103 protein-coding genes and 2 tRNA genes (2 of these 105 cut by a window edge) are annotated in these 115343 nt (G+C 67.2%); 49 read left to right on the top strand and 56 right to left on the bottom strand.

Annotated elements, in window-relative coordinates:
• The 3 genes from IPK85_14855 to IPK85_14845 form a co-directional block, all read left to right on the top strand.
• On the top strand, positions 1–810 hold the 3' portion of the coding sequence (locus tag IPK85_14855; GenBank protein MBK8248670.1) for a N(4)-(beta-N-acetylglucosaminyl)-L-asparaginase. Its footprint begins 387 nt before the window's first position; the window shows 810 of its 1197 coding nt (coding positions 388–1197); the start codon falls outside the window, past its left edge; its stop codon occupies positions 808–810.
• A 192-nt stretch (positions 811–1002) separates the two neighbouring features.
• Entirely contained in the window at positions 1003–2085 is a 1083-nt protein-coding gene (locus tag IPK85_14850) for a PLP-dependent cysteine synthase family protein (protein MBK8248669.1), read from the top strand.
• Entirely contained in the window at positions 2082–3521 is a 1440-nt protein-coding gene (locus tag IPK85_14845) for a multicopper oxidase domain-containing protein (protein MBK8248668.1), read from the top strand. The genes IPK85_14850 and IPK85_14845 overlap by 4 nt, the downstream gene beginning before the upstream one ends.
• On the opposite strand, the gene IPK85_14840 is transcribed toward IPK85_14845, so the two are convergent.
• Entirely contained in the window at positions 3518–5011 is a 1494-nt protein-coding gene (locus IPK85_14840) for an amidohydrolase family protein (protein MBK8248667.1), read from the bottom strand. The two genes, IPK85_14845 and IPK85_14840, sit on opposite strands and share 4 nt — an antisense overlap.
• 132 nt (positions 5012–5143) lie before the next feature.
• Here IPK85_14840 and IPK85_14835 point away from each other — a divergent pair, with 132 nt between their 5' ends.
• The 8 genes from IPK85_14835 (at position 5144) to IPK85_14800 (ending at position 14333) form a co-directional block, all read left to right on the top strand.
• On the top strand, positions 5144–6889 hold the full coding sequence (locus IPK85_14835) for a M28 family peptidase (protein MBK8248666.1): 1746 nt from the start codon (positions 5144–5146) through the stop codon (positions 6887–6889).
• Positions 6886–8451, top strand: coding sequence for a peptide ABC transporter substrate-binding protein (locus IPK85_14830; protein MBK8248665.1), 1566 nt, complete (start codon positions 6886–6888; stop codon positions 8449–8451). Before IPK85_14835 ends, IPK85_14830 begins: the two co-directional genes overlap by 4 nt.
• 47 nt (positions 8452–8498) lie before the next feature.
• Positions 8499–9395 (top strand): ABC transporter permease, encoded by an 897-nt coding sequence (locus IPK85_14825; GenBank protein ID MBK8248664.1) that lies wholly within the window; start codon positions 8499–8501, stop codon positions 9393–9395.
• Positions 9392–10195 (top strand): ABC transporter permease, encoded by an 804-nt coding sequence (locus tag IPK85_14820; GenBank protein MBK8248663.1) that lies wholly within the window; start codon positions 9392–9394, stop codon positions 10193–10195. Before IPK85_14825 ends, IPK85_14820 begins: the two co-directional genes overlap by 4 nt.
• Positions 10192–11748 carry an amidase gene (locus tag IPK85_14815; protein MBK8248662.1) on the top strand — a complete coding sequence of 519 codons (1557 nt, stop codon included), beginning with the start codon at positions 10192–10194 and terminating at the stop codon, positions 11746–11748. Before IPK85_14820 ends, IPK85_14815 begins: the two co-directional genes overlap by 4 nt.
• Positions 11749–11760: 12 nt before the next feature.
• Positions 11761–12843, top strand: a complete 1083-nt coding sequence (locus tag IPK85_14810) for a hypothetical protein (protein ID MBK8248661.1) — start codon at positions 11761–11763, stop codon at positions 12841–12843.
• Between the two features lie 277 nt (positions 12844–13120).
• Entirely contained in the window at positions 13121–13600 is a 480-nt protein-coding gene (gene moaC, locus IPK85_14805) for a cyclic pyranopterin monophosphate synthase MoaC (GenBank protein ID MBK8248660.1), read from the top strand.
• A 31-nt stretch (positions 13601–13631) separates the two neighbouring features.
• A complete protein-coding gene (locus tag IPK85_14800) occupies positions 13632–14333 on the top strand; it encodes a transglycosylase SLT domain-containing protein (protein ID MBK8248659.1) in 702 nt (233 codons plus the stop codon).
• Here IPK85_14800 and IPK85_14795 read toward each other — a convergent pair.
• Both IPK85_14795 and IPK85_14790 read right to left on the bottom strand, forming a co-directional pair.
• Positions 14306–15985 carry a transglycosylase SLT domain-containing protein gene (locus IPK85_14795; GenBank protein ID MBK8248658.1) on the bottom strand — a complete coding sequence of 560 codons (1680 nt, stop codon included), beginning with the start codon at positions 15983–15985 and terminating at the stop codon, positions 14306–14308. The two genes, IPK85_14800 and IPK85_14795, sit on opposite strands and share 28 nt — an antisense overlap.
• Positions 15986–16076: 91 nt before the next feature.
• Complete coding sequence (locus IPK85_14790; protein MBK8248657.1) at positions 16077–16565, bottom strand: hypothetical protein; 489 nt, start codon at positions 16563–16565, stop codon at positions 16077–16079.
• A gap of 89 nt (positions 16566–16654) precedes the next feature.
• Between IPK85_14790 and IPK85_14785 the strand changes: the two genes are divergently transcribed.
• Positions 16655–17545 (top strand): serine hydrolase, encoded by an 891-nt coding sequence (locus IPK85_14785; protein ID MBK8248656.1) that lies wholly within the window; start codon positions 16655–16657, stop codon positions 17543–17545.
• Positions 17546–17608: 63 nt separating this feature from the next.
• Here IPK85_14785 and IPK85_14780 read toward each other — a convergent pair whose 3' ends face one another.
• Together IPK85_14780 and IPK85_14775 are read right to left on the bottom strand one after the other, a co-directional pair.
• Positions 17609–18979 (bottom strand): radical SAM protein, encoded by a 1371-nt coding sequence (locus IPK85_14780; GenBank protein MBK8248655.1) that lies wholly within the window; start codon positions 18977–18979, stop codon positions 17609–17611.
• Between the two features lie 13 nt (positions 18980–18992).
• A complete protein-coding gene (locus tag IPK85_14775; GenBank protein ID MBK8248654.1) occupies positions 18993–19811 on the bottom strand; it encodes a DUF547 domain-containing protein in 819 nt (272 codons plus the stop codon).
• A gap of 261 nt (positions 19812–20072) precedes the next feature.
• Here IPK85_14775 and IPK85_14770 point away from each other — a divergent pair, with 261 nt between their 5' ends.
• Both IPK85_14770 and IPK85_14765 read left to right on the top strand, forming a co-directional pair.
• Complete coding sequence (locus IPK85_14770; GenBank protein MBK8248653.1) at positions 20073–20711, top strand: TVP38/TMEM64 family protein; 639 nt, start codon at positions 20073–20075, stop codon at positions 20709–20711.
• Positions 20712–20713: 2 nt separating this feature from the next.
• Entirely contained in the window at positions 20714–22273 is a 1560-nt protein-coding gene (locus IPK85_14765) for a mercuric reductase (GenBank protein ID MBK8248652.1), read from the top strand.
• 63 nt (positions 22274–22336) lie between these two features.
• Here the strand turns inward: IPK85_14765 and arsS are convergent, their stop codons facing one another.
• Together arsS and IPK85_14755 are read right to left on the bottom strand one after the other, a co-directional pair.
• Positions 22337–23392: an arsenosugar biosynthesis radical SAM protein ArsS gene (gene arsS, locus IPK85_14760; GenBank protein ID MBK8248651.1), complete on the bottom strand. Its 1056-nt coding sequence runs from the start codon at positions 23390–23392 to the stop codon at positions 22337–22339.
• Positions 23392–23733, bottom strand: coding sequence for a carboxymuconolactone decarboxylase family protein (locus IPK85_14755; GenBank protein ID MBK8248650.1), 342 nt, complete (start codon positions 23731–23733; stop codon positions 23392–23394). Before IPK85_14755 ends, arsS begins: the two co-directional genes overlap by 1 nt.
• Before the next feature lie 146 nt (positions 23734–23879).
• On the opposite strand from IPK85_14755, the gene IPK85_14750 reads away from it, so the two are divergent.
• Positions 23880–24608, top strand: coding sequence for a TIGR04283 family arsenosugar biosynthesis glycosyltransferase (locus IPK85_14750; protein ID MBK8248649.1), 729 nt, complete (start codon positions 23880–23882; stop codon positions 24606–24608).
• A 98-nt stretch (positions 24609–24706) separates the two neighbouring features.
• Here IPK85_14750 and IPK85_14745 read toward each other — a convergent pair whose 3' ends face one another.
• From IPK85_14745 to ffh, 10 genes are all read right to left on the bottom strand, one after another.
• Complete coding sequence (locus IPK85_14745; protein ID MBK8248648.1) at positions 24707–25393, bottom strand: spermidine synthase; 687 nt, start codon at positions 25391–25393, stop codon at positions 24707–24709.
• An 88-nt stretch (positions 25394–25481) separates the two neighbouring features.
• Complete coding sequence (locus IPK85_14740; protein MBK8248647.1) at positions 25482–26129, bottom strand: TIGR04282 family arsenosugar biosynthesis glycosyltransferase; 648 nt, start codon at positions 26127–26129, stop codon at positions 25482–25484.
• Between the two features lie 21 nt (positions 26130–26150).
• Positions 26151–26223 (bottom strand) — tRNA-Lys (locus IPK85_14735).
• 163 nt (positions 26224–26386) lie between these two features.
• On the bottom strand, positions 26387–27058 hold the full coding sequence (locus IPK85_14730) for an OmpA family protein (protein MBK8248646.1): 672 nt from the start codon (positions 27056–27058) through the stop codon (positions 26387–26389).
• 219 nt (positions 27059–27277) lie between these two features.
• Entirely contained in the window at positions 27278–27835 is a 558-nt protein-coding gene (locus IPK85_14725) for a ribonuclease HII (GenBank protein ID MBK8248645.1), read from the bottom strand.
• Positions 27836–27906: 71 nt separating this feature from the next.
• The gene (gene rplS / locus IPK85_14720) at positions 27907–28290 is read right to left on the bottom strand and encodes a 50S ribosomal protein L19 (protein MBK8248644.1); all 384 of its coding nucleotides are present in this window, start codon (positions 28288–28290) and stop codon (positions 27907–27909) included.
• Positions 28291–28415: 125 nt separating this feature from the next.
• On the bottom strand, positions 28416–29087 hold the full coding sequence (gene trmD, locus IPK85_14715; GenBank protein MBK8248643.1) for a tRNA (guanosine(37)-N1)-methyltransferase TrmD: 672 nt from the start codon (positions 29085–29087) through the stop codon (positions 28416–28418).
• Between the two features lie 3 nt (positions 29088–29090).
• Positions 29091–29621, bottom strand: a complete 531-nt coding sequence (gene rimM / locus IPK85_14710; GenBank protein MBK8248642.1) for a 16S rRNA processing protein RimM — start codon at positions 29619–29621, stop codon at positions 29091–29093.
• A 14-nt stretch (positions 29622–29635) separates the two neighbouring features.
• Positions 29636–29956: a 30S ribosomal protein S16 gene (rpsP, locus tag IPK85_14705; GenBank protein ID MBK8248641.1), complete on the bottom strand. Its 321-nt coding sequence runs from the start codon at positions 29954–29956 to the stop codon at positions 29636–29638.
• A 116-nt stretch (positions 29957–30072) separates the two neighbouring features.
• Positions 30073–31392 carry a signal recognition particle protein gene (ffh, locus tag IPK85_14700; GenBank protein ID MBK8248640.1) on the bottom strand — a complete coding sequence of 440 codons (1320 nt, stop codon included), beginning with the start codon at positions 31390–31392 and terminating at the stop codon, positions 30073–30075.
• Between the two features lie 180 nt (positions 31393–31572).
• On the opposite strand from ffh, the gene lon (IPK85_14695) reads away from it, so the two are divergent.
• Entirely contained in the window at positions 31573–34032 is a 2460-nt protein-coding gene (gene lon, locus IPK85_14695) for an endopeptidase La (protein MBK8248639.1), read from the top strand.
• 48 nt (positions 34033–34080) lie between these two features.
• On the opposite strand, the gene IPK85_14690 is transcribed toward lon (IPK85_14695), so the two are convergent.
• The 5 genes from IPK85_14690 to IPK85_14670 are packed head-to-tail and all read right to left on the bottom strand — an operon-like array spanning position 34081 to position 39459.
• Positions 34081–35433 carry a DUF445 domain-containing protein gene (locus IPK85_14690; GenBank protein MBK8248638.1) on the bottom strand — a complete coding sequence of 451 codons (1353 nt, stop codon included), beginning with the start codon at positions 35431–35433 and terminating at the stop codon, positions 34081–34083.
• A 9-nt stretch (positions 35434–35442) separates the two neighbouring features.
• Positions 35443–36684 (bottom strand): hypothetical protein, encoded by a 1242-nt coding sequence (locus tag IPK85_14685; protein MBK8248637.1) that lies wholly within the window; start codon positions 36682–36684, stop codon positions 35443–35445.
• Positions 36681–37853, bottom strand: a complete 1173-nt coding sequence (locus tag IPK85_14680) for an ATP-dependent Clp protease ATP-binding subunit (protein ID MBK8248636.1) — start codon at positions 37851–37853, stop codon at positions 36681–36683. Before IPK85_14680 ends, IPK85_14685 begins: the two co-directional genes overlap by 4 nt.
• A complete protein-coding gene (locus IPK85_14675; protein ID MBK8248635.1) occupies positions 37850–38704 on the bottom strand; it encodes a prepilin peptidase in 855 nt (284 codons plus the stop codon). Before IPK85_14675 ends, IPK85_14680 begins: the two co-directional genes overlap by 4 nt.
• The gene (locus tag IPK85_14670) at positions 38701–39459 is read right to left on the bottom strand and encodes an RNA methyltransferase (protein ID MBK8248634.1); all 759 of its coding nucleotides are present in this window, start codon (positions 39457–39459) and stop codon (positions 38701–38703) included. The genes IPK85_14675 and IPK85_14670 overlap by 4 nt, the downstream gene beginning before the upstream one ends.
• An 82-nt stretch (positions 39460–39541) precedes the next feature.
• On the opposite strand from IPK85_14670, the gene IPK85_14665 reads away from it, so the two are divergent.
• Both IPK85_14665 and IPK85_14660 read left to right on the top strand, forming a co-directional pair.
• Complete coding sequence (locus tag IPK85_14665) at positions 39542–40369, top strand: M48 family metalloprotease (protein ID MBK8248633.1); 828 nt, start codon at positions 39542–39544, stop codon at positions 40367–40369.
• Between the two features lie 169 nt (positions 40370–40538).
• Positions 40539–41144 (top strand): porin family protein, encoded by a 606-nt coding sequence (locus IPK85_14660; GenBank protein MBK8248632.1) that lies wholly within the window; start codon positions 40539–40541, stop codon positions 41142–41144.
• A gap of 57 nt (positions 41145–41201) precedes the next feature.
• On the opposite strand, the gene IPK85_14655 is transcribed toward IPK85_14660, so the two are convergent.
• From IPK85_14655 to IPK85_14640, 4 genes are read right to left on the bottom strand one after another with little or no spacing between them, the layout of a single operon-like run.
• Positions 41202–42008 carry a purine-nucleoside phosphorylase gene (locus tag IPK85_14655; protein ID MBK8248631.1) on the bottom strand — a complete coding sequence of 269 codons (807 nt, stop codon included), beginning with the start codon at positions 42006–42008 and terminating at the stop codon, positions 41202–41204.
• Positions 42005–43039, bottom strand: coding sequence for an adenosine deaminase (gene add, locus IPK85_14650; GenBank protein MBK8248630.1), 1035 nt, complete (start codon positions 43037–43039; stop codon positions 42005–42007). Before add ends, IPK85_14655 begins: the two co-directional genes overlap by 4 nt.
• Entirely contained in the window at positions 43036–43266 is a 231-nt protein-coding gene (locus tag IPK85_14645) for a hypothetical protein (protein ID MBK8248629.1), read from the bottom strand. Before IPK85_14645 ends, add begins: the two co-directional genes overlap by 4 nt.
• On the bottom strand, positions 43263–46439 hold the full coding sequence (locus IPK85_14640) for a 5'-nucleotidase C-terminal domain-containing protein (protein MBK8248628.1): 3177 nt from the start codon (positions 46437–46439) through the stop codon (positions 43263–43265). The genes IPK85_14645 and IPK85_14640 overlap by 4 nt, the downstream gene beginning before the upstream one ends.
• Positions 46440–46625: 186 nt before the next feature.
• On the opposite strand from IPK85_14640, the gene udk reads away from it, so the two are divergent.
• The 12 genes from udk to IPK85_14580 all read left to right on the top strand — a co-directional run bounded on the left by udk (position 46626) and on the right by IPK85_14580 (position 61488).
• The gene (udk, locus tag IPK85_14635; GenBank protein MBK8248627.1) at positions 46626–47252 is read left to right on the top strand and encodes a uridine kinase; all 627 of its coding nucleotides are present in this window, start codon (positions 46626–46628) and stop codon (positions 47250–47252) included.
• Complete coding sequence (locus tag IPK85_14630) at positions 47249–47971, top strand: response regulator (GenBank protein ID MBK8248626.1); 723 nt, start codon at positions 47249–47251, stop codon at positions 47969–47971. The genes udk and IPK85_14630 overlap by 4 nt, the downstream gene beginning before the upstream one ends.
• Positions 47968–49665, top strand: a complete 1698-nt coding sequence (locus IPK85_14625) for a HAMP domain-containing protein (GenBank protein ID MBK8248625.1) — start codon at positions 47968–47970, stop codon at positions 49663–49665. The genes IPK85_14630 and IPK85_14625 overlap by 4 nt, the downstream gene beginning before the upstream one ends.
• Before the next feature lie 184 nt (positions 49666–49849).
• Positions 49850–52636, top strand: coding sequence for a TonB-dependent receptor (locus IPK85_14620; GenBank protein ID MBK8248624.1), 2787 nt, complete (start codon positions 49850–49852; stop codon positions 52634–52636).
• A gap of 138 nt (positions 52637–52774) precedes the next feature.
• On the top strand, positions 52775–54499 hold the full coding sequence (locus IPK85_14615; protein ID MBK8248623.1) for a fibronectin type III domain-containing protein: 1725 nt from the start codon (positions 52775–52777) through the stop codon (positions 54497–54499).
• A gap of 86 nt (positions 54500–54585) precedes the next feature.
• Positions 54586–55740 (top strand): phosphate ABC transporter substrate-binding protein PstS, encoded by a 1155-nt coding sequence (gene pstS / locus IPK85_14610; GenBank protein ID MBK8248622.1) that lies wholly within the window; start codon positions 54586–54588, stop codon positions 55738–55740.
• Between the two features lie 2 nt (positions 55741–55742).
• Positions 55743–56714 (top strand): phosphate ABC transporter permease subunit PstC, encoded by a 972-nt coding sequence (gene pstC, locus IPK85_14605; protein MBK8248621.1) that lies wholly within the window; start codon positions 55743–55745, stop codon positions 56712–56714.
• Entirely contained in the window at positions 56711–57610 is a 900-nt protein-coding gene (gene pstA / locus IPK85_14600) for a phosphate ABC transporter permease PstA (GenBank protein ID MBK8248620.1), read from the top strand. The genes pstC and pstA overlap by 4 nt, the downstream gene beginning before the upstream one ends.
• Before the next feature lie 69 nt (positions 57611–57679).
• Positions 57680–58462, top strand: coding sequence for a phosphate ABC transporter ATP-binding protein (gene pstB, locus IPK85_14595; protein MBK8248619.1), 783 nt, complete (start codon positions 57680–57682; stop codon positions 58460–58462).
• The gene (locus IPK85_14590) at positions 58459–59238 is read left to right on the top strand and encodes a phosphate ABC transporter ATP-binding protein (protein ID MBK8248618.1); all 780 of its coding nucleotides are present in this window, start codon (positions 58459–58461) and stop codon (positions 59236–59238) included. The genes pstB and IPK85_14590 overlap by 4 nt, the downstream gene beginning before the upstream one ends.
• Positions 59235–59951: a phosphate signaling complex protein PhoU gene (gene phoU, locus IPK85_14585; protein MBK8248617.1), complete on the top strand. Its 717-nt coding sequence runs from the start codon at positions 59235–59237 to the stop codon at positions 59949–59951. The genes IPK85_14590 and phoU overlap by 4 nt, the downstream gene beginning before the upstream one ends.
• The gene (locus IPK85_14580; protein MBK8248616.1) at positions 59842–61488 is read left to right on the top strand and encodes a Ppx/GppA family phosphatase; all 1647 of its coding nucleotides are present in this window, start codon (positions 59842–59844) and stop codon (positions 61486–61488) included. The genes phoU and IPK85_14580 overlap by 110 nt, the downstream gene beginning before the upstream one ends.
• 27 nt (positions 61489–61515) lie before the next feature.
• Here IPK85_14580 and ppk1 read toward each other — a convergent pair whose 3' ends face one another.
• The 6 genes from ppk1 to IPK85_14550 all read right to left on the bottom strand — a co-directional run bounded on the left by ppk1 (position 61516) and on the right by IPK85_14550 (position 68459).
• Positions 61516–63744: a polyphosphate kinase 1 gene (gene ppk1, locus IPK85_14575; GenBank protein ID MBK8248615.1), complete on the bottom strand. Its 2229-nt coding sequence runs from the start codon at positions 63742–63744 to the stop codon at positions 61516–61518.
• A gap of 97 nt (positions 63745–63841) precedes the next feature.
• Positions 63842–65023, bottom strand: coding sequence for a glycosyltransferase family 1 protein (locus tag IPK85_14570; protein ID MBK8248614.1), 1182 nt, complete (start codon positions 65021–65023; stop codon positions 63842–63844).
• Complete coding sequence (locus IPK85_14565; GenBank protein ID MBK8248613.1) at positions 65020–65757, bottom strand: polysaccharide deacetylase family protein; 738 nt, start codon at positions 65755–65757, stop codon at positions 65020–65022. The genes IPK85_14570 and IPK85_14565 overlap by 4 nt, the downstream gene beginning before the upstream one ends.
• A complete protein-coding gene (locus tag IPK85_14560) occupies positions 65732–67030 on the bottom strand; it encodes a glycosyltransferase (protein MBK8248612.1) in 1299 nt (432 codons plus the stop codon). The genes IPK85_14565 and IPK85_14560 overlap by 26 nt, the downstream gene beginning before the upstream one ends.
• Positions 67031–67032: 2 nt before the next feature.
• Positions 67033–67593, bottom strand: coding sequence for a phosphatase PAP2 family protein (locus IPK85_14555; GenBank protein ID MBK8248611.1), 561 nt, complete (start codon positions 67591–67593; stop codon positions 67033–67035).
• Positions 67587–68459 (bottom strand): alkaline phosphatase family protein, encoded by an 873-nt coding sequence (locus tag IPK85_14550; protein ID MBK8248610.1) that lies wholly within the window; start codon positions 68457–68459, stop codon positions 67587–67589. The genes IPK85_14555 and IPK85_14550 overlap by 7 nt, the downstream gene beginning before the upstream one ends.
• Before the next feature lie 227 nt (positions 68460–68686).
• Here IPK85_14550 and IPK85_14545 point away from each other — a divergent pair, with 227 nt between their 5' ends.
• A complete protein-coding gene (locus IPK85_14545) occupies positions 68687–69856 on the top strand; it encodes a glycosyltransferase family 1 protein (protein MBK8248609.1) in 1170 nt (389 codons plus the stop codon).
• Here IPK85_14545 and IPK85_14540 read toward each other — a convergent pair.
• From IPK85_14540 to IPK85_14530, 3 genes are all read right to left on the bottom strand, one after another.
• The gene (locus IPK85_14540) at positions 69846–70094 is read right to left on the bottom strand and encodes a hypothetical protein (GenBank protein MBK8248608.1); all 249 of its coding nucleotides are present in this window, start codon (positions 70092–70094) and stop codon (positions 69846–69848) included. The genes IPK85_14545 and IPK85_14540 overlap by 11 nt on opposite strands.
• 132 nt (positions 70095–70226) lie before the next feature.
• Positions 70227–71258 carry an inorganic phosphate transporter gene (locus tag IPK85_14535; GenBank protein MBK8248607.1) on the bottom strand — a complete coding sequence of 344 codons (1032 nt, stop codon included), beginning with the start codon at positions 71256–71258 and terminating at the stop codon, positions 70227–70229.
• Positions 71259–71272: 14 nt separating this feature from the next.
• Positions 71273–71890, bottom strand: coding sequence for a DUF47 domain-containing protein (locus tag IPK85_14530; GenBank protein MBK8248606.1), 618 nt, complete (start codon positions 71888–71890; stop codon positions 71273–71275).
• A 186-nt stretch (positions 71891–72076) separates the two neighbouring features.
• On the opposite strand from IPK85_14530, the gene IPK85_14525 reads away from it, so the two are divergent.
• Positions 72077–72730, top strand: a complete 654-nt coding sequence (locus IPK85_14525; protein ID MBK8248605.1) for a matrixin family metalloprotease — start codon at positions 72077–72079, stop codon at positions 72728–72730.
• Between the two features lie 10 nt (positions 72731–72740).
• Here the strand turns inward: IPK85_14525 and deoC are convergent, their stop codons facing one another.
• From deoC to IPK85_14505, 4 genes are read right to left on the bottom strand one after another with little or no spacing between them, the layout of a single operon-like run.
• Positions 72741–73676 (bottom strand): deoxyribose-phosphate aldolase, encoded by a 936-nt coding sequence (gene deoC, locus IPK85_14520; GenBank protein MBK8248604.1) that lies wholly within the window; start codon positions 73674–73676, stop codon positions 72741–72743.
• A 2-nt stretch (positions 73677–73678) separates the two neighbouring features.
• Positions 73679–73975, bottom strand: coding sequence for an ethanolamine utilization protein EutN (locus IPK85_14515; GenBank protein MBK8248603.1), 297 nt, complete (start codon positions 73973–73975; stop codon positions 73679–73681).
• Positions 73976–73977: 2 nt separating this feature from the next.
• A complete protein-coding gene (locus tag IPK85_14510; protein MBK8248602.1) occupies positions 73978–74265 on the bottom strand; it encodes a EutN/CcmL family microcompartment protein in 288 nt (95 codons plus the stop codon).
• A 2-nt stretch (positions 74266–74267) separates the two neighbouring features.
• Positions 74268–75065, bottom strand: a complete 798-nt coding sequence (locus tag IPK85_14505; protein ID MBK8248601.1) for a rhomboid family intramembrane serine protease — start codon at positions 75063–75065, stop codon at positions 74268–74270.
• 238 nt (positions 75066–75303) lie between these two features.
• On the opposite strand from IPK85_14505, the gene dnaK reads away from it, so the two are divergent.
• The 4 genes from dnaK to IPK85_14485 all read left to right on the top strand — a co-directional run bounded on the left by dnaK (position 75304) and on the right by IPK85_14485 (position 80623).
• Entirely contained in the window at positions 75304–77244 is a 1941-nt protein-coding gene (dnaK, locus tag IPK85_14500; protein MBK8248600.1) for a molecular chaperone DnaK, read from the top strand.
• 220 nt (positions 77245–77464) lie between these two features.
• Positions 77465–79063 (top strand): Do family serine endopeptidase, encoded by a 1599-nt coding sequence (locus IPK85_14495; protein ID MBK8248599.1) that lies wholly within the window; start codon positions 77465–77467, stop codon positions 79061–79063.
• A 169-nt stretch (positions 79064–79232) separates the two neighbouring features.
• Positions 79233–80528 carry a putative glycoside hydrolase gene (locus IPK85_14490; GenBank protein MBK8248598.1) on the top strand — a complete coding sequence of 432 codons (1296 nt, stop codon included), beginning with the start codon at positions 79233–79235 and terminating at the stop codon, positions 80526–80528.
• Between the two features lie 13 nt (positions 80529–80541).
• Positions 80542–80623, top strand: a tRNA-Leu gene (locus tag IPK85_14485).
• A 37-nt stretch (positions 80624–80660) separates the two neighbouring features.
• On the opposite strand, the gene IPK85_14480 is transcribed toward IPK85_14485, so the two are convergent.
• From IPK85_14480 to IPK85_14460, 5 genes are all read right to left on the bottom strand, one after another.
• Complete coding sequence (locus IPK85_14480; GenBank protein ID MBK8248597.1) at positions 80661–82253, bottom strand: alkaline phosphatase family protein; 1593 nt, start codon at positions 82251–82253, stop codon at positions 80661–80663.
• A gap of 65 nt (positions 82254–82318) precedes the next feature.
• Complete coding sequence (locus IPK85_14475) at positions 82319–83038, bottom strand: class I SAM-dependent methyltransferase (GenBank protein MBK8248596.1); 720 nt, start codon at positions 83036–83038, stop codon at positions 82319–82321.
• 213 nt (positions 83039–83251) lie between these two features.
• A complete protein-coding gene (locus IPK85_14470) occupies positions 83252–83749 on the bottom strand; it encodes a hypothetical protein (protein MBK8248595.1) in 498 nt (165 codons plus the stop codon).
• Between the two features lie 10 nt (positions 83750–83759).
• Positions 83760–85160 carry a hypothetical protein gene (locus IPK85_14465; protein MBK8248594.1) on the bottom strand — a complete coding sequence of 467 codons (1401 nt, stop codon included), beginning with the start codon at positions 85158–85160 and terminating at the stop codon, positions 83760–83762.
• Positions 85161–85178: 18 nt separating this feature from the next.
• Complete coding sequence (locus IPK85_14460) at positions 85179–88394, bottom strand: SusC/RagA family TonB-linked outer membrane protein (GenBank protein ID MBK8248593.1); 3216 nt, start codon at positions 88392–88394, stop codon at positions 85179–85181.
• Positions 88395–88854: 460 nt separating this feature from the next.
• Between IPK85_14460 and IPK85_14455 the strand changes: the two genes are divergently transcribed.
• The 3 genes from IPK85_14455 to IPK85_14445 all read left to right on the top strand — a co-directional run bounded on the left by IPK85_14455 (position 88855) and on the right by IPK85_14445 (position 92214).
• Positions 88855–89733, top strand: coding sequence for a phytoene/squalene synthase family protein (locus tag IPK85_14455; GenBank protein MBK8248592.1), 879 nt, complete (start codon positions 88855–88857; stop codon positions 89731–89733).
• The gene (locus IPK85_14450) at positions 89733–90650 is read left to right on the top strand and encodes a carotenoid biosynthesis protein (protein ID MBK8248591.1); all 918 of its coding nucleotides are present in this window, start codon (positions 89733–89735) and stop codon (positions 90648–90650) included. Before IPK85_14455 ends, IPK85_14450 begins: the two co-directional genes overlap by 1 nt.
• 85 nt (positions 90651–90735) lie before the next feature.
• Positions 90736–92214 carry a phytoene desaturase gene (locus tag IPK85_14445; protein ID MBK8248590.1) on the top strand — a complete coding sequence of 493 codons (1479 nt, stop codon included), beginning with the start codon at positions 90736–90738 and terminating at the stop codon, positions 92212–92214.
• 75 nt (positions 92215–92289) lie between these two features.
• Here IPK85_14445 and IPK85_14440 read toward each other — a convergent pair whose 3' ends face one another.
• On the bottom strand, positions 92290–92835 hold the full coding sequence (locus tag IPK85_14440; GenBank protein ID MBK8248589.1) for a hypothetical protein: 546 nt from the start codon (positions 92833–92835) through the stop codon (positions 92290–92292).
• Between the two features lie 138 nt (positions 92836–92973).
• Here IPK85_14440 and tig point away from each other — a divergent pair, with 138 nt between their 5' ends.
• The 6 genes from tig to IPK85_14410 all read left to right on the top strand — a co-directional run bounded on the left by tig (position 92974) and on the right by IPK85_14410 (position 99963).
• Entirely contained in the window at positions 92974–94212 is a 1239-nt protein-coding gene (gene tig / locus IPK85_14435; GenBank protein ID MBK8248588.1) for a trigger factor, read from the top strand.
• Between the two features lie 6 nt (positions 94213–94218).
• The gene (locus IPK85_14430) at positions 94219–94851 is read left to right on the top strand and encodes an ATP-dependent Clp protease proteolytic subunit (protein MBK8248587.1); all 633 of its coding nucleotides are present in this window, start codon (positions 94219–94221) and stop codon (positions 94849–94851) included.
• 120 nt (positions 94852–94971) lie between these two features.
• Complete coding sequence (gene clpX, locus IPK85_14425) at positions 94972–96234, top strand: ATP-dependent Clp protease ATP-binding subunit ClpX (GenBank protein MBK8248586.1); 1263 nt, start codon at positions 94972–94974, stop codon at positions 96232–96234.
• Between the two features lie 92 nt (positions 96235–96326).
• Positions 96327–98690, top strand: a complete 2364-nt coding sequence (gene lon / locus IPK85_14420) for an endopeptidase La (GenBank protein ID MBK8248585.1) — start codon at positions 96327–96329, stop codon at positions 98688–98690.
• A 62-nt stretch (positions 98691–98752) separates the two neighbouring features.
• Positions 98753–99331, top strand: coding sequence for a YihA family ribosome biogenesis GTP-binding protein (locus IPK85_14415; protein ID MBK8248584.1), 579 nt, complete (start codon positions 98753–98755; stop codon positions 99329–99331).
• Positions 99328–99963 (top strand): hypothetical protein, encoded by a 636-nt coding sequence (locus IPK85_14410; GenBank protein ID MBK8248583.1) that lies wholly within the window; start codon positions 99328–99330, stop codon positions 99961–99963. The genes IPK85_14415 and IPK85_14410 overlap by 4 nt, the downstream gene beginning before the upstream one ends.
• Here IPK85_14410 and IPK85_14405 read toward each other — a convergent pair.
• The 3 genes from IPK85_14405 to IPK85_14395 all read right to left on the bottom strand — a co-directional run bounded on the left by IPK85_14405 (position 99960) and on the right by IPK85_14395 (position 104881).
• On the bottom strand, positions 99960–100421 hold the full coding sequence (locus tag IPK85_14405; protein MBK8248582.1) for an NUDIX domain-containing protein: 462 nt from the start codon (positions 100419–100421) through the stop codon (positions 99960–99962). The two genes, IPK85_14410 and IPK85_14405, sit on opposite strands and share 4 nt — an antisense overlap.
• 57 nt (positions 100422–100478) lie before the next feature.
• A complete protein-coding gene (locus IPK85_14400) occupies positions 100479–102701 on the bottom strand; it encodes a type II/IV secretion system protein (protein MBK8248581.1) in 2223 nt (740 codons plus the stop codon).
• A gap of 110 nt (positions 102702–102811) precedes the next feature.
• Positions 102812–104881, bottom strand: coding sequence for a hypothetical protein (locus tag IPK85_14395; GenBank protein ID MBK8248580.1), 2070 nt, complete (start codon positions 104879–104881; stop codon positions 102812–102814).
• 11 nt (positions 104882–104892) lie between these two features.
• Here IPK85_14395 and IPK85_14390 point away from each other — a divergent pair, with 11 nt between their 5' ends.
• The 4 genes from IPK85_14390 (at position 104893) to IPK85_14375 (ending at position 108786) form a co-directional block, all read left to right on the top strand.
• Positions 104893–106482 (top strand): FHA domain-containing protein, encoded by a 1590-nt coding sequence (locus IPK85_14390; GenBank protein MBK8248579.1) that lies wholly within the window; start codon positions 104893–104895, stop codon positions 106480–106482.
• Complete coding sequence (locus tag IPK85_14385) at positions 106479–107279, top strand: hypothetical protein (GenBank protein MBK8248578.1); 801 nt, start codon at positions 106479–106481, stop codon at positions 107277–107279. Before IPK85_14390 ends, IPK85_14385 begins: the two co-directional genes overlap by 4 nt.
• Positions 107276–108313: a glycosyltransferase family 9 protein gene (locus tag IPK85_14380; GenBank protein MBK8248577.1), complete on the top strand. Its 1038-nt coding sequence runs from the start codon at positions 107276–107278 to the stop codon at positions 108311–108313. The genes IPK85_14385 and IPK85_14380 overlap by 4 nt, the downstream gene beginning before the upstream one ends.
• A gap of 101 nt (positions 108314–108414) precedes the next feature.
• Positions 108415–108786 (top strand): hypothetical protein, encoded by a 372-nt coding sequence (locus IPK85_14375; protein MBK8248576.1) that lies wholly within the window; start codon positions 108415–108417, stop codon positions 108784–108786.
• 36 nt (positions 108787–108822) lie between these two features.
• Here the strand turns inward: IPK85_14375 and maf are convergent, their stop codons facing one another.
• The 8 genes from maf to IPK85_14335 all read right to left on the bottom strand — a co-directional run.
• On the bottom strand, positions 108823–109470 hold the full coding sequence (maf, locus tag IPK85_14370; GenBank protein MBK8248575.1) for a septum formation inhibitor Maf: 648 nt from the start codon (positions 109468–109470) through the stop codon (positions 108823–108825).
• On the bottom strand, positions 109467–109919 hold the full coding sequence (locus IPK85_14365) for a D-tyrosyl-tRNA(Tyr) deacylase (protein ID MBK8248574.1): 453 nt from the start codon (positions 109917–109919) through the stop codon (positions 109467–109469). The genes maf and IPK85_14365 overlap by 4 nt, the downstream gene beginning before the upstream one ends.
• A gap of 21 nt (positions 109920–109940) precedes the next feature.
• On the bottom strand, positions 109941–110885 hold the full coding sequence (locus tag IPK85_14360) for an arsenite methyltransferase (protein ID MBK8248573.1): 945 nt from the start codon (positions 110883–110885) through the stop codon (positions 109941–109943).
• A 65-nt stretch (positions 110886–110950) separates the two neighbouring features.
• The gene (locus IPK85_14355) at positions 110951–111403 is read right to left on the bottom strand and encodes a GNAT family N-acetyltransferase (GenBank protein ID MBK8248572.1); all 453 of its coding nucleotides are present in this window, start codon (positions 111401–111403) and stop codon (positions 110951–110953) included.
• On the bottom strand, positions 111400–111780 hold the full coding sequence (locus tag IPK85_14350; GenBank protein MBK8248571.1) for a helix-turn-helix transcriptional regulator: 381 nt from the start codon (positions 111778–111780) through the stop codon (positions 111400–111402). The genes IPK85_14355 and IPK85_14350 overlap by 4 nt, the downstream gene beginning before the upstream one ends.
• Before the next feature lie 186 nt (positions 111781–111966).
• On the bottom strand, positions 111967–113793 hold the full coding sequence (glmS, locus tag IPK85_14345) for a glutamine--fructose-6-phosphate transaminase (isomerizing) (GenBank protein ID MBK8248570.1): 1827 nt from the start codon (positions 113791–113793) through the stop codon (positions 111967–111969).
• Between the two features lie 9 nt (positions 113794–113802).
• Positions 113803–115176, bottom strand: coding sequence for a phosphoglucosamine mutase (gene glmM / locus IPK85_14340; protein ID MBK8248569.1), 1374 nt, complete (start codon positions 115174–115176; stop codon positions 113803–113805).
• Positions 115177–115329: 153 nt separating this feature from the next.
• Positions 115330–115343 carry the 3' end of a response regulator gene (locus IPK85_14335; GenBank protein ID MBK8248568.1) on the bottom strand. 1063 nt of this gene lie beyond the right edge of the window, so 14 of the gene's 1077 nt are visible here — the last part of the coding sequence; the start codon falls outside the window, past its right edge; the stop codon is at positions 115330–115332.

Below are 115343 nucleotides of genomic sequence, written 5' to 3'. Positions count from 1 at the left end.
GTCCGCACGCCGTCACTTGTCGCTCAGGCGGTGATGGACTACACGGACCACCACCTGCTCAGCGGCGAAGGCGCGCGCGAGTTCGCGCGGCAGATGGGATTCACCGTCGAGGACGACCTCAACACGGAGAACTCACGTCGCCTGTGGCGTGAGTGGCGTCGGCGGGTCGACCCGGAGCACTGGCTCGACCCCAAAGGCAAGGAGCGACAGCCCAAGCCAAAGCATGAACGGGACCCCGGGGAGCTCTCCTGGCACCAACCGCGCGACACGGCCTGGGAGTCACGCGCCCTCGCTGCCGGCCGCTCCATGGTGCGGGACGGCCTGCTGCGGGAAGGGAGCTTCTGGGGCACGATCAACTGCAACGGGATCAACGCCACCGGTGACCTGTGTGGAGTCACCACCACGTCTGGACTTGCCTGGAAGATCCCCGGTCGCACGGGAGATTCCCCCATCCTCGGCGCTGGACTTTACGTCGACAACGACGTCGGGGCGGCGGGCTCGACCGGGCGCGGTGAAGCCAACCTCTACAACCTGTCGTCATTTCTCATCGTCGAGTCCATGCGACGCGGGATGTCGCCCAAGGACGCCGGGATGGAAGCGCTGAAGCGCATTCGCGCCAACACCGTCGAGGCGCGCCTGCTCAACGACAAGGGCAACCCGAACTTCAACATCCGTTTCTTCGTGCTCAACAAGCGGGGAGAATTCGCCGGAGTGGCCATGTACCACGCCGGGGAGACACAGTTCGCCGTGTGTACGGAGAACGGCGCGGAGGCTCGCGAGCTGGAACCGCTGCTGGACGGCGCGCCCTGACGACTGGCACTGCAGAGTGAACGGTCACCCCCGCCACATCGCGCGGCCCCGGTCGCCGTCCCGGGGGAAAACGGCCGTGGTGCTCCAGCCCTCCCTACTCCACGCGAGGGTTCCCCTGACGTCCACGAGACGTGAAACGCGACATCGTACGCGCGTTTCCAACCCATTCCCCTCGTGCACGATCCCCTGCCCATCGCCATTTCCGACCCGAGCGCGGATCCGCCGCCAGGGCTTGCGCCGTTCGCCGGTCTCGCCGCGCTCATCGGCAACACCCCGCTGCTGGCTATCGACTGCACCTTTCGCGGGCACCGGCGCCAGGTGTTCGCGAAGCTGGAGTCGATGAACCTCACGGGGAGTATCAAGGATCGGATGGCCATCCAGATCCTGCACCATGCGGCCACCGCCGGCCAGCTCCTCCCCGGTTCACGAATCATCGAGGCGACGTCCGGCAACACGGGCATTTCCTTCGCGGCGCTCGGTCGAGCGCTCGGGCACCCCGTGACGATCTTCATGCCCGACTGGATGAGCAGCGAGCGCATCAACATCATCCGCTCGTTTGGTGCTGACGTCGTGCTGGTATCCCACGCGCAGGGGGGATTCCTCGGGTCGATCGCGCAAGCCGAAGCGCTGGCCGCAGCCACGCCGGGAGCCTTCCTGCCGCGTCAGTTCTCGAATCACTGGAACGTGTACGCCCACGAGGCCACGACCGGCCCCGAGATCGTCACGCAGCTCAACGCCAATGGGCGGACGCTGGACGCCTTCGTTGCCGGCGTCGGCACCGGGGGCACGGTGATGGGGGTGGGGCGCTACCTGCGCCGCGTCCATCCCGGCGCGAAGGTGCACCCACTGGAGCCGGCCAACTCTCCCACCCTGTCGACCGGCCACAAGGTGGGCAAGCACCGGATCCAGGGCATCTCCGATGAGTTCATCCCCGACATCGTGGACCTCACCTTCCTCGACGACGTGATCGCCGTCGACGACGGGGACGCGATCCGTATGGCCCAGGCCCTCGCGTCGTCGTTAGGCCTCGCCGTGGGCATCTCGTCCGGCGCGAACTTCCTTGGCGCGCTCGTCGCCGCGGACACGCTCGGGACGGGAGCCGACGTCGCGACCGTCTTCTGCGACTCCAACAAGAAGTACCTCAGCACCGACCTGATGCACGAGGAGCCGGTGCGCGACGGGTTCCTTACGCCCGACGTGACGCTGTACGGCTTTGATGTGATCCGTCGTCATTGCGACTTTTGTCCACCGGGTGCGCGCGCGGGGGCGGCATGAACCGGCGTCACTTCGTCGGGATGGCGGGCGGGCTCGCGGCGGCAGGGTGGTGGTCCCGCCGCGGATGGCTGTTCCCCCAGCCCCGGGCCGGCCTGCAGCAGCCACCGATCGTTGGAGTGCAGGGACTGACCCTGCGTGCGGCGCCGGGGCCGGCCACGGTCGACGGCACCCCGGTCGACGCGTGGTTGTACAATGGTGCGCTCCCCGGGCCTACACTCCGCGTGCAGCGCGGCGAACGTGCGACCATCACCCTCGAGAACCAGCTCCCGGAACCCACCATCACCCACTGGCATGGCCTGGTCGTCCCCGAGGCAGCAGACGGCCACCCGCGCCTGGCCATCGCCCCGGGCACGACCTACCGCTACGACTTCACGGTGGACCAACCGGCGTGCCTCGCCTGGTACCACCCACATACGCACATGCGGACGGGCTACCAGGTCCATCGCGGACTCGCCGGCCTCATCGTCATCGAGGATCCCGGGGCGCGCACGCGCGGGCTCCCGCCCGCCGAACGCGAGCTGCTCCTCGTGATCCAAGATCGCACCCTCGGCACGGGTGGCGAGCTGGCCTACGACCTGCGCGGCCCGGCGATGATGGCCGGCTACTTTGGGGACACGATCCTCGCCAACGGCGCACCAGCGCCCGCACACCCGGCGGAGCCAGCGGTGTATCGCCTCCGCGTGCTCAACGGCTCCGCGTCACGCATCTATCGCCTCGGCCTGGCGGGCCCGGGCACGATGCGCGTCATCGGGACCGATGGTGGGATGGTTTCGACCCCCATCCCCGTGGGCGAGGTCTGGCTGGCCCCCGCCGAGCGACTGGACCTGCTGGTGGACCTCACGGCGGCGGCTGGGAAGCGCGTCACGCTGGAGACGCGCGCGTTCACCCTCCCCGCGGGCACCTTCGGGCCCAGGGGGATGGGGCGCGGCCCGGAGATGATGCGCGGACGGCAGGGCGATGCCGGGATCATCATGCATTTCGACGTTGGTCGCTCGCGGGTGATCTCGGCGCCACCCGTGACCCTGGCCTCACGCGCCATCCCGTCGCTGCCGCGCGGGGCCGCGGAACGCCGGTTCGTCTTCAGCTCGATGATGATGGACCACACCATCAACGGGATGGCGTTCGACATGTCGCGGCGCGACGTCGTCACCACGGCCGGCGCCGTGGAACGGTGGACCTTCGTCAACGACGGCCCGGTCCCGCACCCGGTGCACCTGCACGCGGCCCACTTCGCCGTCCGCACGCGCACCGGCGGCCGCGGGGAGGTCTACCCGTGGGAGCAGGGATGGAAGGACACCGTGCTGGTCCTGCCGTCTGAAGTCGTCACCGTCGACGTGTTCTTCGGCCCGCACCCGGGCCTGTACCTGCTGCACTGCCACAACCTGGTGCACGAGGACATGGGGATGATGCTGAACGTCGCCCTCGAGCCCGCCTAACGTCGCGTCGACCAGACCGGGCGCGTGGGCAGGGCGGCGTGGTCGATCACCGCGCCACCCTGCATCACCAGCTCCAACCGGCGAATGTTCCGGATGTCGGCGATCGGGTCCGCGGAGAGGATGAGGAGGTCGGCTGCCTTCCCTGCCTCGAGTGTCCCGTAGTCGTCCAGCGCCTTGCTCGCGATCGCCCCGTTCTTCGTGGCGGCGGTCAGTGCCTGCATCGGCGTCATCCCCAGCTCAACGAATCCCTCGATGGCGGCGAGGGTGCCGAGGCCCGGCTCCTGCCAGTCCGGCTTCGCATCACGCCGGAATTCCGGGGCGAGGCCGAGGTAATTGTCCGTTGCCGGTGCCGTGATGCACCCCGCGCGAATGAGCTTCTGCGCGTTCGCGCGACGAATGGCCATCCCCTGGTCACCGCGGTCACGACGTTGCTCGGCCCCCGTGCGCGCGCGCAGCAGCCCGCGCTGCACGGAGTCCGCGCGCAGCCTGGCGGTGGAGTCCTCACGGGCCCGGCGTCGCGCGTAGTCGGCCCACGGCTTGCCGGTCATCGTGTTGGCGAGCATGCCACACACCACCTTCCGCTCGATGAAGAGCTGCACCAGCTCATCGGACATCGGGACGTCGAGCACTTCCGGGTGCTGGACCAGGTCCACACCGGCGCGCAACGCGATACGCAGCCCCTCGGGGGTGGTCGAATGCGTCTCGGCGACCAGCCCGCGCGCGTGCACCGCGTCCACAATGACCTGGTGGGCGCGCTCGGAGAAGCCGATGAAGACCGGGAAGCCGAAGTGCGAGGTCCCGCCGAACTTGAGGAAGTCGACCCCCTGGTCCAGGTAGCGGTTGATCGCCGCGCGGAGGGAATCCGGCTCCATGTTGACCAGGTCCTCGCCACCACCGGCGGCAATCGCGTCGTTCATCTGCTCCTGCAACAGCGACAGGTTCTCCGGGGGACGACCCGTGAAGGAGAAGGACCAGGGCCCGCCCCACCCCACGATGTTCCCGGCAAAGAGGAGGCGCGGGCCGATCGCCTCCCCGCGGGTGATGGCATCGCGCGTGGCCTTGAGCGGCGCGAGCATGCCATAGGAATCCCGGATGGTCGTGACACCGACCTTCAGGTGGAGTTGCGCCGCCTCCAGCGCCACGGCGGCGAACCGATCCTGGTAACGCGCGAAGTTCTCAAGCCCGCTGTAGATGGAGACGTGGACATTCGCGTCGATGAACCCCGGGGTGATCCACTTGCCCTTCGCGTCGATCACCCGCGCACCGCGCGGGACCACGACCTGTGAGGACTGGCCGACGGCAACGATGCGCGATCCCCGGACGACCACCACGCCCTCCACGATGGGAGGGCCTCCGTTGCCGTCGATGATGGTGCCACCGACGATGGCGGTGACCGGCTCCTGCGCGCGCAGCGCGCGTGGCGCGACGAGGGCGATGGCGAGCAGGAGTGTGGCGTGCCGCAGGGCGTGCGAGACGTTCGGGAGCAGCATGGGCGGGGATTCGAGGACGCCGCGAAGGTGTCCTGCGAGACTCGAGTGCAACAGGTGCCTTGACGCCGCCACTCCCGAATCCTCGATTCCGCCGTCTGCCGTCTGCCCTGTCCCCCCTCGCCTCGCCACGCAGTGTCCCTCCCCACCGAAGTCCTGACCGCCATCAACGACGTCACGCTCGATGCGCCCTGGGCACTGATCGAGCGGTTCACGACGCTCCGTCGCGAGCATCCCACCGATGTGGACACCGCGTGCGAGGAGATCGTCTCGCGGCTGCGCGCGCATGGGGTCCCGGTGGACGTCTACCGCCCCGAGTTGTTCCTCTCACTGCCGGGCAAGGCACAGGTCAGCGTCGGCGCGCAGCACTTTCGGGCGAAGCCGATGGCCATGAGCGTGGCGCATCCGGCCGGGCTCACGGCGCCGCTCGCCTATGTGCCGGCGCGGTATGCACGCAACGCCGATGAGATGTTCACCAAGGGCTTCGTGAGCGATGAGGAGGTCGACCTGCGAGGCAAGATCGTGTTGAGCGAAGGCTTCGGCATGCCCGGCAAGGTCGCCTACTTCGAGCAGCGCGGCGCCCTGGGGATGATTGCCGTCAACCCCGGAAAGAATGCCCACTGGGGGATTTGCACTACGGTTTGGGGAACGCCGGACCTGCGCGACCTGCCGCGCAAGCCGAAGATCGCCGTGGTGGCGGTGAATAACCCGGACGGCTCCGCGCTCATCGAACTGGCCAAGTCCGGGGCCACCATCACCCTCACGAGCGAGGTCACCGAGGGGTGGTTCGAGTCCCCCGTTCCCGTGGTCACCATTCCCGGCACCGACGAACCCGAGAGCTTCGTGCTGCTCCATGGGCACTACGACTCGTGGGACTTCGGCATCGGGGACAACGCCGTGGGCGACGCGACCCTGCTGGAGGTGGCGCGGGTCCTGTGGCAGCACCGGGCACAGCTCAAGCGGTCGGTGCGCATCGCCTGGTGGCCGGGGCACTCCACCGGGCGTTATGCCGGCAGCACGTGGTTTGCCGATCACTTTGCCATCGACCTCTACGAGCACTGCATCGCCCAGGTAAACTGCGACTCCCCGGGCTGCCGCTGGGCCACGGAGTTCATCGATGTCTCCCTGATGGAAGAGACCGAGGGATGGTGCGCCCGCGTCATCAAGGCGATCGCGGACAAGGAGCTCAAGGGGGAGCGCCCCCACCAGGCCGGCGACTACTCGTTCAACAACATCGGGATCTCCTCGTTCTTCATGTTGTCGTCCACCATGCGGCACGACCACCGTGAGCAACTCGGCTACTACGCCGTGGGTGGCTGTGGGGCGAACATCGCCTGGCACACCGAGGAGGACCTGCTCGAGATCGCCGATCGCGACATCCTGTTGCGCGACATGAAGGTGTACCTCGCCGCCGTGATGGGCGTGGCCAACGCCACCGTCGCCCCGTTCAACTTCCGCGCGACACTGCGGACCTTTCGGGACACCCTCGCGCGGTACGAGGCACCGCTCGGCGGCCTACACACCTTTGCCGCAGCCCGCCAGGCCCTCGACGAGTTGGACGCGACCCTGGACAGCTTCGGCGTGCACGCGTGCAAGGTCGCGGCCCTCACCGTCGGCGACGAGCGCACCCGGCGGACCAATCGCGCGTTGCGGCGGCTCGCGCGCCTCCTCGTCCCGGTGAACTACACGCGCGGCCCCGAGTTCTTCCACGACCCGGCGGAGACCACGCCCCCACTTCCCGACCTCGCGGTCGCTCTCGAGGCCCCGCACCTGCCGGTGGAACATCGCGGGTTCCTCCGGACCCACCTGGTGCGCGGGGAGAACCGCCTCGTCGCGGCCCTTCGCGACGCGCGGCGAACCGTCGAACGGGCCATGGCATGACCCGCTGGCTGCGCCATCTGTCGTTAGGCACGCTCGTCGCCCTCGCCAGTTGCGATACCGCGCCGGCGGGAGTCGCCGGGACGCTTCGCCTCCCGATCATCAACGACCCGATCTTCAACCCGGTCATCGCACCGGACCTGGGATCGGTCATGGTCAACAAGGTGATCTTTTCGGCCCTCGTGCGGCCGGACACTGCCCTGCAGCCCACCCCGGACCTCGCCACCTCGTGGGAGGTCGCCCCCGACGGACTCACCTGGACCTTTCACCTGCGGCCCGGCGTCCGCTGGCACGACGGCGCTCCGTTCACGTCGCGTGACGTCAAGTTCACCTTCGACCAGATCCTCGACCTCGCGTCAGGCACGCGCCTCCGTTCGGACTTCGCCGCGGTGGACGGCGTCGACATCGTCGATTCCCTGACCGTTCGATTTCGCCTGGGCGCGCCCTTCGCACCCCTGCTTACCCTCCTCGGCTACAACGCGGGGATCCTGCCCGAACACCTGCTCCGCGGCCAGCGACTCAGCGACGCGACCACCTTCAATCGCACGACGCCGATTGGCACCGGCCCGTTCCGCCTTGCCCAGGTGACCCCCGGGGCCACCGTGGTCCTCGAGCGGAATCCGCACTGGTACGGCGCGCCACCCGGGCTCGACCGCCTCATCTTCAAGGTCGTCCCCGACATCAATGCGCAGGTGGCGCAACTGCGCGCCGGCGAACTCGACCTGATCACGATCGAACCGGCCAACCTGGGCAGCGTGCAACACCAGGACGGGATCACCATTCGGCAGGTGCCTGTCGTGCAGCACTGGTACGTCGGGTTCAACACCATGTCCCACCTCTTCTCCGCGCCGGCGGTGCGCCGCGCCATGGCGTTTGCCGTGAACCGGGAAGCGATCGTGGCGGGCGTGCTCAAGGGATATGCCGACCTGCCGACGGGCACGATCCCGGTCGCCTTGCGGGAGTACCACGACTCCACGCTCCACCCCATCCCCTTTGCCCCGGACAGCGCCCAAGCCTTGTTGGCGCAGGCGGGATGGCACCGGGACGCCGATGGCAAGCTGCGGAATGCAGCCGGGCGCGACTTTGCCTTCGACCTCCTGGTCGACAAGGGGAATCCCACCCGGGAGCAGGCCGCCTTGGCCGTCCAGCAGGACCTCGAGCGCATCGGCATGACTGTGCGCCTCCGCACGATGGAGTTTGCTGCGCTCGTGCGCGATCGTGTGCTGCCCGGGAACTATGAGGCGATCCTGATCTGGTGGACCACCCCACCAGACCCCGACCAGTACGCGTTCTACGCCAGCGACCAGGACAACAATCACGTGCGGTGGCGCAACCGCACGGCGGACTCGCTGTTGCTCGCCGGCCGCCGCACGTCCGACCCGACCGCGCGCCGCGAAATCTATCGGGCCTTTCAGCGCGTGGAGCGCGACGATCCACCGGTCCTCGTCCTCTTCTATCCGCGCGAAATCCAGGCAGCCACCACCCGCCTCCGTGGCCTGCCGGCGCTCGGCATTCGTGACGCCCTGCGCCACAGCGAGGTATTGTCCCTCGGACCGGGGTCGTGACCCGGTTCCTCCTGTCGCGGGCATTGCACGCGATCCTCGTCCTGGGGATGGTGAGTGTGACCACGTTCGCCATCATGCACCTGGCCCCGGGTGGCCCGTCCGTCCTCGCCGACCCCAAACTGAGTGAAGCCGAACGCGCGGCGATCATCGACCGCTTGGGACTCGACGCCCCCCTCCCGGTCCAGTTCACCCGCTGGATCACGCGGGCCGCCCAAGGTGATCTGGGGACGTCATTCCTCTATGCGGCCCCGACGGCGCGGACGATCGCCGACCGCATTCCCAACACCCTCGTCCTCGCCGGCGCGGCTCTGCTCCTCGCCTGCGCCCTCGGCGTTCCGGCGGGCATCGTCGCCGGTGCTGCCCCTGGCGGCACGCTCGACCGATGGGCGATGCGCGTCAGCGTGGCGGGGATCGCGGTGCCGGTCTTTTGGCTCGGCATCATGTTGATCCTCCTGTTCGCGGTCCGGCTCCCCTGGTTCCCCGCCGGAGGCATCACGGCAGACGTGGACGGCGGCGGCCTCATGGACCGGGTGCGGCACCTCATCCTGCCAGCGTCGACGCTGGCTCTGGCCACCACGTCCGAATTGTTCCGCTACGCCAGGGCCACCGTACGCGACGGACGCGACGCCACCTGGTGGCGCGTCGCCCGTGCCCGCGGTGTACCACGGCGCCGACTGGTGTGGCGACACGCTGCGCGCCATGCCTTGGTGACCCTGTGCAGCGTGCTCAGTGTACAGCTGCCTCGCCTCGTGGGCGGCGCGGCCATCACGGAGACGGTCTTCTCCTGGCCGGGCATGGGGCGCCTTGGGGTGGAGGCAGCCCTCGCGCGCGACTACCCGCTCGTCATGGGAGTCACCCTCGTCGTCTCCCTCGCGGTCGTGCTTGCCGGTGTGCTGACCGACCTCGGCCAACTCGCCGCGGACCCGCGGCTGCGGCGCGCATGACCACACGGATCGCACGGCGCGGGCTCGTCGGGCTCGTGGGGTTGGGTCTGGTGGTCACGGTCGGCCCGTGGCTCTGGTCGGCGAGCCCAACCACCATCGACCTCGGCAACATCGGGGCCGGACCGAGTGTCGCCCACCCGTTAGGCACGGACGAAACCGGCCGGGATGTGCTCAGTCGCCTGCTCGGCGGTGGTCGCGTGACCCTCCTCGTCGCCCTGCTTGCCATGGCAACCGCCGTGTCCCTCGGGAGCCTCATCGGCGGCATTGCCGGGTTCCGGGGGGGCCGCGTCGAGGCCGCGCTGATGCGAGGCGTCGACGCCGCCCTCGCCGTCCCCGGCTTGTTCATCGCCATTTGCCTGTTGGCGTTCGCCGGGCCCGGCATCCCCAGCGTGATCCTGGCCATCGGATTGACCACCTGGATGCCCACCGCGCGGGTCGTCCGGGGAGAGGTTGCGCGCGTCCGGCGCGAACCCTACATCGAGGCAGCTGCCGCGCTCGGCGCCACGTCGAGTCGCATCCTCTGGCACCACGTCAGGCCCCTGGTCGTCCCACTCCTGCTCGTCGCGGCGACCCTCGCCGTGGCAACAGCCATCCTCACCGAGGCCGCGCTGTCGTTCCTCGGGATCGGGATCCAGCCCCCCACCCCCTCGTGGGGCAACATGTTGTCCGGTGCCCAGGGCACGCTGTCCAGCTACCCCTGGTTGGCGATTCTCCCGGGCCTCCTCATCGTCGCGGCGGTCGCGTCCGTCAACGCCGCGGCCGACGCCTTGCGTTCCACCCACGCCGATTTGTCCCCATGACCCCGCGCGCCCTCCTGTTGCTGGCCGTTGCCAGCGCCCCCCTCATGGCCCAGGGAACGACCGCCCCGTTTGTTCTGGAGGAGGCGACCATCGCGGACATCCACGGGGCCATGCGGCGCGGCGTATTGAGCTGCCGCCAGCTCGTCGCGGCCTACCTTCGCCGCATGGACGCCTACGACAAGAACGGGCCAATGCTCAATGCCATTGTCCACGTGCACCCCCAGGCGCTGGCCACCGCGGACTCCCTGGATCGACGGTTCACTCGGGAGGGGCTCACCGGCCCATTGCACTGCGTCCCGGTCATCGTGAAGGACAACTTCGAGACCTACGACCTCCCCACCAGCGCCGGCTCCGCGGCCCTCAGGGACTGGCGCCCCAATCGCGATGCCACGCTGGTCCACCGGATGCGCGTGGCCGGCGCCATCGTCATCGCCAAGTCCAACATGGCCGAGTGGGCCTTTTCCCCGGTCGAGACGGTCAGCTCAATACTCCCCGGCTACACCCGCAATCCCTACGCGCTCGATCGCGTCACCGCCGGCTCGTCCGGCGGCACCGCGGCCAGCATCGCCGCCAACTTTGGCGCCGTGGGCCTCGGGACAGATACCGGCAACTCGATTCGCGGCCCCTCAGCCCACCAGGCCCTCGTTGGCATGCGCTCTACCATGGGGCTGACGAGCCGGACGGGGGTGGTTCCCCTGTTCCTCTCGCAGGACATCGCCGGCCCCATGACGCGCACGGTCGCCGACAATGCGGCCGTCTTCCAGGTGATCGTCGGCGAAGATCCGGCCGACCCCGCCACCGCGGCCGCGCGCGGTCGGGCCATTCCCCGCTACGCGGACTCCCTGTCGCGCGATGGCCTGCGGACCGCACGCATCGGCGTCTTGCGCGTGGCATACGAGTCCCCAACCCTCGACCCCGAGGTGGCGAGGGTGTTTGACCGCGCGATGGCCGATGCGCGCGCGCTAGGCGCCACCGTCCTCGATACCGTCGTCATCCCCGGCCTCGACTCGATCCGACGCGCGCAGTCCGGCGGGGGGTGCGCACCGTTCAGGCACGACCTCGAGACCTACCTGGCGAGTGTCGCGTCGTCCAACCCGCCGGTGAAGACGGTAGAGGAGATCATCCGCACCGGTCGTTTTCACCCGAGTGTCCAGGGGCGCCTCGAAGCCGCACGTGGCGCCACGTCGTCGCCCGACACCACCCTGGGCTGCCGCAGTCGCGAGGCGTACCGCGCCGCCCTGCGCGCCCTCGTCGTGCGGCGCATGGACGAACTCCGGCTCGATGCGCTCGCCTACCCGACCTGGAGCAACCCGCCACGAAAGATCGGCGACCTCAACACCCCGGCGGGAGACAACTCCCAGCTGTTCTCTCCCTCCACCGGCTTCCCCGCGATCACGGTGCCCATGGGATACACGCGCGGGGAACTCCCCGCGGGGTTGCAGCTGCTCGGGCGCCCGTGGAGCGAGGGCACCCTCTATCGACTGGCGTTCGCGTACGAACAGGGCACGCGTCACCGGCACGCGCCGGCCAGCACGCCCCCCCGCCTGCCCTGACTATCTTCCGCCATGCCCATCGTCGCGCTCCACGGCCATCGCAACCTCACCACGAGGTTCGCCCAGGCACTGCGTGACGCCACCCTTCCCCAGAGCCTCCTGCTGCACGGGGAACCCGGGATCGGAAAGCAGCGTATCGCGATTTGGCTGGCGCAGACGCTGTTATGTGAGTCGGGCACGGCGTGCCAGGCCTGTGCGCAGTGCCGCTATTCCCAGGAGCTCACGCATCCCGACCTCACCTGGGTGTTTCCGCGACCCCGCCTGAAGGACTCAGACGCATCCCCGGATGAAGTGCGGCAAGACCTCGCCGATGCCATTCGCGAGCGCGTGGTGGCGTCCGGGCTGTACGCGTCGCCCCCTGGAAATGAGGGGATCTATGTACCGACCATCCGCATGGTCGTGCGCGCCGCCTCGGTCACGCCGGCCATGGCGCGTCGGAAGGTGATCATCGTGGGTGATGCCGAACGCATGGTGTCACAGGAGGGCGCCGACCAAGCGGCGAACGCATTCCTCAAGCTGCTCGAAGAACCGCCGGCCAACACCTGGATCCTCCTCACGAGTTCCGCGCCAGGAGCGCTCCTTCCGACCATTCGATCTCGTGTCGTGGGTGCGCGCGTATCTCGGCTCGCGGATGCGGACGTTGACGGGTGGCTCGGCGAACCGGCGGTTGCAGATGCGCTGAAGGAGCGAGCGCTCGCCGGTGGCCGGACGCAGTGGGTGGAGATCGCCGCAGGTGCCCCGGGAAGGCTCCTCTCCACCGGGGCGACCGCGACCGCAGCGGATGCGGCGCGACGGCTCGTTGCCGCCCTCTCGACCAATGGAGTCGAGCGCACGACCCGCGTGGCCCTTGCCCAGGGCAGCGCGGGAGCCCGCGGTGCCTTCACCGACGTCCTCGAGGCCGTCGCCCTGGAGTTGCGCGCCACGATGCGCGCCGCCGTGCAGCGGGGTGATGAACGGGTCGCACGCGGCCTGGGGCACTGCATCGAACGCGTGGAAGACGCCAAGGTCCTCGCCCAGGGCAACGTCAACCCTACCCTCATCACGTCCGAGCTGCTCACCGCGTGCCAGCGCAGCCTCGGCTCCCCCCTCGCGTGACTGGGGTTCTCCACAGTTCACAGGGCAGTCCCGAATTCCCATCCTTGGAGCAGTACGTGGGGATCGCCTTTGGGGAGGGGAGCGTATGCAGGCACGCAAGCTGGAGCCGACCGCGGCTCGTATTCGACTGGGTGATGACCGGGAAATCGTCCTGGTCCGTTATGAGCCTTCGGCGCGGGCCGGTGCCTTCGGCACACCAGCGATCGAGGGCTTCGTCCGACCCATCGGACGACGTTCCAAACCCTCCACTCGACTTCCCCGCTACTCCAGGCCACGCATGACCGACCTGACTCATGTTGACGCGGCCGGACGGGCCCGCATGGTGGACATCGGAGACAAACCCTCGACCGAACGGGTTGCGGTGGCCGGCGGCCAGATCATCATGCGCCCCGAAACCCTGCGTGCCATCCGGGACAATCAGATCGCGAAGGGCGACGTGCTTGGCGTCGCACGCGTGGCCGGAATTCTGGCGGCCAAGCGTACCGCCGATCTGATCCCGCTTTGCCATCAGGTGCCCCTCAGCGACGTGTCGATCGATTTCGCCGCCGACGACGCCCTGCCAGGCTATCGGGTCTCTTGTACCGCCCGCACCACCGCCCAGACCGGGGTCGAGATGGAGGCCATTGTGGCCGTAAGTGTGAGCCTTATCACACTTTACGACATGGCGAAAGGGGTGGATAAGGGGATGGTCATCGGCGAGATTTCGCTCCTTGAAAAGCGGGGCGGCAAGAGCGGCGACTGGGTCCGCAATCCCTGACCCAACGCACCTGCCGACAACGAGGAGCGCCATGAAGGACCTGAGCGGCACCTACGTCCACCACAGTGACCACGAGCGCCGCCGGCGGCGCATTCGGGGCGGCCTGATGCTCGCCGCCCTGATGACCGCCGCTGGGCTGGCGGGCTACTCGTGGGCGCCGGTTGAAGCCGGGGCCGTCATCGTCTCAAGCGCCCGTCCGCTGGCCGTGGACGACTCCGTCGTCACGGCCCTGGACAAGAAACTGGGTGTGGTCCGCGACGACCTCACCAACGCTTCGGCCAGACTCGAGCGCTGGAATCGGGTGTTCGGCTATGCCCGGCGATATCGCATCACTCCAGACCTGGCGCGGGCGATCTACGATGCGGCGATCGCCGAGCGACTCGACCCTGAGCTGGCGTTCCCTGTGGTGCGGCTCGAGAGTGCGTTTCGGGAGCGCGCGACGTCCTCTGTAGGCGCGGCCGGGCTGACGCAGCTGATGCTGGCGACGGCTCGAGAGTTCGAGCCGGGGATCACGAGAGAGGGCCTCTACCATCGGGAGACCAACCTGCGGATCGGCTTTCGATACCTGCGACGCCTCATCCAGTGGCAGAAGGGCGACGTCCAGATGGCACTCCTGGCCTACAATCGGGGTCCCGCGGCGGTTGAGGTGGCACAAGAACTCGCGCTCGACGCGTCCAACGGCTACGACCGAATCGTCCTCAAGGGCTACCGGGGGCGCGGCACGCTGGACTGAGTCGCCTTCGCACCTTTCTTGGGAGCCCCGGCGCCCTTGGACGGCGCGACCGCCTTGGCCGCCGTAGCCTTCCCCCGTGTCGCAGGCTTCTTCTTGGCCTGAGCCGATACCCCACGTTGGGCCACGGGCCGCGCCCGGCTCCCCGCCGTCCGGATGATGATGGTCTGGCCTGGGTATACCACGGTCCGCTTCAGCCCATTCGCGCGCTGCAGCCCCGCCACCGTTGTCCGATAGCGGCGTGCGATCAGGCCAAGTGACTCGCCGCGACGAACGACATGCACCACCCGATTCGCGCCGCTTGGTGCGCTCCCGTATCGCTCGATGGACGGATTGGGGACGTCGCGAGACGCCGCAATCACATGGACCGCCGGAACGAGGACCTCACGGCCGGCAGGCAGGCGCTTGGTCGAGGAAAGGCCCGGGTTGTACCAGGCCAGGCGGCGCGCGTCGACGCCGTTCGCCCGGGCCAGCGCCGCGAGGGTCTGCCCCTTCTTTGCTCGCACGGTGCTGAAGGCCCGTCTTGTATCCGCCGGCAAGGTATCCCACGCCGTCTCAAACAGCTCACGCGAGCCAACCGGCAGGCGGAGCTGGTCGTCCCCACTCGGGGGAGTGACGCCGCGCAACAGGTGGGAATTGAGGTCGCGCACCTCGGCGACGGGGCGACCGATCAGCTCGGCCACGAGCCCCAGCGACGTGAGGGCGGGCACCCGCACGGAGTCATACGCGAACGGCGGGGCAGCGTCCACCACTGACAAACCGTATCGTGCTGGCTCTTTCCCGATCAGGGCCGCCGCGATGAGCTGCGGGACATAGTTCCGGGTCTCGGGGCGCAGGTACGACTGCTGGGCGAGCGCAAAAAATCGGTCGTCACCCGCCACTTCCTCGAGTTCATCCTGGAACCTGGCAAGGCCGCGAGACACCCGGCCGGGGCCTCCGTTGTACGCGGCGGCCGCCAGGTAGTACGAGCCAAACTGTTGGTAGAGCATGTTCAGGAACTTGCCGGCAGCATCCGTCGCACGAACGGGATCCCGGCGTTCGTCCACCCAATGATCCACGCGTAGCCCCACGCCACGCGCCGTGGAACTCATGAACTGCCACATCCCGACGGCCGCCGCACGCGAGTACGCGTGCGGGTCGTATCCACTCTCGACCAGGGCGAGGTAATACAGGTCTTCCGGGATACCGCGCGACCGGAACTTCTCGCGGATCATCGGCTCATATGCCTTGCCGCGCGACAGGCGTGACTGGATGCGCTCGCGGGCCGACCCGCTGAACAGCGTGACATATCGCGCCACATGTTCCTGCGTCGCGTACGATAGGACGTCCAGGTCCCAGGAGACCGCCTCCGCCTCAACCGGTTGCGCCGCCGTCTCACCGATGGACAAAGGGGGGATGCCGAGTGCGGCCCCGACGCTAGCAATTGAGCGCTCCAGCGAACTGGACAACGAGTCCGGAATGACAACCGCCGGTACGCTCGCGCTCTCCTCCGAGCGGGGCGCCGCGTCCTGGAGTGCTGGCGGGGAGGAATCCTGCCCCGGCATCGCGATCACGGGGGCGTGCACGGGAGCGGCCGCCGGAGTCAACGACCGACCACACGCCGCCACAGCCACCATCGCCGCCATGTGCACGACCCGACGTCGTTGCATCATCATCCGCAGGAATCCGGTTGAGGCCCTGTCCTGAACCCGCAATCTGCACCGAGGTTCCCGCCAAAGGGAACCGCCTGCCTGACGAGCGTCGGGGTTACCGCGTGGCGATGGTGTTGCCCAGTGCGCGATTGGTCGCCTGCAGCGTGGCGATCACTGTGCTGCGCGAGAGGTTGTCGTCCGAGAGGTGACAACCAAGAAGCCGACGCTCGCCGTCGGTCCCGCGTGCGAGCACGCTGACCATGACCACGTTCGCGTCAAACGCGCGCATGGTCTTCACCCCGATCAACTCCAGGGTCACGGTCCCCTTGGTGAAGGACTCGATCGCGCGCAGGGTCGCGTCGGCGACGACTCGAAGGTCACCGAGAGGGCTGGCGATACCGTCCGCCTGTCCCCGGATCACGTCACCCGGGGTCCACTCCAACTCGACGATCGCGGTGCACCGGGCGCTTGGCGTGCGTTCGAAGTGCAGGCCGGTAAAACGCAGCCGGCTCCGCCGCGGCTCGTCGACCACGGACGTTCCCTGCATGGCCAGCGCGAGGGCCCTGGCGGTCTCGGCCCCGGAGAATTCCTGCATGGTGATCATTCGCTCCTGTCTCCCCTACACACGACCCAGCAGGGCCACGGCAACGGCTGCCCCTGACCCGGGGGGGCGATCACCCCGATATTTGGACCATGCGCGCCTTCATCGCCTGCCTCATCGTCCTGGCCGCCTGCTCGCGTGACGATCGCTTTGCGGGCCTCCAGGAAGCGATTGTCGAACGGGAGACCCGGGTCCCCGGCGCCGTCGTGGGCGTCTACCTTCGTGACCTGGCGGACGACGCCACCCTGGAGCATCGGGGTGACTCCCTGTTTCACGCGGCCTCAACGATGAAGCTCCCCCTGTTGGTGGAGTACGTCCGCGCGGTGCAGGCCGGTCGGATCGACACGAACGCCACCTTGCGCCTGGAGAATCGCTTCGCGTCGGTCGTCGACGGCTCACCATTCACGCTGGACCCCGGGGACGACTCGGACAGTACCCTCTACGCCCGTGTGGGGCAGGACGTGCCACTCCGCGAGCTCGCCGAGCGCATGATCACACGGAGCAGCAACCTGGCCACCAATGCCCTGATAGGAGTCCTCGGGGCCGATCGTGCCCAGGCCACCGTGCGCTCGTTAGGCGCCAATACCATGGTCGTGGCCCGGGGCGTTGAGGATGGCAAGGCGTTCGACGCGGGCATCATCAACCGCACGAGCGCCCGGGACCTGGGCATCCTTTTGGAGGCGATCGTGTCAGATCGCGCTGCCGCACCCGAGTGGACGCGCGCGATGCTCGATATTCTCGAGCGGCAGGAGTTCAGCGCCGAGATCCCGGCGGGATTGCCGAGCGGCACCCGCGTGGCCCACAAGACCGGTTGGATCACCGGGGTGCTGCATGACGCGGCCCTGATCTTTCCTCCGGGGGGCCGGCCCCCGTTCATCCTGGTCGTGCTGACCCGCGGCATTCCCGACCAGGCCGTCGCTCGCGCGCTCATCCAGGACATAGCACGGGCCTGCTGGGACGCGCTCGTCAGCCCGGTGTCCTAGCCGCCTGCTGCTTCAGGGTCCCGTGCGCCGCAGCGGACCGCGCCTTCGCGGGCAGGGGGCTGCCTACTCGGCCAGCGCGTGTACGTCGGGCGCCTTGGCGCCCTGGAGCGTTTGGTAGTATCGCGTCCGTCCATCTCGCGCGTTGGCCTCGCACATGCTCATCGTCTCCCCGCGTGCGTGCACGTGAAAGACGCAGTGGGCGAGCCGCTCCTCCCCCAGGGGAGTCGTCAACTCCTCGGTACTCATGAAGTGGTGGCTGACCACCACCAGTGACTGCAGGTGCGTGCGGCCTCGGAGCAGGTTGGCTGCGGCGCGCCACGGATGGCCGGGATCCAGGCGTCGCAACCAATAGCGGACAAACGCCGGCACGTTGCCCAGGGTCGTCCGCGGCGCATGCCACGCCAGTGCCGCAGCGCGGAGCCAGCGACGCACGCCTGCATCGCGCCGAAAGGTCACGCCGCCGAACTGATCGAGGAACTCATCCACGATTCGCGGGCCGTCCCCATCACCGTCCACCCGGACCGGCAGGTACCGTGACCCATGCTCCCCGCCCGTCGCCACGATCCCATGGACAAACCGATTGCAGCCGGGGTGCCCCAACCATTGATGGGCACGCGACAGCTCCGTCGTCCCCAGCCCGTGCGCGATCCTGTCCCACAGCTCGTCGACCGTCACCCCGCCACCGAGCCCCTCTTCCGTGCGGCCCACCTGCGCGATGGGTTGAAAGGAGACCAGGCGAAACACATCCGCATTCCGCAGCAGCCACCGCATCACGTCGGGCACCCCATCGAGGTTCTCCCGGGTCACCGTCATGGTCGTGGCACCACGGACGGGCGCGCCCGTGGCCCGCGCAGCGTCGCGCAACATCGCCGCGAATTCATCGCGGAGCGGATTCAGCTCCGCCTCCGTGCGCGCCGCGCGCCACCGATCACCGCGGCGACCGCGCTGCGTCGTGTCGACATGGATGCTGACCTCACGGAGTCCGCCCTCGACGATCAGGCGTTCGAGGAGCCCGGGCTGTCGACGGAAGGAGTCGCCGTGCGTCATCAACATCGGGATCAGGCCCAGCGATGTTGCGTACTGCAAGAGCTCGACGATCTCCCCGGCGGGGCGCAGCGTGACCTCGCCATCGGTCAGTTGGAGGTTCCCGGCATTCCCCAGCAGCGGCCGAAGGGCCCGCATCTGCGCCTTGACCTCCTCCACGCTCGCCGCCGGGATCCGGTTGGCCTCATCCCCCAGGTAACATCCGCGACACGCGAAGTCGCACCGGGGCATGGCACCGATCGTCGCGCCACACCCGTTGCCCTGCCGCCCGAGCATTTGCTGCGGCGTACGAAACTGTGGCAGCAGCCGAGCCCGCGAGCGCGCAAGATTCGCCCGAGTCTCCGACAGGACCGGCTCGCGAAGGATCTGGAAGGGGGATTGGTCGCTCATGCCTTGCACCGGGCTACCTGGCTGTCTTCAGCTTGCGGGCGTTTTCCTGGGAATTGAGCGTCCAGTCGTAGTTGGTCTCCTTCACCTTGAAGGCCCCACTCAGCAACAGCTGTTTCTCGGGACCATCGGCGTAGTAGCGCGCCACATACCGGCCGACGGCGGCCTCGCTACCACCAAAGTCCTTGATGTAGTCGCGAAAGCCGATGAACACGGGGCTCAGGTACACGGTCTTGGACGCAACGTCGACCCGGTTTTTTGTCGGTTGGCGCGTCACGAACTCGCGCCCCTGGTCCTCGAGCTGCGCATCAAGTCGGCTCGCCACAAACGCCTCGCGGCGGAGCGGCGGGCATCCCATGGCCGCACACACCAGCGCAAAGTGGATCCGGGGTTCCTTGAAGGTGGGCCGGATGATGTCCTGCTCGATCTCGTCGAGGCCGTAGGCCTTGCCCCCGACCATGGCAAGCTTCTCCTTCCAGGGACCGTAGGCCTTCACGAAGCCGATCGACTTGTTGATGTTGCGGATCGACTGGCGCTCGCCATGCGTGTTGATGAGCTGGATCGTGTAGGCGTTGTAGGCGTTGATCCAGAATGCCAGTTGCTCGTCGCGACCGAGACGAGCCGGATCGGTCGCGTTGAGCGTCGCGAGGTACCGTGCAAACGCGGGGGCCTTCGCAAAGGCGTCGTAGTCCACCATCCCGTCGACCACGTGCGCGCGCAGCAGCTGGTCGAACGGGGCGTGGTCGACAGCCTGTGCGTCTACGGAGCCGGCCGCGAGCAGGAACACCGTCGGCATCAGGAACCTTGCGTTCGCTACGCGGATTACATGCAGCATTATCGCTCTCCGGCGGTGGCGGTCGGTGGGCCACCGTATTGAGTTGACAAGAGGGTGGTGACGTACCCGCATCCTACGCCGCGCGGTGGCGATCGGATTGCGGTACGGCACGCCCATGCGGACAGATCCACTTCCCCCGGTCCCGACGTATACGGTCCATCCCCAGACCGTTCCTCTCCATGACCTCTCGCGTTCCACCCGTGCCCGCCTCCCCCCCCTCCCCCCTCGCACGACTCGGGCGGCTTGCCGCCCTGACGGTGGGTGGGTGCCCTCCTCGCCGTGGGGCGGTCGGTGGGCGGCTACGTACCCGCCTTCGCACAATGGGTGAACGGGTTAGGTGCGCTTGGACCAGTCGTGTTCATCGTCGGGTATGTGGTGGCCACCGTGGCCTTCATCCCCGGGTCGTTGCTCACCCTGGCCGCGGGGGCGATCTTCGGCCTCGCACGCGGCACAGCGTTCGTCTTCATTGCCGCCACGGCGGGCGCGACCGCCGCTTTTCTCGTGTCGCGCTACCTCGCGCGGGGGCTCGTCGAAAAGCGCATCGCCGGCAACGCGAAGTTCGCGTCGATCGACCACGCCATCGCGTCGCAGGGGCGACGCATTGTTTTTCTGTTGCGGCTGAGTCCCGTGTTCCCATTCAACCTGTTGAACTACGCCCTCGGGCTGACCCAGGTACGCCTGGGGGACTACGCCCTCGCCTCGGTCGGCATGCTCCCGGGCACCCTCCTGTATGTCTACTACGGCAAGCTGGCTGGTGACGTCGCGGCGCTTGCTGGCGGCGCCGCGCCGCCCAGGGACGCCGGATACTACGCGGTCCTCGCGCTGGGACTCGTCGCCACGGTTGCCGTTACCACCATCGTCACTCGCCTTGCTCGCAAGGCCCTCCAGGGTATCGCCTGAACATGACCAGCTTCGCACCTGCCCGCGGCGTCGCTCAACACCCGCAGGCGCACTCCCCCGCGCTTGTTCCATTTGGGGAGGCGAATCAGCTGCTGGCCTCCCATGTGCACCCGGCGGACTGGCAGAATCCAACGCCGCAGGACCGATATCACCTGGTCGTCATTGGCGCAGGTACTGGCGGCCTGGTGACCGCGGCCGCGGCCGCCGGGCTCGGCGCCAGGGTGGCGCTCATCGAGCGACACCTCATGGGCGGCGATTGCCTGAATGTCGGGTGCGTCCCGTCCAAGGGGGTGATCCGCGCCGCGCGCAGCTGGGCGTCGGCTCGTGAATCCGCCAGCCGCTTTCATGGGCCGGCGTCCACGGGCGACGGGGACTTTGCCGCCGCCATGGAGCGCATGCGTCGCCTCCGTGCCCGCATTGCCCCGGTCGACGGCGCCCCTCGCTACCGTGACCTCGGCGTCGACGTCTTTATCGGCAACGGTTCGTTTGTCTCCCGGGACGCCATCGACGTCAACGGTGCGCGATTGGCGTTCCGCCGGGCCGTCATCGCCACCGGCGCTCGTGCTGCCGCGCCGCCCATCCCCGGGCTCGCGGATGCCGGGTACCTGACGAATGAGACCGTGTTCTCGCTGACCGAGCGCCCAGATCACCTCCTGGTCATCGGCGCGGGCCCGATCGGCTGCGAGATGGCCCAATCGTTCGCGCGATTCGGGGCCCGCGTCACCCTCGTCGACATGAGCCCCCGCATCCTGCCACGCGAGGATGCCGACGCGTCGCGGGTGGTGGAGGCCGCATTGCGCGCGAGCGGCGTCGAGTTCGTGGGCAACGCCGCCATCTCTCGGATCGAACGTCGCGGGCAACAGCGCGTCATCCATGTGACTGTGGAAGGCCAGTCGCGCACGATCGAAGGTGATGCCCTGCTGGTCGCCATCGGTCGTGCCCCGAACGTCGAAGGGCTCGGCCTCGACGTCGCGGGCGTCGCGTTCGACAAGGCCGGAGTCACGGTGGATGACCGCCTGCAGACGTCCAACCCCGCCGTCTACGCGGTCGGTGACATCTGTTCCGCCTACAAGTTCACCCACGCCGCCGACTTCCAGGCTCGCACGGTCGTGCAGAACGCACTCTTCTTCGGGCGCGCGAAAGCCTCGCGCCTGGTCATCCCCTGGGCCACGTACACCTCGCCCGAGCTGGCGCACGTGGGCCTGACTGAGGCCGACGCTCGCAAGGCAGGAACCGAGGTCGACACCGTAATGGTTCCGTTTCATGACAACGACCGGGCCATCCTCGATGGCGAGGAGGAAGGGTTCCTCAAAGTGATCCTCGCCAAGGGCACCGATCGGATTGTCGGGGCTACCCTCGTCGCCGAACACGCGGGTGACATGATCGGAGAAATCACCCTTGCCATGACCGCTGGGATCGGCCTGTCGAAGATCGGCCAAACGATCCACCCCTACCCGACCCAAGGCGAGGTCTTTCGCAAAGCCGCCGACCTCTGGCGTCGCCGCAAGTTGACACCAACGGTGCGCAAGCTGTTTCAGGCGTACTTCAGGTGGGTGAAATAGGACCGGCAGACGTCAGACCCGCGAGCTAAACACCGCAAGCCCCCAGCCCCATTCACCAGCTCCTTAAGCTACCGCCCCCCCGCACGAACTCCCCGCCCCCGCCGTACACCCATAGCAGTGCGGCGCAATCGCGATCTCGCGCGACGACAGGGCGGCGAGCCCTTCGGGTTCGAGCGCCTCGAAAATCGTCCGCGGCGCCAACCCGGCCAGCGGCATCTCGAGCATCTGGTTAAAGTCGCAGTCGTGGAGGGCGCCATCGTACGACACGCTCAACGTTCCGCGGCACATCACCCCGGCCGCCGCCGAGGGATTGAAGGCGTTCGCCAACATGGTGAGGTACTCCTCGACCTTCCCCCGCTCATCCAGGAACTCCAGGAAACGCGAGATCGGCATGTTGGTGATCGTGTACAACCGGTCGAACGTGATCCCATAGCGACGCAGCATCTCCTTCTTCCAGCGAGCCTCCAGGGCCTCCTGGTTCCCTGGGAGGAAGGTGCCCACCGGATTGGCCACCAGGTTGAGCTGCAGACCCTCCCCACGCCCGTATCCCAAGCCGTTCAGCAGCCGCAACGCCTCGATCGACTCCTCAAAGACTCCTTCCCCACGCTGCGCGTCCGTTTCGCTCGACTGGAAGTAGGGCAAGGAGGCGACTACCTCAACGCGATGGCGGGCCAGCAGGGCCGGGATGTCGGAGTAGTTGGGCAGGAGGATGGCGGTAAGGTTGCAGCGGTGCATCACGTGGGCACCGCTGCCGGCCCCGCGCGACACGATCTCGCGAAAGTCGGGGTGCAGCTCCGGCGCGCCGCCCGTGATGTCAAAGGTCCGCACCCGATGCGTCCCAAGAAAGGTCAGGCACGCCTCCAGTACCTCTCGGGGCATCACCTCCTTCCGGTCCGGCCCGGCGTCCACATGGCAGTGGCGGCAGGTCTGGTTGCAGCGTCGCCCGACGTTGATCTGCAGGATATCCACGCCGGTGGCGCGCAACGGGAACAGCCCCGCCGTGGCCAGGGACTCCGCGAAGGAGGACGGCAGGGCGACCTGGTGCAGTCGATCGAGCTGGGCGTCCGCCGACGACAATGGCGCGAGGCGCTTCTCGAGGGTAGCGAGGATGCGCCCCATTACATCCCCAGGTCGCTGACGTGATTCAGCATCTGGACCCCATGCACCAGGGAGGCCCCGCCCCGGATCGCTGCTGATACGTGCACCGCCTCGGTCATCTCATTCAAGTTCGAGCCCTTCTCCAGCGCGTCCTTCGAGTAGGCGTCGATGCAATACGGACACTGCACCGCGTGGGCAACCGCCAGGGCAATCAGCGATTTCTCTCGCGCCGTGAGTGCCCCCTCCGCGAAGACCGCGTTGTACCAGGCAAAGAACTTCGACGCGAGCTCCGCATTGCCGGTAGCGATCTCGCCAAACTTGCCGAGGTCGTGCTGGTGGTAGTAGTTGGGGCGTTCGGTCATGGGCGGGGCGTCAAGACGGTGGGGTTTGGCTATGCTCTCCAAGCCAGAAGGGCATCTGGGAGTTCCCCAAGCTACGTCGCGGGTCACCGGGCGGATTGCCGCAATCTCCGTAGCCGAAACCACGCGCGACAACCACCTTCCGACGCATGCCCGTCACACCGTCCCTCGCGCTGTCGGTCGTGATCCCGACCATCAACGAAGGCACGACCCTGCCCAGCCTCCTGGACGACCTCGCCCCGCTGGTCGCCGAGGGCGACGTGGAGATCCTGGTGGCGGACGGTGGGAGCGGAGACGGAACGAGGGCGATTGCGACGGCGCGAGGCGCTCGCGTCGTCGCGTCCGGCCTCGGCCGGGGCCGTCAGCTACGGGCCGGCGTCGCCGAGGCCCGAGCGCCTGCTCTCTGGGTCCTCCATGCCGACGCGCGCGTCCCGGCGACCACCAGCGCCATGGTAGCGCGGTGTGTTCGGGACGGGCTGACGCGGCCGTATGCCTGTCGGCTCGCCATACAGGATGACGGCTGGCCCTTTCGGCTCATTGAGGCAGGGGCCAACCTCCGATCACGGGCGTTTGCCCTGCCCTATGGGGATCAGGGACTGCTCGTGCCACGGGCCGTGCTCGACCGCGCGGGCGGCTACGACGACATCCCGCTCATGGAGGATGTGGCGCTCGCACTCCGGTTGCGCAGGATCTCCCCCATCGGCCTGCTCCCCGTGACAGTCGAGGTATCGGCAAGACGGTGGCACCGCGACGGACCGTGGCGACGAAGTGCGCGCAACCTTTGGATCCTCCTCCGTTTCCTGGCGGGCGCCGATCCGGTAGCCTTGGCCGAGCAGTATCGGCCCCCTGCTCCGGCCCGCCCGAACGCGGGCGCCTGATGCGGCGCGCCGTCGTCTAACCCTGCATCGCTCGGGCGGTACCTCAGCACCACCAGCGCTCGCCAGCGACGCACGACGCCGACCGCAGCATCGGCACATTAGTCCCTACCGGTCGTCAGGCGCGGCGTCGCGAGGAACAGCACGTGTTTGGGGCCCGACGTCGCGTGCGCCCGCTCACGGAAGGTCTCGACCACGAGGCCCGCTCGCTGCAGCGCCCCAACAAAGGCGCGATCCTCGCCAACCGACCAATACGCAATCCGGCCCCCCGGACGCAGGGCGGCGATCGTGCTCGCGATCCCGGTCGACGAGTACAGCGACGCATTCTCCTTCATGAGCATGCCGTCCGGCCCATTGTCCGTGTCGAGCATGATCGCATCGAATGCGGCGCGTTGCGCTCGCAACACCTCCACCACGTCGGCCTGTACCACCTGCACCCTGGGGTCCGACATCGCCTCGTACGCCAACCCGTATGAGGCCTCGGCGTTCCACGCGATCACCTCGGGAACCAACTCGGCCACGACGGCCTCCGCGTCCGTCCCCAGGTGCCTGAGCGCCGCCTTCAGCGTGAACCCCAGCCCGAGCCCACCCACAAGCACGCGTGCCCCCGGCACGTGGGTCAGCGGCGCACACGCCAGCTCGGCCAATCGATCCTCCGAATAGTGCCGGCGCGTCGACATCAATTCGATGCCATCCGCCCAAATCACGTAGTCTCGATCATGGCGAAAAAACTCCAGCTTCGTGCCACTCGGCGTGTGGGCGGTACCAAGGCGGACGAAAGGCTTCACGAGCGCGGCAGGGAAGGAGGAGGCACGAGGGAGCAGTCACGCTGAGGGTGAGGCGGAGGACTCACCACCCAAGGCAGTGACAGGATAGTCACCTTCCGCCTGCGTCCGCATCGCCCATCCCAGGTGAGGCCTCGCGCCACGCGAGCCAGTCCGCCTCTGTGTCGATATCTCGCTTCGGTGCCAGCATCTGGACCTGGTACCCAGCGGCCCTCGCGCGCTCACGGGACACGGCCAGCGTGTCCGCCGCGCTCCATGGGACCGCCTGAAAAATCTCAGGGGCGCTAAGGCCGCAGCCCACGAGATAGTACCCGCCGTCGAGGGCCGGCCCAAAAACCACATCCGCTCCTTCCAACGCGGCAAACGCCTCCCGAATCACGCTGGCGTCCACGTCCGGGCAGTCGGTCCCAATGATCACCAGCCGCCCCTTCCCGGTCTCGAAGTGGGCCGACATAGCGCGCGTCAGCCGCTCGCCGAGGTCACCCTGTCCCTGGGCCAGCACATCGGCCCCGCCGCCAAGCCAGGCGGACACGGCGGGGACAGCGTCATCGGGTGCGCACCGAATCTCCAGCTTCCAGGGGCCCCCTGCGACGGCCTTGGTTACACGCTCCGCCAAGTGCACGTAGATCGCGAGGGCGTGCTCCTGCCCAACGGTGGCAGCGAGCCGGGTCTTGACCCGTCCAAGTTCTGGCGCGCGGGCAAAGACCACGACGCGGTCGCCAGGCAGGGGTGCGTACACGAGGGGTCTGGGGGGGCGAAATGACCCGGCCGGGGCTCGAACCCGGGACCTACGGATTAAAAGTCCGTTGCTCTACCAACTGAGCTACCGGGTCGCGTGATGCGACCGATGCCAAGTTAGTCCGTTCGCCTCGCCGAGTCACCCGTGCCAGGCCTCGGTCGCCTGAGGCACGGGCCACGGGGTCCGGCGCCCCCGTGGCCCCGATAGCACAGTGGCCTCCCCACCCGGGGAGGCCACTAGATCCGCACGAGGCGCGGTTACTGGATCGACGACACCACGGCGGAGTTCGCGCCCTTGGTCTCGACGACGAACACCACACGCCGATTGGCCTGTGCCCCGGGCATGTCCCGCTCAGCGCCTTCGACTACCTGGCGAACTTCGCCCATTCCGATCGCGCGCAGCGACACGCCCGTGATCCCTGCTTGAGCAAGGTAGGCCGAGACGCTCTCGGCGCGGCGCTGGGAGAGCTGCATGTTGTAGCGCGGCGACCCGGCGGGATCCGCGAATCCTTCCACCGTCACCAGTGATCCGCCGTAGTACGTGTTGACAACCTGCACAAAGCGATCCAGCGACGCGCGGTCTTCGTCACGGACCGTGGCATCGTCAAAGCCGAAGGTCACGGGGAACGCGAACTTCATCCCGTTCTCCATCGCGGTGATCTTGGCGCCGAACTCGGTTCGCAAGGTGGTCAGGTCACGGCGCAGCGCGGCCACGTCCATCTTGAGCGTCGCCAGCTCACCGGCGAGGCCGGTGACCTTGGCGCCCTGTGCGGCCAGCTCGTTGTTGATCACGCTATCAGCGGACGCACGCTGGGTCCGCTCGGTGGTGATACCGGTGTCCAGCTCGCGGCGCACAAATCCCTTGGTGGCGCACGCGGTCAGCGAGAACAGGACCAGGGCCGCGGTGGTGGCACGTTTCATCATCGTCATGGCTACCCCTCTCAGGTAGGTCAGGTGTGACATCGCCGCCATGCCCGTCCCGGGCAACATGTCCAGAGTGGTCGGCGCGGTGAACATACACGCGGCAGGCTTTTCCGCGTGTGACCACCATCACACCCTCACCATCACTTCATGTGCACAAACCGTCACTGTGCGACACGGCACACGCGAAAGGAGACAAAGCACCCGATGTGGACACGCCACACCCGCCTAACGCCCAAGGTCGAGCGTGAGTTGCCGGGTGCAGAAGGCCGGACGATGGTGCGGCGTCGTTCCCTGGGCTTCAATCGCGGCCAAGTGGTGGGCGGTCGCATAGCCGGCATTCTGCTCCCATCCGTAGCCCGGATGTCGCCGCGCGAGCTGCCGCATCAACCGGTCGCGGATCACTTTCGCGACAATGGATGCACAGGCGACGCTGTAGCAGCGGCGGTCGCCCCCTACCACTGCCGTGTGCACCACGCCGAGGGTGGGAATCGCCTTGCCGTCCACGACGACGTGGTCGGGGGGCACCGCCAGGGCGGCCAACGCGCGGCGCATGGCGAGCGTGGTCGCGTGCAGGATGTTCAGTCGCTCGATCTCACGAATGGAGGCGGCGCCCACACCCACCGCCAGCGCGCGGGCGCGAATGCGGGGCGCCAGACGCTCGCGCTCCGTTGCGGACAAACGCTTCGAATCATCCACGCCGGCAATCGCGCGTTGGCCAGCCGGCATGATGATCGCGCATGCGACAACGGGGCCCGCGAGGGGGCCCCGTCCGACTTCGTCCATCCCGGCCAAGTGGGGTCCGTGGGCCGCTCGCAGCGACGCCTCGAGCGGTGCCCAGCGCGATCCCACCTTCGTCAGCCCTCCGTCGCCGCTCCCGTCGCGGGCACCGCGATACGCACCTTCTTCTCGCGGATGCGGGTGGCCTTGCCGACCAAATTGCGCAGGTAGTACAGCTTCGCGCGACGCACGCGACCACGACGAACAACCGTGATCTCGGCCAGCATCGGCGAGTGGACCGGGAAGATGCGCTCGACCCCAACGCCGTTGGAGATCTTGCGCACCGTGAAGGTCTCGCTCACCCCGGCCCCGCGGCGCGCAATGCACACCCCTTCAAACGCCTGCAACCGCTCCTTGTCGCCTTCCTTCACGCGAACATTCACGCGGACGGTGTCGCCGGGGCGGAACGGAGGGACATTGGACTTCATCCACTCCTTCTGGGTCTCAATAAAGGCGTGCATATGGCATTGGGGCCGAAGCCCCCCTCAAAGGCTGATTTTGGGAGACCCTGAAGCTAACCCGTTGGTAGGATTGGCGGTAGGGGAGTCACCTTGTTGTCGACTCGACGACCCAGTGCCCCAGCGCCCTATTCGGACGTCGTGTCCCGAGCCGGGCGCGGGAGGCGACGCCCGGTCGACGCGCGCCAGGTCGCAATACGCTCGTGGTGCCCGGAGAGCAGGACCTCCGGGACCTCGTGGCCCCGAAAGACGGGCGGCCGGGTGTAGCTCGGTGCACTCACCACCGACGGTTCGGAGAAATGCGAGTCGGTGCGCGCACTTTCCGGGTCGGACATGGCCCCCGGAAGCAGCCGAGCGACCGCATCCACCACCGCCAGCGCTGCGGGTTCTCCCCCCGAAAGGACGAAGTCCCCAAGAGAGAGCTCCTCGGTCGCGAGGAAGTCCCCAACCCGTTGGTCGACGTCCTTGTAGTGCCCGCAGAGCAGGGTGAGTTCGCCCCCCTGCGCGTATCGATGCGCATGTGCCTGGGTGAACCGCTCCCCGCGCGCGGACATGAGGACGATCGGGGGGGCACACCCCAGCGCCTCGACCGCCTCGAAGAACGGCTCGGGCTTCATGACCATCCCCGCCCCGCCACCGTACGGGTAATCGTCGACGGTGCGGTGCTTGTCGTGGGTGTAGTCGCGCAAGTTCACCACCCGGTACTCCACGCTTCCGGCACCGGCCGCCTGCGCCGGGATGGAAAGCGACAGCGGGACCTGAAAGTACTCAGGGAAGATTGTCACAATCGTGATGCGCATTGCCTACTCCAGCAGCCCAGGCGGCAACGTCATGTGGAGGTGGCCGGCTGCCAGGTCCACGCGATCCACGAACTGACCCTCATAGGGCAGCAATACGGTCCCACTTTCGCGCGCGACCTCGAGCAACAGGCGGCCGGCTACCTCGAAGGTGCCAACGACGCGCCCGATCTCGCCCTCCGCCTCGGTGCGCACCGAGAGCCCGATCAGTTGATGCTGGTACACCGCGCCTTCCTCAGGCGGCACCAACTCCGATTGCGGTACCAGGAGGAATCGATCGCGCCACCGCTCGGCCTCCGTGCGATCTGGCACTTCGACAAACGTCACGAGGAACTGCTCGCGGAAAGGGCGGGCGTCTTCAACGTGTATCGGGCCGAGCTTGGGATCGGGATCCCCTTCTGCGGTGCCCGGAAACAAACGAGCGCCGGGCGCGAAGATCACGTCCGGCGACTCAGTCATCAACTCAACCACGACCTCCCCGCGAATCCCGTGCGCCTTCCGGATTCGCCCGACAATGATGAGGTCCTGGGCGTTCACGTCGGGACCGGCGGTTACTCGCCGTCCGGCTTTGCCTCTGTCAGCGGAACGGCCGCTCCCTGAAGCTTGGCGGCGAGGCGGGCCTCGTGGCGGGCCTTGAGGACCCCAGCACGGCGCAGGATGGACCGAACGGTGTCGCTTGGCTGGGCACCATTGTCCAGCCAGTAGTTCGCGCGATCACCCTTGAGGTTGACCGGGTTCGCCTGGCGGGGCTGGTAGGTCCCGATGATCTCGATGAAGCGCCCGTCACGAGGCATGGTGGACTCGGCGACAACGATGCGGTAGCTCGGCGCCTTCTTGCGACCTTCGCGGCGCAGGCGGATACGAACGGCCATGCTGGACTCCTGACTGGGGATTCATGCGGGCTCATCGCGGTTCCCGGCACACCCGGGTCGCACCCGACTTGAACGCCACCCCGGTGAGGGGTGGCGAGCCCTGAAATAAAGCGGGCTCAGCGCCCGAACGGGAGCCCCAGGCGCCCTCCGGAGGCCGCCTTTTTCATCATCTTCTGCATGTCCCGGAACTGCTCCAGCAGCCGATTGACCTCGTTGGCGGTCCGCCCACTCCCTCGGGCGATGCGGGCACGCCGCGACCCGTTGATCATGGTCGGGTCCTTCCGCTCTTCCCGGGTCATCGACAAGACGATCGCCTCGACGTGCTTCAGCCGCTTCGGATCGAGGTTCGCCTGCTTCAACATCTTGGCATTGACGCCCGGGAGCATCTTCAGGATCCCTTCGAGCGGCCCGAGCTTGGACATCTGCTTCATCGCCGTGAGGAAGTCCTCGAGGTCCAGCCCCTCCTTCCGCACCTTCTTCTCGAGCTTCTTGGCCTCGGCGACGTCGATCGCGTCCTGGGCCTTCTCCACGAGCGACAGCACGTCGCCCATCTGCAGGATGCGCCCGGCCATGCGCTCGGGATGGAACTCCTCGAGCGCATCGGACTTCTCGCCCACGCCGATGTACTTGATGGGGGTCTTCGTGACCCCGTAGATGGAGAGCGCGGCGCCACCACGCGCATCACCGTCCATCTTGGTGAGGATGACCCCCGTGGTGCCTAACGCCTTGTGGAAACCCTCGGCGATGCGCACGGCGTCCTGACCGGTCATGCCATCGGCCACCAGCAGGATTTCGTCCGGGTGCACCGCTTCCTTCAGGCGCACCAGCTCCTGCATCATCTCGTCGTCGATCTGGAGACGACCCGCGGTGTCCACAATGACCACGCGGTCCCGCGCGCGCTTGGCCTCCTCGATCCCGGCGCGGGCGATCTTCACGACGTCGCGGGTGCTTCGATCGGCGTACACGGGCACTTCCAGCTGCTGACCGAGCGTTTCCAGCTGGTCGATCGCGGCCGGCCGGTACACGTCCGCGGCAACAAGCCGCGTGGCGCGGCCCTCGCCCTTCAGGCGGCGCGCTAACTTGCCCGCACTGGTCGTCTTTCCCGACCCCTGCAACCCGACCATCATCACGATGGTCGGTGGCACCGAGCTGAGCTTGAGCCCTTCGCGGCGCTCGCCCAGCATTGCCGTCAGCTCGTCGTGGACAATCTTGACCAGCTGCTGGGCGGGGGCCACGCTCCGGATCTGGGTGACCCCGACCGCCTTCTTCTCCACGCGCTCGAGGAACTCGCGGGTCAGCTGGAACGACACGTCGGCCTCAAGGAGGACGCGGCGAATCTCGCGCAGCCCCTCCTTGATGTCGGCCTCCGTAAGGACGCCTCGCCCGCGCAGTCGGGCAAAGACGCCCGAGATCTTTTCTGACAGCTCGTCAAACATGCCGGGCAACGTAGGCAGCGCCGGAAACCCCGGCAAGCTGGCCATGCCTCGCGGTGCCAACACCGCCACTTCGGTGTTCTCCGCCGAACGCGGGCGGCGGATCGTCGTTGGGCGCGCTGCGGCGACAGGGTAAGTTTCCGCGCGTCCCCCCGCGCCACCGGATCCCCTCGCCCAGGCCGCATGTCCCGTCCCCAACGCCGCGACGAAATCCTCGGTCAGGAGCTTCCCCCGCGGCTGCCGCTCATGGCGCTGCGGTCGACCATCGTGTATCCCCTCGGCACCATCGCGGTGCAGATGGGGGCCCCGGAGAACCTGGCGTTGCTCCGCGCCAACGAGGACCCGGGGCTCATCGTCGCCCTGGTGGTCACGGGAGGTGACGCCGAGGACGTCGTCGAGAATGGCCGGTTCGTGGGGCGCGTGGGGGTCGCGGCGCGCGTGCACGAACGCATCAACCTCCCGGGTGACACGGTCCAGATCACCCTCCAGGGATTGCGGCGCATCACGATCGATTCGATCGAGCAGGAGGAACCGTTCGTCATCGCCGGGGTCCGGCCCGCCAAGGAGCTCCCGGCCGACCCCAACGACCTCGACGACCTGGTGACGCGCATCGTCTCCGCCGCGGAGACGCTCGCGGACCTGGTCGACCGCATCCCGGACGAGGTGCCCCAGATCCTCAAGATGAACGTCTCGGACCCCGGGCGATTTGCCGACCTGGCCGCGACGAACATGAACTTCCGGATCACGGACAAGGACGAAGTCCTGCAGCGCCTCGACATCGGGCAGCGGATGCGCTTCATCCTGTCTCGCCTGGAACGCGAGGTCGCGCGCGCCCGCGTGATGGAGGACGTGAAGAAGCAGACCGAAGTGAAGATCGAGCAGCACCAGCGCGAGTTCTACCTGCGGCAGCAACTGCGGGCGATCCAGGCCGAACTCGGCGAGACCGACCCTGGCGAAAAGGAAGCAGTCGAGCTGCTGAAGAAGATCGACGACGCGAAGATGCCGGAACGGGTGGGCCAGGAAGCGCGCCGGGAGACCGAGCGATTGCGGATGCTCTCGCCGGCATCCAGCGAGTACCAGGTCATCCGCAACTACCTCGACTGGATCCTGGCCCTGCCGTGGCACAAGCGGAGCGGGCACGAGCAGATCGAGCTGGCGCGGGTCGAGGAGGCGCTCGAGGGGCGGCACTACGGGCTCAACGAGGCCAAGGAACGCATCGTCGAGTTCCTCGCGGTGCGCAAGCTCCGCGGCGGTGACCCCCATGGGCCGATCCTCTGTTTCGTCGGGCCGCCGGGGACAGGGAAGACATCGTTAGGCGAGGCCATTGCCGCCGCCATGGGACGCGCCTTCTACCGCATCGCGGTCGGTGGGGTCCGTGATGAAGCGGAGATCCGCGGCCACCGGCGGACCTATGTGGGCGCCATGCCCGGGCTGCTGCTCCAGGCGCTGCGGCGCGTTGGGGTGCGTGACCCCGTGCTGATGATCGACGAAATCGACAAGATGTCGGGCGGCGGGGCCGGCGGCGATCCCACCGCCGCCATGCTCGAGGTGCTCGATCCCTCGCAGAATCATGACTTTGTCGATCACTACCTGAACCTGCAGTTCGACCTGTCCAGCGTCCTGTTCGTCTGCACGGCGAACAACCTCTTCGACATCCCGGCCCCGCTCCGCGACCGCATGGAGGTGATCCGCATCGCCGGGTACACCGTCGAGGAGAAGGTCGAGATCGCCTGGCGCTACCTGATGCCGCGCCTCCTGGAGGAACACGGGATCAGCGACAAGGACATCCAGTTCACCGACGAGGTCCTGGGTTTCGTGTCGAGCCGCTACTCGCGCGAGGCCGGCTTGCGCAACTTCGAGCGCAACCTCGCCGCCCTCATGCGCAAGCGCGCCCGAAAGAAGGCGGACGGCGAGGAGGGCGCCTGGATCGTGGACAATGCGCTCGTCGAGCAGATCCTTGGCGTGCCGAAGTACGCGGCAGAGGAGGCCGAGAAGGAGCCCGAAATTGGCACGGTCACCGGGCTCGCGTGGACCTCGCTCGGCGGCGACATCATGACCATCGAGGCACTACGCATGCCGGGCACCGGCAAGTTGACAGTCACCGGCCAGCTCGGCGACGTCATGCGCGAGTCCGTCGATGCCGCCCTCTCGTTCGTCCGCTCCCGGGCCGAAGCGTTAGGCGTGGCGGACAAGGACTTCAAGGAGAGCGACTTTCACATCCACTTCCCGGCGGGTTCCGTCCCCAAGGACGGCCCGAGCGCCGGGGTGGCGGTCACCCTCGCCCTGGCGTCGGTGCTTTCGCGTCGGTCGGTGCGCCGCGACCTGGCGATGACCGGAGAGGTCACGCTGCGTGGCAAGGTGCTGGAGATTGGCGGCGTGAAGGAGAAGACCCTCGCCGCCTATCGCGCCGGACTACGCGAGGTCATCCTGCCAGCGAACAACCAGAAGGACCTGCGAGACGTCCCGGACGAGGTCCGCCAGAACATGGCGTTCACCTTTGTCAGCTCGATGGACGAGGTGCTGCGACTGGCGCTGCTACCAAACGCGGGGCTGCTGGCCGACGTTGCTGAAGAGCAAGTGCAGGAAGCACGGGAAGCACGAGCGGCACGGGAAGCACGCGTGTCGCCGCCATCGGCCCGCTGAGCGGATTGCGTTACCGGCGGTGGCGTCCCGGGCGTTGCCGGCGAACGCTCAGAAGACCCGCTGGAGCAGGTAGAGCATGAGTCCGGCGAGCCCCCCCACCAGGGTGCCGTTGATCCGGATGAACTGCAGGTCGCGCCCGATGGCCAGCTCAATACGGCGAGAGGTGGCATCGGGATCCCAGCGCTTCACGGTCGTTGAGATCAACTCGCCGACCTCGCTCTGGTAGCGCTCGACGACGGCGACGATCGCCTCGATCAGCCACGCATCGACCTTTTCCATCAGGATGGGATCCTTCAGGATCGCCTCCCCGAACGCCGTGAGGCCACGCTGGATCGCCTCGGGCTTGAAGCCATCGGGATCTTCCGCGTGACGGGTGATGGTGGCCTTGGCGTCGGCCCACATGGCCGCCGAGAAGCCACGCACCGCCTCGGCGTTGAGTACATCCTCCTTGATCTGCTCGGCCTTGAGGATGACTTCGGGTGACGCTTGCAGCTTGACGATGAACTCATCCAGGGCCGCGTCGAACCGGAGGCGGAGCGGATGGGTATCGTCCTCGTGCACCGCTTGCATCGTGCGCTCGAGCCCGGTGACGATCTTCTTCGCGATGCGATCGTCGACCACGCCCGGCATCCACCACGGGCTCTCGCGCTCCACACGTTCGCGGATGAGGTCCTGATTCTCGGACAGGAACTTGGCGGTAAGGCGGATCGCGTCGTTGAGCAAGCCCTGGTGCCGGTTCTCCGCGGTCAGCACCGAGAGAAAGCGCCCGAGCAAGGGCGCCGCCTGGGTCTTCTTGATGCGGTCAATGGCGGCGCGGGAGATGACCTCCTCCACGTCGTCGTCACGCAGGACATTGGTCGCCGCCCCGAGCGCGCGCGCCAGCTGACGGGCGATCTTGCGCGCATTCTCCGGCTCCACCATCCAGCGGGCCGCGCGTTCCGCTGCATTCAACGTGTGGAGTTTGGCGACGATGACGTCGCGATTCAGGAAGTTTTTCTCGACGAAGGCCCCGAGGGTGACGCCGACGCGATCCTTGCGCATCGGGATGATGGCCGTGTGCGGGATCTTGAGCCCCAGCGGATGGCGGAACAGCGCGGTGACCGCGAACCAGTCCGCGAGGCCGCCAATCATGGCTGCCTCGGCCGTTGCCCGAACGATCGCCAGCCAAGGCACCTGAGGTTCCAGCCACCGGGTGATGAGGAAGACGATGGTCGCCCCAATGAGCAGCCCCGTCGCCCAGCGCTTGATCGAGGTGAGGCGCGCCTGGCGCAGCGCCTCGTCGTCGGGGCGCAGGGGCTGCGGCTCGGACAGCGCCCTGGGATCCGGGACGGGACGGATCCCGCCGGGAATGGAGTCCAGCCGGGCGCTGGTTGGCGCGGCCTGCTCCGTCTCGCGCGCCATCAGGTGGCCCTACTCCTCAAGCCTCACCTTCTTGAGGTCGAAGACATCAACACTCGACCCAGTCGGAACATCGACGTAGAGCACGCACGGACGGCCGTTCACCTCGACGGCCGACAGGGCAATCGTCCGGCCGCGGGTGCTGTACATGTGGCGATTGGCGGTGCTACCGAGCGGACGCAGGTCGTCGAAGCGCTTCAGGAGCGCCGTGTCCATCAGGTCGAGAAACTCCGCCGCATCGACGGAGGTATCCCACACCGAGAGCCAGGCCACCCCGTCACCACGGGCCCCAGTCCACGAGACGAACCGATCCCCATCCCATCCCGCCGCGCCGCGGAAGGCGGCGTCCCGGTCCTTGAGGTGCTGAAACAGGAGGAGCCGCGTCTCGAACTCGCCGAGGTCGTTGTCGTAGACGTCACTGGCGCCGGCGATCGGCGGCAGGGTGACCACGGTCGGGTCGTCACGATTGAGGAAAAAGCGGTCCGGATGCATCACCTGCTCGGTGGACACCGGCATGTCCCCAAACGGCAGCTTGCCGCCGCTCTTCTCCTTCCAGTTCTTCATGAACTCCGCGCCGCTCAGGTACGGAAACAGGAGCGTCTCCTGGATCACCAGGGGTGCCGACGCGAAGGTCGGCATCGCACTCTGCCCGTCCCGGATCATCTCGCGCACGCGGTCCCAGCCGCCGGGGAGGTTCACGGCCGCACCGCCACCAACCATGGACGCGACCTGCTCGAGGGTGGCCTGGCCTTCCATCACCGCCTGCGCCGCCACTTGCCGGTCGTTGCGCCGCTTGACGGACTGCAACGAGTCGAGGTTGAAGTACTGATCCTGCAGTGCATGGACGAGCTCATGGGAGACGGTAACGGCGATCATGTCGTCGTTCGCGCCCTGCACGATGTAGAGCACCTTGGCCTTCGGGTCGTAGTACCCGACGATCTGCTCGGTCAGGAGCTTGAGCATGAAGCCACGGAGGTCCAGCGAATCCGGGAGCAGCCCAAGGCGCTTGTAGGCGCGTTCGGACCCACGAAGGTCCGCGTCGGGAAGGTCGGTCGCGAATCGTTGTTCCAGGAAGGTCCGGACCTCCTCGCGCGAGCGCATCTCGAACTTCGGTGGCGTCTTGAAGGGGACGCCGACGGTTTTTTCCAGGCGTGGGGTGGCGTCGCCCACCAGCGCCTCAACCGGCGAGCCCTCGCGCTCCCGCGAGCAGGCCAGGAGGAGACCGGCGAGACCCAGCGTCAGACGAGCATTCATGATTCGGCCCAGCGAATGGTGAGTCCGGTCGCGACGGCGACCACGCGCGCCACATCTGTCGCGCGCAGCCGAACGTTATCGCGCTCCAGCATGGTGCGCAGTGTGGGTGGCGGCGGAGGTGCCGACGGCAAGCGCGGCGTGTCCACCGCCACGACGGCGACCGGAGCTGGCGCCACCTCGGTCGCCGGGCCGGCGATGATGGCTTCCAGCCCGGCCCCAAAGGCCTCGAGCGCCCGAAAGCCGTCCCTGGCCATCTGGCCTAACGGGTCTTCCTCCACGAGGGGTGCCCCATTTGTGGCGGGCGCTTGAGCCGCGCCGGCCGTCCGTCGTCGAGCGGTGCGCGGCGACCGCGACGCCAGGATGAGCGCCTCGACATCGGCGGCGTAGGCGGTGGTCGCGTGCAGGTGTGCGCAGGCCTCGTCGAGGACATCGATCGCCCGGTCCGGCCGACGACGATCGGTCACATGCTCGTCGGTGAGGACCACGGCGGCGCGGAGCGCCTCGTCGGTGATGAGCACATGGTGATGGCGCTCCAGGCGTTCCCGTCGCGCGCGCAGCACCTCGAGGGTCTCATCCGAGCTGAGCTCCCTCACCACCACCCGCTGAAAGCGTCGCTCGAGCGCTGGATCGCCGCGAATCCAGCGGTCGTACTCCTCAGAGGTCGTCGCACCGATCACCCGAAAGTCGCCGCGCACCAGCGACGGCTTGAGCATGTTGGCAGCATCCATCGCCGACCCCATTGAGCTGCCCTGCCCAATCAGGTTGTGCAGCTCATCGATGAAGAGCAGCACGTCCGGGTCCGCGGACGTCTCGGCGACGAGGGCCCGGATCCTTTCCTCGTACTGTCCCCGATATGCGGCACCGGCCAGGAGGGACACATGATCGAGTGCCAACACGCGCGCGTGGCGCAGCATCAGGGGAACCTCCCCCTTGGCGAGCCGTTCGGCCAGCGCTTCGGCGATGGCGGTCTTGCCGACCCCCGCCGGACCAACGAGGGCGGCGTTGTTCTTGCCTTGACGGAGCAGGATGTCGATCAACCGCGCGACCTCGTCTTCGCGGCAGCGCACGGGCTCCAGTCGTCCCTCGCGCGCCTCGGCTGTCAGGTCCCTCGTGAAGCGGGCCAGCGCCCCGGTCAGGGGACGCGCCAGCGCGCCATCGTCGTCGGTCATGGGACCAGGCGGTTGAGATACCAGGTGATCAGGGGATCACCCCAGAGGAGCGTCAGGACCGCTGCCGGCGCCAGGAACACCCCAAACGGCACGTGCGGCATGTCATCGCTCGCCCCGTCCGCCGGGACGTTCGCCGCCACGGTCTGTCGCGCCCTACGCACGCGGACCAGCGGGTACACCACCAGCGAGAAGACGACCGCCCCAAGCGCTGCGCCCACGAAGAGGACCAGCAGGGCACGCGCCGGCCCAACAGCGCCCCCCACTACGGCCATCAAGGTCACGTCACCAAACCCCATCGCCTCTTTCTTCAAGGCGACTTCGCCCAGCCAACCGATGATCGACACCGCACCCGCTCCGACGCAGGCCCCGATCACCGCATCCCACGGCCCGGCGAACGGAGTCAACTCACCACGGAGCCCGGCCACCAGGGCCGTGACGAGTACAAACACCAGCCCAGACACGGTGAAGCCATCGGGAATCAGGTAGTGCTTCGCGTCGGTGATCGCGATCCCGAGCAGGATCGTGATGAACATGGCCACGCGCACCGCCGTGAGCCCCGCCCCCCACTCGCGAAACGCCAAAGCCCACACGACGGCCACCACAAGCTCCACCAACGGGTACTGCGCGGAAATCGGCAAGCCACAGCCACGGCATTTCGCCCGCAGCACCAGCCAGCTCACAATCGGGATATTGTCGTACCACGCGATCGCTCGCTCGCAGCGCGGACAGCGCGAACGCGGCGTCACGACTGACTGGTCGTGCGGCCAGCGCCCGATGCAGACATTCAGGAACGAGCCGACACAGGCACCCACCACCCCAGCCCAGGCGACGAACAGGGCCTCCATGCTCATGGGCGCAACCCGTACAGCAGGATCCCTGCGGCGATAGCGACGTTCAGGGACTCGGCACCTCCGGGCATCGCCAGGGACACGCGCCGGGCCAGCCGCTCCTCAAGGGCCGCGCCGACTCCGGCCCCCTCGTTGCCGAGCACGAGGCCGAGTCGGTTCGGACGTCGGAGTGTCGTAAGCTCAGCCCCACTGGCCTCTGCGGCCCAAAGCTCCACGCCGTGGGCGGCGGCGAACGCGGCCAGTTCGTCTATCGGGGCAGCCTGTACGTGGTGTCGGAAGAGGGATCCCATCGCGCTACGGACGACCTTCGCGTTCCATACGTCAACCGTTCCGGGCAGGGCGACCGTCGCGTCGGCCCCCAGGGCATGTGCCGTACGAATCATCGTCCCCACGTTGCCTGGATCCTGCACACCGTCGAGCACGAGGAGGGTCAGGTGCTCCCGATCCGCCAGGGTGGAGAGCTGGCGGCTCGGGATGCGGCCGATGGCGAGGACGCCCTGGGGAGACTCGGTCGACGCCGCGCCGCCGAATTCCTTCTCGGTAACCTCGGCGAGCGGGATTCCACGGCGATCGATCTGCAGCCGAAGCTGCGTGCCGCGGTCGGAGTCCATCAACTGTGGTCCGCACACTACGCCGACCAACTCGACCGGGGAGGCAAGCAGTTCTTCCACCGTGCGCACCCCCTCAGCCACAAAACGCCCATCGCGTTCACGCGCCTTGCGGCGACTGAGATCGCGAGCGGTGGTCAGGAGGCGCATCGGCGGGAACTCTGTGGGGGGTGCGGTGGTCTCAGACGTACGTTTCCCTGTCACGCCCCGTTTCGCTGTGGGACGATCCTGGATGCAGCGCTCACAAACCTACACGTCCGTCCCTCTCCTCCGCAGGATCGGCCTCTCGAGCTGTTCCCTGTTGTTCGCGGCCTGCGCGATCTCGACCCAGCGGGAAGTGGACATGGGCGAGGACTTTGCGGCGCAAGTCAATCGGCAGTTGCGACTGGTCCGCGACGCCGAGGTGGTCCGGTACATCAACGTGCTCGGAGATTCCCTGGCGGCCATCGCCGACGATCGGGGACTCGACTGGACCTTTCACGTGGTCGACAGCAAGGAAGTGAACGCGTTTGCGGCGCCCGGTGGCTACATCTGGATCAATCGCGGGCTCATTGAGCGCACCACGAACATGGCGCAACTCGCCGGCGTCATTGCGCACGAGATCGGGCATGTCACCATGCGCCACAGCATCCAGCAGATGCAAACGAGCCAGCGTGCGAATGTGGGCCTGACGCTGGCCTGCATCCTCACCAACGTGTGTGACTACGGGATTACCAACACCGCCGTGCAGTTGGGTGGCGGAGCCCTGTTCGCCAAGTTCTCGAGAGACGACGAGACCGAGGCGGACCGCGTGGCGGTGCAGTACGTGACCCGCGCCGGCATCGACCCACGGGGGATCCCCGAGATGTTTCGCATCCTGCTCAAGGAGCGCGAGGAGCGCCCGGCCGGGATGCAGGGGTGGTTCTCGACGCACCCCCTCGAGGAGGACAGGGTGCGCGCGAGCGAGGCGGACATCGCCCGGCTTCCGGCGGCGTCGCTGCGGGGGCTGCGTGCCGACTCCGAGCGATTCCAGCAGTTTCGGCGTCGGGTGATCGGGCTCCCGACCGTGGCCACACGCTGAGCGTGCGCCGCATCACGGCGTCGCGTGGGGTCGACGCCACAGGTTGGACACGTCCGAGGCTCCCCTGTCCTGGGCGGTCCTTACTTCGTTAGGATCGGCATGGGTAGTGGTGACCCACGGCCCGCCGTGTCCGTCGTCAGGACGCCCACTTCACACGCAAGGAGCCTGCATGCGTCGCCTGGTCCTCTCCAGTCTGGTCTTGTTCGCGGTCGCTGCTCCGCCGCTTGGTGCGCAGGCGCCGCGCCGCGCGGTGAGCGTCGGCATCGCGGTCGGAGCGACGCTACCGATCGGGGATTTCGCGTCAGACACGAAGACAGGGGCCCACGGCGCGGGTTTCGTGCAATACGAGCCAGATCGCAACGTGTGGGCGGTCCGCGGGGAATTCGCCTATCACCGCTCCGACTACACCGATGAATTCCTGGGCGCGGTAAACGCCGACCCGGATGATGAGCTTACCAACGGGGTGACGTACCTGGGGGCCGCCGCCGTCTTGCTGGGCCGCAAGAAACAGGGAAGCCTCACGCCATACTTGCTTGGCGGCTTTGGTGGCTACCGCCTCACGGCCACGCAGACCGTCGGCAGCACGGTGCAGAGCGAGAGCGCCAATGGCTTCGGGTTCAATGCCGGCGCCGGGATCCGGCTGGGCATGAACACCGGGTTCTTTCTGGAGGCCCGGTTCCACCAATTCAGCGTCACCCCTGACACCGATCCTGGCCAGACTGCCGAGAAGACGACGTACCAGATGATCCCGGTGACGCTCGGCTTTCGCTTTTAGGGCATCCCGTCCGGGCAAGCCCGATCCCTGCTCCATCGTCGGTCGGCTCTGCCAGGCCTACAAGGCGCGAACAACCCCTTCCACGAGCCGCTCAAAGTCTGCCGCGGCCTTCGCCGTCACCTCGATGACCTCATCGTGGTGGATCGGGTGGGGACTGAGGCCGGCCGCGGGGTTGGTGATGCAGGTGATGCCGAGTACCCGCATGCCGAACGCACGCGCCACGATCACCTCGGCCACGGTCGACATCCCGGTCGCGTCCACACCGATCCGCTCGAGCATGCGGACCTCCGCCGGCGTTTCGTAGGTCGGCCCGGTCAGCCCCCCGTACACGCCGTCCTCGAGCGGCACGTTGGCCGCCTCGGCGACCTGCCGGGTGAGGGCGCGCAGCCCCTCGTCAAATGGTGCGGACATATCAGGGAATCGCACGTCACCGGTCACCACCGGCCCGATCAGCGGATTGAGGCTGGTGAGATTGAGCTGGTCGCGAATCAGCATGAGCTGACCCGGCCGAAAGGTGCGGCGGACCCCGCCGGCAGCGTTGGACAGCACGAGCACCGGAGCACCCAGCGCATGCACCACGCGAACCGGGAATGCCGACTGCGCCATCGGGTGCCCTTCGTACACGTGGAATCGGCCAGCCAGGGCGAGCACTTCCCTTCCGCCTAACGTGCCATGGATCAGGGCCCCCTCGTGCCCGGCAACGTGTGCCGGCGCGAATCCCGGGATCTCCGCATAGGGCACCCGTTGTGCTCCCTCAATCCGCCGCGCGAGACCTCCCAGCCCCGAGCCAAGTACAATGGCGGCGACGGGCTGCGCTACTTCCAGCCGCGAACGGACCGCGGCCACCGCTTCGGCCGTATTCATGTGCGCATCGCGGCCAGGCGCTCGACCGCCGCGGCGCGAAGCCTCGCACGGTCCGCCTCCGGCAGGAACGCCGCGTCGAACCCGTTCAGGGCAAGGCCGGCCAATTCGTCGAAGCCCAGACCAAACGTGCGCGCCGCCACTTCGTACTCGTCGACCAGGTTCACCCCGCTCATCAAGCGATTGTCCGTGTTGAGCACGACCCGCATCCCCTGCTCCATGTACCGTTGCAGCGGATGCGCTGCATATGACGAGGTGGCATGGGTCTGCACATTACTCGTCAGGCAGATCTCGAGGGCGATCTGTTCGGAGCGCACTTCGTCCACCAGGGTCGGGTCCTCGATGAGCCGCGTCGCATGCCCAATGCGTTCGGCGCCGCACAGGTGGACCGCCTCAGCGACCGACGCCGCGCCCGCCCCCTCCCCCGCGTGGCAGGTGCAATGCAGGCCATGGGCGCGGGCATGCTGAAACGCTGGCGCGTGCGGCGCGGCGGGATGTCCGGCTTCCCCGCCGGCGAGGTCAAAGGCCACGACGCCACGATCCCGGTAGGCCACCGCCAACCGCGCCAGCTCCAGGGACACCTCCGGGGCCAGGTGGCGCAGGCTGCACACGATCACCCGCCCCAGAATCCCCGTTTCGCGCTCGGCGCGGGCGAGTCCGCGCAGCGAGGCCTCGAGCACCGCGCCCCATTCCATGCCGGCGCGATCATTCAGGTTGGGAGCAAATCGTGTTTCGAGGTACAGGACGCCCTCGCGCGCAGCGTCCGTGGCAAGTTCGTAGGCGATGCGCTCGATGGCGTCCGCATGTTGCATCACCGACAGCGTCACGTCGAAGCGCGTGAGGTAGTCCTCGAGGGATCGGGCGTCGCGGACAATCATGTAATCGCCCAGCGCCTCGGCATCATCCCTCGGCATCGACACGCGATACTCGCGACCCAGCTCCAGCAACGTGGCAGGACGCACCGACCCGTCGAGATGGCAATGCAGCTCCGCCTTGGGCAGCCGCGTCAGCAGGTCCCGGGTAATGGCGGTCATGCGGTGCCGCCACTCGCGGCACGGGCGCTCACGACGCGGAAGATCGCCCCAGCGTAGGCCGCGGCCGATGGATCCGCCGCCAGGCCGCGGCTATCGACGAGGGCGCGTTGCCCTTCCCGCACCTCGGTAGCCATGGTGCTGTCAAATACGGCGAGCGCATCGAGCACGGTCGCCCCGCCGGGCGCATCGACCCCGCGGCCATTGAAATACACACGAACGTTTGTCATCGAGAATGGTGTGTGATGCGCACATCGTCCGGCGGCCGCACCGGGCCGGGGAGGCGCCCCAGGTAGGTCGCGAGGGCATCCCGACTCAGCAGGTTCAGCACCTCGACCTCGGCCGAGGGATGCGCCGGATCCATCCCTTCCCCGCGCTCCGCCATGAAATCGTTGAGAACGACGAAGTAGGTACGGTCCGGGGCGAGGGGCTCCCCGGACAGCATCGCGACGGACGTTACTCGTGAGCCGGGCGATCGCGACGTATCGATCGACACGCGAATGCCGCTCAGGTGTATCCGGGGGTTCGGTGACGAGAAGATCCGCTCGAGGTTTGCCACGATCTGCCGCCCGCTCGCCCGATACCTCACGAGGAAGTTGTCGAACGGTTGCGCCTCGAAAATATCCTCAAGGCTCACCGGACCGGCGCGGAGGTCCGTTCGGACACCACTGCCATTCATTAGTCCGATGTCTCCCTCGCCCGCTGCGCGAAAGGCGTCGGCCAGCAGGTTGCCAAAGGTCCCTGCATCACCCCGACGCATGGTGCTGGTGAGTGTCGCCACCACCCGAGCGAGCTGCGCGCGCACTGGCGCCGTCACCGAATCCACCCAGGCCGCCTCCCGTGGGTCCGGCACTACGGAGTCCGGCCGGACGTTGCGCAGCGACACGCGCGCGCGTTCACCGGGCATGCCTAACGGGACGTCGACGATCCCGATCGCGCTCCCCTTCTGGTAGGCCTGGACGATGGGACTGCCGTTGACCACGGTGGTCGCGCCGCGGTGCGAGTGACCGGCCACGATCGCATCCACCGGCTCCGGTAACGCCGTCGCCAGGTCAACGATCTCACCGGTGCAGGTGGTCAGGGCACGGTCACAGAACGCACCGATGTGCCCGACCACCACGACCGCGTCGGCCCCACGCGCCCGCAACGCGCGGGCGCGTTGCGCGACGACCGGTGCCGGATCGATGAAGGTGAACGGCTGCACATACGCCGCCCGCACCGAACGCGAGGTCTCCGGAGAGATGACCCCGATCACACCGACCGTGACGCCGCCCACGCGGAGCAAGGTATCGTCGGGCATCCACTCCACGTCACGCCCATCACGCCACCGCATGTTCGCCGCCATCACCGGAAACCGATTGTCCCGCAGCCGCGGGCGCATGGAGTCCACCGACCAGTCAAACTCGTGATTGCCGAGCGCCGCAGCGGCGAGCCCGTGACGATTCAGGAAGTCGGTCACCGGTCGGCCCAGCGTGAGCGTGGACGCGGCCGTTCCCTGCCACTGGTCACCCCCGTCCACCCAGACGCTCTGGCAACCGGGAGGACGGCACTCGGCCCTCGCTTGTCGCAAGGCCGTGGCCAGGGAGGCCGCCCCGCCACGCACGATCCCTTCGGCGTTGAAGTCGCGAGCCTCGAGGGCGCCGTGCATGTCACTCGTGCCGATCACCCGCAGCCACCGTCCCTGCGCCAGATGAGCCGCCGTCGTGTCCCGGGAGTTCGGTGCGGTCGTGCGGTCAAACGGGAGGGCGCGCATCGCGCGGTACGCCAGCCCCACCACACTGTCCGGCGCCAGCCGCCAATTGGCGACGTGATAGTCGGAAGGCGATAACGTGCCACGTCGCTGCACCTCGGCGATGAGGAGGTCGCGAATCTCCTCCTGCTTATCGTAGACCACGGGCGCGTCCCGGAGCATGGCGAAGCCGCCACCGCCGGTCTGTCGATAGTTGTTTAGCGCCATGGTGAACGAATCCGTGGCGACGACGTCGCGTCCCTGGACCCGCAAGCGCGTCACGCGCGACCCAACCGGCCGCGACAGGTCCAGGACGTACTCCGCCCCAGCCACCATGTCGAAATTGAAACCCGGTACATCGGGAGCGACCAGGGACGAGGATGCGTCACGCGAACCGAGTGTGCGATAGTATCGCGCCGAGTACTCGAGGAACTCCCGCAACTGGGCTCCCGAAATGCGGATGGCCCGTAGCGTGTTATCGTATGGATACAGCCGCGCGACCTCGGCAATCGTGATGGGCCCGGGATCCAGCGACGCATTCAGGTCGAATGCCGCCGTCGCCGCCAGGTCGGCGCCAGCTGCCCTTCGTTGGACTTCCAGGATGAAGTCGATCAGTGGCGTGTCCAGAACGCGCGCCGAGTCGGCCCGCCACGACGTGGCGGTCGTGCCCAACGTGCGGTTCACCCACGCCACCGTTGCCCGGTGCTGGCGATCCACCGCGGCGACAACGGCAGGGTGTTCGGCCTGGTCCCGCACCTGAAGCAACTGGCCACGTTTGGCACTGACGCGCCAACGTCCCCGTGTGCGGTCGAGGGTCAGCGTCGCCGCGCCGACGGATTGCGCCCAGTTGCGGGGCTGCTGCAGCATGACCCCGTTGATCGTCGTGTCCGCGACTTCCCGATGAGAATGTCCAAAGACAATGAGGTCCACCCCGGGGACCTCGCGGGCGACGGCGGCGGCGGCGTTCTCCGGCGGCACGCCCCCCGTCGTGTCATACGACGACTCGCCGTCCAGCCCGGAGTGCATCACGACCAGTACGACCTCAGCCCCCCGACGCCGAACGCTGGTCACCTCGCGTCGGACGGCGGCGACCATGTCCGTCATCCGTAGCCGCCCCGACAGGTTTTCCCTGTCCCACACCATTGAGCCCGGCGTGGTTGCGCCGACGATGGCGACACGCACCCCGGCCCGAACGACAACCCGCGAGGGAGTCACCAGCGGTTTGGCGCGCTCGGCTCCAAGGTGCACCACGTTGGCACCAAGGAAGGGGAATCGTGCATCCCGGAGTGCGCGTCGCAACGTCGGGATGCCGTAGTTGAACTCGTGGTTACCGATGGCTGCGGCGTCATACCGCATGGCGTTCATCGCGGCGATTACCGGATGGACCCCGGTCGTGTCCAGCCGGGCGGCGACGTACCCGAGGGGACTCCCCTGGAGCAGGTCCCCGGCGTCCACGAGGACCACCCGCCCAGGATTGGCCCCCCGGACCGAGTCGATCACAGTGGCGGCGCGGGTCAGCCCACGCTGCGAGTCCCCCCGGTCACCATAGTAGTCCCACCCCCGGAGCCGATTGTGGACGTCGGTCGTGCTGAGAACCACCAGCTCCACCGAACGCTGCGCCTGCGCTGCCACCGCGCCGGCCAGCCCCAAACAGGTCAGAATTCGTCCCAGCATGGGAGAAAGCTAGGGCCGCTTCGGGGGCGATGGCACCCTCGCGTTGACCCGGACGCCGGACGCGACGACCCTTCATGGGCAGGAGCCTGATGCCACCCTTTCAGCCGCCCGATACATGACCGTTACCGACCCGTCGCTGTTTTTTGTTACATGGCTCCCTGATTGTGCAACGACGGGGTGGGCATGATGCAGCCGTTGATCATCGGGGTGGCGGGTGGCACTGGGTCAGGCAAGTCGACCGTTGCGAGAAGGGTCGCAGAGGCCGTGGTGGGAGCGTCCGTGGCGTTCCTCGAAATGGACGCTTACTACCGCAACCACGCGCACCTCTCGATGGCCGAGCGGCGACGCCTTAACTGGGATCATCCCGAGCGTCTTGATCTCGATCATTTCGTCCGACACCTCGAGGCATTGCGGCGAGGCGAGGCGATCGAGAAACCGGTCTACGATTTCGTCACGCACACACGGTCGGCGGCCACGGTGGCCGTCCCACCCGCCGACGTGGTCGTTACCGACGGGATCCTGCTGTTCGTGGACGAACGCGTGCGACAACTCTGTGACGTAAAGGTTTTCGTGGACGCGGATGCCGACGTACGACTGGTCCGCCGGATTCGGCGAGACATGGCCAAGCGTGGACGTCCCCTCGGCGAGATCCTGGACCAATATCTTACCACCGTGCGGCCCATGCACTTGCAGTTTGTCGAACCCGGCAAGCGCTACGCCGACGTGATTGTCCCGGATGGCGGGCACAATCAGGTCGCCATTGAGCTGCTCGTTGGCCACATCCAGCGGCGCCTTGCGCCACCCCACGCGTGACTGCTTCCCCGCAGGTCGGTGAACGAATCCTCGTCGTGGACGACGAACCGGATATCGTCGCCCTCGTGGCCTTTCACCTGGTCAAGGCGGGCTATCGCGTCTCGACCGCCGGCAGCGGCCCGGATGCCATTGCCCAGGCGCGCCAGGATCACCCCGCACTGGTCGTCCTCGACTTGATGCTCCCCGGCATGTCCGGCTTCGAGGTGCTCGAGGCGCTCCGTTCCGAGGACGCGACGCGGTCCATCGCCGTCCTCATGCTGACCGCGCGCCGCGAGGAACCGGATCGCATCCGTGGACTCACGTTAGGCGCGGACGACTACCTGACCAAGCCCTTCTCGCCCCAGGAACTCGTGCTCCGCGTGGGCGCCATCCTGCGACGACTGCAGCAGGCGCTACCGGTGAGCTCAGAGACCCTGCGGGTCGGGCCCATCCTCATCGACCGCGCCGCGCACCGGGTCATGGTGGACGGCACCGGCGAACTCGAACTGACGCCAACCGAGTACCGGCTCCTGCTCACCCTCGCCGAGCGTCGTGGGCGCGTACAGGCCCGCGGGCTCCTGCTCGAGACGGTCTGGGAGGCCGCACCCGATATTCAGACGCGGACGGTCGACATGCACGTCCAGCGACTGCGGACGAAACTGGGAAGCGCAGGCGACATGATCGAAACGGTGCGCGGCTTCGGCTATAGATTGAAGTCAGCGCAACCACGTAGTGCGTGAGGCTTTCGCAGCGACTTCTCGGCGGGTTTCTCTTCATCATTCTTGTGTTGGTCGCACTGGTGGTCACCAGTGTCGAGCGACGCGTGCGTGAGCGACTCCTCGAGCAGGCCGCTGCCGGACTTCTCCGCGAGGCACGGCTCGTGGCCATGGTGACGGCCGGTGCGTCGAACCCGGATTCGCTCGCAGACCAGATGGGAGCGGCCCTCGGTCACCGGGTCACGCTGATCGCCACGGACGGCCGGGTGACCGGTGATTCCGAGTTTGACGACGCCTCGCTCGTCCAGCTGGAGAACCACCGCAGCCGACCGGAGGTGGTGTCGGCCACCCGCCACGACACCGGCACGGCCGTCCGCCGCAGCGCGTCCGCCGGCGATGTCGAGGTGTATGCCGCCGTCCGCGACGGGGACGGGGTTGCGCGCGTCTCCCTGACCTTCGCCACGCAGAGCCTGGTCGAAGCGCAGCTCCGCCGGGACATCTTTTCCGCGGCCGCCCTCGCTGCCCTGGCTGCGCTCGTGCTCGCCCTGCTGTTCGCCCGGTCCGTCACGCGACCCATCCTGGAACTGCGGGACGACGCGCGCGCGATCGCTGGGGGTGACTTGCGCCGGCGGCCTAGTCTCTCGGCCCCGGGGGAAGTTGGGGAACTCGCGTCGGCGTTTCACCGCCTGGCGGAACAACTGACCGCGCGCGTCGAAGCCCTCGAAGCGGACGATGCCCTCCTCCGCGCCGTGTCCGACGCCCTCAACGAGGGCGTCGTTGCGCTCGATACGCGCCAGCAGGTCCAGCAGATTAATGAAGGGGCGCGGCGACTCCTCCAGGTGCGCGACGCGTTGCCGTTTTCGGCCGACCAGCTCCCCCGGGACCGCGCACTGCGCGAGGCCTTGGCCGATGCCATGGCTGGCCGGTCGGTCGACGGCGTCGAGACGCGGCTCGCGGATCGGGTCGTCACGATCACAGCGCGACCCCTGACCGGAGGCGGCGCCGTCCTGGCACTCTTCGACATCACGCCGATCCGGCGCCTGGAGACTGTGCGCCGGGATTTTGTGGCCAATGTGTCCCACGAACTCAAGACGCCCCTGACCGTGGTCAGCGGCTTCGCGGAAACGCTGCAGGATGAGAGCGTGTCGCCGGAGCAGCGTCAGCAGTTCCTCACCACGATCCTGAACAACACGCAGCGCATGCACCGGCTCGTCGACGACCTGCTCGACCTGTCGCGCATTGAGTCCGGCGGGTGGCGTCCGGCGCCAGTCCTCATGGACTTTGGGGCGGTGGCCGGGGAGACTCTGTCCTCATTCTCCGAAGTCGCCGGCCACAAGGGACTGGAGCTCAAGGTCGAGATCGCCCCGGACGCGACCGCCATTCGGATGGACCCGACGGCCATCCGACAGATCCTGACGAACCTGGTCCACAACGCGATCCGACACACGGCCCGTGGCGCAGTGACGATCTTTTCCCATCGATCAGCCGAGCAGTTGACGTTTGGCGTCAGGGACACGGGATCTGGGATTGCCGCCGAGCACCTTCCGCGGGTCTTCGAGCGCTTCTATCGCGTCGACGCGTCACGGTCCCGGGCGGAGGGAGGAACGGGCCTTGGGCTGGCCATCGTGAAGCACCTGGTGGAGGCGCATGGCGGAGCGGTTACCGCGGAGAGCGCGGTCGGCAGCGGCACCACCTTTCGGGTCACGCTCCCGGGCTGAAGGGCCACGCCGCACCGGCCGTTCGACCGGCCATGGCGCGCGGTACGCACGGCCGGTCTTGCGGCCTCGTGACACGTCCGTTGCACTTCCGTGGGAGTTCCGAGACGCGTCCGCGGCATTGTAACAACGCTGCGGTGACCAACGCCCGCTAGCGTCCGCCGTCCGTCTCAACCGCGAGAACTTCATGTCGTCCTTTCAGGCCACCCGCTGGATCGGCCGTTCCCTCGTCTTCCTGGGGCTTCTCAGCGCCTCGCTCGGCGCCCAGGCAGCCCCAGCTACCACCGGTCGTATCGTCGGCCGGGTCATCGATGCCGCGAGCGGCCAGGGGCTCCCGGATGTCGGGATCCAGGTCGTAGGCACCACGTTAGGCACCCAATCTGGCGTCGATGGTCGCTTTGGCCTCGTGAATGTGCCAGCCGGGCCCATCACGATCCAGCTGCGACGCCTGGGCTTCCAGCCCAAGACGGTAACTGGCATCCTGCTCGAGGCCGGCAAGACGGTTGAGCAGAACGTGACGCTCGAAGCAGCGACGATTACCCTGACCGCCCAGGTCGTCACCGCCTCGGCCGAACGCGGCTCGGTGAACGAGGCGCTTGATGCCCAACGCGTCGCCGTCGGCGTCGTAAGCGCCATCACATCCGAACAGATTTCGCGCAGCCCCGACAGTGACGCCGCCCAGGCCGTGCAGCGTGTCAGTGGCGTCACCATCACCGGCGGCAAGTACGTCTTCGTGCGGGGCCTCGGCGAGCGCTACACCACGGCACAGCTCAACGGCACGCGAATCCCCAGCCCCGAGCCAGAGAAGCGCGTGGTGCCGCTCGACCTGTTCCCAGCGGGATTGCTGCAGACCATCACGACCCAGAAGACCTTCACCCCGGACCAGCAAGGCGACTTCTCTGGCGCCCAGGTGGATATCAAGACACGCGAGTTTCCTGCCCGCCGCAGCGTGACCGTCTCCGCCTCTGCTGGTGCCAACTCCACAGCGCTCGGCTCGGACGTCCGGCGCGCCTTTAGCGTGGGCGGCGAAAACGTCGCCCTCGTGAAGAGCGACCGCAAGATTCCCTCGCTGCTCAAGAACTACTCAGACCTCGGCTTTCCGTCCTTGAACGATGGCGACAAGCTGGCCTTGATTGGCCAACTCAGAAACGCATGGAGCACCGACTTGGGCACCGCGATGCCGAACGCGTCGACCTCCGTGTCCATCGGCGGCAACGACCCGATTTTCGGACAGCGTATCGGCTACCTGGTGTCCGGCACCTACTCGACGTCGCAGGACATCCGTGCCGACCAGACCCGCGCGCTGGCCAACCGCGGCTCCCAGCCCGGACAGACGGTCGAGTTCAATAGGTTCGAGGGCGAGACCGGGAGCCGTGGCATCCTGTGGGGCGGCATTGCGAACTTCAGCACCCTGCTCGGCGGACACACCCGCCTGTCACTCAACAACACCTTCAACCGCACCTCGGACAACGAGGCACGTCGGGAGCGCGGCCAGTTCGAATCCGACGGCGTGAACGTGCAGATCGACAAGAACCAGTATGTCGAGCGCTCCATCCGATCCAACCAAGTCGCCGCCGAGCACCAGTTCGGCGACAAGCATCGGCTGGAGTGGTACCTGACCTCGTCCGCCGTGACGCGGGATGAGCCGGATCGTTCGGAGTTCATCTCGATCATCGAGTCGGGGACCGGCGGCGGCGAGTCACTCCGCTGGCTCAGCTCCGGGAACGGCGGCGCCGTGCGCACCTACGGGAATCTGTCGGAGTCCTCGCGTGAGGCACGCGGCAGCTACCAGCTCAACTTCGATGCGGCCGGCCGGCAGCACACCTTCAAGGTCGGCGGCCTGTATCGTGCCACCGAGCGCGACGCCGGCACGTTCTCGTTCAGCATCAGCGCCCCGCGCGCTACGCAGGCGGAACGCGAGCTCAGTGCCGAACAGATCTTCGACGGTCGGTTTGCCAACCGCACGAACTACTGGGAAGTGGTCGCGCTCAGCCAGGGTGGCAACTACGACGCGGCGGACGACCTCACCGCCGGGTTCGGCATGGTGGAACTGGGCCTCAGCGATCGCATCCGGTTCGTTGGCGGCGCGCGCTTCGAGCGCGACGTCGTGACGCTCAACGCCAAGTCGACGCTCGGTGCCCCCGTGACGGTGAACAACACGTGGAACGACGTCCTGCCGTCGGCCGCGTTCAACATCAAGATCAGCGATTTTCAGACCCTCCGCCTCTCCGTGTCGAAGACGCTGGCCCGTCCGGAGTACCGCGAGCTCTCACCGGTGGCGACGCGCGATGTGTTGAACGCGGATGACGTCCAGGGCAACCCGGACCTTCAGCGCACCGGCATCTTGAACGGTGATTTGCGGTGGGAGTGGTATCCGACCGAAGCCGAAGTTTTTTCGCTCGGCGTGTTCGCCAAACAGTTCAAGGACCCCATTGAGCGCGCGTATCGCGCCGGCAACTCGGCCAACCGGACGATCGTGTACGTCAATGCGGATGCAGCGACCAACTTTGGGGTCGAACTCGAGGCCCGGAAAGAGCTCGGATTCATGGGCGATGCGTTTCGGCAGCTGGTGGCATTTTCGAACGTCACGCTCATGGCCAGCAACATCGAGCTGGGGTCCCAGCAGCTGGCCGCCACCAACGCCGAGCGGGCCATGGTGGGTCAGGCACCGTATGTCGTCAATGCCGGGGTGACGTGGACCTCCAACGCCGGAAGCATGAGCGCCACGGCCCTGTTCAACCGAACGGGTGAGCGCATCGACGCGGCTGGCGACCAGCCTCTGCCGGACATCGTCCTCAAGCCACGCAGCCTCGTAGACCTGAGCGTCCGGTTCCCGCTGCTCGGAGGGCTCCAGGCGCGGATGGACGCCCGCAACCTGCTCGACGCGCCATACGAGGCCGTCCAGGGCACCGTCACGCGCGAGTACTACCGTCAAGGTCGCGTATTCCAGGTGGGGCTGCAGTGGCGCCCATGAGCCCGCCTGTCGTGACCGGTTCGTGACCGGTTCGAGATACAGCTGTTTTCTCGATTTGGCTTCTTCATGCGGTCGGTCTCCTGCGAGACCGGCCGCATTGCTTTCTCTCGCCGCGCACTCGCGCCAAGACACTACCCCATGCGACTCCGCCATCTTGCCCTCCTGTCCCTCGTCGTCGCCGCCTGCGGAGACGACGATCCTGCCGCCCCGACGGCGCCCAATGCGCCACTGGGCGTCCAGGCGGCCGCGACCAGTTCCTCGGCTATTCGGGTAACGATTCCCAGCGCCGCAGGCATCGCGTCGTACACGATCGAACGCGCGGAAGGCGCGGCCGGCAGCTTTGCCCAGGCCGGCACGGTGACGGCCCCCGCCACCGCCGGAACCCTCACCTATGACGATGCCGGCCTGAAGGTGCAGACGCTCTACCGGTATCGCGTCCTCGCCGTGGCCAACGGGCTGACGTCGACGCCCTCCAGCGAAGTCTCCGCAACCACCCTGCCCTTCGGTTCGTTCAGCAAGACGATCTCGGGGGACGTCACGACCAACACCACATGGTTCGCGGACACCACCTATACGCTGGCGGGATTCATTCACGTCACGGGCAACGCCACGTTGACGATCCAACCCGGAACCGTGATCAAGGGCAATGAGGGTTCGGCGTTGTTCGTCTTGCGGGGTTCGAAGATCCTCGCGGTGGGCCGCGCGGACGCGCCGATCGTCATGACCTCGTCCAAGGCGGTGGGCTCACGCCGTGCCGGGGACTGGGGCGGCCTGATCATCGTGGGCAACGCCACGACGAACAAGTCCGGAGCGAACCCCGAGGTCGAGGGGACCGGGACCGATGGGACGACCGTTGCCAGCGGAAAGAACTACACGGTCACCTACGGCGGCGGCACCAACGATGCCGACGACAGTGGCGAACTCCGCTATGTCCGCGTCGAATTCGCCGGCTTCGCCCCGCGCGCCAACCAGGAATTGAACTCCTTCACGTTCGCCGCGGTTGGCAGTGGCACGCGCCTGTCGTACCTGCAGGCCCTGTATGGCCTCGACGATGCCTTCGAATGGTTCGGTGGCACGGTGAACGCGACGAACCTGGTGTCTTATGAGACGGGAGACGACCATTTCGACATGTCCGAGGGCTACCGTGGACGCCTGCAGTTCCTCATTGGGATGCAGTCGGCGACGGTGAACATCAACCCCCTCCCGGGACAGAACGTCGCGACGGACCCGCAGGGCATCGAGAATGACGGATGCGACGGCGCCGGCTGCACCAACGGATTCAACTCGAACCCGTTCAACGTCCCGGTCGTGGCCAACTTCACCCTCGTTGGGACCGGCAACTCCAGTGTGGGCGCGGGCACGTCCGGCGGGATCGGGATGCTCCTGCGTCGAGGCACCGGCGGCTACTATGTGAACGGGGTCCTGGCACGCTGGCCGCGCGCGGCCTTCTCGGTCCGCGACCAGGACACCTACACCCGCGGCGGCGGCACCGCGACCCCTGACCTGGCAAGCGCCGACCTCGCACTCCGGAACGTCTCGTACTTCGAGTCGACCAACATGTTCGAGACGGGGTCCGGTCGCTTTGCCTTCGACGCCAGCGGGAACAACATTGCGGCAGGAACCGGAACCGGCGCCGCTGCCTTTACGGCATTCCCGGCGACGATCACCGACGCTACCCCGGTGACCGCCTTCGATTGGACGCCCGCCAGTGGATCGGCGATTGCGACGGGCGGACTGAACCCCTTCACCGGGAAACTCCTGACGGCGGGCGGGACCGCCGTGACCGGTACGGCCTACCGCGGCGCCGCCGCACCTGGCGGTACCAAGTGGTGGCAGGGCTGGACCACGTACGCCCAGAAGTAGCCTCAAGATTGCGGGGCGTGCGGGCCGACACCCACGCGGTGCCGGCCCGTCGCGTCCGCAGCATCTCGTGACGATGCCGTTACACAATGCGGATCTGTGTAACTGTCACTGACAGTGATCTTCAAGGCGCACCATCACTTATCAGGAGTCTCCCCGTGAACGCCCGGTTCGCCGCCTCGCTTTCGATTGTAACAAGCCTCGCCGTACTCACCGCATGCGGTGGGTCCGAATCGTCGACCTCCGACAGCGCCGGCGCCGTGGCGTCGTCGTCATCCGTGGACCTGAATGGCGCAGGGGCGACCTTCCCCTACCCGATCTACCTGAAGTGGTTTTCGAACTACGCCGAGCAGACTGGGGTCAAGATCAACTACGGCTCCGTCGGGTCCGGGGCTGGAATCCGGCAGCTGTCCGAGGGCACGGTTGATTTTGGCGCCTCAGACGGCCCAATGTCCGACGAGGAACTGGCGGCGGCGAAGGGTGGCCCGGTCATGCACTTCCCCTCAGTCCTCGGCGCGGTGGTCATCACGTACAACCTGCCTGACGTGACTGTGCCGCTGACGCTCACCGGGGAGATCATTGGCGACATTTTCCTTGGCAAGATCACGAAATGGAATGATCCGCGGATCGCGGCCGAGAACTCGGGCGTGACACTCCCCGCCCAGGACATTCTTGTCGTGCACCGATCGGACGGATCCGGCACCACCTACATCTTTACGGACTACCTCACGGCGGTCTCCGCAGCGTGGAAGGCTGGGCCGGGCAAGGGCAAATCCGTGAGCTGGCCCGTGGGACTCGGTGGCAAGGGGAACGAGGGCGTCTCGGGCAGCGTGAAGCAGACCCCAGGCACCATCGGGTACGTTGAGCTGGCATACGCCAAGCAAAATCGATTGCCCTCGGCACGGGTCAAGAATGCGAGCGGCGCGGCCGTTGAGCCGACGATCGAGTCGATTACGGCAGCGGCCGAGGGCGCCATGTCGCAGCTTGGGAAGGATTCGGACTATCGCGTGTCGATCGTGAACGCGGCAGGTGCGAGCGCATACCCCATTTCATCGTTCACCTGGCTCCTCGTGTACCAAAACCAGGCCGACGGCGTGAAGGGGAAGAAGCTCGTGGACTTCATGCGCTGGATGTACGGCGCTGGCCAGCAGAGCGCGGCGTCGCTCGACTACGCCCCACTGCCTTCCGCCCTGGCCACCCAACTCGCTGATCGCCTCAGCACCATCCAGGGCGTGCCGAAATGAGCATGGAGGGAGTTGCAGCCCCTGCGGTGTCGGGTCCATCCGACGCCGCAGGCATCGAGGGAAGCTCGACCGGGGATCGCATCTACCGCGTCGTCACCTTCCTGTGCGCGGTGTCCATCCCCCTCTTGCTCGGCTTCATCGCGCTCGAGATCATCATCGGGGCATGGCCTGCGCTCTCGAAGTTCGGCTTCAGCTTCCTGACCGGCAGTACGTGGGATGTCGGTGCGGGCGAATTCGGGGCGGCACCGATGATCTACGGCACGGTCGTATCCTCCGTGCTGGCCCTTCTCCTCGCGACGCCGTTTGCGCTGGGCGTGGCGATCTTCCTTTCGGAGTTTGCCCCCCCCTGGCTTCGCCAGCCGGTGGCCTTTCTCGTGGACCTGCTGGCCGCCATTCCGTCCGTCGTCTACGGACTCTGGGGCATTTTTGTGTTGCTCCCGATCCTGCGCGAGTCGGTCATGCCATTCCTGGCGACCACGCTCGGCCTCGGTGCCACGCCGCTCTTCAGCGGCCCGGCCTACGGGAACAGCATGCTCGCCGCCGCGATCATCCTGGCCATCATGGTCCTTCCCTACATCTCTGCTGTATCTCGCGAGGTGTTGATGGCGGTGCCGCGCGCCCAACGCGAAGCCGCGCTGGCGCTCGGGGCCACCCGGTGGGAGATGATTCGCGATGCCGTCGTGCCGTATGCCCGTTCGGGCATCATCGGCGGGATCATCCTCGGCCTGGGGCGCGCACTGGGCGAGACCATGGCCGTCACGATGCTGATCGGCAACCGGGCGGAACTCTCCGCATCGCTCTTCGCACCGGGGTATACGCTCGCCTCGGTGATCGCCAATGAGTTCGCCGAGGCCTCAACAGAATTCCACACCGCGGCGCTCATGGCGTGTGGCGCCGTGCTGCTTGGCGTGACCCTCCTCGTGAACATGCTGGCGCGCTGGTTGGTTGGGCGCGTGGGACGCGACGGCCGATGACCCCCTCGCGGCCTACCGGATCGCAGCGTGCGGCGATCGAACGCACGGGACGCTCTCTGCGTCGCCGGCGCGTCACGAACACCATCATGCTGGGGATCATGTACGCGGCTGCGGGCCTCGCGACCCTCCCCCTGGTGTTCATCCTCTTTCACCTGGTGAAGGAAGGCGCGTCGTCGCTCGACCTCAACTTCTTCACCAAAATGCCTCGCCCGGTGGGCGAGTCCGGGGGCGGCATGGCCAACGCCATCGCCGGAACGCTGGTGCTCGTAGGGACCGCCACGGCCATCGGCCTGCCATTGGGAATCGGCGCTGGCCTCTACCTCGCCGAACAGGGGTCGCAGCGTCTCGCCTCGACCGTGCGGTTCCTCTCCGACATCCTGAACGGGTTGCCCTCGATCGTCATGGGGATCTTTGCCTGGCAGGTGCTCGTCCGACCGGTCGGGCACTTCTCCGCCCTTGCCGGCGGCATTGCCCTTGGCGTGATGATGATTCCCCTCGTGACGCGTACCACGGAGGAGATGATCCGGCTCGTGCCGTCCTCCCTGCGCGAGGCGGCATTGGCCCTCGGCTATGCACGGTGGAGAACCTCGCTTTCCATTGTGCTTCGCACGGCCATGCCAGGCATCGTCACCGGCGCGCTGGTGGCGGTGGCCCGCATCGCTGGCGAGACGGCGCCGTTGATCTTCACGGCCTTCGGCAACCAATTCTGGTCGCTCTCGCTGGATCAGCCGATGTCGGCGCTCCCCCTGCAGATCTTTTCCTATGCCACCTCGCCGTTTGAGGAATGGCATCGCCTCGCATGGGCCGGCGCACTTGTGCTGCTGGCTCTCGTCCTGGTGATTTCCCTGGTCGCGCGTTTTGCCACCCGCTCAAAGCACGGGGGCGGCCATGACTGATCGACCCTCCCGCGCCGGACTTACGCATCGATGACGACCACCATCATGCCCCCCGCCCCACCCGCCGCGATGACCTCGCCAGGCACTACCCCAAATGTCCGGGTCGCCGTGCGCTCGCTGGACGCCTACTACGGGGCCACGCGGTCGGTGCGCGATGTCACGCTGGATTTCCTCGACGGACAGGTCACGGCGATCATCGGCCCCTCCGGCTGTGGAAAATCGACGTTACTCCGGTGCTTGAACCGGATGCATGAAACCATCCCTGGGGCCCGGGCAGAAGGCGAGGTGGAGCTGGATCGCACCGACATCTACGGTCGGGGAATCAACCCGATCGAGGTACGGCGCCGGATTGGCATGGTGTTCCAGCGGCCGACCCCCTTCCCCACCATGTCGATTCGCGACAATGTCGCTGCCGGATTCCGCGGCATGCCTGCCGCTCCACCGCGGCGGGAGGTCGACCAGATCGTGGAGTCGTCGTTGCGACGCGCCGCGCTGTGGGACGAGGTCAAGGACCGGTTGAAGGACTCCGCGACCGGGCTTTCCGGCGGACAACAACAGCGACTGTGCATCGCGCGCGCCCTGGCGACCAACCCGCGCGTGCTGCTGCTCGACGAACCCACCGCCTCCCTGGACCCGCTGTCCACGCAGAAAGTGGAGGAACTGGTCTATGAACTGCGTGGCACGGTCACGGTGATCATTGTGACCCACAACATGCAGCAGGCGGCGCGCGTGTCCGACCGGACGGCCTTCATGTTGATGGGCGACCTGGTCGAGGTCTCGCCCACCCGCCAGCTCTTCACGGCGCCGACCGATCCACGTACCGAGGCCTACATCACCGGGCGATTCGGATGACCGCACTCGGCCCGACGAGTTCGACCGGGAGCGTCGCGGCCAGCGCGTTCTCCTTCTGGTACAGTGAAAAGCAGGCGCTCCATGAGGTCACGCTGGAGTTGCCGCCCCGCGCCGTGACCGCGTTCATCGGCCCTTCGGGGTGCGGCAAGTCGACGTTCTTGCGATCGATCAATCGCATGAACGACATGATCCCCGGCACGCGGCACACGGGGACGATCACCCTCGACGACTCGCCGATTCACGACACCCGCATGGATGTCGTGCAGCTGCGACAGCGCGTCGGGATGGTCTTCCAGCGGTGGAACCCCTTTCCGCGCTCCATCTACGAGAACGTGGCGTACGGGCCCCGCATCAACGGCGTCCGCGATCGGCCAGAACTCGACCAGATCGTCGAGTCCGCGCTGCGGCGGGCCGCCTTGTGGGACGAAGTGAAGGACCGACTCCGCCAGTCCGCCCTGGGGCTCTCCGGCGGCCAGCAACAGCGCCTGTGCATCGCGCGCGCACTGGCCAACCAGCCCGAGGTACTCCTGCTGGACGAACCTTGCTCCGCCCTCGATCCGATTGCGACCCAACGGATCGAGGAACTGCTCTATGAACTCAAGGCGGAACTGACCATCGTGATGGTCACCCACAACCTGCAGCAGGCGGCGCGCGTGAGCGATCGAACGGCGTTCTTTTACCTTGGACGGCTCATCGAAGTGGGGCAGACGCAAGAGATGTTCACGAGCCCGCGCGAGGAGCGCACCGAGGCCTATATCACCGGGAGATTTGGATGAGTCCTTCTGACGCCGGCTTCCGGCACTTCCACGACCAGCTCTCCACCCTGAAGCAGCGCCTGCTCGACATGTCGGCGCGGGCAGAGGAGCTCGTGGAGCTGGCCGTCGACGCCTTGCTCTCGCGAGACAAGGACGTGGCCGACCAGGTCATCCAACGCGACCGGGAGATTGACCTCCTCGAGGTGGAGGTGGAAACCCTCGCGATCGAACTCCTCGCGCTGCAGCAGCCCATGGCGCGCGACCTCCGCTTCCTGATTGGGGCGATCAAGGTCTCCAGCGACCTCGAGCGCGTGGGGGACCACGCGGTCAACATCGCCCAGAGTGCCCTGCGACTGATCGCCCTGCGCGCGACCGCGGTCCCCGACCCCGAAATCGAGGACATGGCGCGACGCGCCCGTCGGATGCTCGCCGACTCCCTGGACGCCTTCATTCGCGCCGACGGCCAGCTCGGCCGGGCGGTCTGCAAGGCAGACGATCAGGTCGACGCCTTGCACGACTCGATGTTCCGCATTCTCTTGACTCACATGATGGCGGACGCGCGGACGATCAACCCGTCGCTCGAGCTCCTGCTCGTCAGCCGTAACCTGGAGCGTGTGGCAGACCTTGCGACCAACATCGGCGAAGACGCGGTCTTCCTCGCGGAAGGCAAGTCCATCAAGCACCGCTTCGAGTTCGACGCGAAGGACGCTGAGGCCGGCAGCCCTCCCGCCTGACGGCGCGGTACGCCTTGCCGCGATCGACATTGGCTCCAACTCGATCCGGCAGCTCATCGCCGACGTCACCCCCGATGGGCGTATCCGGATCGTCGACGAAATGAAGGCGGCCCCGCGCCTGGGGGCGGGGGTGGACATGAACGGCATCATGGGCGAGGAGGCGATCCTCGACGCCCTGGAATCGCTGTCGCGCATGAGCACGTTGGCGCGACAGTACGGCGTCTCACGCATCGATACCGTCGCCACGAGCGCCGTCCGCGACGCCGCCAACGGCAAGGGGTTTGTGGACCTGGTGCGTCGCGAAACCGGGTTGCGCATCCGCGTGCTTCAGGGCGACGATGAGGCCCGCCTCGCCTTCCGCAGTGCGCAGGCCCACTTCGACCTCGCGCGCTCCCGCGCCGTCGTGATGGACATCGGCGGGGGCTCCCTGGAGCTCGCCACGAGCGCCGGCGGCCTCATCGATCGACTGGCCTCGTTCCCCTTCGGGGCGATCCGGATGACCGAGCAGTTCCTCGGCCCACGCCCCACACGCAAGGACGTCCGCGCCCTGCGCAAGTTTGTTCGCGAGGACATCCGCAGGGCCCTGCCCCTCAAGGACTGGCGACGGGCCATGCTGATCGGTTCTGGCGGAACGTTCACGAACCTCGCCGGGATGTACCTCTACCGACGCGGTGCGTCCACCGCCGCCGGCAAGGTGCACGGGACGAAGTTGCCGCGCGAGGAAGTCGAGCACCTGGTGGACCTGCTGCAAACGGCCTCCCCCGCCGAGCGCGCGCAGATCCGGGGACTCAACACCGGCCGGGCCGACATCATCCTCGCGGGCCTCGTCGTCGCCGCCGAGGTGATGGCACGGATCGAAGCTCGGCACCTGGTGGTCTCCGGCTACGGCATTCGCGAGGGGATCCTGCTGGAGGGGGCGCAGGTACAATCGGTTCCCGCTGACCCCGGGGCGGCGCGGGCGCGCTCGGTGCGCACGCTTGCGGAGCGCTGCCATTTCGAGCAACCCCACGCCGAGCACGTCCAGCGCCTCGCGCTCCAGCTCTTCGATGCGATCGGCCCTCGCCTCGGCTGCAGTTCGGCCGATCGCGATGTGTTGTCCGACGCGGCCCTCCTGCACGATATCGGCTATCACATCAACTACGATCAGCATCACAAGCATTCCTACCACCTGATCCTCCATGCGGACCTGCTCGGCATGTCACCGGAGGAGCAAATGCTGGTGGCGGCCGTCGCCCGCTACCACCGCGGCACGGAACCCAAGCCCAAGCACTCCGCCTTTGGGGGACTCAGCGCCGAGAACCAGCGCCGGGTGGAGATCCTGAGCGGGATCCTGCGCGTCGCCGATGGCCTCGACCGCGGACACGTCGGCGCCATTGCGAGCGTCAAGGTGCGTTGGACGGAGCGCGCGCTCCGACTCACCCCGGTCGCCGACCCACGAGCCAAGGTGGTACGGCTGGAGCTGTGGGGCGCCGAACGCAAACGCAAGCTGCTCGAGACGGTGACGGGTGTTCCGGTGGTCGTCGTCGGCCACGCCTGATCGACGTTCCGGTAGCGCGGCCTGCGCCTACCCCTCCCGGACCTTCTTTCGTCGGACGCGCTTCGCGGGCAACGGTGCCTCTTCCCGCATGCGGCCGTTGCTCGTCATGGCGTCGTACTCCTCGAGCGACAGGGCACGCATCTCCGCCGTGGCATAGCGGCTGATCATGCGATCGAGGCCCCACGGGTCGCGCAGCAACCGATAGTGGGTCGCCAGCTCCTCGTCCGGCGTCGGCGAGGCGACCTGCAGGTACGTTCCATCCGCATGCAGCGTCCACGCCTGCCGATTGTCGTCGAGGCAGGTATCGAGGAGTGACCGCAACCGCGCCTGCAAGGGCCGGTCATCGACCGGGGTGATCACCTCGACGCGTCGCTCGAGGTTGCGGGGCATCCAGTCCGCCGACCCGATGTAGAACTCCTCCGCACCGCCATTGGCAAACGAGAAGATGCGCGAGTGCTCCAGAAAGCGACCAATGATACTGCGCACGCGGATGCGGTCACTGACGCCGGCGAGTCCCGGCCGCAGGCAGCAAATCCCGCGCACGATCAGGTCGATGGTCACGCCGGCCTGCGAGGCGCCATACAGCGCGGCGATCACGTCGGGGTCGACAATGGCGTTCAACTTGGCCACGATGCGCGCAGGCCGACCCGCGCGCGCATGCGCCGCCTCACGCGCGATGAGGCCCATGAACCGGGCCTTCATGGTCGTCGGTGCGACCAACAGCTTGCGATATTCCCGCTGGCGTGAGAAACCGGTGAGGAGGTTGAACACGTCGGAGATATCCGAGGCAATCGCTTCATTCACCGTGAAGAGCCCCAGGTCTGTATACACCCGGGCCGTCTTCGAGTTGTAATTCCCCGTGCCAATGTGCACGTACCGACGAATCCCGTCCGGGTCGCGTCGCACCACCAGGGCAATCTTCGCGTGCGTCTTGAGCCCGGGGAGCCCGTAGGCCACGTGCACCCCGTGGTCCTCGAGCGTGCGTGCCCACGTGATGTTGTTCGCTTCGTCGCCGCGCGCTTGCAGCTCAACGAGGACCGCCACTTGCTTGCCGCGCTGGGCCGCCTCCGTCAGCGCTTGCACAATGGCCGTGTCGCCCGACGTCCGATACAGCGTGGTCTTGAGGGCGAGCACGGCATCGTCGGTTGCGGCGCTTTCAAAGAAGCGCTCCACACTCATCGCGAACGACTCGAACGGATGGTGCACGAGGATGTCCCGTTCGCGAATCGCGTCGAAAATCGGCCGCTCGACATCGCGCAACTCGTGGGGCACCAGCGGCGCATACGGCGTGTCCCGCAACGCCGGGATGTCGACCGTCGCCAGTCCCATCAGGTCCGCGAGTTCCACCAGGGAGCCCACGTCGTGCACATCGCGCTCAGCCAATGGCAGGACGTCCGACGGTGCGCCTTCCCGCAGCTCCTCCAGCAACAGACGACGGACATGCTCGGGCATCCCCGCCTCCACCTCCAATCGCACAACCTCACCAAATCGACGTTGGAACACCTGCTCCTCGATCGAGGCCAGCAAGTCCTCCGGCTCGTCCGCGGCCGGCACGTCCAGGTCCGAGTACCGCGTGATCTTGAAGCCGTGCCAGTGCTCCACGGTCATGCCCGGGAACAGCGAGCCGAGGTGCGCCCCGATCAGCTCCTCGAGAGGCACAAACCGATGCGTGTTGCCTAACGGGACCCAGCGGGACAGGCTCCGCGGCACCTTGACGCGGGCGAAACGCTCTTCCCCGCTCTCGGGATCGCGGACGAGCACGGCCAGCGAGAGCGACAGGTTCGAGATGTACGGGAACGGGTGGCTGGGGTCGACCGCCAGCGGCGTCAGGACGGGAAAGACCTCGCGCGCGAAGAACCGATCCAGCTCCGTACGCTCCTCAACGCTCAACTCCTCCATCGAGACCAGTCGCACGCCGTGAACCGCGAGTGCCGGGAGCAGGACGCGGTGCAGGCACTCCACCTGGCGTTGCACCAACTCCCGGACCTTGCGGTCGATCGCGTCGAGTTGGTGCGTCGGACTCATCCCGTCCGGCGGCGGATGGGTGACCCCAGCGGCCACCTGCCGGCGCAACCCGGCGACACGCACCTGGTAGAACTCATCCAGGTTCGTGGTGAAGATCGCGAGGAACTTGAGCCGCTCCAGGAGCGGCGTCCGATCATCCAGGGCCTCGTGCAGGACCCGCGCATTGAATTCGAGCCAGCTGAGCTCACGGTTGATCAAGTGGCTCGCTGGAAGGACTGCGGAATCGGACATGCGAGGGCGAGAGGGGCTGGCCTGACGCGACGGGTGTGTAACTAGTGTAACAGGTTGAAGATGCCGCCCCTGTCACGAATCCGCCACGACCAGCGAATCAAGCGGCCTTGAACTCGTTGACATCAAAGGAGTTGCGCGGCGCCCCGCGTCCTGAGATCTCAAGGTACTCGGTAAACAACCCGTCAAATACGGCGTCCCACGTGCGCGCCTCCGCTTGCTGGCGGGCGCGGGCCGCCATTGCCGACCGCTCAGATGATGACCGGGCCAAGCGAATCAGGGCGGCCGCGAGGGTAGTGGGGTCATCGAACAGGGGTCCGGCTCCCTTCCCCACCAGTTCTCTAGTCACCGGGCAGTCCGCACCGACGACGGGCACCCCACTCGCCATGGCCTCAAGGACAACATTCCCAAAGGTGTCCGTGACCGACGGAAACACGAAGACATCGGCGCTGGCAAAGGCCGTGGAGAGTTCGTGACCGGAGAGCGTGCCGGTGAAAATCGTCCCCGGCGGTGCGGCGGCGCGTGCTTCGGCCTCGTAGGGACCGTCGCCGACCATCATCAAGCGAAGGGACACGTCGTGGGTCCGGATGGCCTGGCGCATCCCCTGCATGAGTGAGTCGATCCCCTTCTCACGCGCGATCCGACCAACATAGGCGACCAGGAGGTCGCCATCGCGGACCCCAAGGTCTCGGCGGAAGGCCGGCGACCTCCAGACCGGTGAAAAGGTGGCAGCGTCGACCCCGCGGCTCCACACGGCCGTACGGTCGAAGCCGCCTGCGCTCAGCTCGCGGGCGATAGCCGCCGTGGGACACCAGGTGCGCAGTCCGGAGTTGTGGAACCATCGCAGGAAGGCCCACCCGGGCCGCGTCAGGAAGCCGAGGCGATAGAATGCTGCGTACTGACTCAGGCTCGTGTGGTACGAGGTCACAAAGGGGATGTCCAGGTTGCGCGCCGCCGCGCGGGCGGCAAGCCCAACGCCAAACGGTGTCGCCGCATGGACGAGGTCCGGCCGCCATCCCTCCCACAACGTCGTCAGGCGAGACGCCCCGGGCCAGGACATGCGTAGCTGCGGGTATGCCCAGAAGGGACGGCTCGGAAAACCCGTCACCTCGGGTTCGGCATCCCGCGTGTTGGGATCGTGGGCCGTGAAGACCCGCACGTCGGCACCGCGTCGGCGCGCCTCCGTCACCAGCCGCCCGAGGGTTCGGGTAACGCCGTTGAGTTGCGGCGCCCACGTGTCGCTGGCTATGGCGAGCCGGAGGCCGCCGAGATCCCTGGTCATGCTGCGCATCCGAGGTCGTCCTCACTGGCGAGGGTGTCGTAGGTCAGCAACGTCCTGGCGCGCACGAGCGCAGGGAGGACGCGACGCAATGAAGCGGCCGTCACTGGTGAGTGCAGGTCGGACGGGTGCAGCGCGACGCGGAGGAGTGGCACCCGACTGCTGGCGCGTCGGTCCGCCAGCCAATCCGACATTCGAGCACGCCAGGCCGCGCGGCCACTCCATCGGATCACGAGAGAGGACAGGCGAACGCCGCGACGCACCAACCAGATCGCGCCGGTGTCCTCGGTCAGGGCCAGCCCCGATTCCCTCACGGCGCGTCGGTGCGCGGGACGCGCCAACCAGGCCGGGGGTACGAATCCCACGGGATCGAGCCCGAGCCGGCGGAGCGCCGTGACCCCGGAGGAGATCCGCTGGCGAGCCGCGGCGGTGCCTAACGTCAAGAACTCACCCTCACGCGCGGTCCGCCCCACGGCCGCCAGGTGGTCGACAACCGAACGCCGGAGCCCGACCTCATCGTGCCGTTGTCCGTGCAGGAGAACCGTGGCTCCGTCGCGTTGGCGGGCGCGCACCCACCGCACGGTTTCCGCGTGCTCGCCCAGCGGATGGGCGCCGTGCCAATTCGGCACGACGAGCAACGCGGGCTGTACGCCGACGGACGAGCACAGGGCCCAAAGTTCAGCCACCTCGGCGAGGTTGGGCGGGGCCACATCATGAATGGAAACGAGCAGCTTCACTGGCCACCTCCTGATACACCGCCAGCAGCCTCGAAAAAACGGTCGCCCAGTCGTGCTCCCGCTCCGCGTACGATCGGGCGCGCAACGACAGACTCGCGAAATCGGCTGCCAACACGTCTCGGACGGCATGAGCGCAGCCAACGGCGCTGCCGGAGGAGAAGGTCGCCCCGGCGCGAGAGGCCTCGACCAATTCGGCGACCGCCCCTTCCGCGGAGGACACGACGGGCACTCCGGAGGCCAACGCCTCCAGCGCGGCCAGCCCGAAGGTCTCGACATCCCCAGGGGCCACAAACGCGTCGGCCGCCGCGATCAGGTTGGCCAGCGTCACGCGATCATGCTGATAGGGCAGCCACGTGACCCGGACGGCGGAGCATCGGGCGCGGAGCGCCGCCTCGAGCGGGCCGGAGCCCACGATCACCAGGTGCGCCCCGGTCGCGCGCTCGACATTTGGCCACGCGTCGACCAGACACTCCAGGCGCTTCTCCGGCGCCAGTCGGCCCACGCTCATGACGATGGGGCGATCCAGCGGGAGCCCCAGTCGTCGCAAGGTCCGCTCCCGCGTCGCCCGTCGCGCCGGATAGAAGTGATCGAGGTCCACACCTAACGGGACGCGCGTGACGCGGGACACACCGGCCTCTGCCAACTCCCGCGCGGCGAAGTCCGAGGCGACGATCGTCCGGGCGACCAGGCGATCCAGTGAACGCACCCACCGCGCCAGCAGGCCCCGTCCCAACCGCCCTGGCGCCCGGGCCAGGCCTAGGCTGCGCCACGCGCCGGCAATGCTGGTGTGGTAGAACTGGACGAGCGGGATGCCGAGCCCTCGGGTGGCGAAGGACGTCACCCAGGGCACAAACACGGGACTGCCTACTTCGATCACCGTCGGCTGTTCATGCGCGATGATGCGACGCAGGGCGCGGGGAGCGAGCAGGAATCGGTACGCCTGGTTCGGCACGCGCGGGCCCTGCAACCGATACACACGCGTGCCGCGGCCCTCGGACAACGCATCAAAGGCCCCGGGAATCACCAGCGCGTGGCGCACCGTTTCCTGCCGCGACGCCCACCGCGCCTTCTCGACCAGGTAGGTCTTTACCCCGCCGCTCGTTTCTCCGAACCACTTCGTCACGTCCAGCACGGCGGTCGTCGCCTGCGGGCGGTCCGGTGGCGGAAGCGGGTCGTGCGCCATGGAGAGCGGCCGTGCATGTGCCAGCGCCGTTACGTCGCCCGACGCCCCGATCGCGGGAGGAGCCAGAGCAGGCGTCAGCAGCGTGGCCATGCTCACATGCCTCGCAGCAACCAGGCGGAGAGGACGGCCAGGACCTGCCCGGCCAGTACGTCGCCGGGATAGTGCACGCCAAGCGCCACCCGCGAGAACCCGACCAGGACCGCCACTGTCCCCAGCAGCGGAGACCAATCAGGAAAAGCCTGTCCCAGCCCCAAGGCAACCGACGCCACGGCGGCCGCGTGGCCTGAGGGAAACGAGAACCGGTCCGGCGCGGCAATGAGGGCCGCCGCCTCCAGGCCCTCGGAGGGACGCGGGCGCCCCACGCTCCGCTTGATGAGCTGCACCAGGAGGTGACTGGTGACCAGGATGATCAGCGCGGCCCGCCCCCCGATGGCCCAGCTCCCCTTCCCGGAGAGCAGGCAACCGAGCGAGAGGGCAATGGTCACCGTCGCACCACCGAGATGCGTCAGCCCGGTCCAGCACCATTGGGACGACGCCCCGCGGCGCGCGCGTGACGCCATGCGCACGAACATCGCACGATCCCGCGCATCAAGGTGCGCGATGACGGGATGTGCCACGCGGAAGACGCCGCCCAGTCGCTCGGCGCCTAACATGCGATCGCCATCGCGGTCGTGGCGACGTCCGGGAGGGTGGCAAACGCCTCCGTGATGGGCCGCCCATGCCAACCCTCGGGCACGTCGGCCCCGAGGGCCCAAGCGACCGTTGCCGGGACATCGAGGAGCGAATACCCGTCAGCCAGGCGCCCGGGCTGCACCTGCGGTCCCGCCAGCACCAGCGGAATCCGCCGATCGTGGGGATGGGCACTGTCGTGGTTGCGGAAGTCCGTGCCACCGCCCCCATGGTCGGCGAGGACGAGGAAGAGGGTCTCGTCATCCCCGTCCGCTTCAGTCAGTTGGACCAGCGCGCCCAACGCCGCGTCGATCTCTCGGAGCGCCGCGGCGTAGGCCCGCGACGTCCATCCCTCCGCATGGCCGGCCCGATCGGCATCCGGCCAGTGGTGGAGGTGCAGGCCGGCCTGCCGGACACGTCCGCCGGCTTCGGCCGCCGCCACGATCTCGCGCGCCGCATCGCCCCGGAGCGTCGCATGGGTGATCCCGACCAGTCGCGCGAACCCTTCCGCCAACTTGCGATAGGCGCGTGGCACCGTCGCGAGGTGGGCATGGGACGGCACGCCGGCGCGACCCAGCACGCGCGGCAGGGGATCCAGTGGCGCCGTGGGACGTGGCCAACAGAAGCGATCGGACGCGAGCCCATGAGTGGTGGGTTCCACTCCGGTGAGCAGTGACCCCATCGCGGCGGCCGTGACGGAGGGAGTCACGGTCCGCGCCGCGATGGACCAGGCCCCACGGGCCATGAGGCGCTCCAGATGCGGCATGCCGAACAGCGGCACCGCATCCGCTCGGACACCATCGATCACGACCAGGACAACACGGGTGATGCCTTCGGGCGGGGTGACCATGCCACGCGACCTCGGGAAGGAGTCGCTCGGGAGTTTCGCTGGACGCGTCACGCATCAGGTGAGGGTTTGGTCGCGGTGTCGTAACGCCTAACGCGACTCACGGCGGCTCGTGACCGGGTGGTGACCGTCGCGTGACCGGACGGCGACCCCGGCGCCGTAGCCTCGGACTCGTCAGGCAGCGCCCAACCGGGCGCGTGACTCGTCAGGCACCCTCCGACTCGTCAGGCATGCCCCGTCTCCTGGTGTGTACCGATACCTGGCCGCCGCAGGTCAACGGCGTCTCCGTGGTGACCGCGCTCACCGTGGAAGGGCTCGCGGCCCGAGGCTGGACGTGCGAGGTCGTCGCCCCACGGTACCCGCAGCACCTGCCGCCCGTCTTTGGGGCCGCGTTGGAACACCTTGCCCCCGTGACCACCGTGGCCTCGCTCCCCATGCCGGGGTACGCCGATATCCGCCTTGCACGCCCGGGCGACGGCCGCATCACCCAGGCCATCGAACGTTTCCGGCCGGATGTGGTGCATTGTGCCACGGAGTTCGCCATCGGGTGGACCGGCTTGCGCACGGCCCAGCGGCTTGGCATCCCCGTCACGACGTCGTACCACACCGACTTTGGACGCTACACAGACGCCTATGGCGTGCCGTGGCTGCGGGGAGCGGTGGACCGTCACCTGGCGCGGTTCCACGCCTCGGCCCTTCGCACCTTCACGCCGTCGGATGTGTCACGCGGGGAGCTCGCACGCATCGGTGTGATGCACGGCGTGACGTGGGGTCGCGGGGTCGACGTCAACCAGTTCCACCGACGCCGGCGCAGTGACCTCCTGCGCGAAGCCTATGCAGAGCCGGGGGCGTGCGTCTTTCTTCATGTGGGTCGCCTCGCCGCCGAGAAGGGGGTCGAGCAGATCGTCCGGGCGTTCCACCTCGCACGGCAGCAACTCCCGGATGGGGCGATGCACCTGATCGTTGCCGGCTCGGGCCCGCGCGAACGCGCCGTCCGGGCCGTGGGAACGGAACACGCCACCTTCCTGGGCGCGTTAGACCGCCTCGAAGTGCTTCCACGGCTCTATGCGAGCGCCGATGCCTTTGTCTTCGCCTCGGTCACGGAGACGCTGGGTCTGGTCATCCTGGAGGCGATGGCGAGCGGGCTGCCGGTCATCGCCACGCCAGCCGGCGGCGTCGCCGAACACCTCGTCGATGGCGTGAACGGTCTGGCGTACCCGGCCGCCGACGTTCCGGCACTCGCCGATCACATGGTGCGCCTGGCCACCGATCATGTCCTGCGGCAACGCCTCGCCGTCGGTGCCCGCGCGACGGCGCAACGACTCACGTGGGACAGTGAGCTCGACCGCCTCGACGGGATCTACCGCGAGTTGATCGGCGCCACTGCGGTCACGCGATAGCCGCCCCGCTCTGGTGCCGCACCACGTCGGCCGACAGCACCGTGGCCCGGCGCCTCAGAAGCTCCAACTCTTCCCAGCCACAAGCACTCCAATCCTGGGGATAACGCTCCAAACGCCGGGTACTGCCACCGGAAAAGAAGTAGAGGTTGCCACTCTGGGAGGTCAGGTCGGCAGGGCCGACTTCAACCGCCTGCCAGGCAAAACCGTACGCGTCAAGAAATCGAATGCTGGATGACACAGGGGACTCGGGGCGTCGCACACCCGAGTCTGCCTCCTGGCGTTCCGGACGGGAACGGTACCGCAGGTTTTGTTACACGGCCTGTTACACAATCGAGGCCGCACCCCCGCTTGCGCAATGACGCCCTCGGGCTCAGGGGTTGGCGAATTCGAGCAACCAGATGCACAACGCCCCGATCGACGACGCTGCGGGGATGGTGAGGATCCACGCCCAGACGATGCGGCCCGCCACGCCCCAGCGGACGGCCGACAGGCGCGTCGTGGCACCCACCCCCACGATGGCCCCGGTGATGGTATGCGTGGTGCTGACGGGAATCCCGAAGTTCGTCGCCAGCAGGATGGCGAAGGCCCCCGCCGTCTCGGCTGCGCAGCCGCCAACGGGGCGCAATTTGGTGATCCGGCTCCCCATCGTATGCACGATGCGCCAGCCGCCGAACAAGGTCCCGAGCGCAATCGCCGTGTACGCCCCCATCTCGATCCAGAGCGGCACGGAGTCGCCACTCGGCAGATACAGGTGGCGTGTCCAGTCTGTGGCACCGACAAAGGCCGCTTGGGACGACACCAGCAGGCCAACGATGATGCCCATCGTCTTCTGCGCGTCGTTGGCCCCGTGCGACAGGGAAAACAACGCGGCGCTCAACAGCTGCAGTCGACGGAAGAGCATGTCGACGCGGCGCGGCGACACGCGCCGGAACGCCCAGTAGATGAGCGTCATCAGGACGAAGCCCGCCACCATCCCGACGATCGGCGACAGAAAGATGAAGATGATCGTCTTGGTCCACCCCGACAGGATCACGGCACCGAACCCGGCCTTGGCCACGGCCGCACCGGCATAGCCGCCGAGCAAGGCGTGCGATGAGCTGCTCGGGAGTCCGTACCACCAGGTCACCAGGTTCCAGATGATCGCGCCCAACAACCCGGCGAGGATGACGTTGGGCGTGACGACGTTCACGTCGATCATCCCCTTCCCGACCGTCTTGGCCACCGCCGTGCCCACCGTGAACGCCGCGACGAAATTGAAGAACGCCGCCCAGACCACGGCGGACAACGGACTGAGCACACGGGTGCCGACGACCGTGGCGATGGAATTCGCCGAGTCGTGGAATCCGTTGATGAAATCGAAAATGAAGGCGACCAGGACGATCGCGACGACATACGTGACCACCGGCGGCCCCGCGCTCAGGAGTTCTTGAGGGAGATACTCTCGAGCACGATCGCTACGGTCTGGCACCGGTCGAGGGTCTCCTCGATCGTGTCGTAGATCTCCTTCCACTTCATCACGTCGAGCGGATCTGGCCGACCGGTGAACATCGCCTCCATCGCATCGTGATAGATGGTGTCCCCCTGGGCCTCCAGCACCTTCACTTCCCTGGTGGCAAGCGCCACCGCGCGCGGATCACGGATCTGCGTGACGGCCCGCTCGAGGTGCTTCACTTGTTGCTGCAGGATCTCACACAGCTTGCGCGCGGGTTCCTTCGTCTCGGTGATGTGAAACATCTTCGCCCGCCGTGCCGTGCCGTTGATGAGGTCCACGACGTTGTCCAGCTCCTGGGACAGGTTATGGATGTCCTCCCGATCGAGCGGCGTGATGAAGGAACTGTCCAGACGGCGACTCACGTCATGGGTGATGTGGTCCGCTTCGTGTTCCACTTCCTTGATTCGCGCGGTGATCTCGTCCAGTTGGGCCGGGTGCATGAACAGGTCGCGGAGCAGCCCGGCTGAGGTCACCAGCCGCTTCGACAGCTCGTTGAACAAGTCGAAGAAGCCTTCATCGCGGGGTATCAGTCGAAAAGCCACGTCACTGGGGGTATTCGGGTAAGCCGCCGTACACGCCACGGTCGTGACAATTCTACGCGCTCTGTAACAATCCCGTCAGTGCACCTCGAAATCCCCTCTTCGTGACCGACGCGGTCCCGAGTTGTTACGTGACCATGACATGTTGGTTACCGTCGGGCTAATGTGGACCCCTGACTGGAGACCGTCATGCCAGATCGGATTCGCCTCTCCATCGGCGCCGCTGCTGTCCTCCTGGCGGTCGCCTGCACCCCCGCGGTGCGGGTGGCCCACGGGGTGGAGCGCGCGTGCGAGAATCGCCGGCCGCACTGGGCCGCTTCGTCCGTGCAGCCCCGAACACTGACCGTCGCCTTCGCCGCGCCCGGACGGAGTCGCGACGGATGGGGGGTGTACGGCGACCAGCGCGTGCGCGACGCCGCCGCCGCCTGGAACGCCCTATCGCTCCCGCTGCGATTGCGCGTCACGCCGGACCTCGCGGCCGCCGACATCCGGGTCACGGTGGTCGATGTGCTGCCCGCCGACTCCGACGACCCCGACGGGCTGCGGCGGTACCGGGCCGGCGTCACTCGACTCGACGTGACGGGCGCCGGCACCCTGCGCCGCGCGCATGTCGGCATCGCCGAGCGTTCGCCACTGGGCACCCCCTACAGCGTCGAGGAGCAGCTGGCGACCCTCGTGCACGAACTCGGTCACGCCTTGGGACTTCCGCACGCGGAACACCGGCTTGCCCTGATGGCCGCTCAACCCATCGTCTCGTCGCTTACCCCAGCCGACGCGCGGCTGGCGTCTCGGACATTGGCGATGCTGGAGTGCGCCCCGACAGCGGTCGCCGCCCTTCGTTAGGCGCCGGGAACTAGTACGTCGTGCCGCTCGGGCCTGCCTGACAGGTGGTACACGCGGCGCCGTGTCCGTGCGCCACGGTCAGCAGGTCCCCGACAGGGAGCGGTCCCTGCCCCAGGCACTTCGCCATGGAGACCCCACTCGACGTACCGATACGCGTGGCCCCGGCCGCGATCATGCGGAGCGCAGCCTCGCAATCGCGCACGCCCCCGGACGCCTTCACCCCCAGGGCGTCGCCGACGACCATCCGCATCAAGGCGACCGCCTCCGACGTTGCGCCGCCGGCGGCGTGAAATCCGGTTGACGTCTTGACGTAGTGGGCCCCCATCTCGCGGGAGAGCGCGCTCGCCTTGATGATCTCCACCGGGGTCAGCGCCGCGGACTCGATGATCACCTTCACCAGATGACCACGTGCGGCCCGCACCACGGCGGCGATATCGTCGGCCACGTGGTCCCAGTCATTCGACTTGATGTGGCCGACCGGCACAACCATGTCGATCTCGGTTGCCCCGTCGCGCACGGCGACCTCGGTTTCGTGTGCCTTGGCGGCGGAACTGGTCGCACCAAGCGGAAAGCCAACGACGGTGGCCACGGCCACACCGGATGACGCCAGCTGTCTGGCACATCGCGAGACCCATGAGGGGTTCACGCACACGGCGGCAAACCGCAGCTCGCGGGCCTCTGCGCAGAGTTTGTCTATCTCGGCGGCGGTCGCTTCGGCCTTGAGCAGCGTGTGGTCGATGAAGTCGGCGATGCGCGCCTGGTCGCGGACCCAGCGGACCCCCGCCGGGGGGGCGTGCGTGGAATTGCCGGGAGTCGCAATGACAGGATGATGATCGCCGCGCGATGCGGTGTTACCCTGTCGTTCGGGGGGGGCCCCCCGTCCGGACACCTGGTCGCGCGCCGCCAGCTCCCGAGCCACCGCCTTGGCCAACTCCCGCACATCCATCGTCATGCCGCGTCCTCCGGCATCTCGCCGGTCAACAGGTCCACGCGATCCACCACGCCGACCACCACCGCCTGGGCCGGGATCTTCGCGTTCTTGAACAACGCGCGGGCGGCGTTCCCTTCCTGCACCACCAACACGCGCTCCCCCACCCCGACCCCAACCACGTCCACGCCAATCAACTCCGCCCCCTCTTCCTTCCCCGCAAGACTCAGTCGGCGGAGCAAGAGCAACTTGTGCCCGGCCAGCTCAACGTGGCGATGCGTCGCCACGACGTCCCCGACAACGCGCGCGAGGAACATCGTCAGCCCTCCAGGGTGCGCGCGTCACCCACATCGCACCAGTCCACCTTGGCGATAATCCCCGCGTCGACCGCAGCGAAGGGATCGTCCAGCACGATCGCCGCCTCACGAGACGTGATGTACACCACCACCTCCCCCGGCCCAACCCCCACGCGATCCAGGGCAACGATCGGCTTGCCCGCCGGCGCACCGTGTGCGGTCAACGGCTGCACCCACTGCAACGGCACACCCCGCAGGGTGTCCTGCTTCACGGTCGCCACCAGCCGGCCCAGCACGCGCGCGAGGTACATCGTCAGCGGCCCGCGGCGTCGGAGAACGCCAGCCGCGCATCACTCAACGCCTGACGACGCCCCACCAACTCGCGATCCACAAAGAACCGGATCAGGACGAACCCTGCCACAAACCCTCCCACGTGCGCCCACACCGCCACACCGCCCGAGATGTCGCCTCGCAACTGGCTCAACTGCTCGAGTCCGCCCAACACCTGCCACACAAACCACATGACCAACACCACCCACGCACGGACGCGCACGATCCAGGGGATGATGATGATCGGGATCAGCACCTTCACGAGCACACGCGGATACAGCACCAGGTAGGCACCGAGCATCCCGGAGATCGCTCCGGAAGCCCCTACCGTGGGAACCGGCGAAGAAGGCGCGGAAATGATGTGCGCCCCGGCGGCGAGCAAGCCGCAGGCGAGGTAAAAGACGAGGAAACGCCCCCGCCCCATCGAGTCCTCGACGTTGTTCCCGAACACCCACAGAAAGAGCGCATTGCCCAGCAGGTGCGCCCAGCTCCCGTGCAGGAACATCGACGTAAGCGGGGTGAAGGTGTTGATCGGCTGGTCGTCCACCGCACAGACCCATGCCTGGCCGCCATGCTGCCCCATCGGCACCGCCATGTTGAGCGGCGCGCCGTGCGTGATCTCCCCAGGCACCATCCCGAGGTCGCACACCGACGACGACAGCTGAAACGGGTCGAATCCGGCTCCCTGTGCCAGGACCCAGGCCGCGCCGATCAGGCCCAGGACCCCGATCGTCATGACCGGCGTGCGCAGGGTCGGGTTTTCGTCCGAGATGGGAATCACGCAGCCCCGGGCTGTGGGATACTGGCCAGTCCAACGATAAGGCGCGCAGGCACTTATGCCAGCCCCCTGACATCTCTGCCGCACTTGGCGGCGATCGGGCAGTCGGTCCGCCCCAATTCGTCCCGCAGTCTGCCATTTTGGCCGAACGCCTTCGGCCTCGGCATTGCCTTACACATCGACATAACTCGGAGGCCCGCGAGGGCAGCCCACGAGACCCACTCGCAACCCGTGAACGAACATGCCTGACAAGGTCATTGGAATCGACCTCGGTACCACCAATTCGGTCGTCGCCGTCCTCGAGGGCGGAGATCCGGTCGTCATCCCCAACTCCGAGGGCGGCCGGACCACCCCCTCGGTCGTCGGTTTCACGAAGGACGGGGAACGGCTCGTCGGCCAGATCGCCAAGCGTCAGGCGGTGACCAACCCCAGGAACACCGTCTTCTCGATCAAGCGGTTCATGGGTCGCAAGACGACCGAGGTGACCGAGGAGAGCAAGCGCGTTCCCTACGCCATCGTCGCGGGCCCGAATGACCTGTCCGCCGTGGAGGTGCAGGGCAAGCGGTACACGCCCCCCGAAGTCTCCGCGATGATCCTGCAGAAGATGAAGCAGACGGCGGAAGACTACCTCGGACATGGGGTGACCAAGGCGGTCATCACCGTCCCAGCGTACTTCAACGACTCGCAGCGGCAGGCCACCAAGGACGCCGGCAAGATCGCCGGGCTCGAGGTCCTTCGTATCATCAACGAGCCGACGGCAGCCGCGCTCGCGTACGGCCTCGACAAGAAGAAGGACGAGAAGGTCGCCGTCTTCGACCTTGGCGGCGGCACGTACGACATCTCGGTCCTGGAACTGTACGACGTCGACGGCACCCGCCAGTTCGAGGTCAAGTCCACGAACGGCGACACCCACCTCGGCGGCGACGACTTCGATCAGCGCGTCATCGACTGGTTGGTCACTGAGTTCAAGCGTGACCAGGCCATTGACCTGTCCAAGGATGCGATGGCGCTCCAGCGCCTCAAGGAAGCGGCGGAGAAGGCCAAGTGCGAGTTGTCCTCGACCATGTCGACCGACATCAACCTGCCGTTCATCACCGCCGACCAATCGGGACCCAAGCACCTCAACTACCAGCTCACCCGCTCGAAGTTCGAGCAGCTGGTGGACGACCTGATCCAGCGCACGCTGGAGCCGATGAAGAAGGCCCTCGACGACGCCGGCCTCAAGCCAACGGAGATCGATGAGGTCCTCCTCGTTGGCGGCTCCACCCGGATTCCAAAGATCCAGGAAGTCGTCAAGGGCTTCTTTGGCAAAGAGCCGAACAAGGGCGTCAACCCGGACGAAGTCGTGGCGATCGGCGCGGCCGTGCAGGGTGCGGTGCTCACCGGCGAGCAGAAGGACGTGCTCCTGCTCGACGTCACGCCGCTGTCCCTGGGCATCGAGACGTTAGGCGGCGTGATGACTGTCCTCATCCCGCGCAATACGACCATCCCGACGCGCAAGGCCGAGACCTTCTCGACCGCGGACGACAACCAGTCGACGGTCGAGATCCACGTGCTCCAGGGCGAACGCGAACTCGCCCTGCACAACAAGACCATCGGCAAGTTCACCCTGACGGGGATCCCGCCGGCTCCGCGTGGCATGCCGCAGGTCGAGGTCACCTTTGACATCGATGCGAACGGCATCCTGAACGTCGGCGCCAAGGACAAGACCACCGGCAAGGAGCAGAAGATCCGCATCGAGGCCTCCAGCGGCATCTCCAAGGACGAGATCGAGCGGATGGTCAAGGATGCCGAAAAGAACGCCGGCGACGACAAGCGCCGCCGCGAGGAGATCGACACGCGGAATCGGCTCGATTCGCTCGCGTACGAAGTGGAGAAGAACTCCAAGGAGTGGGCGGATCGCCTCTCCCCCGAGATGAAGACCCGCCTGGAGACGGCGGTGGAGCGCGCCCGCAAGGCGCACCGCGGGGACGACATGGCCGAAATCAAGGCATCCCTCGAGGAGCTCACCAACGCCTATCAGGAGGCCGGGCGGTCACTGTACACCCAGTCCCAGGCGTCGGAACCCACCCCGGACGCAGGGGCGACCGGTGGGGACCAGGCGTCCGCCGGAAGCGACAAGAAGGATGACGACGTGGTCGAAGCGGACTACGAGATCGTCGACGATCCCAAGAAGTCGTAGGCACGGCCTCCGGGTGGGTTGCAGGTTGCCGAACCTTCAACCCGCCCCGGCACTCTGCCGACGCCGGTTCGGGAGCACCCGGTTGAACTTCCCGGGCAACCCCGGCGTATTACCTGTGTGACGAATCGGTACTCCGGCCTCCGGGGTACCGATGTAGCTTGAAGGGGCCCTTGGGCTCCGGTGTACCACTCGCGGCACCTACCTGCCACCCGCAGCAACCATGTCTTCGTTGTCTTCCCGTGCCAAGCTGTTCGGCGCCGTCGCGATTGCCTTCGCATGCGGCCTCGTCTTCGCCTCGGGCTTCGACCTGACGCCGTTTGGTTGGGCACAGTCCCGCACCGCGCCGGCTCGCCAAGCCAGCATGACGCCGGCCACTGCGCCAGCGTCGGTGGTCGAGCTCAACACCTCGTTCGTCGGCATCGCCGACCGCGTGGGGCCCGCCGTCGTCTCGATCGCGGCCGAACGCACGGAGCAGCCAACCGCGCAACAACGGCGGCCGAACATCCAGCGGCGCAATGCGCCTCCTGGCATCGAGGACTTCTTCCAGGAGTTTGGCCCGCAACAGCAGCAGCGTCCACAGTTCTCCAGCGGCACCGGCTTCATTGTGTCGAAGGATGGCTACATCCTCACGAACAACCATGTCGTCGAGAACATGGACAAGATCACGGTCACCTTGATCGACCGTCGACAGCTGCCGGCGCGGGTTGTGGGCCGTGACCCACAGACCGACGTCGCCGTGCTGAAACTGACCGGCACCGACTTCCCCGTTGCCGCCTTCGGCAACGACGAAGGGGTGAAGGTCGGCGAGTGGGTGCTCGCCATCGGCAACCCCCTCGGCCTCGACCACACGGTCACCGCCGGCATCGTCTCGGCGAAGGGCCGCGGCGGCAATGACCTGCGCGGGCTGAACACCGACCGGTACGCCATCCAGGACTTCATCCAGACCGACGCGGCGATCAACCCAGGCAACTCCGGTGGCCCGCTGGTCAACATTCGGGGCGAAGTGATTGGGATCAACACCGCCATTGCGTCGGGCACGGGCTATTACCAGGGCTACGGCTTCGCCATCCCGATCAACTTGGCGCGCGACGTGATGGACGACCTGGTGAAGAATGGCCGGGTGCGCCGGGCCGTCGTCGGCGTGAGCATTCGCGACGCGTCACCGGCAGACGCGAAGGCCGCGGGCCTCAAGGACATCTCCGGCGCGCTCGTGCATGAGTACTCCAGTGACCCGAGCCCGGCGAAGACGGCGGGCATCGAAGTGGGTGACGTCATCGTCAAGGCCGACGGCAAGGTCGTTGACCGGACCAGCACGCTGCAGCGCATCATCCGGGCACATGAGCCGGGCGAGACCGTTGAGTTGGAGGTCATGCGGTTTGGTGACCGCAAGACGTTCAAGGTCAAGCTGATCGAGGCGCCGGCCGAAGAGCGACAGGTCGCTGAGAATGCCCGAAGTCGTGAAGCCGAGAGGGAGGCCGAGCCGGTGCGCGGCGGCTCCTACGAGGCCAAGCCGCTCGGGGCCACGGTCGAGGCGCTCACCGAAGAGTTCATTCGCGAGAGCCGCCTGCCAGCGGAGCGCCGCGGTGTTCGGGTGATCGCGGCCGAGCGCTGGGCACAACGCGCGGGATATTTCGCCCCCGACGGCAGTGACCTGATCACCGCGGTGCTCTTCCCTCGCCCTCGCAAGGACGTCCGGACCACCGCCGACCTGCGCGAGGTTCTCAGCCGTGTCAAGGATGGCGACACCGTTTCGCTGCAGGTCTACAACGTTCAAGCGCAGCAGTCGCGGGTCGTGAGCCTGACAGTGGGCGAGCAGTAGTCACCCGCTCTCGCAGGACCAGGGCCCCCGGGGATTCCCCGGGGGCCGTTTTGCGCCCGCCCGTGCCGCTCGTGCTCCCCGTACTGCGCCTTGACAGTTCGGCCGTGCAGCGGAAACGCACGCGCAGCACGCGGTTCGTGTACGAGCCATCCCTCGTTATGCTTCCCGCATGACCCGCGCACCGTGCCTCATCCTCCTTGCCGCAACGGCGGCCTGCAGCCGACAGGACGTCCCTGAAGCGGGGGCGCAGTCCCCGGCGTCGATCTCGACACCGGCCGCCCCCGCCGCGCCCGCGCGAACGCCGAAGCCCGACTCCGTTCGCGCGCTGTACGTGAACGCCTGGGCCGCCGGGTCGCGCACCCGCATGGCTGAGCTGATCCGCATCGCCGACGCCACCGAGGTGAATGCGATGATCATCGACATCAAGGAGTCTGACACGTTCCTCGCACACACGGGGACCAAGGTCGCCTTGGCCCGCGAGATCGGCGCAGACAAGCGCCCGTCGACGACCTGGCTGCCAGCGCTGGTCGACACCCTGCGCGCACACGGCATCTACAGCATCGCTCGCATTGTCGTCTTCAAGGACCGGATGCTCGCGGAGCGGAAGCCGGACCTCGCGATTCGCCACGTGAACGGCGGGTTGTGGAAGGACAACAAGGGCGGCGCCTGGGTGAATCCCTACGATCGGCGGGTGTGGGACTACAACATCGCCATTGCGCGAGAAGCGCTCGACATGGGCTTCTCGGAGCTGCAGTGGGACTATGTGCGGTTCCCCGATGTCACAGACCGGGCACGCGCGACGATGTCGTTCCCGGGCAGCAACGGCGTCTCCCGTGCCGACAACATTCGGGACTTCCTGCTCTACTCCAAGGCACAGGTCAAAGACCTTGGGGTCCCGGTCACCGCGGATGTGTTCGGCCTCGTGACCCATCTTGAGGACGACGTCGGCATCGGGCAGAACTGGGAGCGGGTGATCGCTGCCTCGGATGCCGTGTTACCGATGGTGTATCCGTCCCACTACTACGCCGGCCTGTACGGTTTTCCGCGTCCCGGCCTCAAGCCGTATGAAGTGGTCCGGCTGGCCACCGCCGATGCCGTGGAACGCACGAGATTCCTCGCGGACTCGGCGAAGGTTGCGGTGGGAGAGGTGCGACCCTGGCTCGAGGCCATGAGTATTCGTGGCCTGCGCTATGGGCCTGCGGAATTGCGGGCGCAGATCCAGGGCGCCTACGACGCCGGTGCCACGGGCTGGGCACTCTGGAACCCAGGGAGCCGTTTCACCGAGTTTGTCGACGCCTTCCGCCCGGCGAGTGGCGGGCCGTCACCCGTCGAAGAGCGCGGGTGGAAGCCCCCGACGTGGGACCTCCCGCGTGATCGCCTGAGCCGCCTGACGCAGCGCCGCGACCAGCGTGCCCGGGCCGCCGCCGTCCCAGCGGACTCGACCTCGGCCGGTCGACGGCCTTAGACTTCAACGCACAGCGGGAGTGGCGAAATTGGCAGACGCGCAGGACTTAGGATCCTGTGGGTAACACCGTGCGGGTTCGAGTCCCGCCTTCCGCATAGACTGGTACGCGCCGCCCCACGCGAGCGTCGTGCGTTACTTCCGAAAGGCGTCCTGCAGGATCCGCCCGTCCAGTCGTTCCCTGGGACGGATGCCTAACGCGTGGGCGAGCGTGGCCGCCAGGTCCACCGTGCGCACGAAGCCGTCGTGCCGTCCGGGCGCAAATGCCTCGCCCACGAACAGCAGCGGCACGTGGGAGTCCGCATCGTGCGGCGTTCCATGCGTCGCGACATTGCCCGCGTAGATGCTCCCGGGTCGCAGGGTTACGACGGCGGTCGGCGCGATGTCTGCGGGGAACATGTGCACCCACCGCCGGGCGATGGCATCCGTGAGGGTATCCAGGCGCGCGAGGGCGTCGTAGCGCTCGACTCGCATCACCCCATTCACCTTGCGCGCAGCCACCATGAAACTGTCCGTGAGCAAGCGCGCGGTCAGGCCGCCGGCCAATGCTTCCTTCTCAATGAAGAAGCCGCCGCTCTCGAAGTCGATGGCCGTCGTGTCGCCGCCAAATCGACGGACCAGTGCGCGCGCAGCGACCATCGCCGGCCGCATCACCACCCGTACCCCACCGTGCAATTCCGGAATCCGCTGCACGCCGTGATCGGAGGAGAGGGCAAACACGATGCGAGACGAATCGCGGATCGCATATAGGCTGTCGAGAAAAGCGCCGAGCACCCGATCCAGCCGCACGATATTGTCGTGGATCTCGCGGGACTCGGGCCCATAGGTATGGCCCACGTAGTCGGTCGCGGAGAAGGAGACGGCGAGAAGGTCCACGCCGGGGCCACGCCCGAGATCCAACTCGCGAAAGCCACGCCACGCAAATTGGGCCGTTAACTCGTCCACCATCGGGGAGTAACGGACCGCCACACCGATACTGTCCGGATTTCTTGTGAAGGGGTGCGGATACACAAAGTCGCGTCCCCCCCGCTCCACCGGCACGCTATCCGGCTCGGCGAAGGCGACCCCTGGCGCGAGGTCCCACAACGTGCCCGCGTAGGCACGCGCAGGGTGCGCCTCGTTGAAGGCCGTGGCCCACGCGGGCAAGGCCGCGCGATACCAGGTGCTCGTCGTGAAGATGCCGCTATCGGAGTACCAGTAGACCTCCTGCTTCGCTCGCCCCACCGGGAGAATGGCACTGCGGTCCTTGGCCGACACCGAGAGCGCGCGTGCGCCGGGATGGACCGCCGCGAGCCAGTCAAACAACGTGGTGCCTCTCAGCCGGAACGGGGCCGCCCCTGCCCCCGCGCCGACGAGCAGCGGGAATTGAGGCGTGTTCACCCCGACGATGTTTCGCGTGATACCGGTCGACCGCGGGAAGCGCCCCGTCAGCAGGGTCGCGTGCCCCGGCGCGGTCTCCGTGATCGCGTGATCATGATGGGCGTTCGTGAAGTACGCCCCCCGAGTGAGGAGCCGGGGAAAGCCGCGCGTCAGGTCCCCCTTGAACCGCTCGAGGTAGTCGGGACGGAGCTGGTCCACCGTCAGCATGACGACCAGGGTGGGCTTCTGGCCTTGCACCGGCGGCGTTGCCCCGGACGCGGGAGCACCACCGGGCGCGGACGCACAGGCGCAAGCGAACGTGAGGACCAACCAGGACGACGTGGCCCGCAGGATGTCAGAAAGCCTCATGGCGCGAAGTATCGCTCCCGGGCCCGTCGCCGTCGAGGCAGCACGCGTCACACCACCGTCGCTGGTCAACGACGGGTGCCTACAAACACCGGTCGGTCCCAGGCGTCGACGTGGCACCGCGCAGCGATCCCGGCCTCCGCCAGCCAGCGGAGCCACTCCGCCTCGCGAAAGAAGCCCTCCACGTGACGGTCCACCTCCGCGCGCATCGTTCCGTCGACATCGCGCATGACAAAGGTGTACACGGTCTCGAACTGCGTATCCGATGGGTCAGGATCGAACGACCAGCTGAGGTATCGTGCCGAACGTCCGTCCGGCCCGTCTTCACCCCCGTGCGTGGTGTCCGGTTCGTAGCTCTCACGGGTGCAATCCGGCGCCATGATCACGACCCCGCCAGTCCGACAATGCCTGGCTGCTGCGGCCATCGTGGCCTGCAGGTCACTCGGCGTGGTGTTGTACATGACCGCGTCGTGAATCAAGACGGCGTCGAAGGTCCGCCCCAGATCAACACTCCGCATGTCACCCGGCAGGTGCTCCAGCTCAGGGTTGAGACCCTGGCTCACCGCAAGCATCTCGGGCGCGAGATCGACGAGGGTCATTGAGGCGTGAACCTTCAGGTGTGATGCGAGATTGCCGCCCCCGGAACCGAGCTCGAGGACCTCGGGCTTCCCGCGGCTCCGACCGGGGAGCAGTTCGGCGAACGCCGCCGCCTCCTCTGCGTAGTCGGCGGGCGACGAAAACAGCGGCCACCAGGGGGCCAACGAGGAGTACATGAGCGGCGTGTGCATGTGCGTGCGTGGCGTCAGTTCCCTGAGATGACCCCGTGGAGGGCCTCAAGAGGCATGGTACTCCACGGTCAGCTCTACCCCACGCCTGGTGGCGGGGAGAGCACCGGCGGCGGTACGCGGTCGCCTCTGCCTCACGGAGTCAGCTGCCCGGGACGAGCCCGGGTTTGCTCTCGGAAACCGCACGCGCGCAAGCCGCCGCCCGCGCGACTGATGCTAGGTCGGTGGCGGTGGCGGCGGTGTGGTGCCGTCCTGTCCCCCTCCCCCGATAGCCCCACTGGCTAAAATGACGAGGGCAATGGCACTGCCCATGGCCACTATCGCGGCGACAACGCTGCGACGCTTGTTGCGCACCCGCTCGGACATCTCGGCGACCGTACTGCGCGGTATTCCCACGCGGCTCCCTGACGACGGGAGGATCTGCCCATTGAGGGTACGGCTTTCCTCGAGGGTGATGTAGATCGTGTCGTTCCGAACCGACTCGACCTTCCCCAACACACTGCGCACCTCTGGCCCGAGCTGGCGCGTGAGCTGTTGCGTGCCATCCAGGGTGAGCTGGATCCGGACCTGCGATCCTGCCGCGAGCTGCGCCGGTTGAGCCACCGGCACGTTGCGAAAACACCCGGAGAGAAACGCCCCGAGGGTGAAGGCCCAAAGGGAACGCAGGGCACCGATCCTCCGGTGCCCTGCGCCCTGGTACGACAGGAAACTCATACGACTCCGATCACGAGCAAGCGGCCGAGCGATTGACCGCAGGCTGCGGCGCCTTGGGGTTCTGCAGGCGCTCGTTGTACGAGATCGGGAAGAAGCAGGTCTTGCGGAACGTGGTCTGCACCGGCAGCCAGCGCGGGTCCGGCGTGTTGAACCGGTAATGGTCCATCAGCCGTCGTCCCTGCAGGTACAGGTTGGTCCGACGCGCATGGATGAGCACCGTCTGCGCCGCGGGGGTGCCGGCGTAGGGGGCCAAACCGTTGGCCGAGCGCACCGCGTTGATGCGGGTGGTGAACTCGGCCGTGTTGTTCGCGGCCAGGGCGGCTTCGGCGAGGATGAGGTTCATCTCCACCTCGCTGATGGCCGTCGTCGGGATGAACTGGCTCGACGTCTGACGGCAGCACTCATCGATCGCGCGACCAAGGACGGCATCGGCGATCCCGGTGACCGGATCCACCAGCTTGATGCCGGCAGTTCCGTCCAGCGGACGCGTCCGGGCGGTGTTGGTGTTGATGTATTCATCCCCCGCACGGATCTCCAGGCGCTGGCTGATTTCGAACCCGGTGGCGAAGTACCCACCGTTGTTCTGGGCGGACGCCGTAAAGCGCATCCGATACCCAGCCGGCATGACGGCCAGTGCGGCAAGGGCGTCCGCGGTGGCGCCCGCATCGTTCACGAGGCCGTTGGCCGGGCGCGTACGAGCCGTCCCGAACTTTGCGCGAACCGCCTTCGAGAACTTGGCGCGAGCACGGAGCCCCGTCGAGTTGCGGCGCCACTCGGCGTTGTTCAGCGTCGTGGAGAGGGTCACGCCCTTGTCGAACAGGGAGATCGCCTTGTCGAACATGGTGCCCATGTTCGCTTCGCCGACCGGATCCCCGTTTTCCTGCCGATCAGAGGAGACCACGAAGTCCTCGTAATTTTCTGCAATCAACAAGTAGGCAAGGCCCGCGTAGGTATACGCCCGCGCGAGGTCCACGCGGCTGCGGAGCTTGCTGTCCTTGTCGAGCGCTTCCAGCTGCGTCACCGCGTAGTCACCGAGCCAGCGGGCCTCGGACAGGTACGGATACTGCCCGTCCGTGTATTCGTTGACCGGGTCGTTGATGTCCCCGTTGTCGAGCGTGTTCCAGGCCTCGCGGGAGCCCGCCCAGGTGAGTTCATCCGTGACCGCGCCGATGGTGCCGGCGATCTGGTTCAGCGAACGGCTCACGGTGGCGCCCAGCCCATTGACGATGGGCGTGGCGGCCGCCGGATCCGCCAGGTTTTCCTCAACGACGGCGTTGGGGTTGTTGATGTCCGTGTCGAACATGCCGCAGGCAGCAAGGGTCAACGACGCAACCAGCGTCATGGCCCCGCGCGCGGCGCGGTGCGCCCCGGGAATCCGGGACACACCGTTCGTGTGAGATGTCAGTCGCATGTAGCGTTCACTCCGCGCTTAGAAGTTGAGATTGACGATGAGCGACACGCGGCGCTGCAGCGGGAGGCCGAAGCCATCCGTGCTCACGAGGAAGTTGTCCGTGAGGGCGCCGGTGGAACCACGTCCGTTCTCGTTGGATTCCGGATCGAGGCCCGAGTACTTCGTGGCCAACCACAGGTTACGGCCCGAGAGGGTCACGTTGCCGCCGTTCGCCCCAAACCGGCCCAGGAGGCCCGTCGGGAGGTTGTAGGTCAACGCGATCTCGCGAAGGCGGACAAAGTCGCCGTCCTCGGCCTGGTGGAGACCCGGCTCGAGCAGGCGGCGGTGCTTCGTGATGTACAGGTTCGCCGCCTCGAGACGCTGCTCCGGCGTCGAAGCGGGGTTGTTCATCGTCGCCTCGATTTCATCGAACGCCTTGCGGTTGGAACCGATCGACGCGTGCTGCGAGCCGCGGAAGCCGTCGGTCAGGTTCTGGACCTTGAAGCCGGTGCGGTACTCGAAGAGCGTCTGGAAGCGCCAGGCACGACCGAGGCTCATGGAGCCACCGAACGCACCGGACCAATCCGGGATCACGTCGCCAACGAACTGCTCGAGCGGGTTGCCGTTGCCGTCGTAGTCCGCCAGGAACGGCTTGAGCGCGTTCTGGACCGCGGAGGTCTGCAGGTCACGCGGCTGCGAGAAGTACTGCAACAGTTCGGCGCGGGTCGCGGCAGAACCACGTCCATTGAAGTCAATCGCATACTGGTCGGCCGACAGACACGCGATCGGCTTGCCAGCCTTGTTGTTCTTCGGCGACCCGTTGCACGCGACCGCAAGCCGCGGGGCGTACAACGAACCCAGCGGGTCCCCTTCGCGCATAAAGCCGCGATAGCGGAAGTACCCGACCTTGAGGGCCGGAGCGCCGCCGAGCGACGTCAGCGTCTGCTTGAGGTACGCCGCGTTGGCGAAGAGATCGATCTGCGACTTCGCGGAGCGATACACGTTGCCGCGGAGGTTGACCTCGTAGCCGTTGGCGTCGATCGTGCCGATGTTCGTCAGCTGCGGCTGGCGGAAACCGCCCGACGTGGCGAACTGACGGGAGACCAGGCCATCGTTGACGGTCCGATCCCAGTATGAGAACTCCAGGGCGACTCGGTTATCCAGCATCCCGAGCTCGAACCCACCCTCGATCTCGGTGGCAACTTCCGGCTCGAGGTTCTGGTTACCCAGCTGGCTCGGCGCAAGGCCAGCGCCCAGCTCGGAGACGAGCGGACCAAACGTCGTGAAGCGGTCGAACGCGCCTGGCTGACGCCCCGACTGACCCCATGCCGCGCGCACACGGAAGGTGTTGATCCCGAGCGGCGATCCCCAGCCCGACATGTCCGACGGAATGAACGAGACCGACGCCTTCGGATAGAAGACGCCAGGCGCCTCGGCGCCGAAGGCCGACGAGAAGTCATAACGACCACCGGCGGTCACGAAGACGAGGTCCTTCCAGCCAACCTGCGTCTGGCCGAAGTACCCGCCGTTAATCGTGGTGGCGAACCCTTCACCCGTGGTGATCGCCGTACCACCGGCACCCACGACTTCGATGCCCGGGCCCGGAAAGGATTGGGACGACCCGGAGCGGTTGACGATACGATCGTTGAACACCTGGAGGCCGACGACGTTCTGCGTCGAAAGCCCGAAGATGTCCTTGTTGTACGCGAGCTTCGAGTCGAGGGTCAGGAGGCGACGCTCGCCGTTGAAGGTCGTGCGCGCGCCGTCCACCGTCTGTGACGTGAACAGGTCGACGTTGTAGCCAAACGGCGAGAAGCCGAAGTCGCGCTGCGAGGTGTAGTCGAAGCCGACGGCGGTCGTCCAGTTGGCGCCTTCCGCCAGGCGATAGTCGGCATCCACGACGCCGAGGTAACGCGAGACGGCATTGCTGTTGACCTGGTTCATCGCCTCACGGGCCGTCATGAACGCCTGGTTCCCGAACGGGTTGCCCGCGCCGGAGCACTTACCGGGCGCGACGTAGCTCGAGAGGTTGCAGTTCGCGACTTCCGGACGCGCCATGTACGCCAGCGAGTTCACCCCGTAGATGTTGTTGTTGTTCTCGGGGACCTCGTTCTGCGTGTTGTAGTAGTTGTTGTTGAACCCGAGGCGCAGGTTCGAGAACGGCACCAGCTGAATCTTCCCCGTCGTCGCAATGCGGCGGACGAAGTCCCGCGCCGGGCCGTAGTCGCTGCCGCCGAACGGACCGTCTTCCTGGTACAGGCGGCCGCTGGCGAAGTAGGTCAGTCCGGTCGACCCGCCGTTCACCGACAACGAGCCGGAACCGCCCGTTCCCGTTTCCGTGAAGTAATCCTTGAAAATCGGCACCTCACGGACCTGGAACGGCTGGAGGCCCGGCATGTTCCAGAACGTCGCGAGACGATCGGCATCAGCCTGCGTCTTGGCGTAGAACGAGTTCGGCGCCACGCGATCCACAAAGCTCGAAGTGATCCCCTCCATGTTCAGCTGCCACTTGGGCGCGCCGCTGGAGCCGTTCTTCGTGAAGATCTGGATCACGCCGTTCGACGCTTCGGTGCCATACAGGGTCGCCGCAGCGGCACCCTTCAGCACTTCGATCCGCTCGATCGTGTTCGGGTCGATGTCGTCCAGACGCGACGGCGAACCACCGCCACCCGTCCCGATGCCGAAGCTGCCGCCGTTGTTGATGCGGACGCCGTCGACAAAGACGATCGGCTCGTTCGACTGCGTCAGCGACGCGTTGCCGCGAATGCGGATACGCGCGCCTTCACCAGCCAATCCACCGGCGGTCACCGCGCTCAACCCCGGCTCGCGCGCCGTCAGGAGCGCCGAGACGTCGTTGATCGGGGCGTTCTGGGGGACCGTGATCACCGCGACGGTATTGCCAAGTCGCTTCACCTCGGTCTGCTGGCCGGAACCCGTCACGACGACCTGGTCCAGCTGGATCGCCGACGTGTTGACCGTGAACTCGATGCGCTGCGTCTCACCAGCCGCGACCGTCACCTGCCGCGAGGTGGGAGCGTAGCCGAGGGCGCGGACGCGGACCGTCACCTGGCGTGCCGGGACTCCCGTGATGCGGAAGGCGCCCTGCGCGTTGGTGAGGGCGCCGATCGTCGTCCCCTCGATGCTGACCTGTGCAGACTCAACCGGGCGCCCGGTGGACTGGTCCATGACCCGTCCATCGATGATCCCGGTGGCCTGGGCCCCGACTGCCAGCGGCGCCAAAAGCGCTGCTGCCAAGAACGAGGCGATTCTCCTGCGGACATTACTCACCATGTTTCCTCCGTGTGAGTGGGTGAGACTGCCACTTGCCGGATGCGGCAAATCCCCCGAGATGTCCGCCTCGGGGGGTGGAACTCAAGAGCGCAGCTCTGGAGCGGCGCGCGTAAACCAGAAGGAGATACAATCGAAGCCAGCTCGCGGGGGGATACCCGGACCGCCCTACCCCACCCACCCCGTCGAAGCGGCCCCAAGATGACCCCGACAGGCGCAGACGTCAACCAAATGGTGACGAATCCCCCCGGATTGGCCTTTTTTCTATGAATGGTGGGCCAGGGAGTTGAGGAATCTGCCCCGAATCCACCGGCGTAGTTTCCGGGAACCTCGGGAGGCGCTGAATCGCTCAAGAGGTGCGCCCACCAACCGCGCTGGTCGCTCGCCCCGCCCGTACCATACTTCGCCCTGACGTTCCTACCCTCGGATGCCGATCGCCGACGCGCAACAGTGTGAAAAGCTGACCAGGCGACACGCCCGGACCTTCGCCGTCGCCAGCTACCTCCTCCCCGCGGAAAAGCGGCGGGGGACCTTCGCCCTGTACGCGTTCTGTCGGGTGGCGGACGATATCGTCGACTCCCAGGAGGGGATGGCCGACCGGGGGGCCGCCGGTGCCGCACTCCAACGGATGCGCGCCGAGCTGGAGGCTGCACTCGCGGGCAACGGGCACAACGCCGTCTTTCGAGAGCTGTCGTGGACGGTCCGGACCTTCGGCGTCCCGGATGCCCCGCTCCGCGAACTGCTCGACGGCGTCGCGACCGACCTGACACACGCCCGCTGGGACACGTGGGACGAGCTGCGGAGCTACAGCGAAGGGGTGGCCGGCTGCGTCGGAGAGATGTGCGCGTCGGTCATGGGGATCCAGGGGGCCCGGGAGATTGCGATCCGCCGGGCCCGAGACCTGGGCGTCGCCATGCAGCTCACGAATATCCTCCGAGACATCGGTGAGGACGCGGCCCGCGGCCGCGTCTACCTGCCGGCGGACGAGCTGGCGCAGCATGGCTTCACCGCAGACGATGTCCTGGACGGCTCAGCGCTCCACCGCGCCGGGTGGCGCGCGTTCATGCGTGCCCAGGTGGCCCGAGCCCGCGAATGGTATGGGCGCGCCACGCCCGGCATCCTCCACCTGGCCCCGGATGCCCAGCGCTGCGCCACCGCGTGCGCCGTGGGTTATGAGCGCATTCTCGACGTGATCGAGCGCAATGGATATGACTCGTTCACCCGGCGCGCGCGCCTTGGCTGGGGCGAACGGGCCCTGGTACTCGGGAAGTGCCTGCTGTCCACCCCGCACACCCACGCCGCGTGATGGAACGGACTCGTTTCGACCGATTCGCGACCATGGCCCTGCTGGGCCACCTCGGCCTGATCGCGTTCTCCTCGCTCGCGATGGTCACGGTGCTGAACGGTCCACCGGGTCCGTGGCTCGCCGAAGAGCCTAACGCGACCATCATGCGCCTGGCCTGGAAGTTTTCCGGACCCACGTACGTGGTGCTCGGCGCCCTGGCCGCACTCATGCACGCGACTGGCCGACTCGGCCTGGGGCGCGCCCTCGTCATTTTCACGCTGGGGAGCCTTGTCTCCCTCGGCTCCGAGCTCGCTGGGACGGGCACCGGCTTTCCGTTCGGGGAGTACCAGTACACGCCGCTGCTCGGCTACCGCATCCTGGGACTGGTGCCGTTCCCCATCCCCATCTCGTGGTTCTATATGATCTACGGGTGCCTGGCGATCTGCGGGCGCCTCATGGCAGCGGCGCCCGACAACGCGACGAAATGGCGGTGGGCGGCCGTCGCCGGGTTGATCCTCGTCGCCTGGGACGTCTCGATGGACCCGGCGATGGTGAAGACCACGCACTGGATCTGGGGGAGCGGCCAGCAGTTCCGGGACATGGGCTTCCCTGACTGGCTCGTCGCCTTCTTCTCCCGCGACATCTTCTATGGGATGCCGCTCTCCAACTGGTTCGGGTGGTACCTGACGGGCACCGTCATCGCGCGCCTCATGCTCGCCGTGGTACCGCCTGCGGAGTGGACGGCGCACGTCAGCCCCAGTGCCACCCCCATCTGGATCTACGCCACCAACGGCATCATGCCGGTGGTGCTCTGCCTGCGCGATGGACTCTGGTGGGCCGCCGGCCTCGGAACGATCGCGATGGCCGTTCCGGTGTGGTTGGCCCTCCGGGCACCGCGCACGCAGCCGGCCCCCGCCCTTCGCGTCCATCCGGCATAGTGCCGCTCCCACGCGTGCGCATGACGTTCCCCGGGCAAGCGAGCGATAGCACGCGTCGATCCGGGGCCCCGTGTCGTCCGGACTCATGAAGATCGTCGTTGTTGGCGCCGGCTTTGGCGGCCTCGCCGCAGCTATTCGCCTCCGCGCCCAGGGACATGACGTCACCATCGTCGAGGCGCTGGAGCAACCTGGCGGTCGGGCCAGGGTCTTCCGGCAGGACGGCTACACCTTCGACGCCGGCCCGACCATCATCACGGCCCCCTGGCTGGTGCACGATCTCTTCGCGTTAGGCGGCCGAGCCACGGCCGACTACGTCACGCTCGTCCCCCTCGATCCGTACTACAACGTGCGGTTCGAGGATGGGTCGGTCTTTCGCTACAACGGAAAGCCGGACGACATCATGGCACAGGTGCGCGCGTTCAACCCGGCCGACGTCGCCGGGTATGAACGGTTCTCACGTGCGACCGTCGACATCTTCCGCGCCGGCTTTGGCCTGATCGACACGCCGTTCCTGAAGGTCCGTGACATGCTGCGTGTCGCCCCGGACCTCATCCGCCTCCAGTCCTACCGATCCGTCGCCGGCTTCGTCAACCAGTTCATTCGCGACGAGCGCCTGCGCCAGGTGTTTTCGTTCCACCCCCTGCTCGTCGGGGGGAACCCGTTCCAGACGACGTCGATCTACGCCCTCATTCATCACCTCGAGAAGGAATGGGGGGTGTGGTTCGCGATGGGAGGGACCGGCGCGTTGGTCCGTGGACTTGCGCGCTTGTTCGAGGACATGGGAGGCCTCCTCCGCTGCCATGCGCCGGTGGCGCGAATCGAGGTGGACCCCAGGCAACGGCGCGCTACCGGGGTGCGCCTGGCCTCGGGGGAAGTCGTTCCGGCCGACGCTGTGGTCTCGAACGGCGACGTCGCGAACACCTACCTGCACCTTGTCGACCCTGCGGTGCGGCCGCGGAACACCGACCGACGGATCACGCGGCGGCGTTACTCGATGTCGCTCTTCGTCCTGTACTTCGGCACCAACCGGCGGTACGACGACATCGCCCACCATGAGATCCTGATGGGACCGAGGTACCGTGGGCTGCTCGACGACATCTTCACGAAGAAGCGGCTCGCCGGCGATTTCTCCCTGTACCTGCACCGCCCGTCGGCCACCGACCCTTCACTGGCCCCCCCCGACGGGGACTGCTGGTATGTGCTGTCGCCCGTGCCCCACCTCGGGGGAGACGTCAACTGGGACGTGGAGGGACCACGGTATCGCGACGCGATCGTCCGATACCTCGAAGCGCGGTATCTCCCGGGCCTGTCCCGGCACATCGTCACCGAGCGGATGGTCACACCGCCGTACTTCCGCGACGACCTCCGGAGTCACCTGGGGAGCGCCTTCTCCGTGGAGCCGATCCTGACGCAGTCGGCCTGGTTCCGGCCGCACAACGTCAGCGAGGATATTCCCAACCTTTACTTTGCGGGTGCCGGCACGCACCCCGGTGCCGGACTTCCCGGGGTGCTCTCGTCAGGCAAGATCGTCGCGGACCTTATCGCCCAGGCACACGGTCGGTAGGCACCTACCGCCGCCGCACCATCACACGCACCGGACCGCGCTCGTGGGTCCGGTGCGCGTCCCCTCCCCGCCTCCCTAGAAACGGACCCCGATCTGGAAGCGCGCCGTCGGGTACGCCGTGTTCACGTCGATGAAGTCGCTGCTGGCCCCGATCAACCGCTTGGCGCCCACCCCCAACCCCACGACGACACGCTGCGCCTTCCCCAGGATCCAGTTGTAGTCCACGATCACGGCCATGGTGGGTAGCGTCTCGGTCTCGCGTTCTTCCCGGTTGCTTCCCGGGTTGAATTGGTCTTCGGAAACGCGCGTGATCCCGCCCGCCAGGCCAATCGCGAATCCTTTCGGCCATTCCTCGTTGGGATAGAACCTGATCTTCGCCTCGACGGTGGAGTAACTCCCCTCATCGATCGAGAGGAACGAGCCCTGGATCCCGTAGGAAACCAGCCCAGTGACCATGTGCTCGTACTCCCCGGAGATGTATTCGAACGGAATGCCCAGGGGGTTGATGCTGAGCAGGTTGCGCCGGACGGGATCCTGGGCCAGCGCGCCCTGGGCCGTCAGGGCCAGTAACGCCAGCGCGACCACGGGGGCAAGGATGAGACGGGCACTCACGCGTGTCATGCGTTTCTCGCTAAAGGTGACAGGGCCGGCCACGTTGCCTTGGTCCGGGTCTCCCCGACCGTTAGCTTTCGGCCTCCCGATTGTACTCCACGGACCCGGCGACGAGCCTTCTGGGCATCGCGGCCCCGTTCCCCGAATATGAGTATTACGTACGAAACCAAGAAGGCCGAGGGCGCCGAGCGACTGATTTCAGTGGTCATCCCCACTGATGTCGTGGACAAGGCGCACCAGGACTCCGCGCGCAAACTGGCGGGCAAGGTCTCCATTCCCGGGTTCCGGCCCGGCAAGGCGCCGACCGGCATGGTCCTCAAGCGGTTCGGTGACACCATCAAGGCCGAGGCGCTCGACGCGCTGGTACAACAGGCGTACCGCGAGGTCATGGAGCGGGAGAACCTCAAGGTCGCCGCGCAGCCCCATGTACACGATCTGCGGGCCGAAGATGGACAGCCGGTGACGTTCGAACTTCACCTCGAAGTGCGGCCCGAGCTCACCCTCGCGCGCACTTCCGGCTTCAAGGTCACCCGCACTGAACGGGTCGTCACCGACGAGCAGGTGGCCGAACAGATCGAACAGGTCCGGGAACAGCGCGCCAATTGGGTGCCCCAGGAGGCCAAGCCCCTGGAAGGCGACCTGGTGACCGTGGTCCTCGCCACCGCCGAGGAAGACGGGACCATCCCGGAGGGCAAGGAGTACAAGATCGTCCTCGGTGCCGGTCACGCCATTCCGGGGATCGAGGAGCTGATCACCGAGCTCGCGCCCGGGGGAACCTCGGAACGGGCCGTCCGCTGGCCGGACGACTTCCCGGACGAAGCCCAGCGAGGCAAGGCGAAGATGGTCCGGGTGACCTTGAATGATGTCAAGCGCAAGGCTTTGCCCGACCTGGACGACGCTTTCGCCGCGGAAGTCGGTGATTTTGACTCGATCGGAGCATTTCGGGACGCTGTCCGGAAGGACATGGTCGAGGCGGCAGAACGGGAAGCCGACTCCGATGTCCGGGCGAAGCTGCTGGACGAGCTGATGGCCGCCAATCCGTTCGACGTCCCCGCGGCCTGGGTGAACCAGCTGATCGACGGGTACGCCAACGCGTACCAGATCCCCGAGGGTGAGAAGGAACGTTTTGCCGGGCAGTTCCGCCCCACGGCCGAGCGTCAGGTAAAGCGGGATCTAATCGTGGAGACTCTGGCCGAAACTGAGAAGCTGACAGCCACCGAGGCCGACGTCGACGACAAGGTCACGGAGCTTGCAGTAAAGCGGGGACAGAACCCTGGGCAGGTCTATGCCGCCTTGCAGAAGGCGGGACGGCTCACGGAACTGGAGCGGGGTATTACCGAGGACCGGGTTTTCAAGTGGCTCTTTGAACGCAACACCATCGAGTAGCCCAACATGCCAAGCGTCTACGCACCATACGTCATCGAGCGGTCACCACGCGGGGAACGGACGTACGACGTCTTTTCCCGCCTCCTCATGGACCGCATCGTGTTCCTGGGGACTCCCATCAATGACGATGTCGCGAACATCATCATTGCCCAGCTCCTCTTCCTGGACGCCGACAATCCGGGCCGCGACATCAACATGTACATCAACTCGCCGGGCGGCAGCGTCTCAGCGGGGCTCGCGATCTACGACACGATGCAGTTCCTGCGATCGCCCGTCTCCACGATGTGCATGGGAATGGCCGCGTCGATGGGCGCCTTCCTGCTGGCGGCTGGGACGTCAGGCAAGCGCCTCGCGCTCCCGCATTCGCGCATCATGATCCACCAGCCGCACCAGAGTGGTGGTGGCGGTTCGGCGTCGGACATCGAGATCCAGGCCAAGGAGATCCTCTACCTCAAGGGGAAGATGAACGAGCTCCTGGCCAAGCACACCAAGCGCACCCTGGAGGAGATCGAGCGAGACACCGATCGCGATCGCTGGATGTCTGGCGAGGAAGCGAAGGGGTACGGCCTGGTGGACAGCATCGTGGTCAGCCGTGCGGAAAACCCTGATGCGGCTCGGCCGGTGATGGCCGGGGTCTAGGATGTGATGGGGGCGGTGTGAGCCAAGGCACACACCGCCCCCTCTCGCCATTGCTTGACGCCCCCTGACGCCGTCCTTTAGATAGATGGCGGTGGGCGAACGTCTCCTCTTGGGAGTGCCATGTCGCACGACAAACACCTGCGGTGCTCATTTTGCGGCAAGTCCAAGGACTCGGTGCGGAAGTTCATCTCCGGACCGTCCGTCTACATCTGCAATGAGTGCATTGCGCTCTGCAACGAGATCCTCGCGGAAGATGAAGAGCGCGAGGTTGCCGAGGCAATTACCCAGGTTCCCACGCCACACGAAATCAAGGATGTGCTCGATCAATACGTGATCGGGCAGGAACTGGCCAAGAAGGCGCTCGCCGTCGCGGTGTACAACCACTACAAGCGGATCAACGCTGGCGCCCCGCGCGAGGGAGAAGTCGAACTCGACAAGAGCAACATCCTCCTCATCGGCCCCACGGGGGTCGGCAAGACGCTGCTCGCCCAGACCCTCGCCCGCATCCTCGATGTCCCGTTCACGATCGCCGATGCCACAACCCTGACCGAGGCCGGCTACGTCGGCGAGGACGTCGAAAACATCCTCGTCCGCCTGCTTCAGGCCGGCGACTTCAACGTCGCCGAGTGCGAACGCGGCATCGTCTACATCGACGAAATCGACAAGATCGCCCGCAAGAGCGAAAATCCGAGCATTACGCGCGACGTCTCCGGTGAAGGGGTGCAGCAAGCCCTGCTCAAGATCCTCGAGGGCACGGTCGCCTCGGTCCCGCCGCAGGGTGGCCGCAAGCATCCGCAGCAGGAATACATCCAGATCAACACCAAGGACATCCTGTTCATCTGCGGCGGCGCCTTCGATGGCTTGGAGAAGGTGATCGAGGCGCGGACCGGGCGCCGGCAGATCGGCTTCGGTGGGGAGCCGACCAGCGCGGCAGCCAAGGGCAAGGCCAAAGACGCGGAAAAGACCAATCCATTCGCCGAGGTGGAACCGGACGACCTGCTCCGCTTCGGGCTCATCCCCGAGCTCGTGGGCCGCATGCCGGTGGTGGTCCCTCTGCAAGCGCTCGACGAACTCTCCCTCGTGCGCATCCTGAAGGAGCCCAAGAACGCGCTCACCAAGCAGTATGTGAAGCTGTTCGAGCTGGAGGACGTGAAGATCACCTTCGAGGAGACCGCCCTGCGTGCCATCGCCGAAAAGGCGTTGAAGCGCGGAACCGGCGCGCGCGGACTCCGCGCGATCCTCGAGGAAACGCTGATGGAGATCATGTTCGACCTCCCGAGCCGTGAAGACGTGATCGAAGTCAAGGTCACGGAATCGTGCATCACCAACGGCGCGCCGCCGCTGCTCGAGATCGCTCCGAAACGACAGAAGAAAGAGGCGTAGCGACACGGACGCGAGCCACCAGGGAACGTGACGGCCGACGGGGTGATCCCCCGTCGGCCGATTAGCTTCCGGGAGCGCTCATCACTCCCCTCGTGCCCGATCGACACCTCCCCGACAAGCTCCCTGTCCTGCCGCTGCAGGATGTGGTCGCGTTCCCCCACCTCAGCATGCCGCTGGTCGTGGGGCGGACGGGGTCCCTGGCGGCTGTCCAACAGGCATGGGATGGCGACCGGCTGCTCGTCCTCGCAACGCAGCGGGAGTCCGAAGGGGAGCAGGTAAAACCCGGCGACCTCTACCGGGTGGGGGTTGTCGCCGAACTGCAGCATGCGGCGCGCCTGCCCAACGGAACGATCCGGATTCTGGTCGACGCCCTGGATGTCGTTCGGCTCACCCGGGTCGCCACCGCACGGACGGGCGGACTGCGCGCCGCCTTCGAGCTGCGGTCGCTCACACCCCTCATGTCCACCAGCGAAGATGCGGCTCGCGCCCTCCGGCTGGTGGACACCTTCGAAGAGTACGCGGGGCTGCAGCGACGGATCCCGCCAGAAGTCGTTCAGGTCGCCACGTCAACTAACGATCCGGCGCGCGCCGCATGGATCATCGCAGGGCACCTGGCCATCCGGACGCCGCAGCGGCAACGCCTGCTGGAGTGCGCGTCCCTCGTGGAATTGCAGGATGGCCTCATCGCGCTGATGGAGGCCGAGATCGAGATCCTCGGACTCGACCGCCGCATCGATGATGAGGTGCGCGGGACTATCCACCGCAGCCAGCGGGAGTACTATCTGCAGGAGCAGTTGCGCGTGATCCATCGCGAGTTGGGCCAGGACGATGGCGACGAGCTCGACGACCTGCAGGCACAGCTGGCCGCACGCACCATGCCCGACAGCGCGCGCGCGCGCGCGGAACGGGAGCTGCGGCGCTTGCGCCGCATGCCGGCGGTGTCGCCAGAAGCCACGGTCTCGCGCAACTACCTGGATTGGATCCTCGCCCTGCCCTGGGCGGAGCGGAGTGACGAGATCCTCGACGTCGCACGCGCAAGCACCATCCTTGACGAAGATCACTTCGGCCTGGGCGACGTGAAGGACCGGATCCTCGACCATGTCGCGGTCCTTGCCGGCGGCGGCGGGCGCGAAGGCCAGCTCCTGTGCCTCGTGGGCCCCCCGGGGGTTGGCAAGACGTCGTTGGGCCGGTCGATCGCCCGGGCGATGGGCCGGCGGTTCGTCCGCATGTCGTTAGGCGGTGTCCGGGACGAGGCAGAGATCCGTGGGCACCGGCGCACCTACATCGGATCGCTGCCGGGACGCATCATCCAGGCGATGCGCAAGGTCCAGGTCGTGAACCCCCTGATCCTGCTCGACGAAATCGACAAGCTCGGCCACGACTATCGCGGGGACCCCGCTGCCGCCCTGCTCGAGGTGCTCGACCCCGAACAGAATGCCGCGTTCAACGACCACTACCTGGAACTCGACTACGACTTGTCGCAGGTGTTCTTCCTGACCACGGCGAACACCGTCGCCACGATCCCGGAGCCCCTCCGCGACCGCATGGAGATCGTCCGGCTCCCGGGCTACCTCGACCAGGAGAAATACGCGATCGCGCGCCGGTTCCTGCTGCCGAAGCAGTGTGCGCGCCAGGGCGTTGATCCCGCCACCCTCGCGCTGACCCCGGGGGTGATTCCAGCCATCGTGCGGTCCTACACGCGAGAAGCCGGCGTCCGCGACCTGGAGCGCCAGCTCGCGCGGCTCACGCGCAAGGTCGCCCGCCGGCGCGCCGAAGCGGTGGAGCCGACGCCCACCGACACCATCGACGTGGCCGACCTGCGGCCGATGCTCGGTGTGCCGCCCCACGACCCCGATGACCTCGACCTCGACGACCAGGTGGGCGTCGCCACGGGGCTCGCCTGGACCGGAACTGGCGGTGAAGTGCTCGACATCGAGGTCGCGGCTCTCCCGGGCCGCGGGCGCCTGCACCTGACCGGTGCGCTCGGCGATGTCATGAAGGAATCCGCGGGCGCCGCGCTCAGCTTCACGCGGTCCCGGGCCGAATCGTTAGGCATCGACCCGGGATTCGTGCGGGTCACCGACCTCCACGTCCACATCCCGGCCGGCGCCACCCCCAAGGACGGCCCCTCCGCCGGGATCGCAATCACGACGGCGCTCGTCTCGGCCCTCACGCGGCGCCCCATCCGGGCCGACGTGGCGATGACCGGCGAGGTGACCCTGCGTGGGCGCGTGCTCCCCATCGGGGGCCTCAAGGAGAAAAGCGTGGCCGCCTTGCGCGCGGCGCGTACCACCGTCGTCATTCCCGCCGCCAACGCGCGGGAGCTGGACGAGCTCCCGGACGAGGTCAAGACCGGCCTCACCTTTCGTGCCGTCCGTACCATGGACGAAGTGCTGGAACTGGCGCTCGTTCCCCTCGTCCCGTCCGCCGCCCGTCAGGGCGCCCCCCCGCCATGACCGAACCCGCTCACGTCACCCCGGACCCGCTGGTCATCCGCCGGCTCGACTTCCTCGGCGGGATGGCCGTGGGCGGCAACTGGCGTCCAGCCGAGCGACTCCCGGAAGTGGCCTTTGCAGGGCGATCCAACGTGGGAAAGTCGTCGCTGCTTAACATGTTGATCCGACGGCGCTCCTTTGCCCGCGTCTCCAATACGCCCGGGCGGACGCAGGAAGTGAACTTCTTTGAGGTCAACGGCACCTTTGTCATTGCCGACCTGCCCGGGTACGGATATGCGCGGGTGGCCCGGGAAAAACGCCAAGCCTGGCAGGGATTGATCGACAATTACCTGCGTTCGGCGACGGAACTCCGCGGGGTCGTGGTCCTCCTTGACGCCCGCCGTGAGCCCTCCCCCGACGATCTCGAGATGCTCGAATACCTCGCCGGCCTCGAGATGCCGACTCTCGTCGCCATCACCAAGGTCGACAAGCTTCGGCCGCGCGAGCGCGAGTCACAGCTGGCCATGATCTGCCAGGCCGCCGGGCTGGATCCAACGCAGGTCGTCGCCTGCAGCGCGGTGACGCGCGAAGGCCGCGATGACATCGCGTCCGCCGTCGTTGCCCTCATCCAGACGCCTGCGTGGCGAGCACCAACGCCATGAAGCAAGCGCTTTCCCTTGCCGCAGCGCTCTTCGGTGCGGCATGCCTTCCTTCCGCACCACCCGGGGCCGCGCTCGCCGTTCCCGCGACGGCGGCGGCGGACTCCATCGCGCTGGTGCCGGCCGGGTTCGGATCCCTGAAGCAGGATGACATCGCCGTGCGCGTGGCGCAGTTCGGGCTGCGTGTGCGGGCGATTCCCCTGGATGAATCCGTGATCCGGGTGCTCTCACCGGACTCCTACGCGGCCCTCTCCGATCTTCTCAAGAGCCAGACGGAGCGGCTGACGGAACTGAGCCGGCGCACCGCGCTCCCCAGGCTGAGCGTTTGGTACGTGTCATTCTTCAGTCAGGAGGTCGGCGAAGCGAGGTACAGCCCGCTCGAACTCATCATCACGAACGTCGGCCGCGACTTCCGCCCGGTCGACGTCATCGGACTTTCCCCCGGCTTCGGGTTGCAGCGGGTTCGGCAACGGGAAGTGCAGAGCGCCCTGTACGTCTTTGATGGGCAGCTCGATGTAAACCAGCCACTCGTCATTGCCTACGAGACCGCGCGGGCGACAACCTGGCCGGCCATCCTCCAGCGCATCGAGCGAGAGCGGGCCCTCGTTCGGTCGCGCGCCGGGGCGCGCTCCTAGCGCACGCGCAGCACCGCTTCAGCCGGCCCGGCGTCCCCCGACTTCAACAGGTGGTGGACGTCCATCAGTGCCTGACGGGTACGAGGCCACGTCGCGCGCCCCACGGCATCGGCGAGCTCCATCCACTCGAACGCATCGTGCTCTTCGCCCAACTGCGGAGAGAGCCGCGAGTCTGCGAGAGCCGCAAAAACAACGGCCACCTGGACGGTCTTGCGGCTGGGGACGTAGAACGGGTTGGTCCCAATGGAGTAGAGCCGCTTGAGGGGAAGCCCGGTCTCCTCGGCAAACTCACGCGCGGCAGCGTCCTCCGGACTCTCGCCAGGCTCGATAGAGCCGTGGACGGCTTCCCACGCCCCGGTGCAGCGCACTCCTGCGGCCCGGCGGAGCATAAGGACCTTGAACCCGGCGGCAGGATCCACGACGTGAACGTCCACGACCCCGCAAACGATCCCAGTCATGCTCCCGCCTGGAGCATGGGAGCACGCAACCATGCTCCGGGGGTGTAAGCCGTTGACCTACTTCTTCTTGACGAGTGACTTGAGTTTCGCTGAAAGCGAGGCGGTGCGGACAGGGCGCACGACGAAATCGTTTGCCCCGGCCTCAAAAGCGCGGACTTCCATCGACTCATTCTCGCCATCCGAGAGAAGGACGACCGGAAGGCTCGCGGTCTGCAGCCTGGTCCGCAACCGCTTCAGCACCCCCATCCCATCGAGCTTCGGCAGGGCCAGGTCGACCACCACGACGTCAGCCGCGGTGTGGTCGACCTCCTCAAGGGCCGTGATGCCGTCCGCGGCTTCCACAACCACAAAGTCGACCTTTTCCAGCGCCTCCCGCATGCTCGCGCGTTCGGCCGCGTCGGCTATCGCCAGGAGCGCCCTGGGCAGTGCGGCCGTGGGTGCCGCCGGGAGCATGTCGAGCGCCAGTTCGAAGGCACCGCCCGTCAGGTCGCTTCGTGCTACGGCGGGCTGGACGCCGCTCGGTCGGCGCGAGGCGACCGACTCATGGGTGATGGGCGTCCTGACTCCGGACCGCTCTGGCCTGACCGTGTCCCTCGGGACCGGTACCTCGACCACGCGCAGCAGCTCCTGAAGGTCGGTATTGCCCTCCAGGACGTGCTCAATCCCGGAGTCCCAGAGGCTTGCCATCCCGCCTTGCCGCGCTGCCTCCACGATCCGCTCGGCCGTCTCTCCGGACGAAATCCGGCGTTCCACGTCGGCCGTGACGACCAGGACCTCCATCAGCGCAAGGCGCCCCCGATAGCCTGTTCCCCCGCACTCGGCGCATCCCCTCGCCGCAAACGTGAGGGCGCCGGTGGGGATCCAGCGGCTGAACCGCACTGGCACGTCCTCGCTCACCGGTTCTCGGCAGGAGAGGCAGAGTCGGCGCACGAGGCGCTGAGCGACGACGCCCTTGAGCGCCGCACCGATCTTGTAGCTCTCGATTCCGATGTCCAGCAGACGGGCAACGGAGCTGGCCGCGTCTATGGTGTGAAGGGTCGAGAGCACCAAGTGGCCCGTGAGCGAGGCCTGAATCGCAATCCCTGCGGTTTCGCGGTCCCGAATCTCGCCGACCAGCACCACGTCCGGGTCCTGGCGCAGGATCGAACGGAGCGCCGCGGCAAAACTCAGCCCAGCCTTTTCGTTCACCTGCACCTGCACGATCCCGTTCAGCTTGTACTCCACCGGGTCTTCAACCGTGACGATGTTCACCCCGCGTTCCTGGATCGTGCGAAGTGCGGAGTAGAGGGTCGTCGTCTTTCCCGAGCCGGTCGGGCCGGTGACGAGGATGATCCCTTCGCGCAGGTTGATGAGCTGGTTGACGCGATCGAGGTCAGTCGGCCGGATGCCGAGCGCCTGCAAGTCGAGCACCGTGGCGTTGGAGTCCAGGATGCGGATGACGACCTTTTCGCCTGTTGACGCCGGCAGGGTGGACACCCGGAGGTCAATACGTCGGCCGTCGATGGCGACGCGCGCTCGTCCATCCTGCGGCCGCAATCGATCGGCGATGTCCAGCCCCGACATGATCTTGATCCGGGAGACGAGCGGAATGCCGGCCGCGCGCGGAATCTTCATCGCGGGGCGGAGCACCCCGTCGATTCGATAGGTGACCTGGACCCCGCTTTCCTGGGCCTCCAGGTGAATATCACTCGCGCGGAGCCCGATCCCCTCCGCAATGATGTGGTCGACGAGGCGGATGATCGGTCGCGCGGACGCCTTCTCCGCGCCCAGCTCAAAGCTGCTCTCGTCCGCGATGTCATCGACAATGGTTTCCAGCGCATCGCCCGTCATGCTGGCGTCGAGGATGGCATCGATGGTCTCTTCCGGGCGATAGAGCGCGTCCAGCTGCGCGGCGATCTCCGTGGGCGACGCCAGGAGGAAGCGAACCGGCTTGCCTGTGGCGAAGCCCAGCGCCCGCTCGCAGTCGAAGTCGTTCGGGTTGGCGATCGCCACTTCCAGGGCGGCGTCACTGAGCGACAGCGGTACCACCTGGTACTTGCGAGCCAGTGCTTCACTCACCGCCGACCGGGCCGCAGCACTCGATGTCGCGAGATCGGCGAGTCCCATCCGGAAGCGTGCCGACAATTCCGACAGGATGGACGCATCGGTGGTGTAGCCCGCCGTGACCGCGGCACTCCAGTACGACTCGTCTCCAGCGCGCACAAGCTCCAGCTGCGAAGCATCCATCAGCTTCGCGAGTGTCGGTATCAGCCACTCGTCGCGCGTTGTTGTGACGGCCATGGATGTCCGGAAGAAACCGGTGTAAGCCAACGCGCCGCGTTTTTTTTGCGCGCGGCCACTGCCCCACTGGGATTATCGACCGGTCGCGGCCTACCGTGAGTGGCCGAATTTCACAGAATGGGCCAGAAATCCCGGCTAAGATCCACGGCAAAGCGCCAGCGACCGTCCCGGAGCCCGCGGGCGATGTCCACTCGGACCATTTGCAGAAATGGCTCGATCCCGAGGCCAACCAGGGGATACCCCGTCCAACTGTCCGCGGCGTGCACGGTGACCATGCCGGCATAGGGTGCCCACGTCGCGGTCGCCGGAATGCGCCCCCAGCGGCCCAGGGGAATCGGGACAAATGGACCGATCCGGCGAAGCTCCAGACGAGCCTGCCCGAGTCCGGTCGCCCGGAACTGGTGATAGCCGTATCCGGGAGCCGTCACCGGGCCACCGGCGTATAACAACTCCTGTGCGGGCGCAGAGTCAGCGGCAAAGACGCCACCCCCGGCGACCCGTAAGCGAACGTCTGCCAGCGGGGTGGACCGCGTGGCCTCAACGCTGGCCCAGAGCCGTGCGGATGACCGAACAAGGCCGTCTGATCGCTCGCGTCGAGCGAGGCGTGCCTCGCCCCGAATGCGGAGGTCGGCGAAGCTGCCCATCGGCGCGCCTGGACGCTCCACGCGCACGCCAAGTCGCGACCCACTTCCCTCGAGCACCTCAAGGGTCGGCCGGTAGGCTCCCCGGGCAGGTGACGCATGGACATCGAGGCTCTCGTGATCGTCGATCGCCCCCTCGATGGCCCACCGCCATCGTTCCATCGCCCGTCCGCTGACCGTGAGCGTGGCGCCGGTGGCCCGATACGGCTGTGTGAGGTCTGCCCCCCACTCCTGCGCTGCAATTGAGTTTCGGACGCGGGAGACCTCCGCCTCGTCTCCCGCATCTCGAAAATCGCGGCCAACCGCCAGCTGGATCGCGAGTCCATCGGCTCGCTGCCACCCCAGGGTGACAACGCCCTTTACCGCACGATCGGCCGTGCCGAAGCGCGCGCGGACACCAAGGTCGAGTCCGTGTCCGAGCTGGCGTCGGGCGCCGCCACCCACGGCGATCCCCTCCACCCGATTCACCTGCAGCAGGTCCGATATACCGCGGGCCGAAGGAAGGGTCTGGCGCGTCCGCGCCAGCGCCTGCGCCCGGACCAGGCGCCGCGCTTCCTCCTGGACCTGGCGCACCTCCTCGCCCGTGGCGAGGGCAATGTCGGAGGGCAGGGAGTCGACGATGCGAGTTGCCGGAAACCGGAACGCCGCCCGCCGGGCCGGCGGTGCCAGGGTGATTTCCGGGCCAGGAGCCAGGGCCTCCGTCCCGCCGGCATTCACGGTGTAGTCCCGGATCTCCCACCGACCCCGGATGATCCCCTTCACGGGAAAGTCCATCCAGCTCCCGCTCCGCCGGATCTCGATCTCCTGCCGGCGGGGCAACCAATACCGCCCCTCAATAAGCGAGTTTTCGAGGATGATCGACACATCCTCCAACAGTTTGTCCTTGAGGGCCGCGCGCGTGAAGGAAAACGCCATACGCACGACCTGGGCGTCGTCCCGGGCGAGGTACACGGCCCCCACGGCGGCGGCATCCCGATCGTCACGCGGGCGCACCTTCACCTCATACACGTCGAGCGCACCCCGGCCCGGCAGCTCGAACCGCAGGGAGTCGGCGATCTGGAATTCGTAGGTCGCGAGCCCCGAGGGTGAGAGGGGATGGGGGACATCGCGCACCTCGTCGCCGTCACCCAGCCGAATGATGTCCGGAAAGTTGTTCTGGATGATGCCGAGGTGATCGCGGTGGTACTGGATGTCCGTAGGGAGGACGAGCGTGTCCCGCCGGCCCACAATCCACTGCTTGGAGAGATTGGGCGCGCGCCAGTACACCTCGAGCGCAAGTTCGTCGGCCCGGACCACCTTGGGCGGGAGCAGGAACCCCTCGCCCAGCTGCGCCAGAAAGGTCAGGTATCCATGGGCCGTGGCCCGCGTGTCGACCAGGGTCGAGTCCGCCAGCTGGGACAGCCGGCGCGTGGTCGCACGTTCCACCAGTGCGCGCGTACGGGGGTCGTTCCACGCCTGGCCCTCGGCGCGGCGTTCGGCCGCGGCCACGAGCAAGAGGGCCAGGAGCGCGCGGTGCCACATGGCGGGCAAAGCTAACATATTCCCCAATCATGACGCTTCGACTGGCCAGCACCGATGGCACGCTCACGTTCGAGCTCCGCCCGGGGCTGACGCTCGTCCTGGGCCGCGCGCTCAGCTGTGACCTGCCCGTGCTCGACCCCACGGTCTCGCGGCGTCACGCGGAGCTCGTGGTGGAGTCCACCGGGATTGCGGTCCGCGACCTGGGGTCGTCCAACGGGACCTTCCACAGCGGGGCCCGGATCGAGGCGGTGACGCTTACGGCGGGTGACCGGATCACCTTTGGAAAGGTGTCGTTCGAGCTGCGCAAGAGTGCCGACCTGCTCATCGACGACACCACGGCGGAGATGCGTCGTCGCGCCGCCCGTGCCGGCACGACGATCATTCGACAGGTGCCGGTGCCGGATGCCGACCAGGCGCTCGAGCAGGCCCTCATGGCCACCGGGGCGCAACCCGCGGTCGACGACGGCAGCCCTGCGTCCGCGGTCTATCAGCGCGACCGACAGAAGCTCCTGCTCCTGGTCGAGATCTCCAAGGCCCTCACCCGGACGGCCTCGGTGGAGCAGCTGCTGGAGCGGATGCTGCATTTCACCTTTCGGTTGCTGGACGTCGACTATGTCGCCGTCTGGTTGTACGACGGCGGCGGCACGCTCGTTCCGCGCCTCGCCCGCACGCGCGACGGGGCCGACGCACCCCGCACCATCAGCCCCGCCATGGTGAAGACCGTGGTTGAGCAGCAGGTCGCGATCGTCTCCGATGCCGAGGGCAGCGCCCCGGGCGCCAACATCCGGAGCGCAGGCTGCGCGCCGTTGGTGGCATCGGAAGGACGCGTCCTCGGCGTGCTGTACGTCGATGGGGCACGCCCGGGGATTCGCGTCTCGGACGAGGACCTCGACTTTCTCGTCGCGTATGCCGGGATTGGCGCGGTCGCGCTGGACAACATCCGGAACAGCGAACACATCCGGCAACAGGCGCGCGTCCGCGAGAACTTCGAACGGTTCTTCACGCCCCATATGGCGGAGCGTATCGCAGCGGCCCCGGAGGCGCTCGGCCTGGGCGGTGAGCGGCGCCCCGTGGCGGTCCTGTTCGCGGACATCCGCGGCTTCACCGAGATTGCCGCATCGCTCGCGCCCGACGCGACGGCCGCATTGCTCACCGACTTCTTCACCGAAATGGTGGAGGTCGTATTCGCCCACGGTGGCACCCTGGACAAGTTCATCGGGGATCGGGTCATGGCCCAATGGGGCGCGCCGATTCACTCTGACGACGACGCCGACCGTGCGTTGGAGGCCGCGCTCGATATGCTGCGCGCCGTGCACCGGCTCAATGCCGTGCGGGCCGGCGCGGGACGACCGGCCATCCAGGTGGGGATCGGGATCAACTACGGCGAAGCGTTCGCCGGGTATACGGGCTCCGAACGCCGCCTCGAATACACGGTGATCGGGGATAGCGTCAACACGGCGAGCCGACTTTGCGACTGGGCTGAGGGGGGCGAAGTGCTGCTCTCCGACGCGCTGCGCGATGCGTTCACGCGTCCCCACGACGTGAGCACCCGCGAGCCCCTGTTGCTCCGCGGCAAGCCGGAGCCCATCACGGTGTTTCGGGCGGTGCCCCACCGATGATCCTGCGCCTGCCCCGGGGCTACCAACGCCTCACCGGCATTTCGCCGTTGGCTGTTGCCCATGACAGCGTGGCGCCGGCGCTCCGCGACATCCTCGCGCACAGCAGCGTCTACGACTGGGCACGGGACCACCGCGAACGGTGGGAGTATCGCGGGCGGGGCCCGGTGTACTCCGCGCCCCTGCCGAGCGGGCCACGCGTCGTGGTCCGTCATGCGCGGCGCGGGGGATTGCTCGCCCCGATCTTGCGCGACCTCTACCTGCCTCCCACGCCGGCGCCGGCCGAACTGCTCATTTCGGCGATCCTGACGCAGGTGGGCGTGCCAACACCGCCGGTCCTGGGATTCGCCACGTACCGTGCCGCCGGCGTGTTTCGTCGCGCCGATGTGATCACGGTCGAAGTTGAGGGCCGCGACCTGGCGACGACGTTGTCCGACACGGATCCGCCGAGCCGCCGCGCCCTCACGGCGACGGTGGCGACTCTTATCGGGGCCTTGACCGACGCCGGGGCGTGGCATCAGGACCTCAACGCGAAGAACATCCTCATCACCCAGCGAGCGGACGGGTCGCGTCTCGCCGTCGTCCTCGACGTGGACCGCGTGCGGTTCACCCCCGGCGGCGATCCCCACGTGCGCGACGCCAACCTCGCCCGACTCCTGCGTTCCATCGAGAAATCCCGGGCTGCCGGCGCACTCACCTTCAGTGCGGACGACTGGGACGCGCTCCGCGCGCATGTCCTTGCCGACGAGGAGTCGCGCCGCGCCGCGCGCGAAGCTCACCCGGTCGACCTCCTCGCATGACGATCCAGGCCGGCCTCGACCATGTCGGGATCGTCATGATGAGCGCGGTGGGCGACGCGGTGCATGTCCTCCCCGTGCTGCATGCCCTCAAGCGACAACGGCCGGATGCGCGCGTGTCCTGGGTTCTTCAACCCGGCCCCGCCACCCTCGTGCGCGGCCACCCACTCGTCGACGACATCATCGAGTTTGACCGCGCGCGCGGGTGGCGGGCCTTTCGCGACGTCCGTCGGGCACTGCACGCGCGCCCAGTGATGGACCTTGTCCTTGGCCTCCAGGTCTACTTCAAGGCAGGGATTGTCACCTCCTTCACGCGCGCGCCGGTGAAACTCGGCTTTGACCGCGCGCGCGCGCGCGACGCGAACTGGCTCTTCACTACCCATCGCATCCCCGCGCACCCCGTCGGCCAGCACGTGCAGGACCAGTACTTCGAGTTCCTGCACGCGTTAGGCATCCCGACCGAACCGCCCACGTGGAACCTCGGCCCGTGGCCCCAGGAGCGACCGTGGCAGCAGGAGTTTGTGGCGTCAGTCGGCAGGCCATACGCCGCACTGGTGATCGCCACCAGCAAGCCGGAGAAGGATTGGCTGCCAGATCGCTGGGCACGCGTGTGCGACGCCCTCTGGACCGACTTTGGACTGCAGCCGGTTCTTGTGGGTGGGCGGTCACCTCGTGAGCTGGCGGCCGAGGCCGCCATCGTGGGCGCCGCGTCGCATCCGCCGGTGAGCGCCCTCGGCAGTGGACTACGCCGGCTTGTCGCGATTCTTGACGGCGCCCAGCTGGTCATCGCGCCAGACACGGGCCCGTTGCACATGGCGGTTGCCCTCGACCGGCCAGTGGTCTCGCTGATCGGATACACAAACCCAAAGCGAACAGGCCCATACCGCCGGTTCCATGATCTCATTGTGGATGCATACGGTGACCCGGGCGAAGACTACCCGATCAGCATGGAGAATCGCCCGGGACGCATGCTGCGGATCACGGTGGATCACGTGCTGGCGCGCGTGCAGCACTGGCGCGAGCATTATCCGCGCTGAGGGGTAACACCCTTGTGGCCAACGTTTCGTTCGGCCGCCGCGTCGTTAACACCGAGCACGTTCGCGCAGTCTACCCGTTGTTCCCCTTACGTGGAGGTAACGTGAAGAAGGTCCTCGTTGCAGTAGCTGGTGCCGTGCTGGCCCTGTCGGTGGCCGGCTCGGACGTGCAGGCGCAGGGCGGTGGTGGTGGCGGTGGGCGCGGAATGGGTGGGGCCCGGATGATGGAGATGATGATGCAGGGCATCACCTTGTCCGACGCGCAGAAGGCGAAGGTCGACTCGATCACCGCCAAGTACCAGAAGGAGATGCCACAAATGACGCCGGGCTCACCGCCATCCCCGGAAGACCGTCAGAAGCGCCAGGATCTCATGCAGAAGCAGCAGGCGGACATCAAGGCGGTCCTGACCGATGAGCAGAAGGCGACCTTTGAGAAGAACATCGCGAACATGCCTGGTCGACGCCCGGGCGCGTAACACCACAACTGCGGGCAGCGGGCGCCGTCGGGGTCGTTACTGGCTTCCTGACGGCGCCCGCGTCGTTTCTGGCGCATGCACGGTCGGCGGAACATGCAGCCCCACGCCGACCTGGTACGTCACGCCAACCTCGCCCAGCAGCTCCACGAGGCGACCGAGCGCCAGCCCCATGACGGCGAAGTAGTCCCCGTCGATGCGACGGACGATCGTGGCGCCAAAGCCCTGAATGCCGTAGGCGCCAGCCTTGTCCATCGGCTCCCCGGTCGCGACGTAGCGGGCGATGTTCTCGGGGGACAACTCGCGAAAGGTGACCTGCACCGACTCCACCGCCGCGCGGATCACTGGTCCACGAGCCACCGCCAGCGCGGTGTGGACCGTATGCGTCCGCCCCGACAACCGCGCGAGGATCTCGCGCGCCTCGGCCTCGTCAGCGGGTTTCCCGAGCACTTCCCCGTCCAGGACCACGATCGTGTCCGCCGCGATGACGATCGCCTCAGGGTCCTGTCGCGCGATGGTCAGCGCCTTTTCGCGGGCCAATCGCTCGCAGTGAGGAACGGGCTGCTCATCCGACCCGAAGGTCTCATCGATGTCGGCCGGACGCACCTCGTGCGGAATCCCGATGAGCGACAGCAGTTGCCGTCGCCGCGGCGACTGCGAGGCCAGGACCACCCGGGCGCCATTCATCGCTCGAGCCACATCGTCACTGGCCCGTCGTTAACCAAGTCGACCTCCATGCTCGCCCCGAACTCGCCGGTGGCAACCTCCACCCCGTGGCCGCGGAGCGCGCCGACGAACAGCTCGTACAGGGGCACGGCGACTTCCGGCCGAGCCGCCTCGACGAATGAGGGCCGACGCCCTTTCGCGCTGTCACCATAAAGCGTGAACTGGGAGACCACGAGCAGCGCGCCGCCCACGTCCGCGAGGGCGAGGTTCATTTTCCCATCCGCATCCTCGAACACCCGGAGCCCCACGACCTTCTCGGCCATCCAGCGAACCTGTGCCTCAGTGTCCGAATGGGTGAACCCCACCAGGAGCACAAAGCCGCGGCCGACGGCGCCCGCCGTGCGGCTGGCCCCGTCGGGCTCCCGGATGCGGACCGCGCCGCGCGACACTCGTTGCAGAAGGACTCGCATGTCGCGGGAATCTACCCGGGACTATGGCGTGGCGAGACCCGGCTTGCGCGCCCGAATGAAGGCGCTCATCACACGGCCGTCCACCGCATCGAGGAGGGCCGGATCCGAAAGCCCCGCGCTGTCGAGCAGCGCTTGCGCGTCCTCGCGCGAATAGACGCGTGTCGGCTCGATCGATGGAGACTCAAAGCCGGCGTCCCGCAAGTAGTCGAGGAACTCCGTCTCGGTGAGGGCGCCGCTGACGCACCCGGTGAAGAGGGCCACGCTGCGCCGGACATCGTCCGGCAGCTCGCCGCGCAGCACGACGTCAGAGACGGCGAAGCGGCCACCTGGAGCGAGCACGCGGTACGCCTCACGGAGGACCTGCCGCTTGTCGGCGGACAGGTTGATCACGCAGTTGCTGATGATCACGTCGACGCTGGCCGCCGGCAGGGGGATGTGCTCGATCTCGCCGCGAAGGAACTCGACGTTCGTGAGCCCGCTGCGCGCCTTGTTTTCCTGGGCGAGTGCCAGCATCTCATCGGTCATGTCGAGGCCGTAGGCCTTGCCGGTCGGCCCGACGCGTCGCGCCGAGAGCAGCACGTCGATCCCGCCTCCCGACCCGAGATCCAGCACCCGTTCGCCCGCGTTGAGGTTGGCCAGAGCCGTCGGGTTGCCGCAACCTAACGATGCCAGGAGCGCCTCGGCCGGGACGCCAGCGACCTCCCCTGCATCGTAGAGGTTGGTGGTGATGGGGTCCCAGACTTCGGCGGCCTCGCTGCCACAGCCGGACGTGCCGCAGCCACAGGTGGCCGCCTTCCCCTCGGCCGCCCGGCGTGCGGCCTCCCCGTACTTCTCACGCACGACAGCCCGGACCTGCGCCCCCGGCTCCGTTGTGGTCCCACGGGCCAGCGACACCGTCGCGGTCGCCACGGGGGCGGCATCATCGCTGCAGCACGTGGGGCCGCAGCAGCTCGTCTCGTCACTCATTGCGATCTCCTCAAGGGTCAGTGTGGAGCCGCCCACGCCGCACAGGCGCCGTGGAATGGCCGATGTCATGGTTGGACGCGGCGCATGGCAATCGCCGATGCCGGACAGGCTTCGGCAAACTCTCGCGAGGCCTGGACGGAGGCTGGCGCCTCCGCACGGTCGGCCCGCTGAAAACCAAACCTCGGAAACCAAGCCTCGGCGGTCGTCGTCAGCAGCCACACCTCGCGGATCCCGTTCGACGCGGCCCACGCGAGGCGATCGCGCGTCAGGGCCTCGCCGATCCCCTTCCCTCGCCAGTCAGGAGCAACAACTGCGGAGCGCAGGAGCCCGGCGGTGTCGTATCGCTCCATTCCCTCGGCGCCCACGATGGCACCGTTCGCGACGGCGACGGCATAGGCGGGCCCGAACTGCTCGTCGAGTCCGTCTTCGGGGAGGCCGGCGCCGCGGAGCAGCCGAACGACGTGCGCGCGGTCCTCCGCGATTGCCGGGCGAATGGTGAGGGCACTCGTCTGCGTCATCGACTCACCCCCTGTGTCAGCTGGTCCAGCCGTCGCGCCAGTCGCTCCCGGAGCGCGGCCAATCGCGGCCGATTGATGTGGTAGTAGGCCCAGACTCCGACCTTGTCCGACTCAACGACGCCAGCCTCCCGCAGCAGGCGGAGGTGGTGCGACACCGTCGGCTGCTTCACGGGAACCGCGGCCTCGAGGTCACAGACACAGACCCGGCCGGCGTTTCGCGCGAGGAGATCGAGCAGTTGCAGCCGCACCGGGTGGGCGAGGAGGTCAAAGCCCTCGGCATCGCGTTCGGCCGCGGCAAACGTCGTGGACGGCCGCGCACTGGTATCACAGCAGCGCTCGCCGGGACGACGGTCGATCATTTCGAGGGTCTTGGGCATAAGATATCGACGATCTTCGATGGGTAGTATCGCTCAGCGTATTGAAGCTTGTCAATGGGTGGGCCTGGCGCCTGCCGGCCGAAGGGAGGCGACTCCGGTTGACAGGAGAGGCACATGGCCAAGGGGCCGACGTCACGTGATGACGTCGGCCCCTTCATTGGTGAACAGGTCCTGCGAAGTGCGGCCCTACTCGACCGTGACGGACTTGGCGAGGTTGCGCGGCTGGTCGACGTTAGCGCCACGTTTCACCGCGACGTAGTACGCAAGCAGCTGCAGCGGCACCGAGGCCAGGATGGGCATGAGCAGGTCGATGGTCTCGGGGATGCGGAACTCGTAGTCGATCTTGCCGGCCAGCGCGGGCTCGTCGCGACTGGTGACCGCAATGACCCGTCCCTTTCGCGCTTTTACCTCGTGGACGTTCGAGGTGATCTTGTCGAAGACCGAGTCGTGTGGCGCCACGAACACCACGGGCATCATCTCATCGATCAACGCGATCGGCCCATGCTTCATCTCGGCCGCGGGATATCCCTCGGCGTGGATATAGCTGATTTCCTTGAGCTTGAGCGCCCCCTCGAGTGCCACCGGGAAGTTGTAGCCGCGCCCGAGGTACAGGAAATTGCTCGCCCGCTTGAACTCTTCGGCCAGTTCCTCGATTTCCGGGGCCCGATCGAGGATGTCCTGGATCTGGCCAGGCAACGCGAGCATCCCGTCGATCACGTCTCGTCCGCGGAGGAGCGACAGGTCGCGCAGCCGTGCCAGCTTGAGCGTGAACAGCAGCAGCGCGATGACCTGGCTCGTGAACGCCTTGGTCGACGCCACGCCAATCTCGGGTCCCGCGTGGATGTAGATCCCACCATCGGATTCGCGCGCGATGGTCGAGCCTACCACGTTCACGATGCCTAACGTGCGGGCACCGCGGCGCTTGGCTTCCCGCATGGCCGCCAGCGTGTCCGCGGTCTCGCCGGACTGCGAGATCGCAATGCAGAGGGTCCGCTCGTCGACGATGGGGTTGCGATAGCGGAACTCCGAGGCGTACTCGACTTCCACCGGGACACGCGCGAGCTCTTCGATGAGACTTTCGCCGATCAGCGCGGAGTGCCAGCTCGTGCCGCACGCCGTGATAACGATGTTGGTGAACGAGAGCAGTTCTTCGTCGGTCAGGTTCAGGCCACCGAGCTTTGAGGTGCCCTCATCGCGCAGCAGGCGCCCGCGCATCGTGTTCTCGACGGTGCGCGGCTGCTCGAAGATCTCCTTGAGCATGAAGTGCGCGAACCCGCCGCGCTCGATCTGTCCGAGGTCCCAGTCAATGTGCGCCACCTTCTTGAGGACTTCGGTAGCGTTGAGGTCGACGATCCGGTACCCGGATTGATCGACCACCGCCATTTCACCGTCGTCCAGATAGACCACCTGCCGCGTGTGCGCGAGGATCGCCGAGACGTCTGAGGCCACGAAGTGCTCGTTCTCCCCCAGGCCAACGAGGAGCGGGCTCCCCTTGCGGGCGGCGACGATCTTGTGCTGGTCAACACTCGAGATCACAGCAATGCCGTAGGTCCCCTCCACCTGCCACAGGGCCTCGATGACCGCGTCTTCCAGGTTGCCGTCGAAGCACTCCTCGATAAGATGCGCCAAGACCTCGGTGTCCGTGTCGGAGGAGAACTTGTAGCCGAGTCCCTCCAGCATCTTCTTGAGGACCGTCGCGTTTTCAATGATCCCGTTATGGACCACCGCAATGGTGCCGTCCTGACTGGTGTGCGGGTGCGCGTTCACCTGGTTCGGCGGTCCGTGCGTCGCCCAGCGGGTATGCCCGATCCCGGTGGTGCCCACCACCGGGGTCGACGCCAACAGCGCTTCCAACCGCGCGATCTTTCCGGACTCCTTGACGGTCTCGACCCCCTTGCCGTTCATGATCGCAACGCCGGCAGAGTCGTAACCGCGATACTCGAGGCGCTTGAGCCCCTCGATCAACAGGGGAGTCGCAGTGCGCCGACCGACATACCCGACAATTCCACACATGGCCTTGGCCTATCCTTTCGCGAGGGCATCCAACGGGGTCCGGCAACGCCGGACCAGCTCCTTTGCGTCGGCTTCGGTCGGCCCTTCGGCGATCACTCGCACGATGGGTTCCGTCCCCGACGGTCGTACATGCACCCAGCGGTCCTCCCATGTGAGCCGGAGGCCGTCCTGCGTGTCCACTACTGCGTCCGGGAATCCCGCGCGCAGCGCCGCATACACCGAGTCGAGGCTGGCGTCCGGCCGATCCAGCTTGTCCTTCACGATCCGGTACTGCGGGTAAGAATGGACGATTGCAGAGACCGTGCCGCCACGGACGTGCAACAACTGCAAGATCAGGGCGGCCGCGAGCGGGGCGTCGCGACCGAGGTGAAGGTCGGGGAGGATCACCCCTCCGTTCCCCTCCCCCCCAATGACGGCGCCGACCGCCCGCATCTTCACCGCAACGTTGACTTCGCCCACCGGAGCACGTTCGACGCGCCCGCCGTGCCTCGAGGCGACATCGTCCAGAATCCGGGATGTGGACAGGTTGGTTACGACCGTCCCTGGGGTCCGCGACAAGACAACGTCCGCCGCCAGGGCGAGGGTCCAATCCTCACCAATCGCCTTTCCGGCGTCGCCTACCACAGCCAATCGATCCACATCCGGATCGGTGGCAAAACCCACGACAGCGCCGGTCGAACGGACCAGCGCTTCCAGTTCACCGAGGTTCTCCGCCACCGGCTCGGGGGGCCGGTGAAAGCGCCCGTGTGGTTCGGCGTTTATCACGTGGACCTCGCATCCCAGCGCCTCCAAGAGCGGCGGCATGATGCGTGATCCGGCCCCATGGCAGGTATCCAGGGCGACGCGGAACTTGCGCTGCCGAATCCCTGCTACGTCGAGGTGCGGCAGAGCGAGCACGGCGTCGATGTGACGCCCAATGGCCGCGTCATCCTCGCGGACCTCTCCCAGGCCGTCCCAGGTCGCCCGGGGAATCGCGCCGTCGAGGAAGGCGCGCATCGCCGCCCCCTCCTGGGCATCCAGGAAGAGCCCCGACGAACCGATGAACTTGAGCGCATTCCATTCGACCGGGTTGTGACTGGCCGTGATCGCGAGTCCCCCTGCTGCGTGGGCGTGTTCAACCGCCAGCTGAACGGTAGGAGTCGGCACCATCCCGAGGTCGAGGACATCCGCACCCACCGACTGGAGGGCAGCGCATACTGCGCGATGAAACATGGGGCCCGAAACGCGGCTGTCCCGGCCCACGACCACGGTGCGCGACCCCGATCGGCCCAGGGAGAACGCCCCGAACGCGGCGGCAAATTGCGCGACGACCTCTGGGGTCAGGGCGTGACCGACTCGTCCCCGAACGCCCGATACGCTGACCATAAGCCCTTCAAACGCCATTCCGAATGCTCCGCATGAACTGGGTGCAATGTAACCAGAAGCCGTTGTCCGATCATCACTTAGGAACTCGGTGACCCACGTCACACAATGGTGAGGTCACCAGGGCAATCCGGAACAAGGACGCACCAACCTGCGAGACTTTTCGTCCCGCAATCAGCGGGTGGACG

The sequence above is a fragment of the Gemmatimonadota bacterium genome (assembly GCA_016712265.1).
GTDB lineage: Bacteria > Gemmatimonadota > Gemmatimonadetes > Gemmatimonadales > Gemmatimonadaceae > RBC101.
The sequence above is the reverse complement of the archived record's forward strand: the minus strand, read 5'-3'. Positions and strand labels throughout refer to the sequence as shown.

Excerpts from the sequence above, each read along its gene's own strand:
- IPK85_14365 (MBK8248574.1), bottom strand. The coding sequence starts at position 109,919 with ATGCGAGTCCTTCTGCAACGAGTGTCGCGCGGCGCGGTCCGCATCCGG.
- IPK85_14525 (MBK8248605.1), top strand. The coding sequence starts at position 72,077 with ATGCCAGATCGGATTCGCCTCTCCATCGGCGCCGCTGCTGTCCTCCTG.
- IPK85_14405 (MBK8248582.1), bottom strand. The coding sequence starts at position 100,421 with ATGACTGGGATCGTTTGCGGGGTCGTGGACGTTCACGTCGTGGATCCT.
- IPK85_14380 (MBK8248577.1), top strand. The coding sequence starts at position 107,276 with ATGACGATCCAGGCCGGCCTCGACCATGTCGGGATCGTCATGATGAGC.
- IPK85_14450 (MBK8248591.1), top strand. The coding sequence starts at position 89,733 with ATGGAACGGACTCGTTTCGACCGATTCGCGACCATGGCCCTGCTGGGC.
- arsS (MBK8248651.1), bottom strand. The coding sequence starts at position 23,392 with ATGGGGCGCATCCTCGCTACCCTCGAGAAGCGCCTCGCGCCATTGTCG.
- ffh (MBK8248640.1), bottom strand. The coding sequence starts at position 31,392 with ATGTTTGACGAGCTGTCAGAAAAGATCTCGGGCGTCTTTGCCCGACTG.
- IPK85_14785 (MBK8248656.1), top strand. The coding sequence starts at position 16,655 with ATGCGCGCCTTCATCGCCTGCCTCATCGTCCTGGCCGCCTGCTCGCGT.
- rpsP (MBK8248641.1), bottom strand. The coding sequence starts at position 29,956 with ATGGCCGTTCGTATCCGCCTGCGCCGCGAAGGTCGCAAGAAGGCGCCG.
- IPK85_14395 (MBK8248580.1), bottom strand. The coding sequence starts at position 104,881 with ATGTTAGCTTTGCCCGCCATGTGGCACCGCGCGCTCCTGGCCCTCTTG.
- IPK85_14775 (MBK8248654.1), bottom strand. The coding sequence starts at position 19,811 with ATGCTGCATGTAATCCGCGTAGCGAACGCAAGGTTCCTGATGCCGACG.
- IPK85_14820 (MBK8248663.1), top strand. The coding sequence starts at position 9,392 with ATGACCACACGGATCGCACGGCGCGGGCTCGTCGGGCTCGTGGGGTTG.
- phoU (MBK8248617.1), top strand. The coding sequence starts at position 59,235 with ATGAGTCCTTCTGACGCCGGCTTCCGGCACTTCCACGACCAGCTCTCC.
- IPK85_14675 (MBK8248635.1), bottom strand. The coding sequence starts at position 38,704 with ATGAGCATGGAGGCCCTGTTCGTCGCCTGGGCTGGGGTGGTGGGTGCC.
- IPK85_14800 (MBK8248659.1), top strand. The coding sequence starts at position 13,632 with ATGAAGGACCTGAGCGGCACCTACGTCCACCACAGTGACCACGAGCGC.
- IPK85_14730 (MBK8248646.1), bottom strand. The coding sequence starts at position 27,058 with ATGACGATGATGAAACGTGCCACCACCGCGGCCCTGGTCCTGTTCTCG.
- IPK85_14355 (MBK8248572.1), bottom strand. The coding sequence starts at position 111,403 with ATGACGCAGACGAGTGCCCTCACCATTCGCCCGGCAATCGCGGAGGAC.
- clpX (MBK8248586.1), top strand. The coding sequence starts at position 94,972 with ATGTCGCACGACAAACACCTGCGGTGCTCATTTTGCGGCAAGTCCAAG.
- dnaK (MBK8248600.1), top strand. The coding sequence starts at position 75,304 with ATGCCTGACAAGGTCATTGGAATCGACCTCGGTACCACCAATTCGGTC.
- trmD (MBK8248643.1), bottom strand. The coding sequence starts at position 29,087 with ATGCGCATCACGATTGTGACAATCTTCCCTGAGTACTTTCAGGTCCCG.
- IPK85_14545 (MBK8248609.1), top strand. The coding sequence starts at position 68,687 with ATGCCCCGTCTCCTGGTGTGTACCGATACCTGGCCGCCGCAGGTCAAC.
- add (MBK8248630.1), bottom strand. The coding sequence starts at position 43,039 with ATGACCGCCATTACCCGGGACCTGCTGACGCGGCTGCCCAAGGCGGAG.
- IPK85_14815 (MBK8248662.1), top strand. The coding sequence starts at position 10,192 with ATGACCCCGCGCGCCCTCCTGTTGCTGGCCGTTGCCAGCGCCCCCCTC.
- IPK85_14670 (MBK8248634.1), bottom strand. The coding sequence starts at position 39,459 with ATGCGCCTCCTGACCACCGCTCGCGATCTCAGTCGCCGCAAGGCGCGT.
- IPK85_14825 (MBK8248664.1), top strand. The coding sequence starts at position 8,499 with ATGGTGAGTGTGACCACGTTCGCCATCATGCACCTGGCCCCGGGTGGC.
- IPK85_14725 (MBK8248645.1), bottom strand. The coding sequence starts at position 27,835 with ATGGACGAAGTCGGACGGGGCCCCCTCGCGGGCCCCGTTGTCGCATGC.
- IPK85_14655 (MBK8248631.1), bottom strand. The coding sequence starts at position 42,008 with ATGAATACGGCCGAAGCGGTGGCCGCGGTCCGTTCGCGGCTGGAAGTA.
- udk (MBK8248627.1), top strand. The coding sequence starts at position 46,626 with ATGCAGCCGTTGATCATCGGGGTGGCGGGTGGCACTGGGTCAGGCAAG.
- tig (MBK8248588.1), top strand. The coding sequence starts at position 92,974 with ATGAGTATTACGTACGAAACCAAGAAGGCCGAGGGCGCCGAGCGACTG.
- IPK85_14790 (MBK8248657.1), bottom strand. The coding sequence starts at position 16,565 with ATGATCACCATGCAGGAATTCTCCGGGGCCGAGACCGCCAGGGCCCTC.
- IPK85_14665 (MBK8248633.1), top strand. The coding sequence starts at position 39,542 with ATGCAGCGCTCACAAACCTACACGTCCGTCCCTCTCCTCCGCAGGATC.
- IPK85_14475 (MBK8248596.1), bottom strand. The coding sequence starts at position 83,038 with ATGCACACGCCGCTCATGTACTCCTCGTTGGCCCCCTGGTGGCCGCTG.
- IPK85_14590 (MBK8248618.1), top strand. The coding sequence starts at position 58,459 with ATGACCGCACTCGGCCCGACGAGTTCGACCGGGAGCGTCGCGGCCAGC.
- IPK85_14465 (MBK8248594.1), bottom strand. The coding sequence starts at position 85,160 with ATGCGACTGACATCTCACACGAACGGTGTGTCCCGGATTCCCGGGGCG.
- IPK85_14765 (MBK8248652.1), top strand. The coding sequence starts at position 20,714 with ATGACCAGCTTCGCACCTGCCCGCGGCGTCGCTCAACACCCGCAGGCG.
- glmS (MBK8248570.1), bottom strand. The coding sequence starts at position 113,793 with ATGTGTGGAATTGTCGGGTATGTCGGTCGGCGCACTGCGACTCCCCTG.
- IPK85_14470 (MBK8248595.1), bottom strand. The coding sequence starts at position 83,749 with ATGAGTTTCCTGTCGTACCAGGGCGCAGGGCACCGGAGGATCGGTGCC.
- lon (MBK8248639.1), top strand. The coding sequence starts at position 31,573 with ATGTCCCGTCCCCAACGCCGCGACGAAATCCTCGGTCAGGAGCTTCCC.
- IPK85_14400 (MBK8248581.1), bottom strand. The coding sequence starts at position 102,701 with ATGGCCGTCACAACAACGCGCGACGAGTGGCTGATACCGACACTCGCG.
- IPK85_14555 (MBK8248611.1), bottom strand. The coding sequence starts at position 67,593 with ATGTTAGGCGCCGAGCGACTGGGCGGCGTCTTCCGCGTGGCACATCCC.
- IPK85_14440 (MBK8248589.1), bottom strand. The coding sequence starts at position 92,835 with ATGACACGCGTGAGTGCCCGTCTCATCCTTGCCCCCGTGGTCGCGCTG.
- IPK85_14480 (MBK8248597.1), bottom strand. The coding sequence starts at position 82,253 with ATGAGGCTTTCTGACATCCTGCGGGCCACGTCGTCCTGGTTGGTCCTC.
- IPK85_14390 (MBK8248579.1), top strand. The coding sequence starts at position 104,893 with ATGACGCTTCGACTGGCCAGCACCGATGGCACGCTCACGTTCGAGCTC.
- IPK85_14660 (MBK8248632.1), top strand. The coding sequence starts at position 40,539 with ATGCGTCGCCTGGTCCTCTCCAGTCTGGTCTTGTTCGCGGTCGCTGCT.
- IPK85_14755 (MBK8248650.1), bottom strand. The coding sequence starts at position 23,733 with ATGACCGAACGCCCCAACTACTACCACCAGCACGACCTCGGCAAGTTT.
- IPK85_14350 (MBK8248571.1), bottom strand. The coding sequence starts at position 111,780 with ATGCCCAAGACCCTCGAAATGATCGACCGTCGTCCCGGCGAGCGCTGC.
- pstS (MBK8248622.1), top strand. The coding sequence starts at position 54,586 with ATGCGGATCTGTGTAACTGTCACTGACAGTGATCTTCAAGGCGCACCA.
- IPK85_14550 (MBK8248610.1), bottom strand. The coding sequence starts at position 68,459 with ATGGTCACCCCGCCCGAAGGCATCACCCGTGTTGTCCTGGTCGTGATC.
- IPK85_14615 (MBK8248623.1), top strand. The coding sequence starts at position 52,775 with ATGCGACTCCGCCATCTTGCCCTCCTGTCCCTCGTCGTCGCCGCCTGC.
- IPK85_14385 (MBK8248578.1), top strand. The coding sequence starts at position 106,479 with ATGATCCTGCGCCTGCCCCGGGGCTACCAACGCCTCACCGGCATTTCG.
- deoC (MBK8248604.1), bottom strand. The coding sequence starts at position 73,676 with ATGGATGTGCGGGAGTTGGCCAAGGCGGTGGCTCGGGAGCTGGCGGCG.
- IPK85_14685 (MBK8248637.1), bottom strand. The coding sequence starts at position 36,684 with ATGAATGCTCGTCTGACGCTGGGTCTCGCCGGTCTCCTCCTGGCCTGC.
- IPK85_14430 (MBK8248587.1), top strand. The coding sequence starts at position 94,219 with ATGCCAAGCGTCTACGCACCATACGTCATCGAGCGGTCACCACGCGGG.
- IPK85_14490 (MBK8248598.1), top strand. The coding sequence starts at position 79,233 with ATGACCCGCGCACCGTGCCTCATCCTCCTTGCCGCAACGGCGGCCTGC.
- IPK85_14510 (MBK8248602.1), bottom strand. The coding sequence starts at position 74,265 with ATGTACCTCGCGCGCGTGCTGGGCCGGCTGGTGGCGACCGTGAAGCAG.
- moaC (MBK8248660.1), top strand. The coding sequence starts at position 13,121 with ATGACCGACCTGACTCATGTTGACGCGGCCGGACGGGCCCGCATGGTG.
- IPK85_14645 (MBK8248629.1), bottom strand. The coding sequence starts at position 43,266 with ATGACAAACGTTCGTGTGTATTTCAATGGCCGCGGGGTCGATGCGCCC.
- IPK85_14810 (MBK8248661.1), top strand. The coding sequence starts at position 11,761 with ATGCCCATCGTCGCGCTCCACGGCCATCGCAACCTCACCACGAGGTTC.
- IPK85_14680 (MBK8248636.1), bottom strand. The coding sequence starts at position 37,853 with ATGACCGACGACGATGGCGCGCTGGCGCGTCCCCTGACCGGGGCGCTG.
- IPK85_14795 (MBK8248658.1), bottom strand. The coding sequence starts at position 15,985 with ATGATGATGCAACGACGTCGGGTCGTGCACATGGCGGCGATGGTGGCT.
- IPK85_14560 (MBK8248612.1), bottom strand. The coding sequence starts at position 67,030 with ATGGCCACGCTGCTGACGCCTGCTCTGGCTCCTCCCGCGATCGGGGCG.
- IPK85_14620 (MBK8248624.1), top strand. The coding sequence starts at position 49,850 with ATGTCGTCCTTTCAGGCCACCCGCTGGATCGGCCGTTCCCTCGTCTTC.
- IPK85_14640 (MBK8248628.1), bottom strand. The coding sequence starts at position 46,439 with ATGCTGGGACGAATTCTGACCTGTTTGGGGCTGGCCGGCGCGGTGGCA.
- glmM (MBK8248569.1), bottom strand. The coding sequence starts at position 115,176 with ATGGCGTTTGAAGGGCTTATGGTCAGCGTATCGGGCGTTCGGGGACGA.
- IPK85_14360 (MBK8248573.1), bottom strand. The coding sequence starts at position 110,885 with ATGAGTGACGAGACGAGCTGCTGCGGCCCCACGTGCTGCAGCGATGAT.
- IPK85_14445 (MBK8248590.1), top strand. The coding sequence starts at position 90,736 with ATGAAGATCGTCGTTGTTGGCGCCGGCTTTGGCGGCCTCGCCGCAGCT.
- IPK85_14410 (MBK8248583.1), top strand. The coding sequence starts at position 99,328 with ATGAAGCAAGCGCTTTCCCTTGCCGCAGCGCTCTTCGGTGCGGCATGC.
- IPK85_14840 (MBK8248667.1), bottom strand. The coding sequence starts at position 5,011 with ATGCTGCTCCCGAACGTCTCGCACGCCCTGCGGCACGCCACACTCCTG.
- IPK85_14415 (MBK8248584.1), top strand. The coding sequence starts at position 98,753 with ATGGCCGTGGGCGGCAACTGGCGTCCAGCCGAGCGACTCCCGGAAGTG.
- IPK85_14570 (MBK8248614.1), bottom strand. The coding sequence starts at position 65,023 with ATGACCAGGGATCTCGGCGGCCTCCGGCTCGCCATAGCCAGCGACACG.
- IPK85_14690 (MBK8248638.1), bottom strand. The coding sequence starts at position 35,433 with ATGGCGCGCGAGACGGAGCAGGCCGCGCCAACCAGCGCCCGGCTGGAC.
- pstA (MBK8248620.1), top strand. The coding sequence starts at position 56,711 with ATGACCCCCTCGCGGCCTACCGGATCGCAGCGTGCGGCGATCGAACGC.
- IPK85_14750 (MBK8248649.1), top strand. The coding sequence starts at position 23,880 with ATGCCCGTCACACCGTCCCTCGCGCTGTCGGTCGTGATCCCGACCATC.
- IPK85_14830 (MBK8248665.1), top strand. The coding sequence starts at position 6,886 with ATGACCCGCTGGCTGCGCCATCTGTCGTTAGGCACGCTCGTCGCCCTC.
- IPK85_14495 (MBK8248599.1), top strand. The coding sequence starts at position 77,465 with ATGTCTTCGTTGTCTTCCCGTGCCAAGCTGTTCGGCGCCGTCGCGATT.
- IPK85_14515 (MBK8248603.1), bottom strand. The coding sequence starts at position 73,975 with ATGTTCCTCGCGCGCGTTGTCGGGGACGTCGTGGCGACGCATCGCCAC.
- IPK85_14455 (MBK8248592.1), top strand. The coding sequence starts at position 88,855 with ATGCCGATCGCCGACGCGCAACAGTGTGAAAAGCTGACCAGGCGACAC.
- maf (MBK8248575.1), bottom strand. The coding sequence starts at position 109,470 with ATGAATGGCGCCCGGGTGGTCCTGGCCTCGCAGTCGCCGCGGCGACGG.
- ppk1 (MBK8248615.1), bottom strand. The coding sequence starts at position 63,744 with ATGTCCGATTCCGCAGTCCTTCCAGCGAGCCACTTGATCAACCGTGAG.
- IPK85_14780 (MBK8248655.1), bottom strand. The coding sequence starts at position 18,979 with ATGAGCGACCAATCCCCCTTCCAGATCCTTCGCGAGCCGGTCCTGTCG.
- IPK85_14845 (MBK8248668.1), top strand. The coding sequence starts at position 2,082 with ATGAACCGGCGTCACTTCGTCGGGATGGCGGGCGGGCTCGCGGCGGCA.
- rplS (MBK8248644.1), bottom strand. The coding sequence starts at position 28,290 with ATGCACGCCTTTATTGAGACCCAGAAGGAGTGGATGAAGTCCAATGTC.
- pstB (MBK8248619.1), top strand. The coding sequence starts at position 57,680 with ATGACCTCGCCAGGCACTACCCCAAATGTCCGGGTCGCCGTGCGCTCG.
- pstC (MBK8248621.1), top strand. The coding sequence starts at position 55,743 with ATGGAGGGAGTTGCAGCCCCTGCGGTGTCGGGTCCATCCGACGCCGCA.